This window comes from Paenibacillus sp. UNC451MF (assembly GCF_000686845.1).
In the GTDB taxonomy this organism is placed as follows: domain Bacteria; phylum Bacillota; class Bacilli; order Paenibacillales; family NBRC-103111; genus Paenibacillus_S.
Window position 1 is genome coordinate 1 of sequence record NZ_JMLS01000018.1, and the last position, 115,343, is coordinate 115,343.

A 115,343-nucleotide genomic window follows, 5' to 3' on the forward strand; every position below is an offset into this window, starting at 1 on the left:
CATATTTGGGAAGATAGCAAGGAGCAAGTGCGATTAAACCGGTTGAGTAGATCCGGTAAGCGGCTTTACCAAAAACGAAAAGAAACGATTGAGCGAAGCTTCGCGGACGCTAAACAGCTCCATGGGTTTCGCTATTGCCGTTTGCGGGGGCTTCGAAATGTCACGGAGCAAGCGCTTATGACAGCAGCCGTACAAAACATGAAAAAGATTGCATTCCATCTGGAGCGGAAGGCGAAAGAGGCCTAGCCTCCCATCCGGCCTTCTCAAAATAGCCTCTAAATACAGAAAGAAACCCAACGTTTTAAAAAAACATGGGTTTCTCTACAATCTGAGTAGCCTTCTAATTGAAGGCTACTCTTTTTTGTTAGCGGCTTCTTATACCAAGAAAAAGGCGATACCTAGAATGCAGTAAACAACCAGAAGCAGAACGCCTTCGAACCAGTTGGTCGTTCCATCCTGGGAGATGGATTTGGCAATGATGACCGCCACTCCGATAGCGACGAGCTCAAAGGTACTAAATACGATGTTCATCGTTTTGCCGAAGAACATCGAGACAAGTACAAGTACCGGTGCAACGAATAGAGAAATTTGGAGACTGCTTCCAACGGCAATTTCTACGGCAGCTCCGATTTTGTTTTTGCGTGCCATCATGACTGCCGCGCTATGTTCAGCAGCATTGCCAATGATGGCTATGAGGAATGCTCCGACGAACAATTCGGATAAACCAAACTTGTGCGTTATACTTTCAAGCGTACCGACCAGCCATTCACTTTCAAATGCAACCATGGCGGTAGCAAGGACGAGGAACATTATGGAGGTTCCTTTGGACCATGCCGGCTCTCCGTGTTCAACAACTTCATCGGACAGTTCATTTTTGTGAGTAACCATTGAGAAAAGCAGCCAGAGCAGGTAAGCCACAATCAAAATAACGGCGACAAGAATGCTCATGTTAGATGTTTCAAAGCTGGTCAAGCTTTTGGCAAATGCAGCTGGAACGAACAAAGCAATGACAGCGAGAATCATCAAGGAGCCATTGTGACTGGCTAGTTTGACATTAAAGTGCTGCTCCTTATATTTCAGGCCGCCTACGAACAAGCTTAATCCAAGTACGAGAAGCAGATTCCCGATAATTGAACCAGTGATACTAGCTTTCACGATATCGAATAACCCGTCTTTGACTAAAAAGATGGCAATGATCAATTCAGCCGCATTACCAAAGGTGGCGTTTAAAAACCCCCCCAGACGTTCTCCGGCATAGTGGGCTACGCTCTCGGTGGCTTTACCTAAAAAGCCCGCCACAAACAAGATGGCGATACAAGAGATGATGAATTGAACTGTTGGGGAAGCCCAGCCGGAGTAGTGGGCGACGGCGCTGATGACAAAGCTTCCGATCAACCCGATTTTAAACATATGACGTTTCAAAACGTTCACCTCGTATGGTAAAGTAACCTTATTGAATAAAACCTATTCTAATATACCCATAAATTAGGATAAAGTAAACATGATTCCAGAAGGAGCGATAGGTAAAAATGGATCTAAAACTAGAAGGAAAAACAGCTGTAGTAACCGCATCCAGCAAAGGTCTTGGACGGGCTGTTGCAGAGCAGCTGGCTGCTGAAGGCGCTAACTTGATCCTTTGCAGCAGGAATAAGGAGGCCATTGATCAAACCGCTCAAGAGATCGTGAATCAGTATGGTGTTAAGGTGGAAGCCTTAGCTGTTGACGTAAGTCAAATCGAAGATATTACGAAGTTGATCGATCACGCTTCGAATCATTTCACATCCATAGATGCACTTGTATGCAATGCTGGCGGCCCACCAAGCGGCAGCTTCCTTTCATTCGATGACGCGGCTTGGGAGAAGGCCTTTTTTGGAAATATGATGAGTGTCGTTCGACTGATTAGAGGATTTCACCCTTTACTCGCAAAGCAAGGGGGAAGAATTGTTACGATCGCTTCTACATCCGTGAAGATGCCTATACCTGGTCTTGTCTTATCGAACACTTTCCGGACTGGTGTTGTCGGGCTGATGAAAACATTGTCGATAGAATTTGCAAAAGACGACATCTTACTGAATACGGTATGTCCTGGCCGAATTATGACCGATCGCATTATGGAGCTGGATTCATTAAAGGCCGATCGCGACAATCAATCCGTCGAAACCGTCAGACAGGCTCTCAGTCAGGACATTCCGCTCGGTCGCTACGGCGAACCGCACGAGCTGGCAACGATTGCTGCTTACCTGCTTTCGCCTCTTAACAGCTATATGACAGGGTCTGTTTTTTATGTTGATGGCGGAGCTGTGAAATCGTTGTAAACGTTGGTTAAACGTTAGTTTGCACAAGTTGATTTCCCGGATAGAAGTCATTACAATGGTACTATAACCCATTAAGGAGTGATCCGTATGTCCGAAGAAATTCAATCAGGTCTCATTCGCATTTCAGATGATGTCGTTTCGACAATCGCAGGCTTAGCTGCGTTGGAGACTCCTGGGATCGCCGCAATGTCGGGAGGCATATCCGAAGGATTAGCCAAAAGGCTGAGCGGCAAAAATGTACAAAAAGGCGTTTCTGTCGAAGTAGGTCAGGTAGAAGCAGCTATTGATTTGCGAGTCATTGTCAATTACGGTAGTAAAATCCAAGAAGTTTGTCATGATTTGCAGCTTAACGTACGTGAGGCTGTTGAGAATATGACGGGGTTAACCGTGGTTGAAGTGAATGTTAAAGTGGAAGGCGTTGCGTTCCGCGAAGAAGAGGCCGTTGTCGTGGAAGATCTACATAGAGTGAAATAAAGATTCCGCACCTCTTGCCCTGCGCAAATAAGACATCTCTAGCGCTGCTTTTTTGTAAGAAAGCGGACGACAGGAGAATAAAAAAAGAGAGCCGGTCAGGCTCTCTTTTTCTTGGTTGCTTCTTTTTCGGGTTTATTATACTCTCTGGACAAGCTTAACAAAATGCCAACACTGACCAGTGTAACCAGCATAGAGGATCCACCGTAGCTGATCAATGGCAGCGTAACCCCTGTAAGAGGAATACTTCCTGTGACCCCGCCTAGGTTGATCAAGGCTTGAATCGCGATCATTCCGACAATGCCTACACCTGCCAGTGTACCGAAAGAGTCTTTGCAGCGAACCGCTACGGTCAAACCTCTCCATAAGAAGGCGAGATATACGAAAATAAAGAGTGCCGCACCTATAAAGCCGAGTTCTTCGCCAATAATGGAAAATATGAAGTCATTATGCGCTTCAGGCAAATAGTGCAGCTTTTGTATCCCTTGTCCGAAGCCAGCTCCGGAGAATCCCCCATGCCCGAAGGCGTATAAAGACTGGATTAAATGATAACCGGAGTCCAGAGGATCCGCCCAAGGGTTCATAAATGACGTGAACCTGTCAATCTTGTAGCTTTTACCGCCAGATTGAATTAAATGAATTGCGACTGCAACGGCCAATACGCCAGCGCCTGATACCCCTAAGACGAACAAATGCTTCATGTTGGCACCGCCAGCAATGATAACAATGGCAGAGCACATGACCAATATCATCGTTGACCCGAAATCCGGCTGCAGCATGATAAGAGCGGATATGAATCCGACAATGACCAGTGCAGGCAGTAGTCCTTTTTGGAAGTCATTAAACTTGTCCTCTTTTTTGGTAATCAAATTTGCCAAGTATAATATGACGGCTAGTTTGGCGAATTCAGCGGGTTGTATCCCAAACCCTCCGATATAAAACCAGCTCTTGGCTCCATTAACTTCTCTACCAATAACGGGGACTAGAAGCAGCATGATAACAACAAAAATGAAGGCGGGCCTGACCCAGTTTTTCAGCTTGTTGAAATCGATATTCATACAAAAAAACATGGCTATGGTACCCAAAGCAATGAAGATCGCCTGACGAATAACGAGGTAAGAGGGATCGTTGACCGCAATCTTCGCATCGTCAATTTGTACAGTACGCACATACGCCATGCTTGCGCTGAATACCATAGCCAAACCGAAGCAAACCAGTAAAAAAGTTAAAAACAGCAGCAAAAAATCCGGAGTTCCTCTGCGCGGGGAAGTCATGACGACCTCCGCTTATTCAGACAGTTCGGTTTTAAGCTGCGACAGCTTTTGTTGTGCAACTTTCATTACAGAATCAGGGATTGGAGATTGATAATCCAAGCCATGCGGGAATGTAGCTACTCCAATATAGATGTCTTCTATGTAAAGAATAGCGTAAGGCGATTCCAGCTTCCCGGATTCGACACGAGTATTTATGCGCAAAAAGTACTCTTTGCGAGTCGCATTGTCAATGATTTTCAAATCGTAAGTGGCACGGTAGTATTCCCATTGCCAACGAACAAAGCCCAATTTTGCACTGCTTTCATCTAAATGGGCAAGATCGCTTTTTAGCCCTTTTAAGCCGCTGTTTTCAATAATCACTTGTTAAAGCCCTCCTAGAAAGTCAAGTCCATTTATTCTCATTTCTTTTTTCATGATAGTATGTTTCCCAAAGTTGTGCAAGCCTATTGCTAAATGTACAAGCGAAGTCGCAAGAAAAATTTGAAATTCTTGTGACACATGGATGAAAGAATGCACGGCATTTGGTAAAATAAAAAGAAATCAAAAACCGGAGGTAATAGCCATGGAATCCTTATTGAAAAAAGTGGACCTGTTATATCCGGAAATGGTGGGCTGGCGCAGGTATTTGCATCAGCATCCGGAATTATCGTTTCAAGAGAAAGAGACAGCTGACTTCGTAGCCAGGCACTTGCTGGAATGGGGAATTGAAGTGGAAACCGGCGTCGGGGGCAACGGAGTTATCGGTCGTTTAAAAGGTAGTCTCGATGGTCCGACCGTAGCTCTTCGTGCCGATATGGACGCATTGCCGATACAAGACGAGAAAGATTGTGAATTTGCTTCTAAAGTAAAAGGCGTAATGCATGCTTGCGGTCATGACGCTCATACGTCGACACTCCTTGGAGTTGCCAAGCTTATGGCAGAGCATCGCGATCAGCTGCGGGGAAGCATCGTATTTTTGTTTCAGCATGCAGAGGAAATAACTCCAGGCGGAGCCTTCAGTATGATTGAGGATGGAGCGCTAGAGGGTGTCGATTACGTATACGGAATTCATTTATGGACCCCGCTTCCTGCTGGGACCGCTTATTGTAAACCAGGCCCGATGATGGCTGCGGCAGATGAGTTTGAAATTGTTGTAAAAGGGAAGGGCGGACATGGGGGACTTCCTCATGAAACGATTGATAGTATTGCCATAGCATCGCATTTGGTTGTTAATCTGCAAACTATTGTGAGCCGAACTGTAGATCCAACTCAGCCGTGCGTTGTGACTGTAGGTTCTTTTCACAGCGGCACCAGTTTTAATGTCATTGCAGAAAGAGCTCATCTTAATGGAACGGTAAGAACGTTCGATCCTGAGTTAAGGCTGGAAGTCAAGCAGAGGTTCGAAACGATCGTGGAGCAAACCTGTCGCATGTATGGTGCCGACTTTACGATTGATTACAAATTAGGATATCCTCCCGTTGTTAATGATGCTGGAGAAGCGGAGAGATTTTATCGCGCCGCGGCCAAAGTCGGAGCCTTCGAAACGTCACCTCTTATTATGGCTGGGGAAGATTTCGCGTATTATCTTCATCACCGTAAAGGTTGTTTTATGTTCGTTGGAGCGGGAAACCCGGAGTTAGGCATTGTACATCCGCATCACCATCCAAAATTCGACATCGACGAATCGTCTATGGCTGCGGCGGCCAAATTGTTTATCAGCATGATTGAAGATTGCCAGAACGAATGGAATGCCGATAAGTGCTAACCGACACAGCGCATGTCACTTGAGGTTTCGGGAAATTCTATGTTTGCGCAGGAAGACAGACACAGGCTTTGCGGTGATTGTTTTCCTAAACCAACTAACTTCTTTGGGAGGGATTTTCCTTGAGTAGAACCTTGAAGGAAATTATGACGAAAGACTGCGCGACGGTTACTTTATTGGATAATGTTTATGAAGTTGCTGTTAAGATGAAGAAAGAGGATACCGGGTTCATACCAGTAGTGGACGGCCAAAAGCTGATTGGCGTTATCACAGACCGTGACTTGGTTATCCGCGGCTTTGCCGAGAAGAAGGAAGGCTCTACTGCAGTGAAAGAAGTCATGAGCAGCAATCAAATCACTTGCGCTTCACCTGAAACGACCGTAGATGAAGCGGCTAAAATGATGGCAAAGCAGCAAATTCGTCGTTTGCCAGTATGTGAGAACGGCAATTTGGTAGGCATTGTCTCCATAGGTGACTTGGCTGTACGGGATAAATTTGAGGATGAAGCAGGAGAAGCATTGAGTCAAATTTCTTCCAACAATAAAGTCACTGTGTAAGGTCTTCATAATATAAAATGATCGTAAAGCAAATCGTTCTTCCAAGTTAGGAGAGCGATTTTTGCTTTTATTAAGGAAAAGAAGAGAAATAAATGCTATTTTTATATTGTAATGTTCACGTGTGCAATATATAATAATGAGTGTAAATAGATTGTTAATAATTCTTATGAAAATAAGAAATGGAAGGTGAGAGACACGAATGGATAAAGTACGTATCGGTTTGATCGGTGTGGGCAACATGGGTAAAGGCCATACGGAATATTTGGTTAACAACCAAGTCAAGGGTGCAGAACTGACAGCCATTGTGGATACGGATGCTTCTCGTCTGGAATGGGTAAGAACGAATCATGGCAGCAAAAACATTCAATTGTTTGATAATTTGGATGCATTTTTTGCATCGAAAGCGTTTGATGCGGTAATCGTCGCAACGCCTCACTATGATCACCCTACTTCAGCAATTAAAGCGTTTTCTCATGGATATCATGTACTGGTTGAAAAACCTGCCGGAGTATATACGAAGCAAGTTCGCGAAATGAACGAAGCAGCTGCGAAATCCGGTAAAGCCTTCGGTATTATGTATAACCAACGCACAAATCCTCTCTACCAAAAACTAAGAGATATTATTACATCTGGTGAACTTGGAGAAGTTCGTCGCACTAACTGGATTATTACGAACTGGTACCGTTCCCAAAGCTACTATGATTCCGGCGGCTGGCGCGCAACATGGGCTGGCGAAGGCGGCGGCGTTCTAATTAACCAAGACCCGCATCAGCTTGACCTGTGGCAGTGGACTATCGATATGATGCCTAAACGTGTAAGAGCGTTCTGCGGCTTTGGTAAATATCGCAATATCGAGGTTGAAGATGATGTAACGGCTTATGTAGAGTACGAAAATGGCGCTACAGGCTTGTTTGTTACAACAACCGGTGAAGCACCAGGGACTAACCGTTTTGAAGTGACGGGAGACCAAGGTAAAATCGTTATCGAAGACGAGAAGCTGACCTTCTGGCGTTTGCGTACACCTGAGCCCCAGTTTAACAAAGAATTTAAAGGCGGATTCGGATCCCCTGAATGCTGGAAGTGCGAAGTGCCTATTAAAGGTGTGCCAGGACCAGGCCATAAAGGCATCACACAAAACTTTGTTAACCATATCTTGAACGGCACGCCATTGTTGGCCCCGGGTGAAGAGGGAATCAAAGGCTTGACGCTTTCCAATGCAATGCATTTGTCTTCTTGGACGGATAACTGGGTTGATCTTCCAATCAATGAAGATTTGTACTACGAGAAGCTGCAAGAGCGTATTAATAGCTCCACGTATAAAAAGGAAACTAGAGAGCTTCAAATGGACGTTAAAGGAACTCACTAATTTTTAGTGCATAAAATATAGCATTAAGAGGGTGCTCTTTTCAAAAGGGCACTTTTTTTTTGTATGTAAAGGGATCTTATCCTTTTTTGATTTATGACTTGACAGAACTATAATTTTAGTATATAACGTGTTATAAGCATATTGAATAAATTCGATGACGAGAAAGAGTAAACTATGATTTTGATCCCCAGAGAGCCGGTGATTGCTGAAAGCCGGTGTTCATGTCTTAGTTGAAAATCATCTCGGAGAAGTGAAGCTGAAAGTGCAATCGAGTAAGCTTAACCGGGTGTCCGCCGTTACAAGGAACACGTATGTTGGTACGTTGATGAGTGCCGCGCATTAGCTTTTTTCGGATTTGCGTGGAACAAGGGTGGTAACGCGAGCGATGACTCGTCCCTTCTGGGGACGGGTCTTTTTTGTTTTCATAATTACGTTTACGAGGTGAAGATGATGAGGAATGTAGACCCTAAGGAGAAAGCAAGAAACCGGGAGCTTCGGGTTCTCGAACAATGGCAGAAGCAAGAAACATTCAAGAAATCGATCGAAAACAGGAAAGGCAAGACGAATTTCGTATTCTATGAAGGGCCGCCAACCGCAAACGGTGCGCCTCATATCGGTCATGTTCTTGGCCGGGTTATCAAGGATTTTATTTGCCGGTACAAAACAATGACTGGGCATCAGGTACTGCGTAAGGCAGGCTGGGATACTCATGGCTTGCCAGTAGAGCTGGGTGTAGAAAAGCAGCTGGGTATTTCGGGCAAGCAAGAAATCGAACGATATGGTGTTACTAATTTCGTGGAGAAATGTAAGGCAAGTGTCTTTGAATACGAAAGGCAATGGCGGGAGCTAACCGAGGCAATTGGATATTGGACCGATATGGAGCATCCGTATGTTACATTGGACAACAATTACATCGAGAGCGTATGGTATCTGCTTTCTGAAATTCACAAAAAAGGACTTTTATATAAAGGTCATCGTGTAAGTCCGTACTGCCCGTGCTGTCAAACGACGTTAAGCTCTCACGAAGTGGCTCAAGGCTATGAGGATGTGAAGGACTTGTCCGCAACGGTGAAGTTTAGGCTTGCGGGCCGTGAAGAATTCATCCTTGCATGGACGACAACACCTTGGACATTGCCTGCGAATGTAGCACTTGCCGTGAACAAGCAATTAACTTATGCCAAGGTTAGGCAGAATGGCGAATTGTTCATCGTTGCTGAAAATCTGGTTGACAAGGTCATGAAAAGCGACTACGAGATCGTAGATACATTAAAAGGTGAGGAGCTGATTGGGCTTCATTATTCTCCTCCTTTAGCCTATGTGAAGGCTCAGAACGGTTATTTTATCATCGATGGTGAGTTCGTAACCGATGCAAGCGGTACAGGGATCGTTCATATTGCTCCTGCTCATGGTGAAGATGACTACAAGGTTGCTATGAAAAACGGAATCAGCATGTTAAGTGTGGTAAATGCGGCAGGACGCTATGTGGATGATGTGACTGATCTTGCTGGCCGATTCGTCAAAGATTGCGATGTCGATATCGTGAAGCTGCTCTCCGAACGTGGACTGCTTTACTCCAAGGAAAAATACGAACACAGCTACCCGTTCTGCTGGCGCTGCAAATCACCTCTGCTGTACTACGCTACAGAAAGCTGGTTTATTCGCACGACGGCTGTCAAAGATCAGCTAATCGCCAATAACCGCGAAGTAAAATGGTATCCAGAACACTTGCGTGACGGTCGATTCGGGAACTTCTTGGAAGAACTGGTCGATTGGAACATTAGCCGGAACCGTTATTGGGGCACTCCTTTAAACGTCTGGGTTTGTTCGTGCTGTAAGGGAGAGTATGTACCGTCTAGTGCTGCTGATTTGAGGGAGAAATCTATTCATGAAGTACCTGCTGATCTGGAGCTGCATAAACCTTTTGTGGATGAAATCAAGTTGAAATGTCCTCATTGTGACGAAGGAACGATGGAACGTACACCTGAGGTCATCGACGTATGGTTCGATAGTGGATCGATGCCTTTTGCTCAGTATCATGTGCCATTTGAAAATAAGGAATTGTTTGAGCGTCAATATCCTGCGGATATGATTTGTGAAGGGATTGACCAGACGAGGGGATGGTTCTTTAGCTTATTGGCCGTTTCAACGCTGTTTAACGGAAAAGCACCTTATAAAGCGGTTCTTTCAACAGGACATATCCTTGATGAGAACGGCCAAAAGATGTCCAAAAGCAAAGGGAATGTTATCGATCCATGGGAAATCATTAACGATTATGGAACGGACGCTTTCCGTTGGGCGCTTCTGTCTGATAGTGCACCATGGAATAGCAAGCGGTTTTCCAAGCAGATCGTTGCAGAAGCCAAATCGAAGGTTATCGATACAATTGTTAATGCGCATGCTTTTTACACGTTGTACGCTTCCATTGACGGCTACAAGCCGCAGGAGCATGATAACGTGCAAAGCGACAATATTTTAGATCGCTGGGTGCTTTCCCGCTTAAATCAATTGGTTGTAAATGTAGGAAAAGGGCTGGAAGCAAACGACTTCTTGAACCCGGCCAAGGCGATTGAAACCTTTGTAGATGAAATGAGTAACTGGTACATTCGCCGTTCCAGAGATCGATTCTGGGGCAATGGTCTAACAGAAGATAAGCTTGGTGCTTACCAGACGCTTCGCTCGGTCCTCATAACGCTGGCGAAGCTCATGGCGCCTTACACTCCTTTCTTATCCGATGACCTGTATCTTAATTTAGGCGGAGAAATGGAAAGTGTGCACTTAGCTGACTATCCTCAGGCGGATGCAGGGCAAGTAGATATGCTGCTGGAGCAGGATATGGAAACGGTGCGAAATGTAGTGGAGCTTGCTCGTAACGTTCGTAACGAAAGCGGAGTGAAGACTCGACAGCCGTTATCCGAGCTTATAGCCGCTCTCGACCGATCTATGGATTTATCCGGCTATGAAGCTATTATCAAAGAAGAGATCAATGTTAAATCAATAAGAGTGGAAACCAGCGCGGATGGATTAGTCGATTTTGCTTTGAAGCTGAATTTAAAAACGGCAGGGCCTAAATACGGAAAGCAGGTGGCGGAGCTGCAGCAAGCATTGCGCGCAAAATCTGCCAAGGAGGCTGCAAACATTGTTCATTCAGGCAGCTATCAACATGTTCTAAGCAGCGGTGAAGTGATTGATGTATCGCTTGAGGAGCTCTTGGTAGAGAAGGTTGCCAAACCAGGATTTGCCTCCGCTTCTGGTTACGGTTTGACGGTAGCGCTCAACACAGAGCTGACGCCTGAGCTTGAACAGGAAGGACTTGTGCGGGAATTGGTACGTGCAGTACAAGATTACAGAAAACAGCTTGATCTTCCTGTCGATAAACGGATTGATCTGGTATTGGACCTGGATCCACAAATGAGAGAAGCGGTTGAACGATTCGAGCTTGTGCTTAAGGAGAATGTGCTGCTGAATGTCTTCGAATTTGACCGGCAGGACGGAATGGAGTACGTGACTGCGGGGGATCGTAAAGTAGGTTTATTAATCAAATAATAAGAAAAAAGCGGAAGCGCGCAGGCGTCTTCCGCTTTTTTTTACAATGGTTGTATCTTATTTCTTTTTATCAAAGGCGGCGTCATAGTTTTTCCAAAGGCCTTTTTGCTGCTTGCGTGCCGCTTCTTGATCTTTTTTGAACTGATCCACATATTTCACATTTGGAGGGAATGTCGCCATCCGTGCGTAGCCTTCTTGTACTAGGGTACGATTATATAGCTCATCGCCAATCCATACATACGCAAGATAACGGTCGTATTGATCACGTTTTTCCACGTCCCACTCCAACTCGACGGTTTTGTTTTCAAGACGCTTTTGAGTATAGTCCGATGCTTCCTTGCCATAGAACATGACAGGGGTATTTGCTTTTTTGGTCTCTGGTGTATCGACGCCAATGAGCCGCACTTTTTCTTTTTTGCCATCTTTTTTGATTTCGAACGTATCTCCGTCGACTACGCGCTCAATCGTAACCGATTCCCGCCCTGCTTTGGACGAAGCGGCTTTTTCCTTACAACCTGTCAGCAGAGCTGACAAGCATAATAGCAGCATGACGGCTGCAATGATCCCGAATTTTTTCATTTTGTCCCCTCAATCCGATGATAATCTTCGCTAATTTCTAATTGTAGTGCCTACTGAATCTTCTTGTAAAGTGAACAATGTTTAAATATTCCTGTTTCCCCTCATACTAGAATGAATAAAGTATTCGAGTAAATACGACAAAGTTCGGGGAGGTTACGAGACGAGATGCAGATCGATTCGAAAAGGCCGCTCATTGTGCAAAGTGATTTTACAATATTGCTGGAAGTGCGCCACCCTCAATTTGATGCCGTACGTGCCGGATTAGCCCGGTTTGCGGATTTAGTCAAAACACCGGAGCATATTCACACATACCGGATGTCGGCATTGTCACTATGGAATGCAGCCGCGGCTGGAATGACGACACAAGAAATTACCACGTTTCTAGAAGATAATGCCAAGTTCGGCGTTCCCCATACGATTAAACATGATATTAGACGGTTTGTAGAGCGGTACGGGCTCATTCGGATCGAAAGCTTGGGCGAAGATCTACTGCTTATTTCCGATGATGTGGAAGCGATAAAAGAAATGGTATCATTCAAATCGCTTCGCTCCTATGGTCTGTGCCAAGTAGATAACAAAACACTTCGTTTTTCCGCAACCTACCGTGGTGCTTTAAAACAGGAATTGATTAAGCTCGGTTATCCAGTCGAAGATTTGGCCGGCTACAGTCGCGGTGAGGAGCTGCCGATTCGTTTAAAGCCGGAGAGTATGGCAGGCAAGGAGTTTCAACTAAGGGATTACCAAAGCTCCGCGGTAGATTCGTTTTATCGTGAAGGCAGCTTGCAAGGTGGAAGTGGTGTTCTTGTATTACCTTGCGGAGCGGGCAAAACCATTATTGGAATCGCGGCTATGGGCAAATTAAACTGTGCTACATTGATACTGACAACTAATAGCACTTCCGTTCGGCAGTGGAAGCACGAAATATTGGATAAAACGGATGCGACCGAAGAAATGGTGGGAGAATATACAGGCAAAATGAAGGATGTACGTCCTATTACCATTGCGACCTATCAGATATTGACCTATCGCAAATCGAAGGACGATTTGTTCAAACATATGGATTTATTTAATAAAAGAGATTGGGGCTTGATCGTATACGATGAAGTGCATTTGCTGCCGGCTCCGGTCTTTCGGGTAACGGCGGATATTCAAGCAACAAGACGGTTAGGCCTTACCGCTACTCTCGTGCGGGAGGATGGAAGGGAAGAAGATGTATTTTCTTTGGTAGGTCCGAAACGGTATGATATGCCGTGGAAAGAACTGGAAGGAAAAGGGTGGATCGCTTCCGTTACTTGCACGGAGATTCGTGTGCCATTACCAGACGGAGCACGGGATCAATATATGACAGCCGAGTCTCGAGCCCAAATGAGGATTGCAAGTGAGAATCCTGCCAAATTCGCCATAGTTGACGAGCTCCTTGAGCGTCATAAAGGAGATCAAGTTATTATTATAGGACAGTATATTGATCAGCTGAAAGACATTTCCTCTTTTACCGGAGCACCGTTGATCTATGGTCAAATGCCACATGAGGAGCGGGAAAAGTGGTATTGTAAATTTCGTTCGGGAGAGCTTTCCGTAATCGTCGTCTCCAAGGTTGCCAATTTTGCCGTTGACCTTCCTGATGCATCCGTGGCTATACAGCTCTCGGGGAGCTTCGGATCGCGGCAGGAGGAGGCACAAAGATTGGGACGTATCTTGCGTCCCAAAGAGGGAGTGAATAAAGCGAGCTTTTATTCCATTGTAAGCTCGGATACGAAAGAACAGGATTTTGCTCTCAATCGTCAGTTGTTTTTGATCGAACAGGGGTACACATACCGTATTGAAGAACGTGTGCCAGAGGCCGATTCAGTCAATCAGTTGAAGGCTGTTTACTCAGCGGACGGACAGGAGGCTGCACTGTCATGAATCAAGTTGATTATATTGCCATAATGCCGCAGACCTTGCGCAAGCAGATAGAAGCTGAGGCTGCTTATGCTCCTTGGTTGAAGCAAGGGCATACGTTGGAGAGTATGTCATTGAATCAGGTCATCATGGAAACGGTATATAACCAAATGACATTGCAGGAACAGCAGGTGCTCCGGCTGATTGTAACGACAATCGGCTGTGAGCCTTTTGACAGTGGGAAGCTCGAAAAGCTTGCGGCTCCGGTTATGTCAGGCGCTGATACAAGAGTTGGTCTTCTGATGCTGCTGAAGAAAGGAATATGTTTTGCCTTTCGCAAATCCTGGGGAGAGCATGTTTATAGGATGGCACTAGATGGTCTTGCTTTATGGCATAGGATTCTATTTATGGATGCAGTAGAAGAGAGCTGTGAAGCATTAAAGCCTGCTTATGTCGAGCTGTCCGAAACAGGTGGAAAAGGACTGGCTGAAGACATATTCCAGAGCATGGTTTACATAGGACAACAACAGCTGAAGCTAACCAAGGGAGGCACACTCCCAAAAAGACAGCTTCAAAAACTTGGAGAACAGCTCTCGCTTCGCGATGAATGGTTCCAAGGAACCGGCATAAAATATGTCTATGCAGATATATATTCATTAAAAATTGCTGTCATTATGGAATGCTTGACTCGATTGCAGTTGATGGATCTAGATCATGAACAGCTTGGGTTGAATGAGGTTCATTCCAGCTATTGGCTATCGCTAAAAGAATCTGAGCAGACCAAAGCTTTATATCAGCTCTGGAAGTCTGTCTTGTTTCCTGGGGAGGCTTGGATGCAGCATGCCGTTTTCTGGCTGGAGTGGCAGCCAACCGGTGTGTGGATTTCTTCACAGAGTCTGAAGCATTGGCTGAGCGCTCACCAGTTGATGCCTATCGAATCGGATATTGAGAACCAAGGGAATGGCTTTGAAATGTTGGAGCAGCAGTGGCTTCTGCCGCTTATCGCCTTTGGATGGATGGAAAAGGGATGGGATACTGCTGGGGATGCGTGCTATCGATGGCGTAACCATCCGTTGAATCCGGAATTAACGGAGGATGAGGACGTTCGTTTTTATGTACAGCCGGATTTTGAAGTGCTGGTCCCTCCCGGCGTATCTTTCTCGGTAAGATGGGAGCTGGCTGTATTCTCGGAGCAGTACAAATCCGACGCGGTTTCTGTATATAAACTGAATAAGGAATGTATGCAAAGAGGTCTTGAAAATGGTCGTTCATTCGAGGGGATTATACATTTTCTAGAGCGGCACGCGTTGTATGACATACCGGATAATGTGAAACTGACTCTGGAGCAATGGGCGAAGCCGTTCGGTCAATTGCAGTTCTCCCAAGTAATTTTGCTGCGCTGTGAAAACACGGATGTCGCGGATAGGGTGAGGAAACTTACGGTATCGTCAGACTTTTTCCTTGAAGCGGTTGGTGAACTGGCATGGATTGTAAAGTCCGATCAATTGGGTTCTCTAAGGGCGATGCTAGATAAGGCGGGCTGGATACCGGGAAAAATGGCGTTGCTGGATGGTACGGTCTCGGAAGTGGACAGTACGGGCAGCAGTGGCGGTCATATCATGAAGGTCATGGAGAATACGGAAAACGGGGATATAGCATTTCTTGAGCGTGAACCGGAAATGGCTGCCAAGGGATTTATATATTCCCGACATAACATTGCCTATTTTGAGATGGAGCAGAGGCTTCCTAATATTGCCGAGCTGTACCCCGACCTGAACGGAATTCCAACGGGATGGATGAAGGATTATCGGACCTATCATGCTTCTACACGAAGGGAGATCGTTGAGAAGGCGATGGAATGGAAAGCGGCCGTACAGGTTCGGCATAACGGCAAGGATCGATTAATCGCTCCGAGGAAGCTTCAGGAAACTCGCGGAACGTGGAGTATGACCGGGTTAGAGCCTTCAGAATTGCAGGAAATATGTTGGCTAGCCGATGATTGGCAAGAAATGAAGATTATTTTGCCTGGGATAAATGATAAATATTGATGCAACAAATGAGCTCAATGTATGGTATGATAGACTTGTCCGACCCAATAAATATTTCGTGATGAGGCAGGTGCTACTATGGCAGTTATTGAAGCTCAAGCATTGGACATGTCTGCCATTTTGATGCAGGCTTACGACTTGGGAGATTTAATTAAAGATTCCGCAGAGACAGCGGATTATTTATATTGGAAGCAGAAAAAAGAAGAGGACCCTAAGGTGCAGGAGCTGTTGAAGCAGTTTCAGAAAAAGAAAGAACTGTTTGATGAATGCCAGCGTTTCGGTCATTTTCATCCGGATTATCATAGCGCACTGGAGCAGGCTCAGTCGATTCAGAGTCAGTTAGATAATTTGGAGGCGGTTAGCCGATTTAAGGAAGCGGAACAGCGTCTGGATGATTTGCTGTTCACGGTTTCTGAATTGATAGCCCGCAGTGTTTCTGAGACGATCAAGGTACCTAGCAACGACCCGCTTGCGGCAGGAGGCAGTTGTTCTTCAGGAAGCTGTTCCACTGGAGGATCCTGCTCTGGCAGCTGCGGATAGTATTTAAACGGCTGGTTGGAGGGCCGCAGTGTCCTCCACTTGCTCTTCTTTGATTCCCCTTTGCATTATCTGCTTTCTCTGAATGAACCTTCATGCAAGACTACATACGGAATTGCTGCCACAGCATCATCGGGCACCCGAATATGCCAGCGCTTCCAAGCACACATTATACAGAAATTATTAGATGCGGACCGGCAATTCCGGTTTGGCATTCTTTACTTTATCCTTATCTATAGAAAGAAGGTATGACCCTATGTTCACGGATCGAAGTGGTCTTATAGTATGGTTTAGCGATATCAAAGCCGCGGCAAAGCAGCTCGAACGATATGGAAGCGTTCATTTCATTTCCAAGAGAATGCATTACGCCGCAATGTACGTCCACAGCAGTAAATTAGATGAAACGACCAAACAGCTGCAAAAGCTGCCATTCGTTAAAAAGGTAGAGCGTTCGTACCGAAACGAAATCAAAACCGAATATACAAGTAATATGCCTGACAAAACCAGATTTTACACCCTATAAGAAAAGTCCATACAACTAGAGCAAAAGCTTCTTTCAAACGGAAGCTTTTTTTGTTTTCTTTTCTAAAGATTTTTTTATTTGGAATCACCTATTAAATCAAGTAAAATGAAATTATATAAAATTTGTACATAGGTAAAAGGGACTATTTTACTGGGTGAGGGGTTGTGATTTATGAGAGATAAAGCAGCACACCGTTCAAACAACTGCGAACCGTACTATGTTGCCCTTGGTGATAAAAAAATTACGGATATCGTAATCACAAATCATGCTCGGATCCGTTGGACTGATAGGGTAGAAAACCAGAAAACCGGGTACGACGACATCTGCGATTTTTTATGGAGCAAGCTGAAAGAAGGTAAGATTAAGTCTTATTATAAGAATGGTGAGGATGTCTACCTCGTTGATGATGACCTTGTCATGGTTGCTGAATTTACTCCCGATGATTCGGAGCCGTTCACTGGGCATCGGCTGCAGCGTATGATTATTGTTACATTCTTAGGCCGAATGTCCGAGACGATTGAATTGAGAGATTTGAAGTCCTATTATTCCTGGTTACGGCATTCGCGCCGAATGACACTGATAAAAAACAGCCGCAAAAGAAGGTAAGCGCCTTCATTATATGGATATGAGAGCTTTCCGACTGTTGGATGCGGAGGGCTCTTTTATATGGAAATAGAGCACGTCCGCTCTATTTGACAAGGTTTGGACAGCTTCTCTTTTGAGGGGCTCTTTTCTTTGCTATAATAGGGCTACCATGCAAGTTGGAGGTAGTTGGAGAGATGGCACTTAATTTTCACCAGCTTCATATTTTTTATACGGTTGCGGAAAAAGGGAGCTTTTCTCACGCTGCTCATGCGCTTCATATGACTCAGCCCGCAGTGACGATGCAGGTTCAGTCGCTTGAGGATTATTTCGGTACCAAGCTATTTAATCGTTCTACGAAAAAAATAGAATTGTCAGAAGCCGGAAGGACGCTTCTGCCTTTTGCCAGGCGTAGTATCGATTTGATGAAAGAAACGGATGTAAATATGTCCAAATTTACTCATATGCTCGAGGACAGGCTGTATTTGGGTGCCAGCATGACCGTAGGAGAGTACATATTGCCGCGGCTTCTCGGACCTTTTGGCAAAGAGTATCCGAATATTTCGGTAAGTATGAAAGTCATTAACACTAGGCAAATATTAGATGAGGTACTGAACCATCAATTGAATTTCGGGTTGGTTGAAGCGGAGGTTCATCATCCCGATGTCCATACGGAAGCGGTTATGAATGACGAGCTCATGCTTATTGTTCCTCGTGACCACCCTTTAGCTGGGAAAGGTACGGTCAGTCTGGAAGAGGTTTTACAGTACCCTTTTGTTTTGCGCGAGCAGGGATCGGGTACGAGAAGGGTTATGGAAGAAGAGCTGTCCAGAGCGGGCTTCGATCCCGGAGATATGAAGATCGTTATGGAGCTTGGAAGCACAGGTGCGGTCAAATCAGCGGTAGAAGCGGGGCTTGGGATCTCTATCTTATCGCAGTCCTCCGTTAAACACGAGCTGGCTCTAAATGTGCTTGAGGTCAAAAGGATAGAAGGTATTCAGTTTAAGCGAAGCTTTTATGCCATTTATTTAAATTCCACGATCTTACCGATTGCTGCCGTTACTTTCGTTTCGTTTTTACGTGAGCGTGATTTAAGCCAATGGATTTAGAATTGCTCAATCAATAATTTAGGTTAGTATTATAAAAATAGGGGGTTGAAACCAATGCTATATGCTGATTTACATAGCCATACGCTAGCATCCGACGGGACACAACCCGCATCAGACAATGTGAGAATCGCTTTTGAAACGGGATTAGGGGCAATTGCGATAACCGATCATGACACTGTAGCAGGGGTTGACGAGGCTCTGGAAGCCGGAAAACAATTAGGAATTACCGTAGTCCCTGGTGTGGAGGTTAGTACTTTATCGAAGGGGCAGGATATTCATGTGCTGGGGTACTATATCGATCATCACAATGCTTTGTTTTTGGAACGGTTAGGCGAAATGAGGAATGTGCGTGATCGACGCAATGAAATGATGCTCGAACGTTTGAATGAGCTGGGCTTGTCAATGACTATGGACGATGTGAAGGCATCGCTCATTCAATCCAAAAAAGCAGATGAGACCATAGGAAGGCCGCACATTGCCGATGCCTTGGTAAGAAAAGGATATGTCGCATCCATGACCGAAGCGTTTGACCGGTACTTGGGTAAAGATGGTGCCGCATATGTCAATCCGCCGCGCATAGGGCCTACTACTGCAATTCAATGGATCTTGGAGGCTGGGGGCGTTCCTGTACTGGCTCATCCCGGATTGTATGACCAAGACGAATTAATAGAGGAACTAGCCGCGAATGGCTTGGCAGGCTTGGAAGTATATCACTCCGATCATTCGCCAGAGCAGGAACAACATTATAAACAGATTGCTGAGCGCCATGCTTTGATTATTACAGCTGGCTCCGATTTTCACGGTGAGAGGAATGGAGTGGTATTTCACGCTCCTATCGGTTCTCGAAAAGTGTCCGTGGATGTTGTCGATCAGCTAAATCAAGCAAGGAGGAAAGCACATGAACGTTCGTAAAGCTATCATTCCCGCAGCCGGGCTTGGTACCCGGTTCTTGCCAGCAACCAAAGCTCAGCCTAAAGAAATGCTTCCGATTGTCGATAAGCCGGCAATCCAGTATATCGTTGAAGAAGCGATTGCATCAGGCATCGAGGACATAATGATTGTTACTGGAAGGAATAAACGGGCAATTGAGGATCACTTTGATAAATCCGTTGAGCTGGAAATGATGCTGGAGGAGAAAGACAATCAAGAGCTTCTGGATATCGTACGCAAAGTATCTAATTTGGCCGATGTTCACTATATTCGTCAAAAACAGCCTCTCGGTCTTGGTCATGCGGTTTTATGCGCGCGTAAGTTTATTGGGAACGAGCCTTTTGCGGTGCTGCTTGGCGACGATATTATCCAATCGGAGCCGCCTTGCTTGAAGCAAATGATCGATCTGTTTGATCAAACCTCGACCACTGTTATTGCGACGCAGGAAGTGCCATGGGAGGATGTTAACAAGTACGGGATCGTATCGCCTTCTCAGCGGTCTGGCCCCTTCGCGTATATCGATGATCTCGTAGAAAAACCGGATCGTGAGCACGCGCCATCCAATATGGCGGTCATCGGCAGATATATCATTACTCCTGAAATTTTCGGCATATTAGAGAGATGTGAGCCTGGACGGGGAGGGGAAATCCAACTGACGGATGCTCTGCGCATATTAAATCAGGAGCGGCAGATGGTGGTATACCCTATTCAAGGCAAACGATATGACGTCGGTGACAAGTTAGGCTATATTGAAGCAACAATTGAATTTGCATTACAAAGAAAAGAACTTCAAGGAGCGTTAAAGTCCTACTTGAGACAGTTAACGGAACCATGGAGAGACAATGGTTAACTAGTAATCAACAAAAAAGACCGGGGAACCGGTCTTTTTTTGTTGTGCTTTGAGAAGTTGAGATAATGCTATTTTACTTGGACAGGCATTCGTTTAATTGCATCGGAGTCAGGTGTGACGAACAATGTTTTTTGATGATCATAAATAACAAAGCCGGGCTTAGCTCCACTTGGCTTGCGTACGTGCTTGATGAAGGTGAAGTCAACGGGCACTTGGCTTGATTCCTTGGCTTGGCTGAAATAAGCGGCCAGCTGAGCGGCTTCGCGCAAAGTCTGTTCACCGAACTGCGGGCTTCTAATAACGACGTGAGAGCCGGGGATATCCTTCGTATGCAGCCAAGTATCGGCGGATTGAGCCAAACGATTCGTCAAATATTCATTTTGTGTATTGTTTTTGCCCACATAGATTGGGATTCCTTCACTGGACGTGAAGCAGGATAACGAAGGCTTTTGGTTGGCCTTCTTTTTGCGCGATTTCTTGTTTCGGTCGCGAATATATCCTTGCTCCACCAGCTCTTCGCGGATTTCCTCGATATCGCTAAGCGAGGCAGTACCAAGCTGCTGTAGCAATCCTTCCAGATATCGGATTTCTTCATGTGTCTGCTGCAATTGTTCGTTGACGGCAATGAGGCTGTTTTTGCTTTTTGTGTACTTCTTGAAATAGCGTTGTGCATTTTCGGAGGCTGTCAGCAAGGGATCCAATGCAATCTTTATAGGACGCTGTTCTTCATCGTAATAGTTGATCACTTCGACTTCTGTATCGCCTTTTTGGATTAGATGAATCGAAGCCGTCAGCAGCTCTCCTAAAATTCGGAATTTATCCGCATCTTGCCCTTCCTCCAACGTTTCCTGCAGCTTATCGATCTTCTTAACATTTTTGCTTCGTTCGTTTTGGAGAAACCTAAGTAAGTCTGATACCCGCTGCTTGACGGTATCCCGCTCCGCTTTATCCCCATAGAACGCTTCAAGACATTCGCTGATGGATTCATATTGAGTAACAATACCTTGAATATGAGACAACTCGGTAATAGAGAAGTAAGCTTTGCCATTAGCTTCCCGCTCGCATATGTTCGGCTGCTGTCGTTCTTCGCGCAGCTGCTCAATCAGTGTATGAAACGGCTCCCACAACAGGGCTGCATTAGCCTCTAGCGGGTTATCTGCCGTTAGCTGCGAGCTGCAGCGGTATACTACCTCCTTGGCCACAAGTGGACTAAAGCCGCTGAACCTGTTCACGATTCGCTGCTCCCAGGTTTCGTCAACAGGTGGAGCTGGAGGCTTTTCAAACTCATCGTGTTCTTGAACAGCCAGAGGGGTTGTAAGGCTTGTAATAAACCGCTCCTTATCTACATGAAAAGGGTGTTCCTTGTGCTGCTCAGGCGGGGACACATATTTGCTGCCCGGCATGATGATTCGATAGCTGCTTATAGCAGGAGTAACATGATGGATTCCATCGATAATGGTTCCGGTTGTCGGTTCAACCAAAATAATGTTGCTATGACGCCCCATTATTTCGATGATAAGCGTTTTGCTGCTTAGATCGCCTAATTCGTCGCGCTGCCGTATTTGCATATGAATGACCCGTTCAAGACCCGGCTGAGTAATGCTCTCGATAATACCGCTCTCGCAATGTTTGCGAAGCAGCATACAGAACATAGGTGCTTCCAACGGATTGAGGAAACTTTGCTCTGTGAAATGAACCCGTGGATAGGTAGGGTTTGCCGACAGCAGGAGCTTCAAGTTGCTCCCTTGAGCTCTCATTTGCATGACGATATCATGCTCGGATGGCATATGAACTTTATTAATTCTGCCGCCTACACAACGCTGAAGCTCTTGCACCAGGCTGTGAACGACCAGTCCGTCTAAAGACATGTTGGGGACAACTCCATTCAATGAATCAAGAATAAGAATAACTTTGGTTATGCACCATTCTCTATCATGCCATATTTTCACTAAAAACTTAAGTGTGTTTTCCTTTGTGCTATTTTGCAGCTTGTCTGAATACATTTACTAAAAGAAGCTGTCCATGTTGTGATGTTCCATGCAGTAGAGGCATCGCAGCATCGGGTACAACCTTTTGGGAGGGAATGAGCAGATGGGTCATAAGCAGTGGTATCAAATGACGGCAGAGGACATTTTGCAATTGCAGCAGATCGAACCGTCACAAGGGCTCTCTTCAGAAGAGGCCGAGAGGCGATTAAAGGAGAACGGCCACAACGAACTATCCGAAGGGAAAAAAATATCGCCGATATCCCTTTTTCTAAACCAGTTTAAAGACTTTATGGTGCTGGTACTGATGGGAGCGACGTTAATTTCCGGACTCCTGGGAGAATATCTGGACGCTATCACCATCATCGCCATTATTATCATGAACGGTATCTTGGGCTTCATTCAGGAGTTCCGTGCCGAGCGGTCACTTCGAGCCTTGAAGGAGCTGTCAGCGCCACATGCGAAGGTGCTGCGGGGAGGCATAATCGAGCTGGTTCCTGCTAAGGAGCTCGTTCCCGGAGATGTAGTTGTAATGGAAAGCGGGGACCGGATACCTGCCGATCTTCGGTTTCTTGATGCAAATGGCTTGTACGTGGAAGAATCGGCTTTAACTGGAGAGTCGGTGCCTGTAAGCAAACATACTTCAGCGCTTCAAGCAGAGGAAGTACCGTTAGGCGATCAGCGGAATCTTGGCTTTATGGGAACCATGATTACGCGGGGAACGGCCAAAGGGATTGTAGTGCGTACGGGTATGAGTACGGAGATGGGGAAAATCGCTGATTTGATTCAAAGCACAGAGTCCATGGATACTCCGCTTCAGCACCGCCTGGAGCAGTTAGGCAAAATTTTAATTATTGTAGCTTTGGCTTTGACTGTTCTAGTCGTTGTGGCAGGTATCGTTCATGGACAAGAACCTTACGGTATGTTCTTGGCTGGTGTCAGCTTGGCGGTTGCCGCCATTCCGGAAGGGCTACCGGCCATCGTTACGATTGCCCTGGCCCTTGGCGTTCAGCGGATGATTCAGCGAAAAGCGATTGTGCGCAAGCTGCCCTCTGTCGAAACGCTGGGATGTGCATCGGTCATTTGCTCTGACAAAACAGGGACACTGACGCAAAATAAAATGACAGTAACCCATCTTTGGTTGGGTGGAAATATTTTGGAGGTAACCGGCGACGGATACGCTCCCCATGGAGATATTCTTCATAAGGGAACCCATGTTGATCTGAAAAAAAATCAGATGCTGCGGAGGCTGCTGCAAGTATCGGTGCTGTGCAACAATGCCGTTCTCGTAGAGGAAAAGTCGGAAACCAAACGCAAAAAACAAGCGGATGAGGAAGCAACAGTCTCCTCATGGAATATCAAAGGGGATCCAACCGAAGGAGCGCTTGTTGTGCTCGGAGCCAAAGCTGGAATGACTCATCAATCCATCGAAGGATTGTACAGAAGAGTAGGAGAATATCCATTTGACTCGGAGCGCAAGCGGATGTCGGTTTTGGTTGAGCATCAAGGCGGGCGGATGGTATGTACGAAAGGGGCTCCAGACGTACTTCTGCATCAATGCAGCTATGTGCTCTGGGACGATAGAGTGATCCCTTTTACCCCTACACTTAAGCAAAAGGTGCTCGCAGCCAACGAGGGAATGGCAAACAATGCGCTGCGCGTCCTCGGGGTAGCTTATCGAGAAGTGAAGCCCGCGGAACGATGCGATGTGGAAGAAGAGGTTGAAAACGGTCTAGTCTTTATCGGTCTGACAGGAATGATTGATCCGCCTCGCAAAGAGGTGAGAGAAGCGATCTCCAAGTGCCGTAAAGCCGGCATCAAGACGGTCATGATTACAGGTGACCATCAATCTACTGCTGAGGCTATTGCTAAGCAGCTAGGCATTCTTCCTCCAAATGGTGGCTTAGCGCTTAACGGACAACAGATTTCACAGCTGTCGGATGACGACCTGGATGCGCGTGTCGATGATACGTACGTTTACGCACGGGTATCTCCCGAGCACAAGCTGCGGATTGTTAAATCCCTTCAGCGTAAAGGACACGTTGTTGCCATGACGGGTGACGGAGTTAATGACGCTCCTGCGATTAAAGCTGCAGATATCGGTATCGCCATGGGCATCAGCGGTACAGACGTTTCCAAGGAAGCATCAGCACTTGTTCTGAGTGATGACAACTTCGCAACGATTGTTGCTGCAATTGAAGAGGGACGCGGTATATATGAGAACATTCGCAAATTTATCCGTTATTTGCTAGCATCCAATGTGGGTGAGATCATGACGATGTTCCTGGCGATGATGGCTGGTCTTCCTTTGCCGTTAATTCCTATTCAGATTTTGTGGGTCAATCTGGTTACCGATGGCCTGCCAGCTATGGCTCTTGGTGTGGATCAGGCGGAGAAGGATCTCATGCAGCAAAAGCCGCGTTCTGCGCGGGAAAATATTTTTGCTAGACGTCTCGGTTGGAAAATTATTAGCCGCGGCATATTGATCGGTGTGTGCACCTTGGCTGCCTTTATGATCATGCTGCATCAGGGAGGCAAAGACGAAGCCGGGGTGCTCGTGAAGGCTCAGACCGTTGCTTTCGCAACATTGGTCATGGCGCAACTGATACATGTCTTTGATTGCCGCAGCTCACGTTCGATCTTTCACCGTAATCCATTGCAGAACCGTTATCTTGTTCTAGCAGTTATCTCATCGCTCCTGCTTATGCTTGCTGTATTATATGTGGAGCAGCTGCAGCCCATTTTCAAAACGGTACCGCTCGGTTGGAAAGATTGGATCATTGTACTTATTTTTGCCGGCATCCCGACCTTCTTTATGGGCATCGGCAGTGTGATGAGTAAGCCTTCCAAACGCAAAACGATCCGTTACGGCAGCGCAAAGCCGGCGGCAAGATAAACATAATTGGAAAGACCGGTGAAAGGGAAAAAAGCCCATGAGCCGGTTTTTTGCTTTTTAGCCCGAAATAGGTTAAAATTTTGCGGAAAAACTATGCATTACCTTGTTTTTGCGTTATGATAATGGCTAAACCAAGAGAATACGGGAGCAGGATGGAAAGCAGGGGAGAACCATAATGAAATTCACAAAAATGCATGGACTTGGGAATGATTTTATCGTTGTCGGAGGAGAGAAGGAGCTGCCTGCAAACGCAAGCGAGCTTGCCGTCCGACTGTGCAGCCGTTTTTTTGGAATCGGTGCAGATGGTTTAGTATATATACTTCCTTCGAAAATAGCGGATTACAAGATGAGAATTATCAATTCCGATGGTTCTGAATCCGAACAGTGCGGCAACGCCATTCGCTGTGTCGCCAAATATATTTATGAGCATGGCTTGGTCGATGCTGCAAAACGGGAGCTCACTGTGGAAACGCTCGGTGCTGGCGCTCAAAAAGTGCAGTTAACGGTAGAGGAAGGCAAAGTAACGGCTGTTCGAGTTGACATGGGTGCACCGATCTTAAAAGGAACGGAAGTCCCGACTTTGGTTGATCTTGATCGGGTAACGAATCATCCTATCGAGGTAGATGGACGTCAATTTCGTTTTACGGCCGTTTCCATGGGGAACCCTCACTGTGTTATTTACGTAGATGATGCAGTAAGCTTTGATTTGGCTGTTTGGGGGCCTAAGCTTGAGGTGCATCCGATGTTTCCTCGACGGGTTAACGTGGAGTTCGCCACGGTAAAATCTCCTGTCGCCATGGATATGCGCGTATGGGAGCGGGGTGCAGGCCCTACACTTGCATGTGGGACTGGAGCATGTGCGACTTTGGTTGCGTCCGTGTTGAACGGTAAAGCGGAGCGTGCGGCTACTGTATCACTAAAAGGCGGGGACTTATTTATTGAGTGGGATGAGTCAAACAACCACGTTTATATGACCGGACCTGCTGAGCAGGTGTTCGAAGGCAGCGTTACACTGTAAGTATTTACATGGGAAAGGCGAGGCGGAAGAAGATGAAGCTTGAGTTGAGAGAAGCGCTCCGTCAGCATATATTAGTCGGCGATGGAGCCATGGGGACATACTTGTATCAAATGGGGTTTCCCGTAGGAATCTCTTACGAGGAATTAAATTTATTAAAACCGGATGTCATTATGGACGTACACCGCCGATATTATGAAGCGGGCGCACGGATCATTGAAACGAATACATTTTCTGCAAATCGCGAAAAGCTTTCCAAATACGGCCTTGAGCAGGATGTGGAAGCTATTAACCGTGCAGGCGTGGAGCTGGCCCGTAAAGCGGTCGGTAATGACGCTTATGTCGTTGGAGCCATCGGATCTATTCGAGCAGGAAAAAGAAAAAATGTACGTACGACCAAAGTAAAAGAGGATTTGCGACAGCAAATTGAAGTGCTGCTGGATACACCGGTTGACGGTTTGCTACTGGAATCTTTTTATGACTTGGATGAGATGCTGCTTGCGTTGAAAATCATTCGTAAATTGAGTGATATTCCTGTCATCTGTCAGTTTGCTACTGAAGGAACAGGAACGACCCATGATGGAGCAACGCTGCAGGAAGCTTTCAATAAGTTGAAGCAGAATGGAGCGGACGTTGTAGGCTTTAACTGCCGAAGCGGCCCTAACGGACTACTCCGTTCACTTGAAAAGGTGGCGGGAATGAATGATCCGCTGCCGTTCTCGGTATTCCCTAATGCTGGTATCCCTGACTATGTGGATGGACGGTTCACTTATGCTGCAACACCGCAGTATTTTGCTGAGACTGCGCTGAAGTTTGCTGACTTAGGCGCTCGAATTATAGGCGGCTGCTGCGGAACTACTCCGGAGCACGTGGCTGCAATGGCCCAATCGCTTCATGATTACACTCCGGATTCCACGAGAGTCGTTCGGCTGCAGACCCCATTGACTGCGGGGGGGACGACAACGGCTGAGCGCGGGACAATTCAAGTAGATGAATTGAGGACGGAACAGACGACGGCTCAAGGTGCGGATTATCAAGAGCCTAATATTGTTGAGCTGGTGAAACAACGGCATACCGTTATTGTTGAGTTGGACCCTCCAAGGGACTTGGATATTACAAAGTTCATGCAAGGTGCTCAAGCCCTCAAAGAAGCGAATGTCGATGCGCTAACCATGGCGGATAATTCACTTGCTGTAACCCGGATGAGCAATTTAGCATTAGGCTATCTGGTTAAAGAACAGACAGGCTTGCGCCCCTTGATTCACATCGCTTGTCGTGACCGCAATATGATAGGGACACAGTCACATATGATGGGCTTGCATGCATTGGGGATCGATCATGTACTCGCGGTAACTGGAGATCCGGCGCGCTTTGGTGATTTGCCAGGCTCAAGCTCGGTGTACGACTTGACTTCATTTGAAATCATCCGTATGATCAAGCAGTTGAATGAAGGCGTTGCTTTCTCAGGCAAAGCACTCAAGAAGACAGCAAATTTTATTATTGGGGCAGCATTTAACCCTAACGTAAAATATTTGGACAAAGCTGTTCAAAGGCTGGAGCGCAAGATTGAAGCTGGCGCCGATTATATTATGACGCAGCCCGTTTATAATGCAGAATTAATAGAGAAAATATATGAAGCGACCAAACACTTATCCGTTCCTATTTTCATTGGAATCATGCCGCTTGCGAGTGGCGGAAATGCGACCTACCTCCATAACGAGGTTCCAGGGATTCAGCTTTCTGATGAGGTACGTCAGCGGATGGGTGAGCTCAAAGGCGAAGAAGGTAGAGCGATGGGTGTCCAGATCGCCAAAGAATTATTGGATACGGCAATGAAATATTTTAACGGTATTTATTTAATGACACCGTTCCTTTCCTATGAAATGACGGTACAGCTGACGAACTATGTGTGGGAGAAATCCGGCCGGGCAGTTTCCACTTGTACCCATTGACAAAATGAATTAATATAGAATAATGGATGTGAATGTCATGGTTCGCAGTATGACTGGATTCGGACAAGCAAATCGTTCCTTTGCGGGGTATACCGTACAAATGGACGTGAAGTCTGTCAATCACCGTTATTGCGAAGTGCAGGTACGGATACCGCGGGAATGGTTGAAATACGAAGATCTTCTAAAGCGCACCGTTCAGCAGGAGATAAAGCGCGGACGTCTCGATGTGTTTGTCACGGTCGAGCGCGCTGCGGATGCAAGCGGCACAATGGAGATCAATTGGGCAGCAGCAGAAGCATACCGTTCAGCAGCCGAGCAGCTGAAGGCTAAATTCGGAGTTGAAGGTACCGTAACCATTCAAGATTATCTTCGTATTCCCGATCTCATTAGTTACCGTGAAGCAGTGGAGGCGGCAGAAGAGGATTTGGAACGAGAATGGACACATTGTGTTCAAGAAGCGGTTCAACATCTGGTCCTGATGCGCACTTCGGAGGGCTCTCATTTAGGGGAAGACACGTTACAGCGCGTCCAAGCCTTGGAGTCGTTTCTTGAGCAAGCGCGTCAATTAGCTCCTCAAGCTGTGCAGGATTATGCAGGTAAGCTGCGTCTACGAATCCAAGAGCTAATGCAGCAGCCTGTTATCGATGAGGTACGGTTGGCAACGGAAGTAGCTATATTTGCAGACCGTGCGAATGTTGATGAGGAAATAACAAGACTGCTAAGTCATTTTCAGCAGTGCAGGCAGCTGTTAAGCTCGCCCGAACCGATTGGTAGGAAGCTGGATTTCCTGGTTCAGGAAATGAATAGAGAAGTGAACACCATCGGATCCAAGGCTAATCATTCCGGGCTTACCGCAATTGTAGTCGAAATGAAGGCTGAACTGGAGAAAATGAGGGAGCAGATTCAAAATATTGAGTAAAAGCCACGTTTTGCGAGAGCAAGCTTGGGTTATGCTTTACGATGTAGACTTTCGCTACGGAAAGCTCTGCTGACGCTTACGATGTAAGTTTTCCCATTCGGGAAGGCTCTGTAGATGCTTACGATGTAAAGCTTTCCCATCGGGGAAAGCTCTTAGGAGGAAACAAGATGGCAATCAAACTTATTAATATCGGATTCGGTAACATCGTATCCGCTAACCGAATCATTTCCATCGTGAGTCCGGAATCGGCGCCAATCAAAAGAATCATTCAAGAAGCGCGCGACCGTCACATGCTGATTGATGCAACCTACGGCCGCCGTACGCGTGCAGTGATTATTACGGACAGCGATCATGTCATCTTGTCTGCAGTGCAGCCTGAAACGGTAGCACACCGACTTTCTAATAAGGACGATGATCATGACGAGTAAGGAAAAAGGAATATTAATCGTACTATCTGGTCCGTCCGGAGTAGGTAAAGGAACGGTCTGCAAAGCGCTTAGACAATGCGCACCTGATCTTATCTATTCTGTATCCGCTACAACCCGTGAGCCAAGGCAGGGTGAAGTGGACGGTGTAAATTACTTTTTTAAATCAAGAGAACAATTTCAGCAGCTGATTGAAGAGGATCAAATGCTGGAGTGGGCTGAATACGTAGGTAATTATTACGGGACTCCTAGAAAATTCGTAGAAGAAACATTACTTGCCGGCAACGATATCATTCTTGAAATTGAAGTGCAGGGTGCTTTGAAAGTAAAGCAAAAGTTCCCGGAAGGCGTATTTATTTTCCTGCTGCCTCCTTCGATGGATGAGCTTGAAAATCGCATTGTAGGTCGAGGAACAGAATCAGAAGAATCTATCCGCAACCGGATGTCGGTCGCTATGGATGAAATCCGTCTGATGGAGCATTATGATTATGCTATCGTAAATGATCATGTCGAGAATGCCTGTTCGCGGATTCAATCTATCATAGTAGCGGAGCATTGCCGTAAAGAGAAAGTTGTAAACAAAATCAAACAATGGATGGCAGAGGTGAACTAAGCATGTTATATCCTTCAATCGATAAATTGTTGGACAAAGTAGACAGCAAATATTCTTTGGTCGTAGCGGCTGCAAAACGGGCAAGAATGCTGCGTGACGGTTCGAAAACCGAGGTGCGCAATAAAAGATCCCATAAGTTCGTAGGACTTGCACTAGAAGAAATTTACGAAGATCATATTTCTTACGAGAAGCTGCAAACTAAAGAATTAGTGAAGTAACCTTTACAACAACCCTCGTGGTTGTTATTTTTTTCTCGAATATCGGGGGTGGATCGGATGCTGAACGGTAAAACGATACTTTTAGGTGTTAGTGGCGGTATTGCCGCTTATAAAGCAGCCGCGTTATGCAGCAAGCTGAAGCAGGCTGGTGCAGAGGTTCGAGTCATTATGACGGAGTCGGCGACCCGCTTCATTGCGCCGTTAACATTTCAAACATTATCACGGCATGATGTGATCGTGGATACGTTCGATGAAAAAGATGCCTCGGTTGTCTCGCACATCGATTTGGCGGATCATGCCGATCTAGTTATCGTTGCGCCTGCTACTGCCAATGTCATTGCCAAAATGGCTCATGGATTGGCGGACGATATGCTTAGCACAACTCTGCTCGCTACCACAGCGCCTATTCTCGTCGCTCCGGCTATGAATGTACATATGTATGCGCATCCTGCTGTACAATCAAATATGCGAACCTTGGCCGAGCGCGGTGTGTTGTTTATTGAACCGGGTACAGGTCAGCTTGCCTGCGGCTATGTAGGTAAAGGAAGGCTGGAGGAACCGGAGCACATCGTTGCTGCTATCGAGCGTTTTTTCGCTGACAGTCAATTGTTAAAAGGGAAGAAACTGCTTGTTACGGCAGGAGGCACGGTCGAGAGGATCGATCCGGTGCGTTACTTGACCAATGATTCTTCAGGTAAAATGGGTTTTGCCATCGCGGAAGCGGCCAGGAATATGGGTGCGGATGTTACTTTAGTTGTGGGTAAAGCATCAGCTCCTATCCCTGAAGGGATTAGGACGATACGAATCGAGTCAGCTCAGGATATGCTGGACGCGGTGGTTGCAAGGATGCCGGAAATGGACATTGTCATCAAGGCGGCAGCAGTAGCTGATTATCGGCCTGCAGAGCAGGCACAGCAGAAGATTAAGAAAAAAGACGAGGAAATGACGCTGAAACTCGTCAAGAATGCAGATATTTTACAAACGATCGGCAATATTAAATCGCATCAATTTGTGGTTGGTTTTGCTGCTGAGACGGAACGTATTGACGAGCATGCGATAGATAAGCTAAAACGCAAAAACTGCGATTTGCTGGTTGCCAATGATGTGACTCAAGAAGGAGCCGGATTCGGTACCGACACGAATGTCGTCCGTATCTACGATCACAACGGGCTTGTCGAGGCGCTTCCTGTTATGAGTAAGCTGGATGTAGCTAGGAGCTTGCTGCTTTATGTGGCCGAACGGATGAAGAAGGGAGACAGTGCGAACTGATGTACGCAAAAGTCATAGTGGATGTCCCCGCGAAGCAGACAAACCGCGCCTTTGATTATTTTATTCCTGAAGCAATGAGGGAATGGGTGATGGTCGGCAGCCGGGTAGGTGTCCCGTTTGGCCCGCGCAAGCTGCAAGGGTTCGTTGTCGAACTGCATCAACGTTCGGATTTTGATCCAAGCAAAGTCAAACCTATTGCAGAGGTTATGGATCTGTATCCTCCTTTAACTCCTGATTTGGTCACATTAGCACATTGGATAAGCCAAACGTATCTATGTAACGAAATCACTGCTTTGCAAGCGATGATACCAGGCGCCCTAAAAGCGAAGTATGAACGCCACGTATGTGCTGCAGATACAGCAGCTCTGCCTTCTAATGGTCAATATTCTTTGCTGCTTCCTGAGCAGCAAGAAATCATCCGTTATGTTAGAGAGAAAGGTTCGGTCGAAATCGAAGCTCTCTTGCAAAAATTCAGTTCGGAAGGTACTTTGATTAAGCAATTGATAACAGAAGGACTTCTGGTTGAAATGCAGATGATCAAAGACCGGATGGCTGCCAAAAAGGTGTTAACCGTGTTCCCGCCTGATGATCCGGAGCTGCTGCGGGAATGGGAGCTGCAGCTGCCTGCAAGGGCCGGCAAGCAAAAGGAAGTACTGCTTTACTTGGCAGAGCAGCCGATTCCTATTAAGCTTACAGAATTGTTGCATGAGCTGGGGATCAGTGCCGGTACAGTGAAAAGCTTGGCCGATAAGGGTTGGCTGACAATTAAAGAAGTTGAAGTGTTTCGGGATCCATATGCTCAAAGAAAGTTTAACAAGACGCAGCCTCTGCCGTTAATGCCTGAACAACAGCAGGTGTTTGGACGTATCGCAGATGCGGTAAATCATCGTGAGCATAGAGTGTTTCTGCTTCATGGGGTTACGGGCAGCGGGAAAACTGAGGTATACTTGCAGTCGATTCAAACCTGCCTGGATCAAGGAAGGGAAGCGATTGTTCTCGTACCTGAGATTTCGTTGACTCCTCAAATGGTAGAACGCTTCAAAGGACGCTTTGGCGATCTAGTAGCTGTTCTTCACAGCCGCTTATCCCACGGGGAGCGTTATGATGAATGGCGTAAAATTATGCTAAAGCAGGTACGCGTCGTTATTGGCGCTCGCTCGGCGATTTTTGCCCCATTTACGCAATTAGGACTGATTATTATTGATGAAGAACACGAGTCATCCTATAAGCAAGAGGAAAGTCCCAAATATCATGCACGCGATGTGGCTGTTGCTCGTGCTTCTCAGCATGATGCAGTGGTTGTTCTCGGGTCGGCCACGCCGTCCCTTGAAAGCATGTACGGAACTTTATCTGCCTCGACTCCCTCTTCTAACATACAAAACGTAAGTAAAGAGATTTATAGCACTACATTGTTCGGGGAGGAAGAACTGGGATTAAACTCATCTGTGGTTCGCCACGTGAACGCTGAAAAAGTGCGCTTCGAGCTGCTGACCATGCATAACAGGGTGGAAGGCCGTCCGCTTCCTAGAGTGCAGATTATTGACATGCGTGAAGAGCTGAGAACCGGCAACAGGTCGATGTTTAGCCGTGGATTGTATAAAGCGATAGAAGAACGGTTACACAAGAAAGAACAGATCGTTTTATTGCTGAACCGCCGCGGCTACTCGACCTTTGTCATGTGCCGAACGTGCGGTTATGTAGCGCAATGTCCTCATTGTGATATTTCTTTGACGTTTCATCAAAGCTCGCACGTGATACGGTGTCATTATTGCGGCTATGCTGAAAGGGAATTGACGGTTTGCCCATCCTGTAATAGTGAGCATATCCGCCATTTCGGCACAGGAACGCAAAGGGTTGAGGAGGAATTAAGCAAGCTGTTTCCCGGGATTCGTGTCATCCGAATGGATGTCGATACGACGACGGAAAAGGGCTCCCATGAAAAATGGCTGACGATGTTTCGCAACCGGCAGGCTGATGTGCTGCTAGGGACTCAGATGGTAGCTAAAGGGCTTGATTTTCCTCATGTAACTTTGGTTGGAGCTTTGGCTGCGGACACCGTTTTGAATTTGCCCGATTTCAGGGCGGCGGAGCGTACCTTCCAGCTTTTGACGCAGGTAGCCGGCAGAGCCGGGAGGCATGAGCTTCCGGGAGAAGTTTTTGTTCAAACTTATGCTCCCGAGCATTACAGCATTATCAGCGCAAGCAAGCATGACTACTTAAGCTTTATGGATAAAGAAATGACACTGCGTAAGCTCCATGAGTATCCGCCATTTCATAGGCTGATACTTATTACACTTAGTCATGAACAGATCCCTCTTCTGATGAGAACGGCAGAATCACTAGCGTCCCGTTTGAAAGAGCTTGCCAAGGAGCTGCATCCGCTTCCTATAGAAATTTTGGGCCCGGTCGCCTCTCCAATAGCCCGAATCAAAGATAGATATCGATTTCAATGCATGATAAAATATCGGGGAGAAGCTACAATATCAGGCCTTGTACGGCGTGCAGTGGCTGCTTTTGAGGATATGGAAAAACAGCACAAGCTTACGATTAGTGTAGATGTAGATCCCCAAGTGTTGATGTAACATACGTCCTTATACTTTTTTGAAAAATAGATTGCAGTAACAGCAGAGGCTTTACATTCATCAGCCCTACTCAAGAAAGGTGTGTTTATTATGGCAATTAAAATTATCGTGAAAGACCCGGATCCGGTCCTGCGTGAAATGTGCAAACCAGTAACTAAAATCAATTCCAATATTCACAAACTGCTTAACGATATGGCCGATACGATGTATGATGCCGAAGGCGTAGGCTTGGCAGCACCTCAAATCGGAATATTGAAGCGCGTTATCGTGATGGATGTTGGGGATGATCACGGTCTGATCGAGCTTATTAATCCTGAAGTGATCGAAAAGGAGGGCGAACAGTTCGGACCGGAAGGCTGCTTAAGTATTCCTGGCAAGACCGGTGATGTACGCCGCGCACAGCGTGTAAAAGTCAAAGGCCTTGACCGCGATGGAAACGAAATCGTCATCGAAGGAACGGACCTTCTTGCCCGCTGCATCTTGCATGAAGTCGATCATTTGAACGGAGTGCTTTATACCGATCTCGCGGAAAAAATGTACCGTGGCGAACAGCATGGCGGTGAGTCATGAGAGTAGTATTTATGGGCACGCCGGAATTTGCCGTGCCTTCTCTACAAGCTTTGCTCGACAACGGAGTACAAGTAGTTGGCGTTGTGACCCAACCGGATCGTCCGGTTGGGCGCAAGCGTATTTTGACACCTACACCAGTGAAAGTAGAAGCTGAGAAGCATGGAATTCCCGTGCTGCAGCCAGAAAGACTGAGACGTCCGGAGTCTGTTGAGGAACTGAAGGAACTGCAGCCTGACTTGATTGTTACGGCGGCTTATGGACAAATCCTGCCTAAATCGGTGTTAGAGCTGCCAAAACACGGATGTATTAACATTCATGCTTCTCTGCTGCCAAAATATCGCGGTGGTGCGCCGATTCACCATGCTGTTATGAATGGGGACGCCGTAACAGGTGTAACCATCATGTACATGGCTGAAGGCTTGGATACCGGAGATATGATCAGCAAGGTGGAAGTGAGCATTGAGGATACGGACACTCAGGGTACTATGTTCGAGAAGCTAAGTATTGCGGGTGCACGTTTGCTGACTGAAACACTTCCCGATCTGATTGCAGGACGAATTCAAGCGGTACCGCAAAATGATGCAGAAGCGATATACTCGCCGAACATTACAAGGGAGCAGGAGCTGATTGATTGGAATAGATCGGCTCTCGCGATATGGAATCAGGTCAGAGGACTGAGCCCTCGTCCAGGCGCTTATACGCTGTGGAACGGTGAAGTGCTTAAAATTTGGAGCTGCTTGAAGCCTGATGCAGCCCTTAATCCATCAAGTGCTAACACAAGCCAACCGGGAACTGTATTAGGCATGGGGGAAAACGGGATCGTAGTTGCAACTGGCAGTGGAACGATCACGATTACTGAACTGCAGCCTGCCGGCAAAAAAGCAATGGACGCAGCGCAATGGACGCGAGGCGGGCAATTATCCATTGGAACGGTGCTAGGAAGCGCAGAGCAATAGATGCAGGAGGACTACTAATAGTGAACAAAGGCAACGTGACTACCGGTAAGGTGAACGGCAAGAGCGGCAGACACAATGAGAGCAGAACGGCTTCGAAGCCGGGAACAGCCAGAGAAACGGCGCTTGATGTACTTGTCCGTACGGAGCAGGACCGTTCGTACAGCAACCTGCTGCTTCACCAGACACTTCAAAAGTATGGTTTGGACAAAGCGGATGCTGGCTTGGCAACAGAGATTGTCTATGGGACCATTCAACGCATGAACACGATCGATTATTTTCTAGAACGCTTTGTTGCCAAAGGGATGGCCAAGCTGCAGCCTTGGGTGCGAAGCTTGCTTAGACTGAGCTTTTATCAAATGATGTATCTGGATAGAATACCTGATCACGCTGTAGTGAATGAAGCGGTCAACCTTGCCAAAAAGAGAGGCCATCAAGGTATTTCCGGCATGGTTAACGGTGTCCTTCGTAATGTCATTAGGCAAAAGGAAACGCTAAAGATTCCTGATAACTTACCGGTAATTGAACGAATAGCACTCACGCACTCCCATCCCGAATGGATGGTGAAGCGTTGGCTTCGTCAATTGGGGGAAGAACGGACAGAGCGAATTTGTGAAGCTAACAACGTACCTCCTCGAGTAAGCCTAAGGACCAATACAGTGAAAATCAGTCGTGATGAGTTGGTCGACTTGCTTAAGGAAGCAGGACTTCAAGCGGAGCCTTCTGATTTGGCGCCAGCGGGAGTATTGGTTAAAGGCGGAGGGAATATGGCTTTGACGCCTTGGTTCGCGGATGGACTATTCTCAATACAGGATGAAAGCTCCATGCTAGTTGCTGAAGCCGTCGATCCTAAGGCAGGAGAAAAAGTGCTAGATTGCTGTGCTGCGCCTGGCGGAAAGACGATGCATATGGCGGAAAAAATGGAGGATCGAGGAGAAGTATGGGCTTGCGATATTCATGAGCATAAAGAAAAGCTGATTCGCGAGCAAGCGGTTCGGCTTGGTCTTCATTCGGTCCGAACGGTGACATCCGATGCACGTAAGCTGTCGGAACGTTTTGCTCCAGGCAGCTTTGATCGTATTCTTCTTGATGCTCCATGCTCTGGTCTTGGAGTTATTCGACGGAAGCCAGATATGAAGTGGAGCAAGCAGGAGAGGGAGTTGGATGATATTTGCGTTATTCAACAGGAACTGCTATCACAGGTACATCAACTTCTTCGACCAGGTGGAGTGCTAGTGTACAGTACTTGTACTATTGAACACAATGAGAACGAGGGTATGATCAAACGATTTTTACAAGAACATCCCGAATTCGAATTAGAAAACGGCCAAGCACTGCAAATTTATCCATATGAGCACCAATCCGACGGTTTCTTCATTGCTAAGCTGCGGAAACGAGCGTAAAGATGAGATATATGGTAAAATCAAACGTATGCATTGATTAATAGACAAACAGGTTGTGATAAACTTTGGAATCGACAAATAAACAAGTACAACAATTGCCCAGCAAACCCTATGTTTACGATTTGTCATTGGAAGAATGGCAGGAATGGGTGAAAGCTAACGGTGAAGCGGCTTTTCGAGCCGGTCAAATATTTGATTGGCTTTATGTGAAAAGAATATCAAGCTTCGAAGAGATGACGAATTTGTCCAAATCACTTCGAGACAAGCTGTCCCAACAATTCGATTTTGTTACCTTAACCGAGGTTGCTAAATACGAATCGAAGGATGGTACCGTTAAATTTTTGTTTGAGCTTTCGGACAAAAACGCCATCGAGACAGTCATCATGAAGCATAGCTACGGCAACAGCGTATGTGTAACAACGCAAGTTGGCTGTCGGGTCGGCTGTACCTTCTGTGCCTCGACGTTGACGGGACTTAAGCGCAATCTGGCTCCGGGTGAAATTATTGCTCAAGTGGTTAAAGCACAGCAGCTGCTGGATGCGACGGAGGAACGAGTAAGCAGCATAGTTATCATGGGGATCGGAGAACCATTTGAGAACTATGACGCGATGATGAAGTTTTTGAATGTCATGATTCATCCGAAGGGATTAAATATCGGACAGCGGCATATTACGGTATCCACTAGCGGAATTGTTCCGAATATCTATCGTTTTGCTGACGAACAGACGCAAATCAATCTTGCGATCTCAATCCATGCACCTAACGATACATTGCGATCCAAATTGATGCCGGTGAACCGCAGATTTCCTTTTGCCGATCTTATAGAAGCTTGTCAATACTATGTTGCCAAGACTGGCCGACGTATCACGTTTGAATATGCGCTAATGGGCGGCGTTAACGACCGACCGGAGCATGCGGAGGAGCTTGGTCAAGTATTGAAGCAGTTTCCGATGGCTCATGTCAATCTGATTCCCGTCAATTTCGTATCGGAACGAGATTATGTGCGAACACCTAGGGACGATATCTTTACATTCCAGCGTATACTAGAACGTAACAAAATTAACGCTACCATACGCCGGGAGCAAGGGAGCGATATTGCTGCGGCATGCGGACAGCTGCGTGCGAAGCATATGGAGTCAGGTGCGAGGTGAGGAGAACCATGGTAAAAACGGCCAATCAAACGGATGTTGGGCGCGTCCGAATGGTCAATGAAGACCGCGCGATTGTTCAGGAGAATTTAAATGGTTTTGTATTAGCTATTGTTGCTGATGGAATGGGCGGTCACCAAGCAGGTGACGTCGCTAGTCAAATGGCCGTAGATATTATTCAGAATGAATTGCAAAGTATTGCAAGCGACGCATCCGTCGAACAACGGCGGATACAAGTGAAGCAAGCGGTTGAGCTGGCAAATGAGAAAATTTTTGAATTTGCCTCACAGCGCGAAAATTATTATGGCATGGGTACCACTGTAGTTACCGTGTTGGCTGACGAACAATCGGTCGTTATCGGACATATCGGTGATAGCCGTGCTTACAGATTCAGCGGCGGTGCTATTGAGCAAGTGACGGAAGATCATTCCTTGGTTAACGAGTTGGTTAAGAACGGACAGATTACTCGGGAAGAAGCCACTCATCATCCTCGCCGCAATGTTTTGACTAGAGCTCTTGGAACAGAAGCTACAATTGAAGTGGATATTCAGGATTTTACATGGAATAACGGAGACGTGCTGCTGATTTGCAGCGATGGACTAAGCTCCTTGGTTAGCAGGGAACAACTGCTGACTTTAGTGAATGGTGCAGAGCCGTTGGAAGAGACGGCACAAAAACTTGTTAACGAAGCGCTGGAAGCGGGTGGCGATGACAACATTACCGTGGTGTTGGTCAGTAATGCTGCTGATCCGATAGCGGGAGATGCAGAACATTTTGACGGTGAAACGGGGTGATGGTGAATGATAGGTAAGCAGCTGGGTGGCCGTTACGAAATTCTCGAACGTGTCGGCGGCGGCGGCATGGCTATAGTGTATAAAGGACTTGATATTTTATTACATCGACACGTCGCCGTAAAAGTGCTGCGTCAGCAGTATGTACATGACGAGGAATTCATTCAGCGCTTCCGTAGGGAAGCACAGGCAGCGGCATCACTATCTCACTCGAATGTGGTCAGTATCTACGATGTAGGTCAAGAGGAAGACATTCATTATATTGTGATGGAATACATCGAAGGTACGACCCTAAATGAGCTGATCAAGGAAAAAGCGCCATTACAGGTGGAAGAAGCGGTTCACATCGCCAGCCAAATATGCGACGCTCTCGATCACGCCCATCACAATCAAATCATTCATCGCGATATTAAGCCTCATAATATTTTGTTAGGGAAAAACGGCAGGGTCAAAGTGACTGATTTCGGTATTGCCCGCGCTGTGACCTCTTCCACGATCACTCAAACCGGTTCTGTTGTCGGTTCTGTCCATTACTTCTCGCCTGAGCATGCCAAAGGTACCTTTACGGGGGAGCAATCCGACTTATATTCGCTCGGTATCGTTATGTATCAGATGCTGACGGGTCGGCTCCCCTTCTTGGGGGAAAGCCCGATTAGCGTAGCACTAAAGCATTTGCAGGAGGAAGTGGAGGACCCGCGTAAGGCTAATCCGCTGATTCCGCAAAGTGTAGAAAATATAATATTAAAGGCTATGCGTAAAAATCCAGCAGAGCGTTATCGCTCCGCTAAGCAAATGCTGGATGATTTGGACAGCTGCCTTTTGCCTCATCGACGTAATGAAGCGAAGATTAATTTCTTAGATGAGGACGAGCTGGACGAAGAGAAAACGCGGATCATACCTGCAATTCGCCCGGGTCAGTATATGGCTGAGTCGGATGACGACGATGATGACAAAGTAGAAAAAGCGGTTGAGCCTGCTGTAAGTGGTGGAAAGAAGAAAAGAGGCTGGGTCAAGCCGCTGATATGGATTATCGTTCTTTTGCTGGTGCTGGGTGCGATGTGGTACTTGGTCGGAGTGGTTAAGGCTAAATTTACGGTGCAGGAAGTGGACGTGCCTTATGTTGTCAACCTGCCAGTTGCCGAAGCTAAAGCAAAGTTGAGCGCAGCACAATTGGATGCAGAGGTTGTACAGGAAAGCTCACGAGAGGTTGCCAAGGATACCGTTATCCGACAAAGCCCATCGAACCAAAAGCTGAAAGTACACAGCAAGGTAACGCTCACAGTAAGTAAAGGCATCGATAAGCTGAAAATGCCGAATGTCGTAGGGGCCAAGCTGGCGGATGCCAAGACGGCTATTATGGCGTTAGGGATTAAAGAAGATAAGATTACAACTGAGCAAAAGTTCATTGATGCAGAACCAGGAACAGTCTTGCAGCAAACGCCGGGACAGGATGAAGAGGTTGATCCTGTTACCGCAACGGTAAAGCTTGTTGTAAGTAAGGGCAGAGAGAGTATAGCTATGCCTGATTTGGTTGGTCTGACGGAAGCGGAAGCCAAGTCTAAGATTACTGTCAATAGCCTGAAGCTTGCTGCCGACGGCATCACGTACGAGACAAGCTATAAGCAGCCTAAAGGGAAGGTCATTACTCAGTTCCCGTACAAGTATAAAGAAGAAGTGCCGCCCGGCACCGAAATCAAGCTTATTATTAGTTCAGGCTATCCGGAGGAAGCAGGGCCGATGACGGTAACGGTACCGATCAAGCCGGCGAAGGAAGGCAAGGCTTCGACAGTCAAAATTATTCTTAGCGATGCGGCGTACGATAATTTTGATTACAAGACGCTCACTAACGTCACGAAAGCGACGACAGCGGATGTGAACCTGGTACTGTCACCGGATAAAAGTGCTACGATCACTATCAAGCAGGACAATGTAGTTTCTGATATGATCACAGTGACCTATCAAGATTTTCTGGCTTGGAAAAGCGGAAAACCATTTAATCCGATCCCTTCCGGTGGTCAAGGCAGCGGTACAGCGCCGAGCAATACGCCGACCCCAACGCCTACGCCGAGCCCAGGAGCAACCCCGACACCAACACCTCCTGTCAAAAACTCGGGAACGGGTGGAGCAGCTAATGGCAGCGGTAGTGCTGTGCCAGCATCAGGAACTAATACGAATGGGGCGTCTGGATCAGGTTCGGCTACTCCGCCAGGTTCTCAAACAAGTAATCCTAACAATACAGGAGGCAGAAATTAATGCCAGCCGGTCTAATCGTAAAGGCACTCAGCGGTTATTATTATGTGCTTTCAGAAGAAGATGAGCTTATGACCTCTATTCAATGCAGAGCGCGCGGGATTTTCAAAAAACGCGGCGTCTCTCCATTGGTTGGGGACAGGGTGCTTTATGAGTTAACGGAAAACGGTGAGGGTACAGTGGATGAAATATTGCCGCGATCCTCAGAGCTTGTAAGGCCTCCCGTAGCTAACGTAGAAATCGTTGTGCTTGTGTTTGCGGTTACGGAGCCTGCGCTTAATTTGCAGCTGTTGGACAAGTTTTTGGTTCATACGGAAAGTGCAGGACTGGAGACGATTATTTGCTTAACGAAGCAGGATTTGGTTGTGGAAGATAATGCAGCGGAAGCAGCAGCTCCTGCCAAAGGAGAAATGCTGCTCACCGGGGTGAATGATATTGTACAATTGTACGAATCCATTGGATATCGTACAGTTGTTACAAGTGCCAAATGCGGTATCGGAATTGATCCTGTATTACAGCAGTTGGCTGGACGCATAAGTGTCTTTGCAGGGCAGTCTGGTGTTGGTAAATCCTCTCTGCTGAATGCAATGGTACCAGGTCTTCAGCTGGAAACGAATCAAATTAGCATGAAGCTCGGAAGAGGGAAGCACACTACCCGTCATGTAGAGTTGATTCGTCTTGCCAACGGGGGGCTGGTAGCTGATACTCCAGGGTTCAGCCAGCTGGACTTTTTACAAATTGAAGAAGCGGAGCAGCTGAGCTCTTGTTTTAAGGAGTTTAAGTCCCATGCTTCCGGCTGTAAATTCCGCGGCTGTTTACATCTTCATGAACCAGACTGCAAGGTGATCGAGGCAAAGGAAAAAGGAGAAATCTCTTCATCCCGGTACGAACACTATTTGCAATTTTTAACCGATATCAAAGAGAGAAGAAGGAGGTACTGAGTAACATGCTGAACATTGCGCCATCTATTTTATCTGCTGATTTTTCCAAATTAGGTGAGGAAATTGCCGATGTGGAAAAAGGCGGAGCAGATTGGATTCATGTGGATGTAATGGATGGTCATTTCGTGCCCAACATTACAATTGGACCTCTGGTCGTTGAATCGATCCGCCCACATACGGCCCTGCCGTTGGACGTCCATCTAATGATCGAAAATCCGGACGCCTACATCCCGGCTTTTGCCAAGGCGGGTGCAGATCTGATTTCCGTCCATGTGGAGGCCTGCCGTCACCTTCATCGTACATTGCATTTTATTAAAGAAAATAATGTTAAAGCGGGAGTTGTGCTCAATCCGGCAACCCCGCTCTCTACGATAGAACATGTAATGGATGAGAATTTGGATCTAGTACTCATTATGACGGTAAATCCTGGCTTCGGGGGACAGAAGTTCATCCCTGCCATGCTGCCGAAAATCGCCAAGCTGCGTGAGATGCTGAACGACAGAGGATTAGGTCATGTTGATATAGAGGTTGACGGAGGGATTAATGCGGAAACTGCACAGCAGGTTATAGCCGCAGGAGCTAATGTCCTGGTAGCAGGGAGCGCCGTATTTAACCGCAATGATCGTGCGGAAGCTATTCGGCAGATTCGAAGCGGGGTGTAAAAATCGGGTGAGATTTTTGACGGTGTTAGGTTATAGTATACTTTGCGCACTATTACTCTGTTTATTTTCTCAAATAGACGATTTGCTGAAATACATCTTCTCACTTGGTGCGTTGATTACAGGCGTTCAATTTTTTAAGAGACATGATGGTCGCGGGATGAGAATCGCATTTGTTGCTTCGACTATCGTATTATATTTTATATTTGCTGTTATCTATGCTTTTTATGTAGCTGTAAAGACAGGACAGCTGCCTGCAGCTCCTTAATCAGCCCTTATACATAGTGGATGAACTCCTCCGCAGTCATATTCCGGCTTATCGCCGCATAACATGGTTACAAAAGTTTAGGCTTTTGTAGCCTTTTTTGTTTTTGTGGATCGGCATGGGATAGGCACGTTTTGCAAAGCTGCGGAATACAATGAAGTATAATGACTTGACTTTGTTCCGTTGACTGCCTTGTACCCAAACGGTGAAGGTGAGAACGCAGGTGAAATCATCGAGATGGACTTCGAGCAGAAGCTTTGCTAGTGAAAACCGGAGGAGGGGTAGAAATGAAGTTTTACACAATCAAGCTACCGAGAATTATAGGCGGATTTGTTAAAGCAGTACTTAATACTTTCAGTAAAAACTGATCGTATCATGAATGTATACTTATGGCGGCCAAAGAGGATGGATGGTGCTTGGGCCAGCGACAATCAAACTAAAAAAAGCACCTGCGGCCAGGTGCTTTTTGTCTATCTGATGGTAAGAACTAGACACGAGTAACTTTTCCGGATTTCAAAGCTTTCGTGCTTACATAAACGCGCTTCGGCTTACCGTCCACCAGAATGCGAACTTTCTGAACGTTAACACCCCAAGTGCGCTTTGATTTGTTGTTAGCGTGGGACACGTGGTTACCAGTACCTGGTCCTTTGCCAGTAATGAAACATTTGCGGGACATTGTATTACACCTCCTTAACAGCCTCGATGACCTAACTACTTGTCTTCAAAAGCATTCTCCGTAAGAAAAACCTGTTAAAAAACACACTCAAATATCATATCATAACGGTATGAAAGCCGTCAATGTTGCAAGGATGTTTTTAAGGGAGATTGACCAAATTTTATTTATTTCTTTCGTTTGATATAGTAAAATGAGTTGTAGTCCATTCTAATCTATATCAAAGGAGCTGTATAAATGGCTATCGAACTGGCTACGGAATATGGAAAAGTATGGATTACCGAAGACGTCATTGCTGTGTTGGCGGGATCGGCTGCTTTGGATTGTTATGGACTCGTAGGAATGGCATCGCGTAATCAGCTGAAGGATGGCATTGCGGAACTGCTTCGCCGCGATAACTTAAGTAGAGGTGTCGAGGTCCGGAAAGATACGCAGGGAGCACTTGCAATAGATCTCTATATTGTAGTAAGCTACGGTACAAAAATATCGGTTGTGGCCCACAATGTTCAGACTAAGGTAAAGTACGTATTAAACGAAGTTGTGGGCCTTCAAGTGGAGTCGGTGAACATATATGTTCAAGGCGTTCGTGTGGCTCAGTAACGCTAAGAGGACTGCGGTACTAGTGGAAGTAAGCCGCGGTTCGACTTCGCAGGGAGGGGAATGTTTTTTTGAGTAAGCGCTTAAATGTAATTGACGGGAATGACTTTATCCGAATGGTGGAGAGAGGCGCCCAGCAGCTTAGAGAAAATGAGGACAACGTCAACGCGCTCAACGTTTTTCCTGTTCCAGATGGAGACACAGGAACCAATATGAACTTGACTCTGACCTCTGGTGTAGAGGAGCTTCGTCGACGTCCTTCAAGCCATATCGGTAAAGCGGCGGATGCTTTAGCCAAGGGGCTATTGATGGGGGCTCGGGGAAACTCTGGCGTTATTTTGTCCCAGTTGTTCCGCGGTTTCTCGAAGTCGGTTTCAGATTTGGAATCCATTGATGCTCAACGGTTCGCAGCTGCGTTACAGAACGGGGTAGATATGGCCTACAAGGCTGTGGTAAAGCCAGTTGAAGGTACAATCCTCACTGTATCTAAGGAGGCAGCCAAGCAGGCTTTAAGCTCTGCTAAACGTACTGCCGATGTGACCGAGCTGATGAAAGAAGTATGGAAAAAAGGCAGTGAAGCACTCTCACGAACACCGGAGATGCTGCCCGTGTTAAAGCAGGTAGGCGTCGTTGACGCTGGCGGGCAAGGACTGCTGTTCATATACGAAGGTTTCTTACAAGCGCTCCAATTGCTGTCCTCCCAAACGGATGAGGACACAGCGGCACAACATCAAGTCGGGCCTTCCATTGTTAGATTAAACGAATCGCCCGTTTCAACGGTGCATGCGGCTTCAAGCCGACCTCAATCTCAATTGGCAACAGAAGATATAGAATTCGGGTACTGCACCGAATTTATTGTCAAGCTGAATAGTGATAAGCTATCGGGTAACGTGTTTGATGAGCTTAAGTTTCGCGAGCAGCTTTCAACCTTAGGGGATTCTCTGCTTGTTGTTGCAGACGACGATTTGGTTAAGGTCCATATTCATGCCGAATTTCCGGGCAGTGTAATGAATTACGCTATGAAGTACGGTGATTTAAGCCGCATAAAGATCGAAAACATGCGTGATCAGCATTCGCATATTATCCATTCGGATACAACCGCTGCTCAAGCCGTATCAACAGCGCAAAGTGCGGATACTTCCAAGCTCAAACGCTATGGTTTTGTCGCCGTATCCGCAGGTCAAGGAATATCCAATATCTTTTCCAGCCTCGGTGTGGATCAGGTGCTCTTAGGGGGCCAAACGATGAATCCGAGTACAGAGGATATTGTCAAAGCGGTACTTGAAGTAAAAGCCCAGACGGTATTTGTTCTTCCGAATAATTCAAATATTATTTTGGCGGCCCAGCAGGCGGTTGAACTTGTTGAAGACAAACAACTGGTTGTAATCCCAACGAAAACTATTCCTCAAGGCATCGCAGCGGTCATCGCTTATCAGGACAGCATGGCGCCCGATGAGAACTCGGATGTGATGCAGCAGGCAATTCAACACGTTCAATCCGGCCTAGTGACCTATGCGGTTCGTGATACACAAATCGATGATATGACCATTAAACAGGGTGATTTCATCGGCATTCATAACCATAAAATTGTAGTGTCCGATTCTGATTTGCTTGTTTCCAGCCAAAAGCTGATAGATAGCCTCCTCGCGGACGGTGCGGAGATTGTGACGCTTTATACAGGTGAAGAGGCAGTGAAAGAGCAGACCGCGAACTTGGTAGAGTATGTAGAGCAGCATTATAATGATGTGGAAGTCGAAGTTCATCATGGCGGTCAACCGCTGTATTATTATATTATTTCTGCTGAATAATTCGACTGATAAATTGAGAGTTTGAGGTGAATCGATTGAGTCAGATTCGAGTTGTCACGGACAGCACGGCTGATATTCCTGCGGATGTGCGCAAAGCATTAAACATAGAATTGGTTCCCTTAAAGGTTCATTTTGGGACTGAAACTTATAGAGATTCTGTCGATATGGGGCCGGAGGCTTTTTTTGAAAAATTAGCAGCTCACTCTTCGCTTCCTACCACTTCACAGCCTTCACCGGTAGAGTTTATGGAAACTTACAAGCGATTGGCTGACGAATCGAAGGGTCCGATTATTTCTATTCATTTATCCTCTCATATGAGTGGTACGTACCAGTCTGCGCTGCTTGCTCAATCCATGCTAGAGGAACAAGTCGATCTTACCATTATCGATTCTTTGACCGCTTCTTATGGAATTGGCATGTTGGCCGTTACGGCGGCGGAAGCTGCAAGAGAAGGAAAAAGCAAGGATGAAATCGTGAGCATGCTGAAGACCATTCGGAGTGAACAAAAAATTTACTTTTTGGTCGATACGCTAGAATATTTGCAAAAGGGCGGTCGAATCGGAAAGGCTGCAGCGCTTCTTGGATCGCTATTGAATATTAAGCCGATCTTGTCCATATCCGACGAAGGGGAGGTCTTCTCAGTCGATAAAGTGAGAGGACAGAAAAAAGCTATGGCGCGCATCATGGAGCTGTTGAAAGCAGACTATGGCGATAAGCCGCTTCATGTTACGGTCGCTCACGCCAATAACAATCCTTATGCGGAGGAGATGAGTGCGTTGTTAAGGGAGCACTTTACAATACAAAGCTTAGACTATGCGAAAATAGGTCCTGTTATCGGGACGCATGCCGGTCCCGGAGCCGTAGCTGCGTTTGTAAGACCGGCGTAGCATGTCGATAGATTTATACAAAGTTCCGGTCAAAGAGGTGTACGGAGTTAAGGGCAAGAAGCCGGAAGAGCTGCTTGTCCTTGGCATTTCTACTGTTGGTGAGCTGCTCGATTATTATCCTTTTCGGTATGAGGACTATACACTGCGCGATCTGACCGAAGCCAAGGACGGAGATAAAATTACCGTTCAAGGAACTATCGTGGGTCTGCCTCAGGTACAGATGTACGGACGAATTAAATCGCGTCTGACGTGCAAGATCATCGTGGACAAGCTGTTTATCACCGCAGTGTGGTTTAATCGACACTACTTAAAGGATCAGTTTCAAACAGGGACGGACATTATCTTGACTGGAAAATGGGATCAAAAAAGGCTGCATTTGACCGTATCGGAGTCTGAATTTCCGGGAAAAGGGACATCGCAGATAGGTACACTGCAGCCTGTTTATTCGGTGGCAGGTTCCATTACACAAAAGTGGATGCGTCAAACGATGAAGCAAGCGTTGACGCAGTATGGAGGTTTAATCCTTGAGGTGCTGCCTCAGGAGCTGCTCGATCAGTACGACTTAATGGCGCGCAAACAAGCGGTAGCCTTGCTGCACCTTCCAGAATCGATGGAGATAGGGCAGAGAGCTCGTAAACGGATGGTATTTGAGGAGTTATTCTTGTTTCAGCTAAAGATGCAAGCCTATCGTGCAATCAATCATGATAGGGCGGATGGAGTCGCTCATCCGGTTGATCTGCCGGGAGTCCGCGCCTTTGTGCGAGCGCTGCCGTTTACCTTAACCGAGTCGCAAAAAAATGTACTTGCTGAAATACTGCACGATTTACAGCAGCCCTTTTGCATGAATCGCCTGCTTCAAGGCGATGTGGGTGCGGGGAAAACTGTTGTGGCCGCGGCAGCTTTGTTTGCCGTAGTCAAAGCTGGTTATCAGGGCGCACTGATGGTTCCGACGGAAATATTAGCCGAACAGCATAAGCGTTCCCTTGAACGCTTGTTTGAACCTTACGGCATTCAGGTCGCGCTGCTAACAGGCAGCCTGACGGCAAGGCAGCGTAGGGAAGTGCTCGGATCGCTTCAGCTTGGATTAATCGATGTTATAGTAGGAACCCATGCGCTTATTCAGGATGATGTATTTTTTCGCAAGCTTGGTTTGGTTGTTACGGATGAGCAGCACCGATTTGGTGTCAATCAGAGAAGTGTTCTTCGACGAAAAGGAATGAACCCGGATGTATTGACTATGACGGCGACGCCGATTCCGAGGACACTAGCGATAACGGCATTTGGAGATATGGATGTTTCGACTTTGAGTGAGCTTCCCAAGGGGAGAAAACCAATTAAGACGTATGCGGTAACTCACGATATGTTGGAGCGAGTACTTGGTTTTATTCGGCGTGAAGTTCAAGCTGGCCGTCAAGCTTATGTGATTTGTCCGTTAATCGAAGAATCGGAGAAACTGGACGTACAAAATGCAATAGATGTGCACGCGCAAATCCAATTCGCCTTTCCGGAATTTCGTATTGGCTTGCTGCATGGTCGCATGGCTCCTGCCGAGAAGGATGAGGTCATGCGCGAATTCAGCGAAAACCGCGTACAAGTTCTGGTATCAACAACCGTTATCGAGGTTGGGGTAGACGTTCCGAATTCAACGCTAATGGTTGTTTATGATGCGCATCGTTTCGGTCTATCTCAGCTGCATCAGCTTCGCGGACGGGTAGGTAGAGGAGAGCATCAATCGTTTTGCGTACTCATTGCTGATCCGAAAAATGAAGTAGGTAAGCAGCGGATGAAGGCGATGACCGATACAAACGATGGCTTTGAAATCGCGCGGCGTGATTTGGAGCTTAGAGGTCCAGGGGACTTCTTCGGAACGAAGCAAAGCGGGCTGCCCGATTTTCGAATTGCCGATATGGTTACGGATTTTGAAACGATGGAGCAAGCGCGTGACGATGCAGCGGCGATGGTACGACGACCCGATTTTTGGACATCGGCTGCTTATTCCATGCTCCACGAATTTTTGCGTCGAGAACATATATTTGAGAGTGATTTATTAGATTAACACCTAATGTTGCTTGCGAAGCCATAATATAAGACACATGTCCGAGCCCTCCGTCATAGACTTACAGAGAGGTTGGCACATCAGACTACCATATTCTTGTTGTGGGAGGAGTTCGTGACATGAGCTATCAAAAATATGGTTTCGATCCCGTGTTTGTGGAGCGGGTAAAGTTGAAAATGAAAAATCCGGATACAAAAGAGCGGATTAAAATGATTTTGCAAGGTGTGACGAAGACGGACTTGCAGGATAGGACGAAGGTAAGAAGATTTGTCGATATGCTGGCAAAGGTTCTGGGTGAGAGAATAACCGATATGCAGAGAGAGCATATGATCAATTTCGTTATAGCCCAAAGAATTGATCCAAACAATACGTTCCACTTGATCAAGCTGTGGGGTATGTTCCGTTAATCTCACAGGATAGCTTCAATATAGTCAACGGGCAGACCTGCGGGTCTGTTTTTTTGTTAATTCTTAACTTAAGCTTCCAGAAAAGGACTAGGGTTGCCATGGGAAACTATGAAAGCTATAATTTTCATAGAGAACCAAATAGGGGGAGGAGCATTCATTGAAGTCAAACGAACCAAAAGATAAGCCGGTGACTCGCAGACAACTACTTGCTTCTATGGGAGCGGCAGGCGCTTTAATTGCTGCGGGGGCAGGGCTGCCTTTTGAAGCTCATGCAGCAAAAGTTACCGTTCCAGCCGCCGATAACAAATCATGGCTTAATGTCAAAGATTTCGGTGCCTTGGGCAACGGGTATGATGACGATGCCCCGTTTATACAATCGGCTATTGATGCTGCTGCTGCTGATAAAGGAGGAGCTGTCTTTTTTCCTTCTGGCAAGTACTATATTAATCGTGGTTTACTCATGCGAAACAAGGTTAGCCTGATTGGAGCCGGAGCAGAGAACACGTTCATTAAAGCCGGAAATGCTGATATGTTTATGCTGTATAGCGGTTCAGGCATCAATAACTATTCCGTTGAAGGAATTACTCTCGAAGGGGTGGGCCCTAGCGGAGCGACGGGAGATATTGTTGAACGAGGTATTTATGCAGTTGAAGGTGCTAATATTACACTCAGAAACTGTATGTTTACTGGCGTTGCTAACGGGATTCGTCTTGTAAGAGCACAGCATGTTATTATTTCGAATTGTACGTTTATAAAAGTATTCGGTTCACAAAGCCAAGCCGAAGGGTATGGTATCGTAGTGGAAGGTGGTGCAAACCATACGATACAAGGAAATCATTTCAAAAACGTTAGTAAACATTGCGTTCATTTAACTATGGGCAGTGTTTACTCCCATGTTACCGGCAATGTCATGGAATACTCGGAGGACGCGGCTATTATGGTATCCTCCAAAGTGACAGCTTGCTCTAATCACTTGATAGAAGGCAATATTGTTGCGCCTTATGCAGTTACTGATCAAGAGCACAGTTCTACATACGGGATACGCTTGAAGGATGCATGCAGCTATAACACGGTTGTAAATAATGTTATTTCACGTGCAGCTTCAGCAGGAATTCAATTGGAAGCCGGTGAGAATGCAGGAGATGATAGACCCTATGGCAATTCGATAGCTGGCAACTCCATATATGGATCGGTTCGCGGAATTGCGATCTTGAATGCGGATGCTAACTCGGTTAAAAACAACGATGTACGCCGTACGGAGTATGGGATCTTGTTAGACACCGTTGGTGAAGGATCAAGCTCATCGACAAAGCGTAATATTGTTACGAGTAATTCAATCTATCAAAGTTCAGCGGCAGCCGTTCGTGTAGGTTCTGCTAGCTGCGAAGCAAATATTGTTTTCGGTAATGCCGGGCACGATAATGCTGAAGGGCTAAAAGATAGCGGAACGAATACAGCTACAGCCGGATTCTAAGTTTCGTCCTCCGTGAGGAGGGCGAATTTTTTTATTGAATAGGCACTTCACAATTCCGTGCATTTCTATGTGACTCCAATCACAAGGCGTCCGCGTCCTCTCTTATATACTTAAAGCAGTAAGATAATGAATTGAAGAGAGGGCGATCCTATGCTGAGTGAACAAACGATACGAACAATTAAATCTACTATACCTGTTCTGGAAGTACACGGTACGGCCATTACGAGGCGTTTTTATGAGTTGTTGTTCACGCGCCACCCTGAGCTGCTGAATATTTTTAATCACGCTAATCAAAAGCAAGGACGTCAACAAACGGCATTAGCCAATACGGTATACGCCGCGGCGGTTCATATCGATAATCTTGCGTCCATCCTTCCGGTCGTTAAACAAATAGGGCATAAACATCGCAGTTTAGGTGTAAAACCTGAGCATTATCCAATCGTCGGTCAAAATTTACTAGAAGCAATCAAGGATGTTCTTGGAGATGCTGCAACTGATGAAATTATTGCTGCCTGGGCGGAAGCTTATGGTGTCATTGCCAACGCCTTTGTTCAAACAGAGAAAGAAATGTATGATCTAGCCGAAGGCCAAACAGGGGGGTGGCAAGGCTTTAGACGATTTATTGTAGAGCGTAAGGTGGAAGAGAGTGAGGTTATTACATCGTTTTATCTGGTTCCTGAGGATCACCAAGGGATTGCAGATTTTGAACCTGGACAATACGTTAGTGTCAAGTTAACGATCCCAGGGCAATCGTATACCCACATTCGTCAATATAGCTTATCTGATGCACCAGGAAGACCGCATTATCGGATCTCTGTGAAGAGAGAAGGAGCGCTTGATGGAAAGCCAGCCGGAATTGTATCAAATTATTTGCACCATAATGTGAAGGCAGGAGACGTGTTGGAGCTCTCTGCTCCAGCGGGAGAATTTACTTTGGAGAAAAACGAAAAGCCGGTCGTATTGATCAGCGGAGGTGTTGGTTTGACACCGATGATTAGTATGCTGAACACGTTGGCAGAACAAGAGTCTAATCGTTCAGTGACATTCGTTCACGCTGCGCAAAACGGTCAAGTTCATGCAATGAAAGCTCATGTCGCCGATCTGGCACGAAGGCACGATCATGTCCGTTCTTACGTTTGTTACTCTGCTCCTACAGAGTTAGATCGGAAGGATGGGGCTTATGATAAAGAAGGCTATATCGATTTGTTTTGGCTAAAATCATTCATTTCCGGGCCGGATGCCAGCTTTTATTATTGCGGACCTGTACCGTTCTTGAAGTCTGTACATCGCATTTTAAAGGAGTGGGGTGTAGAGGACGCCAATTTGCATTACGAGTTCTTTGGGCCGGCAGGAAATCTGGAAGAACAAGACCAACCGAGTGAAGCAACGACGTCTGTGTAATAAATGATGTGATACTAGCTTTGCTTGCTTCGAAATAAGCGATTAACGGTTTCACGTCGCAGTCCCAGTAACTGGGCAATCTCCTCTTGAGTCAAAATATCCTTGATGGATAAGGGGGAAATGTACTCTGCAAACCATTGCTCGAGATTTTCCAGCTTTTCCGCAGGGGTTACGAGGGTCAGATGATCTATTCTTTGCTGCATCATTCTCAGTTTACTTTGGAGTTGCAGGGCAATGTCACGGCATTTAGCTGGATTCATTTCTAACTCATCGTACCATTCACCTGGAACTATGGTGTCTACCTCACTGGTAATGAGAGCGATGGCTGTTCCGTGATAATCTTTTGGACTGATTAAAGAGTGATGAGGGATTGTTTCACCCGGTACGACAATGTTCACCAAGAAGGGACTTCCGTCTTCGTGTACACGCATAATTTTGAACAGGCCGCTTCGAACATGAAATAAAGGTCCTGTCTCGCCTTGCCTAAATAGAATCTCACCTTTATGCAATAGCATTGGAATCACCTCTAATGTATATTAGCATGGGCCAAAATTGACGTCTACCTAACGTGATATCAGATGTGGGACTCTTTCCTTTCGGAAAGAGTTCTTTTTGTTAAAGCGCTAAAATGGTTTGTAAAAATGTTACAATCAATGCTATCATAATAGAACGCGCGTTCCTTAAGGGAAATGGCTTGCGAAACCCTTTTTCTTTGAAGTGCGTATTACATAACAGTTTATTAGCATAAGGATCAATTGATTGAGAGGGGAATATCATTATGGCACGTTTGGAGTATCGTTTATATGAGGAAGGCGGGGACTTTCCGCTGCTATACTATTATGAGCAAATTGAAAGAGATGAAGTAGCATTACGTTTTGCTTGCGATTATTTAGTCAAGGAAGGCAATGTATACGAAAAAACATCCTGTGCTATTGAGGAATCATGCTATGTTATCTATGTTAAGCCTTCAGAGGATGAGAAAGTTATGTCTTGGGAGAAGCCTGCGTCTGGAAGCCGGCAGGGCTTTACAATGGAGCTTCGGGAGTTTCAGGAGTTTGCGACCGATTATCAATTGGTGCATACCTACCCAATCACGGACAGCCTGGATGTTATGCTGTATTTAGCGGCTAACTATTTATACATAGACGGTCAAGAATGGTACCGGACTTCGGCTGAAATTGATGAAGACCGTGAAACCTTCGTTTATTATGCAGTAAAATCGGATCCTAATGCATAAGGTTTTTAAATGAAGACTTTCGCAATAAATAAACTCCAGTCTGCTTCAGTGAACTCGAATTAACTGTGCAGACTAACGAACCCGTTATTTATGGGCAAAGCCGTTAGGTTTGCTGTTGCGAATAACGTTTAGGAGGAGTTCAATTGGAATATAAGAAGAATGGAAGAACACATAAGCTTGTCACTTTATTTGTTGCTGCTTCTCTCATCGCGGCGACCGGTTGTTCGAATACGTCGGCAAACTCTAATTGTGTGGATCAGAATAACGATGGTTATTGTGATAATGGAAGCGGCAGCGGTTCAACGAGCCGAGGCTATTATGGCGGATCATCAGGAAAATCGGTAACCTCCGACGGATCCAGTATTTCGCAAGGATCTTCTTCACATGGTGGAATCGGGAGCAGTGGAAGCTCCAGCTCAAGTTAAGGCAGGTGGCAAGTCGTGCACAGTAAACATCTAATAGCTTGCTTACCTTACGTTGAGCGTAGGGAGGCTCTCTATGGACCGCTCAAGTCAGAAGGAGTCTTTGTATGGGATTGCATGTATGACGAGGAGTATGCATTAGCGGGTCTTTATGAATTGGAGCACGAAGCTCTTCAGCGTATGAGAGAAGCTGCGGAAAGCTTGGGCCGTGTTTTTGCCAAAACGGTCAACATAGTCCAGCAGGCAGATGATGCATTGCTTCTGGAGCTTGGTGTACCGCATGCGGCATTCGATGCTATACGTCTTCAGGTCGACGATGCAATGCCTTCTCCTACCGTAATCGGCAGATTTGATTTTGCCGTTAATAACGGACAAATCAAAATGCTTGAATTCAACAGCGATACGCCGACTGGTATAGTCGAAGCCTTTCATGTCAATGGCGCTATCTGCAGTGCATATGGCGCAGAGAACCCAAACGCCGGCTGTGCTGCAATGCTGACAGAAGCGTTTCAAAAGGCGATAGATGCATATAACGAATCGCAATATCCTGTGGAGCATATCTTCTTTAGTGCGCTTGACTGGCATGAGGAGGATGCTGGAACAACCCGATATTTACTTACACAATCGGGACTCTCTGCTTCCTTTGTTCCCCTCTCGGATCTGCGCGTGACCGACGATCGGTTGTGGGTGATACACGATTCAGGGCAGATGACTCCTGTTGATGTCTTATATCGACTTCATGCATTGGAGAAGCTTGCAGAGGATAGGGATGAAGATGGCTACCCTACCGGGGAGCATGTGCTGCGCCTCATTGCGGAAAGAAAGGTAGCGGTGGTGAATCCTCCTTCCGGTTTTACAGCCCAGACGAAAGCGCTGCAAGCTCTCATTTGGAATTTACATGAATCTGGACAGTTTTACACTGCGGAGGAGCATGAAGTTATTGAAGCGTATATGCTGCCGACCTATTTGGAAAACCGGTTTGCAGATTCATCCATCCCTTACGTGATTAAGCCGATTTACGGACGGGAAGGAAGCGGAGTGACAATTGTAGGCTCCGATGGCCACGTTCTGGCAGAAAGCGGCGAAGAGGAATATCTCGATCAACCCATGGTGTATCAGCAATACATAGAACTTCCTTCAATTCAAATTGAAACATTGAAGGGGGCTTCAGAAGGTCGTCTTTTGTGGGGATGCTTTCTTATTGGAGGCAAAGCTTCAGCCGTCATTGCACGGGTAGGCGGACATATTACGAACAATATTTCTTATTACTTGCCTTCAGGATTATTAAATAAGGAGGAGTCAAAGTGACTCAGTGGGATTCAATACTTAATTTTTTGATTTATCTAGGAGTGACAGTTCCTTTACTAGGGATTGGAATATTATTATTCACCTTTACGACGCCTTATAGTGAATTCAAAATAATTCGTGAGGGCGGCGATCTATCCGATCCTTCCAAAGCGGCTGCGGCAAGGGCATCAGCATATGATCTTGGCGGTAAAATTATTGGTCAAACCCTGGTTCTGGCTTCCGCTGTTTATCATTCACTCGGATTAATCGATTTAATTGTATGGGGACTTATCGGTATTGCGTTTCAAGTGATTGTATTCTATTTATTCGAGCTTTTGACACCATTCAAAGTAGTTGCTGAAATTCCAAAGGGCAACATTTCTGTGGGCCTCTTTTCATTTTGTCTCAGCTTGGCGACAGGTTTACTTCTGGCTTCGTTAATTAGTTATTAAATTAGGGATCTAAGAATAGGAGGCAGGCCGTTTGACTGAACTGGAACTGGCTTATACAGAACATCGGCAGCTGCTCCTGTCGATCGCTTACCGCATGTTAGGATCTTATACGGATGCAGAGGATATCGTGCAAGATACATTTGTTGCTTTGCAGAGGGTGCACAGCGAGGATATACGCAGCATGAAGGCTTACTTAGTCAAGGCAGTAACTCATCGCTGCTTGAACCATTTGAAATCAGCCAGAAAGCAAAGAGAAATTTACACAGGTCCATGGTTGCCTGAACCTGAAATAGAGATGTATGATGCGAACCTAAGTCCGGAAGAACAAGTAGTGCGAGAGGAAAGCGTGTCTTATGCTTTTCTCGTTATGCTCCAGCAATTGTCGCCGATGGAACGGGCCATTTTTCTGCTGAGAGAGGTGCTGGACTACGATTATTCGCAAATAGCCGAAATTCTTGATAAATCGGAGACAAATTGCCGAAAGATCTTTAGCCGTGCAAAGCAAAAAATGAATCAGGATGAGCATTCAGCGGTAACGTTGGATCAACCCAGCAGTGGCCCTTTCGTTCAAGCGTTCATGAAAGGCGTTAGAACCGGAAACTTTGAGGGATTCATCCAGATGTTGACGGAGCAAGCAACGCTTATTAGCGATGGTGGAGGAAAAGTACGAGCAGCAGTTTTGCCGATCTTCGGTAAGGATCGCGTACAAGCTTTCCTGGTAGGGATTCAGGGCAAAGGATCTTTTTCAGGAGAGCTTCTGGAGGTTCGAATCAATGGAGACCGGGGGCTGCTGCTTATCCAAGAAGGATCGCCTAGATTTGCTATCTGTTTTGGCACTGCTTCTAGAGCCGGTTTCTTAGAAGAGATTTATCTCATAGCTAATCCCGATAAATTAGGGAATATCCGTTATAAATAAAAGGACCCGCTTCGGCGGGTCTTTCTTTATACAATACTAGGACTGGCTATTCCTTCTTCCTCAGGATCCCAGCTATCCGCCCGATCCCACCAGGCAGCGGGAAGCTCGCGCAGCTTAGGAGCATCCAATGTCCTCATCCATTGATAAAGTGCATGTTTATCAAAGAGGTCGGTGTCCAGCCAAGTATCTGTCTGTTCTACATCCAAAATAAGTGGAACGACTTCCTCCAAGCCTGTTGATTCGTTTCGTATCTTCCTAGTGAGAATGGAGCAAGTTCTCAGCTCTTCACCAAAGGAACCGCACCATACATCATAAACACCGGCCATGGCGAACGTTCGGCCATCCTGAACAATGTACCGATTTATTTTTTGCTGCTTTTGGTCTAGCGGGGTAATCTTGTCGAAGCTGCTGCCGGGAATAATGCACCGCTGCCGCTTGAGCAGATGGTCAAATGCCCGCTTTTCAAAAATGGTTTGATAATCGGCATGAATGGAATCTTGAGCCCAGAAGGGCATTAATCCCCATCGGAACTCATCAAGAGTACGTTCTTGATTTTTTACTGTAATTGCTGCAATAGGCTGCTTGGGAAGCATACTGCGTTGGTTTGCATAGTAGAACATCGTTCTAGTAATGTTATAACGGTCGTTTAACTCGGACAAATCCGCAGTTAGTGTATATTGGTCGCACATGATGAGGTTCTCCTTTTGCTTTTGTTACCAGTGTTTGCATTTTGGTCCGTAATCATGCGGAATAGGAATAAGCAAAGAGAGAATGATGTGCTAACTGGAAAAACTTTCAGGTCATTTTCAGCTTTTTTTAAGGTTAGGTTCATTTTGCATTAACATATTTCCCTTAGAATTAATAGTGTTGATCCCACATTCAACATATATCACGTTTATCCCTGTTGTCGGCTGCCATCGACGATACAGGGATTTTTTTTGGTTTTTCGAAGTTATAAAAATCTTTATGTGTTACGACAGGTTCTTCGGTACAGGGTCGAAATGGATGGTCAGTTCGATGATTTCAGCGCGGCTTCCGATGCGTATAGGAGGCCCCCAAGAACCGTAGCCCGACGATACAATCGCGTGCATGGAATCTTTTTGCAAATACCCCCAATCGAGCTCAAACAGTTTTCGGGTAATCCAGTGACTAGGTGCCATCTGACCTCTGTGGGTATGACCTGAGAGCATGACATCGATGCCTGCTTCCGCAGCTTTACCCAAGTAATACGGCTGATGGTCCATAAGCAGAAGCGGAAGCGATTTATCGACGTCCATGAGCAGCGTGTCCAAATCCATACGGGAGCCATTCCCGAAACGCTCGACGGCTTTATCTTTTCTTCCAATCACATAGAAGCTGTCGCGAACTTTAACCGCGCTATCCATTAAAACCTCGATGCCGCAAGCTTTCATTTCTTTTACAAACTCCTCGATATCCCCGCCGATATACTCATGATTTCCTAGTACGGCAAATACCCCATAAGGAGCATGAAGCTGCTTCATTATTTCACCCATTCGAAGTCGAATAAACGGCTCAATTTCATCGTCGATTATATCCCCAGGTAGCAAAATAAGATCAGGCTTCATCATTTCGAGCTGGTCTACTAGCTGTTGAAGATGCTTTTTTCCGACAAGGGTACCCAAATGCAGATCGGATGCTGCGGCAATGCGCAGCTGTTTTATATCGCCAGCCGATTTGGCTATGGAGACTTCATATTTTCGAACAATTGGACTTGTCGCATTCCAGCGTCCACGAAGCAGCAGGGTTAGTAAAATGATAATGACAACCATGCCGGTAACCAGCACAGAGTCTTCCTCCGGTACTGAGACAAGACGGAGCAGCCAAGCTGCAAGATCCGCGAAGGGGAGCAGAATAATTCCGTACAAAATAACAGCAAGCCAGTACGAACCGATGATCTTCAGTGGAGTCGTTAGCCATTTCGGCATAAACCGCGAGCCAAAACGCGAGATAATGAATGATAACGTGAATAGCAAAAAAATACTCCAATACAAAGCATTCGCAGGATGATTGAACAATGCGGCAAAGAACACGGCACCGTTCCAACCGATATAATAATTCAGGGAAAAGAAAACGAGCAGTATGATTCCGATGAAGGCAAATACGCGAGGCTTCATTAGTGATTCTCTCCTTGATGTCAAATGAGGTTGACATAGCCAACTAATCAATTATCTCATAAATCAGCTGCTCTAGAAAGATTTGGGTAAAGACTGTGATAGTGAACGTATGAAAAAAACGAATGCGGCTGGTTCCCGTAATAAAAAATAAACCCTGAGATACATGGGTTTAGATGAGCTGTTATAGGTGAGTGAATATTAGTAACTTTCATACTTCAAGGAGAAGAAATGGAGCAATAAATAAACTGAGCCCCGTCTCACGACGAGGCTCATTCATGGGAGAGGAGAAACCGGACGAAGAGCTTATGGGGAACGTAAGTCTTCTCCGCGGTTGTCTACGACATTTTCGGATGTCGATGATATAAGGATAGACACAATTCGAACAATCTATACGCAATACAGAAAATTTTGTGCAAAAGTTTCCGTTTGTGGTACGATAGCATTACTATCCAGTAGAAGGTGGAAACAAATGAGAGTCATATCAGGGAGTGCCAAGGGAAGGTCGCTTAAGGCTGTACCAGGCATGGGGACACGGCCTACCACCGATAAGGTGAAGGAGGCTATTTTCAGCATGATCGGTCCATATTTTGATGGCGGATTTGTGCTGGATCTTTTTGCAGGGACGGGTGGATTAAGTATCGAAGCCCTTAGCAGAGGGATGGATCGGGCTGTATTGACTGACATCGATAAGAAGAGCATCGACACAATACGGCAAAATTTGCAGACAACCGGTCTGATTGAGCAGGCGGAAATTTACCGCAACGATGCGCAGCGAGCATTAAAAGTGCTCATGAAGCGGGAAGCTAAATTCGATCTTGTATTCTTGGACCCTCCGTATCGTTTAAAATTAGTACAAGAATTGATCGAGCAGCTTGATCAAGCCAATATGCTGAATCCACATGCAACGATTGTTGTGGAACACGACGCCGAGGATACCTACCAGGATCCGATCGGCCGTTTGCAATGGGTTCGAAGAGCCGAATACGGCGATACAGCGGTGACTATTTATAAAAATATATCGCAAGAGTAAGTTAATTGTTGCATGCACTTGCTTGGAGGGGTTGACTGAATTATGAGTAATGAACGCTTTGAAATGAAAATTGCTGTTTATCCGGGAAGCTTTGACCCGGTTACTAACGGACATTTGGACATTATTCACCGTGCTGCAAAAGTGTTCGATAAGTTGATTGTAGCCGTTTTGAACAATTCCAGTAAAAATCCGCTGTTCACTTTAGAGGAGCGCACGGAGCTGCTTAAAAAGGTAACTAAGGATTTGCCTAATGTGGAAATCGACAATTTTCGAGATCTGCTTATTAACTATATGAAGCAAAAAAACGCGCATCTCATAGTGCGCGGTCTTCGTGCAGTATCTGATTTTGAGTATGAACTCCAGATGGCTTCAACGAATCGGAAGCTTGATGAAAGCTTTGAAACTTTTTTCATGACCTCAACGCCTCAGTATTCTTACTTAAGTTCCAGTATCGTAAAAGAAATTGCCCGTTTCCATGGGCCTGTCGGCGATTTGGTGCCGGAGGATGTTGAAAAGGCGCTGCATATCAAATATCCACGCAGCTAGCCTTTGGAATCGCGTCGGGAATGATGGAATGCGAAAGCTATGAATATGGATAGCAACAGCATGAGCAGTAAAAGCCCGCTAAACCACAGCATAGATTTACTTAACAAAGGCCACATATTTACATAATGCATTGTCCAATCCATACTGCCGCTTGCCTGAACAGAGGACGGAAGCCAAGTAGGTACTGTTGTGCTGAATAGCTCATTTAGCGGCTTCCATAGTGCGCTTGTGGCTACGAAGGAGATGGCGGCATGAAGCAAGCGTGACCGCAAAAAGGCGGAGTAGCGAATGTCTGTACCCAGTGTGAAGCTTTTTACCTGCGCATGGGTAGACAGTCCTCCCCAAGCGAATAGGGCGCTTAACAGTGCATATTGCCAAGAATCCGAGAGAATTTGATTTTGTCCTAGCGAATAGGCACCCAGGTGTGATTCAAACAAACCGGGAAGTAATGAATTTAACAGGACCCCAGCTTGTTCGGGGGTTGTAATTCCAGTTACAGATAAAGCATGACCGGCAACCGAGAGAACTTGACTTAATGAAACGCCATGGATGATAACGGAGAACATCATCATTAATCCGCCAATAGCCATTAGCTGCTGCACCGAGTGAATGACCGAATCTCCTAGAAGCTTACCGAAGGACCGGCCGTCATTAGCTTGTGCTGTCTGCCAAGCCGCCGCGCTGCGCATAAAGAGTCCTCCGGCATTTGTTGATTTAGGTAACGCTGCCCGTATGTTGTCAGTACTTAATGTTGTCTGCTGCTGAGTTAACGTAAAACGCTGCCACAATGCTAGCAGAAGTGCGGATCCATAATGAAGTATAGCTAGCACAAGACCGCTTTGAGCATTATGGAGAAAGCCGACGCCAACAACCGAAATCAGGAATACAGGGCTTGATACATGACTTAGAGTGAGCAATCTTTCGGCTTCTTCCCGACTGAGTAGCTTGTCTCTTCTCATGCTTCCTACAGCAACGGCACCGGATGGCGTACCGGCTGTGAAGCCAATGGCAATTGCCCATCCTGCAATGCCCGGCAAGCGGAACAGAAGACGAATAAGAGGCTCGAGTAAGGCGCCTAAAGCATGCAGAACACCCATACCACGAGCAATTTCAGTGACGATGAAAAAAGGGAGCAGCGCAGGAAATACAAGCTCCCACCAGATCTTTAAGCCTTGCAGCGAAGATTTGAACGCTTGATCGGGGAATAAAATAATACTGATAACCAAGAGCAGCGCCAAACAGCCTAATATTAGGGTCGTCAGACGCGGAGAGGATAATGGTTTTACACTAGCCATAGATACCAACTCCGGATTTGTAGGATGGTACATGTTTACGCTTTGTCCGTATGGTTTAGACCAAGCAGGCCAACCCTACAAAGAACGCCTGCTGTTAAGAGGCCTTCGCTCATATGGGCTTGAGGGGGAGAAGGATGGAAGATACCAGACATTTGAAACGCGCCTCACGAGTCGTCGTTTCCGTTTTTATTGCTATCGCATTAGTTTATGGCGTCTATTTCATGCCGCTTCCGCTATTTATTTATTCTGCAGGTACCGCTGAAGTCATTCAGCCAATGGTTCATGTGAAGCAAAGCAATTATGAGGAACGAGGCGCTTTTATGTTAACGACCGTGAGAGTAAGCGACGCTACCGTATTTAGCTACCTGCTCTCGTTCATTCGTCCTTATGAAGAGCTGCACCTGAAAAAGGAGCTGCTGCAAAAAGACGAATCGGAGGAAGAGTATTCACAGCGTCAGGAAGTTAATATGCTATCCTCCCAATCTAGTGCCATTCAGGCAGCCTATCATAATTTGGGTATTCCTTATAAAATTAGCACGGACGGTGTAGTTATCGTGCAGGTATTTAAAGATTTTCCGGCGCACGAGGTGCTACAACCCGGAGACTATATAGTCAATGTGGACGATACGCCAATTCACGCTAAAGAGGAACTGCAAAATATACTGAAGAGCAAAAAAGAAGGAGATTCAGTATCCATCACCTACAAGCGGAAAAAAATAACGAAGACCCAGTCGATTCAATTGGCTTTACTTCCGCCTGATGAGGGAGCCAGCCAAGACGTTCGTAGAGTAGGACTAGGTGTCGTTCCGGCCAATGTCCAAAGCGTTAAGTCAGACGATGAAACAAAGCAGGTCTCGATTAAGGCAGGCGACATCGGCGGGCCTTCAGCAGGGTTGATGTTCACGATGGAAATCATTAATAAACTGACTCCGGAAGATATTACAAAAGGCTATAGGGTCGCCGGTACGGGGACAATTGATGAAAAGGGCACCGTTGGTGTCATTGGCGGCATTCAACATAAAATAATAGCTGCTGATAAGGCGGGGGCAGAAATCTTTTTTGCACCGAAGGATTATGTCACCCCAGATGGGAAACAACGGATTAATAATTACACGGATGCAGTGAAAAGGGCGGAGGATATTCATACCTCGATGAAGATCGTGCCTGTAGGCACTTTGGAGGATGCGCTGAAGTATATGGACAATCTCCCGCCCAAGGAAACAAAGACCAGTTAGATTCTAATTGGAGGTTCAAAATAATCTCGGAACAGATCGCGTTCGGTAGCCGCAGGGTAGCCGAGTGCATATACCGAAGTGGCTTGGATATCCAGTTCCAACAACGGAGAAGGTTTAGGTAATGAAGTTACTTTAGTGACTACCGGAACCTTCGCCGTTTTTTTCATACAATGGAGCAGTTCGCGGCCTTGTTCGCTAAAGCCGAGCACCCTCAAATAGGGAACGCCTTGACCAATCAGGGCTGTTGACAGCTTAGGCTTTGAATGGTTAAGTAAAATTCTTAACAGCATACGCTGAAGCTTGGTTCTTGTGTAGCGTTTTGTCTTAAGCAATCCTAACAAGTCTTCTACAACATGATTAGAGCTTGTTGAAAGGGAAGGCAAGGATTGTTTAATACGGTGTTCGAGCCCTTCGGTAACCTCATGATATTCAGCGAGCTCAGCGGCACTATGATTCATCAACTGCAGCAGCAGAGGCTTAGCATAATGCTCCCATCCTAAAGGGGCGCGGCTCTTGCTCCACTCGCGTGTTAGCACTTCCATCGTGCTTGTAGGAACATAAGGTGCAATATCTTCAAGCTTTTGCTGTTCGAATAACATGTGCCGAAGAGCTGTAGCACTAGCGATTTGTTGATCGGTTATGTCAGTCTGATGATAGCTGGCTTTTTGGCGTGTAATGGTTAGAGGCTCAATACGACTATGCAAACGTTTAAGAGCTATGAGATAATGAAGGCCGAGCGTATTGTTAGGCTTTGCAAGCTCGGTAGCATCTGTGCCCGGTATATACCGGCTTATCGCTCTACCATAGGCAGCGGGATAAGGGATCCCGGCCTTTAACTCCTGCTGTAGAAGCTCGTGGAACACGGGAGATTCTTCGTGTTGGGCATTGGCGACCTGGTGAAGCCAGTCAATGTCCCCGCTTTCGCTCCCAAAGCACAGGAAGTCCACAACGCCGGTAGCGTCTAGAGCGGATATTGCGCCAAAAGCAAACCATTCAGCCGGCTGTGTTGAATAGGCTACAGGGAGCTCCAGCACGAGATCTACACCCATACGCAAAGCCATTTCAGCACGTGCCCATTTGTTCACCATAGCCGGTTCGCCACGCTGCAGGAAGTGCCCGCTCATGATGGCAACTACGGCATCGGCGCCAGATACGTTTTTCGATTGTTGGAAATGATAATAGTGACCGTTATGCAAGGGGTTGTATTCTACAACAAGTCCGACCGTTTTCATATTAGCTCCTTGTACACACTTTGGTAATGATTTCATTATGTTTCACTATAGCATGATCTGAAAATGTTGACAAAATAGAAGGATTATCGCTATAATAATCTTTGTTTGTTTGGGGTGATACTCATGTTCATTCGTTTAAAAGAGTTGGCGAAGAAAGCAGAAACGGTACATATTGATGAAACCATCGATTTGACCGATGTTTTGAAGAATCGCACTGATTTGCTCAGCTTCGGTCCATTGCAGATACATCTGCAAGCTCGTCATAACGGCGAAGCGGCTGAGGTAACCGGAGATCTGGGGATTGATGTGGAACAACCTTGTTCCCGCTGCTTGGAACCGGTAAAGCAAAGGCTAGAAATTCCTTTTCATGAAACGTTTGCTCTCGCTGCAGATGATTCAGAACCGGACGACGAGGATGAAGATATTATCTTCGTTACGGATGAGAAGATAGAGTTGATGCCCTACTTGATTGAAAATGTACTGGTAGCTTTGCCGTACGTACCGCTGTGCGAGGAAGGGTGCTTAGGATTATGCCCTGTTTGCGGTGAGAACCGGAACCAGCGGGCTTGCGGTTGCAAGCAGGACACGACGGATCCGAGGCTAGCCGGTCTGGCGGATTTTTTTAAGCAATAACGGTTTAATGTTTGTTGAATTCGTTGAAGGAGGTGGGAATATGGCAGTACCTCAAAGGAGAACATCCAAAACACGTCGCGACAAGCGCCGTACTCACTTTAAATTAGTAGTTCCAGGCATGGTAAAGTGTGACAACTGTGGTGAATTGAAATTGGCTCACCGCGTTTGCAAAGTGTGTGGATCTTACAAAAAAAGAGAGATCATCAAGCAATAATGGATGATATCAGCAAAATGGTAGCACTTCATCTTTTAGGGTGAAGTGCTATTTTTGTGCTTCCCTTTTGGCATACAATCCATTATACTATCTCTTATTACTTGGTCATAAGATATAGTGATATCCAGCTCAGAGTACCAAGGTCCGTTGATCGGTTGTAACATCCGCTTTTTCGGAATAGGGAACGTACAGGTTTTCGCGAGAAAGCCTGCAAGGACAGTACACGGCAAAGCGCGTGGAGTCAAGAGCAAGATACTTATACAGGGATTATTTGAGCGTTCCTGTTCAAGATATATAAATGATCATGAGATGTATACTAAGGTAAAGGTGGTGTCGGACATCGAACGCCTTCCTAAACGACAACGCCAGCAGCAGTTGGCCGGAGCCATTGAGGAAAACCCTTTTATTACGGATGAAGAATTGATGCGAACCTTCCAAGTCAGCATTCAGACGATTCGGTTGGATCGCTTGGAGCTCGGTATTCCAGAGCTGCGTGAGCGGATCAAGTTGATGGCCGAGCAATCGTACGATCAGGTTCGTTCTTTGCCGCTGCATGAGGTCATTGGGGATGTAATCGATCTGCAGTTGGACAAGAGCGGTATTTCCATGTTCGAAATTAAAGAAGAACACGTTTTTTCAAGAACGAAGATCGCACGCGGACACCATATTTTCTCCCAAGCGAACTCCTTGGCAGTTGCACTAATTAATGATCAAATTGCCTTAACTGCAGCAGCTGATATTCGTTTTGTCCGCTCTGTAAAGCTGGGCGAAAAGTGCATTGCTAAAGCTTACGTTCGTTCAATTTCTAAAGGCAAGGCCAAGGTGGAAGTGTTTACTTACATCGGGGAAGAAGTTGTTTTCCAGGGGAATTTTATTATATATCACTCAACAAGAGATCGTTCGGAGGGAGGAGAGCCTGATGCGGATTGCGATTGATGCAATGGGCGGAGACCATGCCCCCGATGTCGTTGTAGCTGGAGCTATTGAAGCAGCACGTGAATGGAGCGACACAACCGTAATATTGGTTGGAGATTCAGCCCGGATAGAAGCTATTCTGGGAAATGCAAAGCCTGCTAATCTAGAGGTTCGTCATGCAAGTGAAAAGATTGAATCCGATGATGAACCAGTGAAAGCAGTAAGACGTAAAAAAGATGCCTCTATGGTTGTAGCAGGTCGTATGGTCCGGGAAAAAGAAGCCGATGCGATGATTTCTGCAGGCAATACGGGAGCTTTGATGACAATGGGGGTTCTCGTTGTCGGTCGTATGAAGGGCATTAGCAGACCGGCGCTGGCGCCAATGATTCCTACCTTGGACGGAAAAGGCATGCTTGCTCTCGATTTGGGTGCCAACATGGACTCAAGCGCTGAAGAATTGATGCAATATGCCATTATGGGCAGTATATACCGTAAAAAGGTGGAAGGGATCGCTAAGCCACGGGTCGGACTGCTTAATGTTGGCACGGAAGCAATGAAAGGAAATGAATTGACCAAGGCAGCGTATGCTTTGCTCGAACAAGCTCCTATTCATTTTGTAGGGAATGTGGAATCCAGAGAAGTGCTAAATGGTCCATGCGATGTTATGGTTTGCGATGGATTTGCAGGCAACATCATGCTGAAGTCCATAGAAGGAGCTGCCTCCACTATTTTTTCAGCTTTAAAAACGGAATTGAAAAGAAGCTTCTTGACTAAGCTCGCTGCAGTCATTCTTAAGCCAGGCTTGATGAAATTCCGCAGTTCATTTGATTATGCCGAGCATGGCGCCGCGCCTTTATTGGGAATAGACGGACTTGTGTTAAAGAGCCATGGTTCTTCCAATGCTATGGCTATCAAAAATGCCGTTAGACAAGCGCGTATTGCTATTCAGAATGATCTGGTACCAAGTATTTCAAAGGAAATTAGTAATGGAAGCGAGATGTGACCTATGAGCTCAATACCGGTGGGCATTATCGGTACAGGAAAATATGTACCTGAACGGGTACTGACGAATCACGAATTGGAACAAATGGTTGAGACCAACGATGAATGGATTGTTACACGTACAGGGATTCGTGAACGCAGGTTGGTTAATGCCGAGCAAGCTTCATCAGACTTGGCGTATGAGGCTTCCCTGAAAGCATTGAATGCGGCCGGTATAAGTGCTGAACAGATCGACTTGATTATTGTAGCCACCATTACTCCTGATATGGCTTTTCCTTCTACGGCATGTATTTTACAAGAAAAGCTGGGAGCCAAAAAGGCTGCTGCATTCGATTTATCGGCTGCTTGTTCTGGATTTATTTATGGCTTGGCTAATGCATCCAATTTTATTGCTTTAGGGACTTATAAATATGCTTTAGTTGTCGGTGCTGAATGTTTATCCAAAATTACGGACTATACCGATCGCAATACTTGTATCCTATTCGGTGATGGAGCGGGAGCAGTTGTATTGGGAGCTGTACCAGAAGGTCGCGGGTTCAAATCCTTCGAATTAGGTGCAGATGGTTCGGGTGGCGAGTTGCTTCGAATTAGCGGTGGTGGATCACGTTGTCCTGTATCGCCTCAATCTATTGAAAATAAGCAGCATTTTATATATATGGCGGGCAGTGAGGTCTTCAAGTTTGCAGTACGGATAATGGGCAACGCAGCTGAAGAAGCCTTGCGTAAAGCAGGTATGGAGAAAAAAGACATTGATTTATTAGTGCCTCACCAAGCGAATATCCGAATTATTCAATCGGCTTTAAACCGCTTGGATTTGAGCGAAGACAAGTGTATGATTAACTTGGACAAATATGGCAATGTGTCTGCGGCGTCCATTCCGATTGCTCTGGCAGAAGCAGTGGAGCTTGGAAGAGTCAACGAAGGCGACTGCATTGTGTTGGTAGGCTTTGGCGGCGGTCTGACTTGGGGAGCGTCCGTTATTGTTTGGTAGTTAGATAGCGTTTTGCCTGGGCGATGAGTGTGTGAGATCAACCGGGCGAAGCGCAACGAAAGGAGTTTGTTATATGGGAAAAGTGGCTTTTGTATTTCCAGGACAGGGCGCTCAAAGCGTAGGCATGGGCCGAGATATTTTTGAATCTGATACAGCAGCGAAAGATGTTTTCGATAGAGCTGATAAGGCACTTGGTTATTCTTTGTCTACCCTTATCTTTGAAGGTCCAGATGCGGAATTGAAAATTACATATCATACTCAGCCTGCACTACTTACGACAAGCATTGCCTACCTAGAGCTGTTCAAAGCAAAAGGCTTGAAGCCGGACTTTTTGGCCGGGCACAGCTTGGGCGAGTATAGTGCTTTAGTTGCTGCCGGTGTGCTTAGCTTTGAGGACGCTGTCCGTACGGTTCGTGCTCGTGGAGAATTTATGGAGCAAGCTGTACCTAGTGGACAAGGCGCTATGGCTGCCGTGCTTGGAGGCGAAAGAGAGTCTCTTCTACAGCTTTGTGCTGCTTTGACAAGCGAGGTTGGAGTGGTTGAACTGGCCAATCTGAATTGCCCAGGACAAATTGTAGTATCCGGGAGCAAGGAAGGGGTACAAGGTTTGGTGGAGCGCGGCAAAGAGATTGGCGCTAAACGCGTAATTCCTTTGGAAGTCAGCGGTCCGTTTCACTCTTCATTAATGAAACCCGCCTCCGAGCGGTTATCGGATGTGCTGTCTAATGTCCCAATGCAGACAGCGTTGGTGCCTGTGGTTGCTAATGTGACTGCACGTCCCGTTCAAGATCCTGAATCCATCCGCGAGCTGCTCGTAGAGCAGGTGCATTCCTCCGTATTATGGGAAGATAGCGTTGCCTGGCTGATTGAACAAGGTGTGGATACTTTTGTCGAGATCGGATCTGGAACTGTACTGAACGGTTTGATTAAAAAAATCGATAAATCCGTCAAATTGTATTCGATTAACAGCAAAGAAGCGCTGGATCAGTTCCAGTTGGAAACTACCAACTAAGCTGTACTTTGGCTATGGGTAGCGAACAAGAAAGCTGAAAAGGAGAGGTACGATGTTAACAGGAAAAGTAGCGTTAGTAACTGGAGCATCACGAGGCATTGGCCGAGCTATCGCTCTTACGCTGGCTGAAGCGGGTGCCGATGTGGCTGTGAACTATGCTGGAAGCGAGGCTGCAGCTGCTGAAGTTGTTAGTTTGATTGAAGGCATGGGCCGTAAAGCCGTAAAGATTAAGGCGAATGTTGCTTCTTCTCAAGAAGTTGATGACATGTTCAAGCAGGTGCTGGAAACATTCGGCAAGCTGGATATTTTAGTGAATAATGCTGGCATCACGAGAGATAATTTGATTATGCGTATGAAGGAAGAGGAATTTGACGAGGTCATAGCTACGAATCTGAAGGGTGTGTTCAACTGCGTTAAAGCGGCAACGCGTCCGATGATGAAGCAGCGTTATGGCCGCATTATCAACATTTCCTCCGTTGTCGGTGCACTGGGTAATCCAGGTCAAGTTAACTACGTTGCTGCCAAAGCGGGCGTTATCGGTATGACAAAGGCTGCTGCGAAGGAATTATCCTCTAGAGGCATTACTGTCAACGCTGTTGCGCCAGGCTTCATAGAGACGGATATGACAGATAAATTGTCTGAAGATACCCGTTCACAGCTGCTTCAGCAAATCCCATTGGCTCGTCTTGGACAACCAGGGGATATCGCTAAAGCGGTACGCTTCCTTGCATCCGATGATGCTTCTTACATGACCGGCCAAACGATTCATGTGGATGGCGGCATGTATATGTAAGGGTAAAAATTGTTTTAGAGTCATTGTAAGAATATTCGCAAAAATTGTTTTTTTCTGCGGAACTTGCGCTTGCTCTGGCAATTTGTCCATAAGTTAAGTATAATACCAAAGGAGGAGGTGAACCGGATGTCCGATGTTTTAGATCGCGTGAAACGTATCGTCATCGATCGTCTTGGTGTTGATGAGGCAGAAGTGTCCCTCGAAGCATCTTTTAAAGATGATTTAGGCGCTGATTCTCTAGATGTTGTAGAGCTTGTCATGGAACTGGAAGATGAGTTTGATATGGAAATCTCTGATGAAGATGCAGAGAGAATAACTACAGTAGGTCAAGTAGTTGAGTACATAAAATCTCATACTTAATTGGTATAAGTCCCGTTAGGTTATTTCAACGGGACTTATCTCCATTCAGTCTCCGCAAGATGGATACAATTCTAGCAACAATAACGAATAATTACATAACATTGTTATTTTAGATAGAGGTGGATTAAAGGATGCAAAGAGTTGTCATAACAGGTATGGGCGTCATGACCTCCATGGGACATGATCTTGAAACATTCTGGGCAAACCTAATGGAAGGTAAATCCGGGGTAGGTATGATTGAGTTGTTCGATGTGAGTGAATATCCAACGCGCATTGCTGCTGAGATCAAAGACTTTAATCCTGAGCAGTATTTCGATAAGAAGGAAGCTCGTCGTATGGACCGATTCGTACAATTTGCGGTAGCGGCAAGTTTGTCCGCGCTGCAAGATGCCGGTCTTAACGTCAAGGAAGATACAGACCCCGAGCGTGTCGGTGTATATGTAGGTTCCGGTATCGGCGGTTTGTCGACATGGGAAGAGCAGCACAAAATATTGTTGGAAAAAGGACCGAAGCGAGTAAGTCCATTTTTCATCCCGATGATGATTGCAAATATGGCATCCGGCCAAATCTCAATGATGACGGGTGCAAAGGGTCCTAATAGCACGGCAGTAACTGCATGTGCGACAGGTACTCATTCCATTGGAGACTCATACAAAATGATTCAGCGCGGCGATGCGGATGTTATGATCTGCGGTGGTGCCGAAGCGACAATCAGTCCTACGGGCGTAGCAGGCTTCTGTGCACTGCGTGCTATGTCGACCCGCAATGAAGAGCCTGCAAAAGCGAGTCGTCCATTCGATACGGATCGAGACGGTTTCGTGATGGGCGAAGGATCCGGCATTTTGATCCTCGAGTCCTTGGAACACGCGCAAAAACGCGGGGCCAAAATTTATGGTGAGGTTATCGGGTATGGAATGAGCGGAGATGCTTATCATATGACCGATCCAGATCCTGATGGAGCTGCCCGCTGTATGGCAAAAGCCATCAAGGATGCTGGTATTGCACCGGAAGAGATTGATTACATTAATGCTCATGGAACATCTACGCCTGTTGGTGACCGTTCTGAAACGACGGCTATTAAGAAGGCGCTTGGTGATCATGCGTATAAAGTGGCCGTCAGCTCTACCAAGTCGATGACAGGACACTTGCTTGGTGCCGCAGGCGGTGTCGAAGCACTGATCTGCGGATTGACCTTGAAGAACGGGTTTATTCCTCCGACAATTAATTTGGACAACCAAGATCCTGAGTGTGATCTGGACTATGTACCAAATACAGCGCGTCAAGCGAATGTGAAGGTTGCAATGTCGAACTCGTTCGGTTTTGGCGGCCATAATGCCACCATTATTTTGAAAAAGTTTGAGCAATAAAATCACTCCGCCACGAGACGCGTGATAACTAATGAACGGGAATGTCCGATTAGGTGGTGAAGGCATGCATCGAAACCTGAAGCAGCTTCAGGCGGCGTTAAATATTACGTTTCGCAAACCCGAGCTATTAAGGCAGGCGTTTACCCACTCATCCTATGTAAATGAACATCGAGTCGGAAATTACAAGGATAATGAGCGGTTGGAATTTTTGGGCGATGCAGTCCTAGAGCTTACCGTATCCGAATATTTATTCGATGCGTACCCGGAACGTTCCGAAGGAGAACTGACTAAATTAAGAGCTTCAATTGTTTGTGAGCCTTCTTTAGTTGGATTTGCCGAAGAACTCGAGTTCGGTTCTTATGTACTGTTAGGCAAAGGCGAAGAGCTGACCGGTGGTAGAACGAGGCCAGCGTTGCTTGCCGATGTGTTCGAGTCGTTTATCGGTGCTTTGTATTTGGATCAAGGACTTCAAGTGGTGACGACCTTCCTTAGGAAGCATGTGTTTCCGAATTTGCCGCATCAAGGCAAACTGCTTACGGTTGATTTCAAAACCCATTTGCAGGAATACACGCAGCAGCACAACATGGGCTTACTGGAATACCGAATCGTTGATGAGCGCGGACCAGCCCATGAGCGTGAATTTGTAGCGCAGGTTCTTGTGAATGAAACGCTTTTGGGGCAAGGCTCCGGCCGTTCCAAGAAAGAGGCCGAACAGCATGCCGCAGCGCAGGCGTTGGAAGCGTTGAAAGTCAATATCCAATAGCATAACAAAGCAAGAAGGATGCAGCGGTGGCAGCTTAAGGGTTGCCGGCGGTGCATTTTTCTTTTTTTTGGTAAATACTTTAAGCCTCGGTTCATTTAATGGGCGGAATTAGATTGACAATGGGAGTTTATTCTACGGATAGGGAATCTGTGGTACAATAGCGTTGAGGTGAGACGATGTTTTTAAAGCGTATTGAGCTGTCCGGTTTTAAATCGTTTGCCGATCGAACCGAGCTTGAATTCGTTCAAGGAATTACAGCCGTGGTAGGTCCAAACGGCAGTGGCAAAAGCAACATCTCCGACGGCATCCGCTGGGTGTTGGGAGAGCAAAGCGCCCGCAGCTTGCGTGGCGGTAAGATGGAGGATATTATATTTGCCGGAAGTGATGCGCGTAAAGCGGTCAATTATGGTGAAGTATCGCTCACCCTGGATAATACGGATCAAGCGCTATCGCTGGATTTTAATGAAGTGACTGTGACCCGACGTGTACATCGTAGTGGGGACAGCGAGTATCTTATTAATAAACAGGCGTGCCGGTTGAAGGACATTACAGAGCTGTTTATGGATACCGGGATCGGAAAAGAAGCCTATTCCATTATCGGACAGGGACGAATCGAAGAAATTTTAAGTACGAAATCGGAGGATCGCCGTGGCATATTTGAAGAAGCCTCAGGGATCGTAAAATATAAATCGCGAAAACGCGAAACCGAAAAGAAGCTTCAGGAAACAGAACAAAATCTGCTTCGTATTCATGATTTAGTTGTTGAGCTCGAGGATCAGATTGAGCCACTGCGAATCCAATCGGAAAAAGCGGTGCGCTTCAAAGAGCTCAGAGAGCTGCTGAAGAAGAACGAAATCGCGATGTATGTTTATCAGATTGAACAAATATACAGCTCTTGGACAGAAACGAATACAAAGCTGGACAAGCTTAAGCGTGAACAGCTGGAGCTGGCGGCTATTGTCGGCCAGCATGATGCCCACTTGGAGAAGCATCGTTGGGAAACTCGCAGACTGGAGGAGGACATAGAACGGCTGCAAGCCCAGCTTCTTCAACTGAGCGAAGACTTTGAGAAGTGCGAAGGACAAGGAGAGGTTCTCAAGGAGCGTAAAAAGAATTACGCTTCCAATCAAGCCCAGCTCACTCAAAATGTTACGCTTCAAGAGGCTCGTTCAGCTGAGAAGGAAGTTGAGCTTTCCGAAGTAAGGGAGAAGCTTGCAGCTATCTCGGCAGAGGTGCTTCAATTTCAAGCAAAGCTCAAGGCTGAGGAGGATCGTTTGCTTGGCGTAGCAGGGGGAATCAGCAGCGCTGAGGAAGATCGCTTGAAGGGTGAATTGCTCGAAACGTTGAATCAGATGGCCAATGCCCGCAACGAGGTCCGATACGCGGAGCAGCAGCTTGAGGGATTGTCTAAAAGGCTGGACAGGCTTGGTGATGAGCATCGTAAATGGAAAGATCAGCAGGATAGCATATCTGAGCGCAAACGGGGCTTAGAAGAGCGGCTGACTAACGTCATTGAGAAAATAGCGGAAGCCCGAAATCGATATATCGAATTGAGTCAAGGTTTAAAATCGAAGCAGCTTCTTTCCGAGGAATCGCAGTCAACGGTTCGCAAATGGGAACAAAAACTGGATTCAATGATTTCCCGTCGGGATACGATGCGCGAAATGGCGAATGATTATGACGGTTTTATGCATGGCGTTAAGGAAGTGCTTAAGGCAAAGGACCGCAATGATTTACGAGGAATACGCGGTGCTGTGGCGGAATTGGTCAAAGTTCCTGCTCATGTTGAAATCGCTGTAGAAACGGCATTGGGAGGAGCTCTGCAGCATGTAGTTGTCGACAGTGAAGCGAACGGTCGTGAGGCAATCGCATTTTTGAAGCGTCGTCAGCTTGGTAGAGCTACATTCCTCCCTCTGGATGTTATCCGCGGGCGTTCAATTCCGGATTCCGAAAGAAGAGCGATTGAAGGGATGGAAGGATTTGTCGGCATTGGTGTCGATCTAGTTCAATTTGAAGACACCTACCGTCAAATTGTCGGTAGTTTACTCGGCAATGTGATTATTGCGAGTCAATTGGAAATCGCCAACCGGATTGCAGCGAAAGTGCAATACCGTTATCGTGTTGTTACGCTGGAAGGTGACGTTGTGAACCCTGGTGGTTCAATGTCGGGAGGAAGCCAGCAGAAGAAGACGACTAGCCTGCTGAGCCGTCAGCGCCAAATTGAAGAAATGGATAAAGAAATTAATGTTTCTGAAGAACAGCTCAAGCAGCTTCGAATGAAGGCTGAACAGGTGCGTAAAGAGATTGCAGCAGAGTCTGTACTTCTGGAAGAGCTGCGTCAAGAGGGGGAAACCCTGAGGATTGAAGAGCAGCAAATCCGTGCAGGACTTCAGCCTATGGAGCAAGAGGCTAAGCAGGTTGCTGAGCAGCTGACGCTTTACAGCGAAGACGGTGATGCTCTGGATACAGAGCGTAAAGAGCTATCGGAGCGACAAGCGAATGCTTTGAAAACCTTGGAGAGACTAACGAAAGAAGAAGCCGTCATTCAGCAAGCCATTCGTGAAGCGGAGCTTGCACGCAAAGCAGGTGAGCTTGCCAAGGAAGAGCTTCAAACTCAACTGACTGATTTGAAGATTAAAGTTGCCTCTCAATCTCAGGAGAAGCAATCGTTGTTAGATCAGGAACGTCGCAGTTTGTCGGAGTTGACACAATTACATAATGAGCTGGATTTAAATCGAAGACTGGTTGTGCAATTGGAACAGGATATGGCTAATCATGATCAAGAATCGGTTACTCAGATCGAGCTGTTAAACAGCCTCAAGCTGAAGAAGCAGCAGTGCACCGTGCAGCTGGAACTAAAGCGTGCTGAACGGGCACAATGGCAGGCCAAGCTGGAGCAAGAAGAGAACAAGACAAGGGAAGAGCGCAATCAGCTGCGTCAGACTGAAGAACACTTGCACCAAACAGAGGTGCGTGTGAATCGCCTGGATGTCGAGCTTGAAAACTTGCTGAAGAAACTTGCCGATGATTACGAGCTTAGCTATGAACTGGCCAAAGAGCGTTTTCCGGTTCCTGAGGATGTACTGGGCGCCCAAAACCAGGTGCGGGAGCTTAAACGCGATATCGCAGTGCTGGGCGAAGTCAATCTGGGGGCGGTTGAGGAATTTGCGAGAGTCAATGAGCGATTCCAGTTTTTAAGTGAGCAGAAGAATGATTTGGTGGAAGCCAAAACGACATTGTATCAAGTCATCCGGGAAATGGATGAAGAGATGTCCAAACGATTCCGGATCACCTTCGATGCCATCCGCTCTCATTTTGTTGTCGTGTTTGCCAAGTTGTTTGGCGGAGGTCGAGCTGATCTGATTTTATCCGAGCCGGACAATCTTCTAGACACCGGTATAGAAATTGTTGCCCAGCCGCCAGGGAAGAAACTGCAAAATCTGCAGCTGCTGTCCGGAGGCGAAAGGGCCCTCACTGCCATAGCTCTTTTATTCTCGATCATTCGCGTGAAGCCAGTGCCATTCTGTGTGCTCGATGAGGTTGAGGCGGCCTTGGATGAGGCTAACGTTTCGCGGTTCGCAGAATATTTACGCGAATTTTCCGAGCAAACCCAATTTATCGTTGTTACTCACCGTAAAGGTACTATGGAAGAAGCGGATGTACTGTATGGTGTGACGATGGAAGAGGGCGGCGTGTCCAAGCTAGTCTCCGTCCGACTTGAAGAGGATGAAGCGATTATAGCAAGCTGATCTGTTCTTGATTACACATGTTCTGAAGCTGTTAAAGAGAAAAGTATAGAGAAAGGGGCTATTGCCCGATGAGTTTTTTTAAACGATTAAAAGAAAGTATTTCTTCCAAAGCCGAAGCCGTAACGAATAAGTTTAAAGAAGGCTTATCAAAAACCCGTGATGTGCTGGTAGAACGTGTAGAAGATTTGTTCAGCAGACGCAAAAAAATCGACGAAGATTTCTACGAGGAGCTCGAAGAAATTCTGATTGGTGCAGATGTAGGGGTCAATACGGTGATGAAGTTGGTAGAAGATCTGCGCGCGGAAGTTCGCAAACGAAAAATCGAGGAGCCAAGCGAGCTTCAGCCTATTTTGACTGAAATGATTATTCAACTGCTGAAGGGCGAAGAGAACGCATCTCTAAAAATGGCGGATTCAGGCCTTACTGTCATTTTGTTCGTAGGTGTGAACGGTGTGGGCAAGACGACAACCATCGGCAAGCTGGCTCACCATATGAAGTCGCAGGGTAAGAAAGTGCTTCTTGCTGCTGGGGACACCTTCCGCGCAGGAGCTATCGAGCAGTTGGAAGTATGGGGACAGCGCGTTGGCGTTGACGTTATCAAGCAGCAGGCGGGATCGGATCCGGCAGCAGTCATGTTCGACGCACTGCATGCGGCTAAAAACCGCGGAGTTGATGTTCTGTTGTGCGATACAGCAGGACGTTTGCAGAACAAGGTTAACCTGATGGACGAACTTAACAAAATTTACCGCGTTATCCGTCGTGAGGTTCCTGAAGCTCCGCATGAGGTGCTCCTCGTGCTCGATGCAACCACTGGTCAAAATGCATTGAGTCAAGCCAAGCTCTTTGATGAGAAGACAGGCCTTACCGGGTTGGTGTTGACTAAGCTCGATAGTACGGCAAAAGGCGGTATCGTCGTTGCGATCCGTCAGGAGCTGAATCTTCCTGTGAAGTTCGTTGGACTTGGTGAAAAAATGGATGATTTACAGCCGTTTGACTCCGATCAATTTGTACATGCGTTATTCAGCCGCTGGATTCCTGAAAGTGAAAAGCAAGAGGACGAGACAGCAAAATCCTAGTGTTTTCCTCTTATTATCTAGTGACAAGGAAAAGAGCTTGACATCATTCTCCGTTTTGGGTATTATAGGTTCTGTTGGTCCTGTAAAGTGTTTTACCTTAACGGAGGCGGGGCACTGTGACGGAAGAAAATGCACTGATGAAGACAAACCGCATTAATTTGCTGTTTGACTTCTACGAGAAGCTGTTGACTGAGAAACAGCAGTTGTTCTGCAAACTATATTTTCACGATGATTATTCGCTTGGTGAAATTGCTGCTGAATTCAAAATTAGCCGTCAAGCGGTATATGAGCATATAAAACGTTCAGAGTCCGTATTGGAGGATTACGAGCTTAAGCTGAAGCTTCTTGCTAAGCATGAGGAAAGACAGCAGCTAACTCAGAAATTCGAACCTCTTTTGACCGGATTATCCGGTGAAGAGCGGGAGCAGGCACAGACGCTGCTGCATCGACTGAGTAATCTCGATTGATCGGTAATCGGGCGACTGAATCAATTAAAACACTGAATAAGTTTCTAAGATAGATAAGTAACGCTCAAGAGGTGAATTCGCATGGCATTCGAAGGATTAGCGACCCGACTGCAGAATGTGTTCAGCAAGCTGAGAGGCAAAGGAAAGCTAACGGAAGACGATGTTAACGAGGCGCTTCGTGAAGTTCGTCTCGCGCTCCTTGAGGCGGATGTGAACTTTAAGGTAGTGAAGGAATTCATCGCTAAGGTGAAGGAGCGCGCTATCGGACAGGAAGTACTCGAGAGCTTTACACCGGCAATGGTTGTTGTAGATATCGTAAATAAAGAGCTCACGGAGCTTATGGGCGGTTCTCAAAGCAAGCTGGCTCGATCGAATCGACCTCCGACAGTGGTGTTGATGGTCGGATTGCAGGGCGCGGGTAAAACAACGGCAACGGGTAAGCTGGCTAAGATGCTTCTTCAGCAAAACCATCGTCCACTGCTAGCCGCAGGCGATATTTACCGTCCGGCAGCCATTAAGCAGCTGCAGGTTCTAGGCGAGCAATTGAAGGTTCCCGTATTCACTATGGGGGATCAAGTAAGCCCCGTAGAAATTGCGAAAAATGCTTTGCAGCATGCCAAGGATAACGGTAACGATTATTTAATCGTCGATACTGCAGGACGACTTCATATCGACGAAGCTTTAATGGATGAATTGAAGCAAATCGTCGCGGCTATTAGTCCTGATGAGATTCTCCTCGTCGTAGATGCCATGACAGGGCAGGATGCGGTTAATGTTGCGGAGAGCTTCCACAAGCAGCTAGAACTAACGGGTGTAGTACTTACTAAGCTGGATGGAGATACACGCGGTGGTGCGGCTATCTCAGTTAAAGCAGTAACTGGATGCCCGATTAAATTCGCGGGGATTGGCGAGAAGCTAGATGCTCTTGAGCCTTTCCATCCTGATCGGATGGCTTCTCGAATTCTTGGTATGGGCGACATGCTCACACTGATCGAGAAAGCTCAGGCGGGAATTGATGCTGAGAAGGCCAAGGAAATGGAGCGCAAAATGCGCACCGCGGAGTTTACCTTTGATGATTTCCTAGACCAGATGGAGCAGGTTAAAAAGCTCGGTCCTTTGGATCAAATCTTGGATATGCTGCCCGGAGCTAATAAGATGAAGGGCATGAAGGATCTTAAGGTAGATGATAAGCAAATGGCTCGGATCGCTGCCATCGTGAAATCCATGACGAAGGAAGAGCGGCAAAATCCGGACATGCTGAGCCCAAGCAGACGCAAACGACTTGCTGCGGGAAGCGGAAACTCTGTGCAGGATGTGAACCGATTCATTAAGCAGTTTGACGATATGCGCAAAATGATGAAGCAGTTTTCAAGCATGATGGGACCTAAAGGACCAAAAGCTTTGAAAAACCTGAAGGGCAAGCTTGGTAAAGGAATGAAGTTCCCGTTCGGTTGATCCGGACGTGGAATGAGATATAATCAATGTTTATTCTATGTTGGAGGTGATTTTCTAATGGCAACTCGTATTCGTCTTAAACGTATGGGTGCTCACAAAGCTCCTTTTTACCGTGTGGTAGTTTCGGATTCCCGTTCCCCACGTGACGGTCGTTTCATCGAAGAGATTGGTACTTACAACCCGGTTGCACAACCAGCCGTTGTTAATATCGACGAGGAAAAAGCGCTGAGATGGCTTCAAACTGGTGCGCAAGCTTCTGATACTGTTCGCAACCTGTTCAGTCAAGCTGGCATCATGAAGAAGTTCCATGAGTCCAAACTGCAGAAGTAATCTGCCGATTCGGAGGGTGTTATGAAAGATCTAATAACCGTTATCGCTAAGGCGTTGGTTGATCATCCCGAAGAAGTAAAAGTGAATACGGTCGAAGATGACCGCAGCATTACGTTCGAGCTTTCCGTACATCCCGACGATGTCGGTAAAGTGATCGGGAAGCAAGGACGCATTGCCAAAGCACTTCGTACCGTAGTCACTTCGGCTGCAGTAAAAGAAAGCAAGCGTGTTTCGGTTGAAATCGTGTCATAATGGACACCATGAGAGTTAGGAGAAATCCTAGCTCTTTCTTTTCTTCTGAAAACATACTGCGACTTCCATAAATCCTATAACCCTCTTTAAAACCTTGAATCTCATTTTAATTGGGAAGTCGGAGTTAGAGAGTTTACTTATACATATTGATTAGATGTACGATGTTGGAGGGCGAAATGAGCGAGAAATTGTATACGGTCGGCAAAATAGTCAACACGCACGGGATACGAGGGGAACTGAAAATCGTTCCTGAGACAGATTTTCCTGATGAGCGTTTCGCAAAGGGCAGCGCTCTAATATTTTTTGACCCGCAAAAGCAAACCACGCTGTCAGTGACAGTTGAATCGGCACGTGAACATAAAAAAATGTTCATGGTCAAGTTTAAAGGTTTCGATAATATTAATGATGTGGAGAAGTATAAGGGCTGGCTTTTAAAAGTGGAAGAGAAGTATTTGAGCGAGCTTTCTGACGATGAATTCTACTATCATGAAATTATCGGATGTACCGTGTTTACAGATGAAGGAGAAAAGCTTGGGACGATTAACGAAATTTTGTCTCCTGGGGCTAACGATGTATGGGTGGTCGAGCGTGAATCCGGCAAACCGGTATTGATTCCATATATCGATGATGTTGTGCTTGAAGTGGATGTAAACGAAAAACGGGTGAAAGTATCCCTGATGGAAGGCCTGCTGGATTGATGAGAATCGATGTACTCACTTTATTTCCTGCTATGTTCGACGGCGTGTTTTCCTCCAGCATTTTAGGGAAAGCCCGTGAAAAAGGAATCGTCGAGCTCAACACGGTTAATTTTCGTGATTATTCCAATAATAAGCATAATACCGTTGATGATTATCCGTACGGCGGTGGGGGCGGCATGGTGTTGAAGCCGGAGCCTATATTTATGGCCGTAGAGGCGCTGACAGAGCCATTGTCGAGTCGTCCTAGGATCGTTCTTATGTGTCCGCAAGGAGAGCCCTTTACGCAGCGTAAAGCGGAGGAGTTGGCCAAGGAAGAGCATTTGATCTTTGTTTGCGGTCATTACGAGGGCTACGACGAACGTATTCGCGAACATTTAGTGACAGACGAGCTATCCATCGGCGATTATGTGCTGACGGGTGGGGAGCTTCCAGCCATGGTTGTCATTGATAGCGTCGCAAGATTGCTTCCGGGAGTGCTTGGTAACGAAACGTCGGCTGTAACGGACTCGTTCAGTACGGGATTATTGGAGTATCCTCACTATACCCGGCCTGTTCAGTTTCGAGAGTGGGAGGTTCCGGAAATTTTATTGTCCGGCCATCACGCAAATATTGAGAAATGGCGGAAGCGCCAGGCGATTTTACGTACGTGGCAAAAAAGGCCTGATCTATTGGAATCGTATCCACTCACAAAGGAAGAACAGCAGTGGCTTAAGGAGATTCAGCAAGAATTTGAGCGCAAATCAGAGTAAATAGACTTATATCTATCGCCCTATGGATATTGAGAATTTCAAGTTGTGTTTGCCTCATAGTTATGGTATTATATACAACGTTGTGGCATTTTGCCCGATTACGGTGGTCCTCTACGCATAACAACATGAGATTCGACATCAGAGGCGGAATGAACACCTGTGTGGAAGGAGGGAGTCATACATGAGTCTAATCCAGGAGATTACTAAGGAACAACTACGCCAAGATTTGCCAAGCTTTCGCCCAGGCGATACAGTGAAAGTTCACGTTAAAGTTATCGAGGGTTCCCGCGAACGTATTCAGCTGTTCGAAGGTGTTGTAATCAAACGCCGCGGCGGCGGAATTAGCGAAACTTTTACCGTTAGAAAAATTTCTTACGGTGTTGGCGTTGAAAGAACGTTCCCGGTACATTCACCGAAGATTGATAAGCTTGAGGTGGCTCGCCGTGGTAAAGTTCGTCGCGCGAAGCTATACTACTTGCGTGGTCTTCGCGGTAAAGCGGCAAGAATTCAAGAAATTCGTTAAGACGAAAACAAACGGGGGCTTGTTTACCAAGCTCCTTTTCGTTTTTTATCGAGGACTGAAATTTATGGAAGAAAGGGCAGGTCTTTATGGAGCAAGAACAAACCGTAGACAAACCGAATCCAGTTAAGAACGAAGTTTGGGAATGGGTTAAAGCGCTGCTCATCGCCGCAGCTCTCGTCTTTTTTATCCGCTGGTTGATTTTTGCCCCGTTTATTGTGGAAGGGCCGTCCATGGAGCCTAACTTTTATACCGGTGAACGCTTGATTGTAAACAAGATCATTTACGATATACGCAAGCCCGAGAGAGGCGAGGTGGTCGTATTTCATGCCACCAAAGAGAAGGATTACATAAAAAGAGTCATTGCACTGCCTGGAGAAACCGTAAAGGTGGAAGGCGATAAGGTGTACGTCAACAATAAAGTATTGGACGAACCTTATTTGCAGAAGGCACTGGATGACGCTGCAAAAAAAGGGATACCCTATAATTCAAGAAATTTCCCTGAAAAATCGATTCCGGAAGGAACTGTTTTTGTAATGGGAGACAATCGCTCGAACAGCTCGGACAGTCGCGATATCGGACCCGTCAAGTATGAGCAAATCGTAGGGCGTGCCGACTTAATTTTTTGGCCGTTTGATAAAATAAGCTTGGTACATTTTTAAGAAAATAGCTGTGGAAAAGAAATTGAGGTGACCGTATGACGATTCAATGGTTTCCAGGTCACATGACAAGAGCCCGTCGTCAAATTCAGGACAAGCTGAAACTGATTGACGTTGTGATTGAGCTGTTGGATGCACGAATTCCATTATCCAGCAGAAACCCGATGATTGATGAGATTTTACAAAACAAGCCAAGATTGGTGCTGTTGAACAAAAACGATTTGGCTGACCCGGCAGCGACAGAGAAATGGGTTGCTTATTTCGCAGAGAAGGGACTTCAAGCCCTTCCAGTGGATGCAGCTAACGGGAATCAGATGAAAGAGATCATGGCTCGCTGCAAGCAGCTTATGTCTGAGAAAATCGAAGCGCAGCTTCGTAAGGGCATTAAGCCTAGAGCTATCCGTGCTTTGATCGTAGGTATTCCCAATGTCGGTAAATCGACGCTGATTAATCGTTTGGCTGGTCGCAAGATTGCAGCCACGGGAGATAAGCCGGGTGTAACCAAAGGACAGCAATGGATCAAGGTCGGTTCCGAGATGGAGCTCCTCGATACACCAGGTATTTTGTGGCCGAAATTCGAGGATCAGCAGGTTGGTATGCGGCTTGCTGCAACCGGAGCGATCAAGGAAGAATTACTGAACACGGTGGATATAGCATTCTATACGATGAAGTACCTTACCGTTCAGTACGGAACGTCGCTCAAGGAACGTTTTGGTATTGAGAAGCTTCCTGAAGATCCCGATGATACGGATGCTATTGTAGAGGTTATGGAAGCAATAGGACGCAAAAGAGGCGCTCTAATGAGCGGTGGTCGTGTCGACCTGGAAAAGGCTTCTTTAACGATATTGAGGGAACTTCGCGCAGGGAAGATGGGTAGAATCAGCTTAGAAACGCCGGATGACTATAATGAACAGCAGCCACTCTAATTGAAGGGTGGCTTTTTCTTTTTGAGCAGGAGCTATTGTTTATTTTATTCGATTCGTTTCCGCAACGGGTTGTTTCTAGTATAATGAAAGCATAGTAGTACTAGACTAGAAAGGAATTCATACATATGCTGTTAGAAAATGAACGAGCGCTCTGGGAAGAGGGCGTCCAATATATAGCTGGAGTTGACGAGGTAGGTAGAGGCTGCCTGTTCGGTGACGTTGTGGCGGCTGCGGTCATTCTGCCACCGGGTCTCGTGTTGGAGGAAGTGAATGATTCAAAGAAATTAAGCCACAAGAAACGCGAGGAATTATTCGATGTTATCCAGAAGGAAGCAATCTCTATTGGAGTAGGAATTGTAGACGTCCAAACGATAGAATCGATCAATATAAAGCAAGCAGCAAGGCTTGCGATGAAACAAGCGGTTGAACAATTGAATCCTGGTGCAGAATATTTGCTTGTTGATGCGGAAAAAGTCGATCTCCCGCTATCTCAGATGGCCCTCATACATGGGGATGCACTAAGTCAGTCCATAGCTGCAGCTTCTATTATCGCCAAGGTCACAAGAGACCGTATGTGTCTTCATTGGGATGTGGAGTATCCGGAGTACGGCATTGCACTTCATAAAGGCTATGCAACTAAGTTTCATCGGGAACGGATCATTGAGTATGGACCGACTCCGTTACATCGAAAAACGTTTTTGAAAAATATTTTGGTGCAGCAGCAGGAGCTATTTTAAATAAAGGCTCTTGCATCAGGTGAGATTTCATACTATAAAGGTTCCGCTAAATTGCCGATATAAATAATAACATGCTAGGTGAAATTAACTCATTCAGCCCGGAGAGGTGGAAACCGGTGAACATAAGCGGACTAATTAAAAATTTTCTCGGAGACGCACAACCGTCCGAGCCTAAAACACTGGAGCTCAAATCGGGAGAAGTTGTGAAAGGCATGGTCATTCAGGTGCTTTCGGAGCAGGATGCCATTCTGAATATTGGTGGGGTTCAGGTTAGAGCGAAACTGGAGACTCCGTTAAAGCAAGGTGAAGTGACGCTTCTGCAAGTGCAGCCGGAATCAGCTTCAGGACAAGTCGTTCTCAAACCTTTGGATGCTTCTGTGGTGCAAATTGCCGACGGATCCCTTGCTGAGATATTAAAAAATGTAGGCTTGGCAGACACAGCAAGCAATCGACAACTGATTCAAACACTTCATCAGGCTGGTATTTCCTTGAATAAGGAAACGGTGCAGGCCTTTGCTCAACTACAAAGCCAGCTACCCGCATCTATGGCTCAAGAGGAATGGCTACCTTCGGCTATTATTGCTCAACAAAAAGGTATACCGCTAACTCCGGAAAGCGTAAATGCCGTCCGAGCCGCTGTTTCGGGACCTGGTTTTCATGAAACGCTGCAACAGCTGGAATCTCAAATGACCAAGCTACTGAATGATAATCCAAGTCTATCCGCTTCAACTAAGGCGGCTCTCGATACGTTTAAACAAGTGATGACTTCGGTGAAAGAGATGTCAGCGCAGCTCCTTCCCCAGTCAACGACTACTGAAGATGCGTCCATGAATGGGTTGAAAGGGCAAGTTCTTCAAGAAGGCAAACAGATTACAGCGCAAGTAGTTAGCAACAGCAATAACCAAACTGGAACGTTAACGTCAGCAGCATCTGCTGCAGGTCAACAAGCCAGCTCTGCGGGAAATGTTAATGCACAATCGGCAGGGGATATAAGTAACTTGGAATCAATGCCACAAACGGCTGTAAAAACTGCAAACACTATAGCGCTTGGGACATCAAAAACGGCAAGTCCTATGTTGGAACAGCAATTGCAGCCTACTACAGATCCGAAGGCAACAGTGGCTAATGCTGCGTTGCTTGATAGTTCAGAACCTATGTCTCAGAAAACGACTGGAAGACCATTCACTACACTTAACAGTGGACAGACTGCTTCTGTTCAAAATGAAGGAGAACAAATGTTCTCTGACGGCAAAAATGACAATAGGATCTCTTCTACAAATGAACAGGTCAAGAACGAGACAGTTAGAGCTAACACATCTGCTGAGCTTGCTGGGGGTAATACTGTATCTGCTTCGGAATCTAAAGATCAAGCTGCAAAATCCGTATTACGAGCAACAGCTGCCGCAGATGAGGCAGTCCTTACTACTCATAAAGGAGACCCAGCCTCCGAGCATTGGATACCGAAGTTAATGAAGGCTCTTGGTGTAGATCATGAGAATCAGCTTTTCAAGCTGCCGGAAATGAAGGCGAATGAGGGTGCAGTTCGTATGGATGGAGGAGTGCTTCAGCCTGGTGCTGCATCTCCTGCAATAACCCACGAACAACTGAAAATGGCAGATTCACTTAAAAGTGTTCTCATGCAGTTAAGTCAGTCTCAGGACATCCCGCCTGCTATGAAAGAAACGGTTCAACAGGCCGTACAACAAATTACAGGACAGCAGCTTATGTTAAATTCGGACCGAAGCTCCATGTTCACTCACATTACGATGTTTGTTCCATTGCTGAATGCAAATGGGGAGCAGACAGCTGCCATCCATATCCAGTCTCGCAAAGGTAAACGTGGAGAAATCGATGCCCAGAATTGCCGACTCGTATTCGATCTGCGGATGAAAGCTTTGGGTGATACCATGGTAGATGTGAAGGTTGTCGACCGGATTGTAAGTCTGCAGGTTATGAATGACCAGCCCTTCTTACACGATTTACTGGATTCCTACCGGGAGGAAATATCTTCAAGTCTCTCAGGAATCGGTTACCAATTTATTTCGTTAAAATGCAGCTCTTATCCGGAGAAAGGGCTTGCCTCGGAAGATACAACAACAAGTTCTAGGCTGCAGGATACTTCATTGCCTGCGAGGCTTCTTGATTTATACGGTAATAAACAATACAAGGGAATGGACGTCAAGGTATGAATCATGAGGGGAATAGGCAGGCGGAAAAAAGTCCTTTTCAATCTTCCATTAAAAAAGCAGTAGCACTCAAATATGCCCCGGACCAGTCAAAGGCTCCCGTACTTATTGCAAAAGGAAAAGGGCATATTGCAGAAGCAATTTTGAAAAAAGCTATAGACAACGGTGTACCTGTTCAGGAGGATTCTTCGTTAGTTGAGGTTCTGTCCAAACTTGATCTGGATCAGGAAATTCCACCTGAACTGTACAAGCTTGTAGCCGAAATATTGAGTTTTATATACCGATCGGATCAACGTGCGAAACAAATTAAGGAGAGTTCGTATGAATGAGCAAGTAATTAGCCGTAAACAACTGGGAGCATTAGGTGAACAGTATGCACTTGAACATTTACAACGGCAGGGGTTTCGTATTGCTGGGCAAAACTGGCGCTGCCGTACCGGTGAGCTTGATCTGATCGCATGGGACAATGAAGTGTTAGTCATCGTAGAAGTACGCACGCGCAGCAGCACGCTTCGCTTCGGGACACCCGTAGAGTCCGTTGATTACAAGAAGTGTGCTCAAGTAATCGAAACAGCGCAATTTTATGTTCATACTCACCGGCTGCAAAACTATCAAATTCGTTTTGATGTCATTTCCATTGTAACGGATAAAGCAGGGAACCTGGTATCGCTAGATCAAATACCAAACGCATTTTGATGGGACATCCCTGTCGGTGCGTTTTTTTGTTCGTATTAAAAAGCCTCCAGATCTTTTGCTGATCAATAGAGGCTGGGTAGGTAAGGTTTTAACCTGAAATCAACGTCTTTTTATCCAAGCTTCGGTATTGGAGTGCCTCTGCTAGATGCGGTGTTTCTATTCGTAAGCTCCCTTCCAGATCGGCAATCGTTCGCGAGATTTTCAGAATCCGATCATAGGCTCTAACGCTAAGCCCCAATACTTCAAACGATTTTCTCAGCATGTACTCGGCGTCGGACTGTAGCTTGCAGTGAGACCGGAGAAGCTTGCCGTGAAGCTCACTGTTAAACATAATGCCAGATTCATCATAGCGTGACAGCTGAATTTGCCTTGCTCGATCTACCTGCTCTTTCATCTCCTCGGAAGATAGCTGAGGCATTGAGTCCATGATCTGACCGTAATCGATACGTGGGACTTCCACCTGCAGATCAATTCGATCAAGGAGTGGGCCCGAAATTTTGGAGCGGTAATGTTCAATTTTTAGGGGACTGCAGGTGCAAGGTTGAGAAGAGGAGTCCGCACCATAATAACCACAAGGACAAGGGTTCATTGATGCGGCAAGAATGAAATGGGATGGAAAACGATAGACCGCTCTAGCGCGGCCAATGGTCACAAAGCGATCCTCCAAAGGCTGTCTAAGAACCTCCAATACGGCACGGGAGAATTCCGGCAGCTCGTCCAGGAATAAAACGCCTCGGTGAGCTAAGCTGATTTCCCCTGGTTTCGGAATGGTGCCACCGCCCACAAGACCTGCTGCCGAAATAGAATGATGCGGCATACGAAACGGTCTCTCACTAATAAGACTGTTGCGATCTGCGAATTTTCCCGAAGCACTGTAAACCTTGGTAACGTCCAGAGCCTCTTTTTCCGACATGTTGGGGAGGATGGTGGGAAGCCGCTTTGCGAGCATGGTTTTACCGGTACCTGGAGGACCAAGCAGAAGTATATTGTGCATTCCTGCCGCACAAATCATCAGAGCTCGTTTGGCATGCAGCTGCCCGTGAACATCACTGAAGTTTTCGGTGAGGCTTGGGGACAACATAGAATTGCCTCCGAGGCTTCTAGGTCGATCGGAGGGCTTCAGGTTAGGATGGAGTAAGGTTTCGGATGCAGCTTGAAGATGGCTGATATGAGCTAACGAACCGATCTCCATTTCTCCGATCAAGTCTGCTTCACTTTCGTTATGAATCGGTACGATCGCACGAGCAATCCCGTTTTCTTTGGCGGTTGCAAGCATAGAAAGTACTCCGGGAACAGGACGAATCGAACCGTCCAAGGCCAATTCTCCAAGAATTAGCGTGGCTTCAGGCTGTTGTAGCTTCAACTGTCCGCTCGTTACAAGAATGCCCATAGCTATGGCCAAATCGAAAGCGGCACCTTCCTTACGAATATCTGCTGGAGCCAGATTGATAGTGATCCGCTGCAGCGGAAACGTGAATCCGCAATTTTTGATGGCAGCCCGTACCCTCTCCATGGACTCCTTTATAGCGCTGTCGGGGAGACCCACGATATTCATCTGAGGTAAGCCATTGCTTAAGTCAACCTCCACTTCGACAAGCTTTCCTTCAACTCCATGTAAACAAGCACTCATTACTTTTCCATACATAACAAAATACACCTTCCCCCTTAGGATCATTAGTCCATTGGGCAAAGGTGCTTCCTTATTGACCCTTATTTAATATATTGTACAAGTAATGTAGAGTAATGGCAATCAAGGATTGGAAATGGATAAACACAGCGTTAAATGGATATACAAGGTAAGGGGGTGAAAGCGATGCAGGAAAAACCTTACTTTTGTCCAAACTGCCGTTCCAACCGAATCAAATTCAGCATGATCTCAAGCTTTTCCCAACGATTTCTGAAGGATGCTATCTCCGGTACGGTTCAAGAAGTGAATGATCCACAGCAAATTCAAGATTCTGAGCCGATGATTCAATGTCTAGTCTGTAACTTTACAGGAAATGAATTAAGATTCATCAAACAGGCGGAGCGGGAGCCGCGTACGATGACCCCGACCAATCCAACCTATATGTAAAGCGTGGAACATTATAACAAAAATGACGTATCTTTTCTTGGAATTTTAGGAAAAGGTGCGTCTTTTTGTTTGCTTTCCATTCCCATGGGAATGATATAATACGGGAAATTTTTCAGAGGCATAAAAAAGTTTGATTGAAAAAAGGAGGCATTAACAGAAAAAATAAGGAAAGTGTCGAAAAAAAGTGGTACAATAGTGAGTGTTTGTTGCGATTAGCCCAGCAAGCAGGAAATATAATGCATCATATCGAACTCTTTTTTCGTTTGATGCGGGGGTAGATGGATGAAACCGTCGGACTCTGGCTCATATAGAAAGCTATCACTGATAGGAGGATTTTGCTAAATGAATATTCATGAGTACCAAGGCAAAGAAGTGCTGAAACAGTATGGTGTTGCCGTACCTGAAGGAAAAGTCGCTTTTACGGTTGACGAAGCAGTTGAAGCTGCAAAGCAGCTTGGAACTTCTGTCGTTGTAGTTAAAGCGCAAATTCATGCCGGCGGTCGCGGTAAAGCAGGCGGCGTAAAAGTTGCTAAAAACTTGGACGAAGTTCGCACGTACGCTGAGCAAATTTTGGGTAAGGTATTGGTTACTCACCAAACCGGTCCTGAAGGTAAAGAAGTAAAGCGTCTTCTCATTGAGCAAGGCTGCGATATTAAAAAAGAATACTATGTGGGTGTAGTCGTTGACCGTGCTACTGGCCGTGTAGTTATGATGGCGTCCGAAGAAGGCGGAACTGAAATTGAAGAAGTGGCAGCTCACACGCCTGAAAAAATCTTCAAAGAAGTTGTCGATCCTGCTGTAGGTCTGCAAGCATTCCAAGCACGCAAATTGGCTTACGCTATCAACATTCCTACTGAATTGGTTAATAAAGCAGTTAAATTCATGATTGCTCTTTATACTGCGTTCGTAGACAAAGATTGCTCCATCGCGGAAATCAATCCTTTGGTTGTTACAGGCGGCGGAGACGTAATGGCATTGGATGCGAAATTGAACTTCGATTCCAACGCTTTGTACCGTCATAAAGACATTCAAGCTCTTCGCGACCTTGAAGAAGAAGATGAAAAAGAGATCCAAGCGTCCAAATTCGATTTGAGCTACATAGCGCTTGATGGCAACATCGGCTGCATGGTTAACGGCGCAGGTCTTGCTATGGCGACCATGGATATTATTAAATACTACGGCGGGGACCCTGCAAACTTCCTAGATGTAGGGGGCGGTGCTACTAAAGAGAAAGTTACTGAAGCTTTCAAAATCATCCTTTCCGATGAAGCGGTAAAAGGTATTTTTGTAAACATCTTTGGCGGAATCATGAAATGTGATGTTATCGCTGATGGCGTTGTGGCAGCAGCAAAAGAATTGGGTCTGACTCGTCCATTGGTTGTACGTTTGGAAGGTACGAACGTAGAGCTTGGTAAGAAAATCTTGAACGAATCCGGCTTGAACATTGTGGCTGCAGACTCCATGGCTGACGGAGCACAAAAAATCGTTGCTCTTGTTAAGTAATGTCCGTTCGGAGCCAACCGTGCGAATTCATCTTCAAATAATTCAAGGGATGTGAACTATACAAATGAGTATTTTAGTGAATAAAGATACGAAAGTAATCACACAAGGTATTACAGGTTCCGTAGGTATGTTCCACACAAAAGGCGGTCTTGACTACGGTACACAAATGGTAGGTGGCGTAACTCCTGGTAAAGGCGGAACGAACATCGACATTACGTTGGAAAACGGCTCTACTAAATCTCTTCCTGTGTTTAACACAGTTGCAGAAGCTAAAGCAGCTACTGGAGCTACGGTTTCCGTAATCTACGTTCCACCTGCATTCGCAGCAGATGCGATCATGGAAGCAGTAGATGCAGAATTAGATTTGACCATTTGTATCACTGAAGGTATCCCTGTATTGGACATGGTTAAAGTTGCCCGTTACATGGAAGGCAAAAAAACTCGCTTGATCGGACCAAACTGCCCAGGTGTTATTACTCCGGGCGAATGCAAAATCGGTATCATGCCTGGATATATCCATACTCCTGGTCACGTAGGCGTAGTTTCTCGTAGTGGAACCTTGACATATGAAGCGGTTCATCAATTGACTACTCGTAACATTGGACAATCTTCCGCTGTAGGTATCGGTGGAGACCCTGTTAAAGGTTCCGAGTTTATCGATATTTTGAAATTGTTCAATGAAGATCCTGAGACTTACGCGGTTATCATGATCGGTGAAATTGGCGGAACAGCAGAAGAAGAAGCTGCTGAATGGATCGCAGCTAATATGACCAAACCGGTTGTAGGCTTCATCGGCGGACAAACAGCGCCTCCAGGAAAACGTATGGGCCATGCGGGCGCCATCATTTCCGGCGGTAAAGGAACGGCTGCTGAGAAAGTTGCTACAATGGAACGTTGCGGTATTAAAGTAGCTCCTACACCTTCCGAAATGGGCTCCACATTGGTTAGCGTTTTGGAAGAAAAAGGATTGCTTGATAAATGCATCACTAAGAAGTAAGAAACGGACAGGCAAGCAGCCTTCCATTCCCTTAAGGGAGTGGAAGGCTTTTTCTTTTTTTCGGACTTATTTTGCAAAAGTTGTTCTTGACGAAGGAGTGATATATACTAGATGGACAATAGAACCATATTAATTGCGCTTCATCAATTAGAAGGGATAGGGTGGAAAACCATTTCGCGCATAATGAGGTGCTTTCCACAGTTACATGAAGCCGCTCAATTGGACAGTAACGATTGGCAAGAACATGGCATTGCAGGCTCCCGTGCGGATGTACTTGCAAGAGCATTTACAGCTCTTGATTCTGAACGAATTGGGATGATGCTGGATACATACAGTTCTAAGGGTATCGGTATCATAACGATTTTTGATGAGGAATATCCTTCGATATTAAAGCAAACTGCCCAGCCTCCTTGGGTTTTATATTACAAGGGGACAACTGATATATTGAACAGACTGTGCATTGGAGTAGTAGGTACACGAACTCCTACGACTTACGGGCGAAGAGCGGCAGAACAACTTTCTGAAGCTTTATCATCCACTCAGGTATGCATAGTCAGTGGACTGGCAAGAGGTATCGACAGTGCAGCTCATGAAGGAGCCCTAAGAGGAATGGGGAGTACGGTAGCCGTGCTAGGCTGCAGTATTGATCAAGTATACCCACCGGAAAATAAGGGGTTATATCAAAGAATCGCCGATCAAGGCTTGATTGTAAGTGAGTATCCGCTTCATATGAAGTCTCACCCCGGATTGTTTCCTCAGAGGAATCGGATTATTGCCGGATTAAGCGCCGGTGTTCTTGTTATAGAAGCGGCGTTGAAAAGCGGTTCTCTTATTACAGCAGATCAGGCTTTGGAGGAATCCAGAGATGTGTTCGCTCTTCCAGGACCTATTACGTCTCCGAAAAGTCAAGGAGCATTAGCTTTGATTAAGCAAGGAGCTAAGCTGGTCACTTGTGCCGAAGATATATTAGAGGAATACCCTCATTGGATATCTTTGGACACATTGAGACACATTAATGCTAATCCTCCCACTCAGCCGGCTCTTTCCAAGGATGAACAAACGATCATTGAGCTATTGCATAAACAATCCATGACCATTGATGAGCTGCTCACACATAGTCAATTTAACTTTGGACATTTGCACTCAGTTCTGTTAAATTTACTAATGACTAAACGAGTGGAACAATTACCAGGTTCTGTATACGCTATATGCTAACGATAATGGAGTCTATTTTATAAATGAAGGGGGCAGGCGCCTATGGCAGATTCCTTAGTCATTGTGGAGTCACCCGCAAAAGCAAAAACCATCGGCAAATATTTAGGCAGCAAGTTTATTGTCAAGGCATCCATGGGCCACATTCGCGATCTTCCAAAGAGCCAAATTGGTGTTGAAATACAGAAAAACTTTGAGCCCAAATATATTACGATCCGCGGCAAAGGTTCCGTATTGAAGGAATTGAAGGATGCCCGCAAAAAAGTGAAAAAAGTATATCTGGCGGCTGACCCGGATCGTGAGGGGGAAGCTATTGCTTGGCACTTGGCTCATTATCTGGAGCTTGAAGAGACGGAAGCATGCCGGGTTGTATTTAATGAAATAACGAAACAAGCGGTTAAGGACGCTTTCAAAACACCTAGAAAGATCAATATTGACTTGGTGAATGCCCAGCAAGCTCGAAGAATTCTAGATCGGTTGGTAGGGTATAAGATTAGTCCTTTGCTCTGGAAAAAGGTTAAGAAAGGATTATCCGCAGGACGCGTACAATCGGTTGCTGTGAAGCTGATATACGATCGGGAAAATGAAATCAAATCATTTGTTCCTGAAGAATATTGGTCCATTACTGCCAAGCTCCTAGCTGGAACATCTGAATTCGAAGCCAAATTCCATAGTGTCAACGGCGAGAAAAAAGAGCTGAAAAATGAACAGGAAGTTAACGAAATATTGGCTTCCGTCAATAAAGCGGATTTTACTATTAATGAAGTAAAAGAAAAGGAACGCTTGCGTAATCCTTCTCCGCCATTCATTACGAGTTCTTTGCAGCAGGAAGCTGCACGGAAATTGAACTTCCGAGCATCCAAAACAATGTCTGTTGCACAGCAGCTTTATGAAGGTATTGATTTGGGCAGCGAAGGGACTGTGGGTTTAATCACGTACATGCGTACGGATTCTACCAGGATATCTCCAGTTGCTCAAGAAGAGGCGAAGGAATTTATTGTCGGAAAATTCGGAGAGAGCTACTATCCGGAGACGCCTCGTGTTTATATTAAAAAAGCAGCCAACGCTCAAGATGCGCATGAAGCTATTCGTCCAAGCTCCGTGCTGCGCGAGCCAGATCAAATTAAAGACCATTTGAGCCGTGACCAGTTCCGTTTGTACAAACTTGTATGGGAACGGTTTGTAGCAAGCCAGATGTCATCTGCAGTTCTGGATACAATGACAGTCGATATTGCCGCTGGGGATAACGTATTTAGAGCTGTAGGCTCTAAAATGAAGTTTCCTGGGTTTATGAAGGTGTATGTTGAAGGTAACGACGATGGCACAACGGAAGAGGATAAGCTGCTGCCTCCTCTGAAGCAAGGCGATAAAGTCAAGAAGAAACAGATCGATCCGAAGCAGCACTTTACGCAACCGCCGCCGCGCTATACGGAAGCAAGGTTGGTTCGTGCTCTCGAGGAGATGGGGATCGGACGTCCGAGTACGTACGCACCAACACTGGAGACAATCCAACGACGCGGCTATGTAGCGATTGAGGAGAAGAAGTTCGTACCTACTGAGCTAGGCGAGCTGGTTATCCAACAGATGATTGAATTTTTCCCTGAAATTTTGGATGTTGAGTTCACAGCCCATATGGAAGAGGAACTTGACCATGTGGAAGAGGGGAAAGAAGATTGGGTAAAAGTGTTAAGCTCTTTCTATCAATCATTTGAAAAACGTCTTGAAGTGGCTGAAGAAGAGATGGAAAAGATCGAAATTCAAGACGAAGTTTCGGATGAAATTTGTGAGAAATGCGGTCGCCATCTGGTATATAAAATGGGCCGTTTTGGTAAATTCCTTGCCTGTTCGGGATTTCCTGACTGCCGCAACACCAAGCCGATCGTGAAAGATATTGGAGTGACTTGTCCGAGCTGTAAAGAAGGGCATATCATTGAACGGCGGAGTAAAAAAGGACGTGTGTTCTATGGCTGTGATCGTTATCCTGAATGTGAATTTGTCTCCTGGGATAAGCCAGTCGATAAGCCTTGTCCTAAGTGCGGTTCATTAGTGATCGAGAAGCGCAATAAAAACGGTGTGTTCCACCAATGCATTCAGTGTGATTTTAAGGAAGAAGTGCAAGAAAAAGAATAACTAAGTTTACGATTTTCAGGAGGTCAGCATCTTGTCAGATACACAAAAAGTAACTGTAATCGGAGCCGGTCTGGCTGGCAGTGAAGCCGCTTGGCAAATTGCCAGCCAGGGAGTGCCCGTTATCTTATATGAAATGCGTCCGGTGAAAAAGACTCCGGCGCACATCTCGGATCAATTCGCTGAGCTGGTCTGCAGCAATTCGCTTCGCGCCAATGGCTTAACAAATGCTGTTGGCGTGTTGAAAGAAGAAATGCGTATTCTGAACTCCCTCATTTTGCGCTGTGCAGACAAGCATGCAGTGCCTGCCGGTGGAGCTCTTGCTGTAGATAGGGAAGGCTTCTCGGCTGAGGTTACTTCGATGCTGCGCAATCATCCACTCATCGAAGTGCGTAATGAAGAACTGCAGGAGCTGCCGGAAGGAATTACTGTCGTGGCTACAGGCCCATTGACTTCACCTTCGCTATCTGCTCATCTGCAATCTTTGATGGGTGAAGAGTATTTATATTTCTATGACGCAGCTGCTCCGATTGTAGAGAAAGATTCCATCGATATGAGCAAAGTGTATCTTGCTTCACGCTATGATAAAGGTGAGGCGGCCTATCTTAACTGTCCGATGACGGAAGAAGAGTTCAATGCATTCTATGATGCTCTTATTTCAGCTGAGGTTGCACCTATTAAAGAATTTGAGAAAGAAATATATTTTGAGGGCTGTATGCCTATTGAAGTTATGGCCAAACGTGGTAAGCAAACTGCATTGTACGGCCCGATGAAGCCAGTAGGCTTGATCAATCCGCATACCAACGAGCTTCCATATGCCGTTGTTCAGCTCCGTCAAGATAACGCAGCAGGCACATTATACAATCTTGTTGGCTTCCAAACTCACCTTAAGTGGGGGGAACAGAAGCGGGTGTTCTCGTTAATACCAGGACTTGAAAATGCAGAGTTTGTGCGCTATGGAGTTATGCATAGAAATACATTTATTAATTCTCCGAAGCTTCTCAAGCCTACCTATCAATTTACGAAACGCGACAACTTATTCTTTGCTGGACAAATGACTGGTGTGGAAGGTTATGTTGAATCGGCCGCCTCGGGATTGATAGCAGGAATGAACGCTGCTCGTTATGCTAAATGCCTGGATTGTCTTGTACTTCCTGCCGATACGACACTTGGAAGTATGGCTCATTATATTACAACAGCTGACTTCAAACATTTTCAGCCGATGAACGCAAACTTTGGACTGCTTCCTCCGCTAGATGAGAAGGTCAAAGTGAAAAAAATTCGTTATGAAAAAATTGCTTTACGTGCAATTGAGAAAATTCAGAATTTTTCCCAAAACGAATACAATTCCACTTGTAAGTAAAAGCTTTACTATGATAATATAAAATTGCTTTTGAATGTCAATTTTATTGAACTCTTTGAATTGGATATTTGAATTATCGAACCTCTGCATCGCGGCTGCTCTGTTAGTGCGTCCTCGAACGAGGTTTTTCTATTGAATACCTGAATATAAAAGTATTGAGGTCGCTCATCTTTGAAAATTCGTCTATAGACGGTTTTCTAATGGAGGTATATTTTGTATGGAACAAACCTTTCACGCTACTACAATATTTGCCATACGTCATGACGGGAAATGTGCTATTGCCGGAGATGGACAGGTAACGTTCGGCAATAGTATGGTAATGAAAAATTCAGCCAAGAAGGTACGTAGACTTTACCGTGGCAAAGTTATTTCCGGCTTTGCTGGCTCGGTCGCCGACGCCATTACTTTGTTTGAAAAGTTTGAAGCTAAGCTGGAGGAGCATCACGGTAATTTGCAGCGTTCTGCAGTAGAACTCGCCAAAGAATGGCGTTCAGATCGTGTGCTGAGAAGACTTGAAGCGATGATGATCGTTATGGATGCAAGCAGTGTGCTTCTTATATCAGGGAATGGTGAAATCATCGAACCTGACGATGGGATTTTAGCAATAGGATCTGGGGGCAGCTTTGCCTTGGCAGCAGGAAGAGCGCTTCAGCGGTACGCGCCGCAAATGAGCGCTAAAGAAATTGCTCACGCTGCATTAACGATGGCTGCGGAAATATGTGTTTTTACCAATCACAATATTATTGTAGAAGAAATTGAGTAGACGATAATAAGGAGGGAATCCCTTGAAGCATACCGCATTGACACCAAAAGAGATTGTCGCCCAACTGGACAAATATATTATCGGGCAGAAGAAAGCTAAGAAATCAGTGGCTGTTGCGCTTCGTAACCGTTATCGTCGCAGCCTCCTGGATGAAACGATTCGCAATGAAATTGTCCCTAAGAATATACTCATGATCGGACCGACAGGCGTAGGGAAAACGGAAATTGCACGTAGACTCGCTAAGCTGGTCAATGCCCCCTTTATTAAAGTAGAAGCTACGAAATTTACGGAAGTGGGGTATGTAGGGCGAGATGTGGAAGCTATGGTCAGGGATTTAGTTGAAACCTCCATTCGAATGGTAAAGGCTGATCGTACAGATAAACTGAAAGACAAAGCGGAGCAAATGGCTAATGAGAGAATCGTGTCAATCCTAGTGCCCGGATCATCTAAATCAAAGACACAGCGAAATCCTCTTGAAATGCTATTCGGCAATCAATCTTCCAATGAGACGCATGAACCAGAAGTGGACCATAATGTGCATGCACGCAGACAGGAGACCAAAGAACGTTTGGCAAAGGGAGAATTGGAACAGCAAATGATTGAGATTGAAATCGAAGATAATTCTCCGTCTATGTTAGATATGCTGTCTGGCCAAGGCAATGAGCAAGCTGGTATGAACATGCAGGAACTATTCGGCAATTTCATGCCCAAAAAAACGAAAAAACGCAAGCTTCCAATTAAAGAAGCTCGTAAACTGTTGATCCAAGAGGAAGCACAAAAACTCTTGGATATGGACGAAGTCATTCAAGATGCCGTTACGCGTGCTGAACAGCATGGTATTATTTTTATCGATGAAATTGATAAAATATGCAGTAATGGTCGCAGCGGCGGACCTGACGTATCAAGAGAGGGAGTACAACGAGATATACTTCCTATAGTTGAAGGATCTACTATAATGACTAAGTACGGTCCAATACAAACCGATTATATATTGTTCATCGCAGCAGGGGCGTTCCATGTATCTAAGCCTTCAGACCTAATTCCGGAGCTTCAAGGACGTTTTCCTATCCGTGTAGAACTAAGTAGCTTAACGCAACAGGACTTTGTGCTCATTTTGAAAGAGCCAAAACATGCATTAACCAAACAATATACAGCATTATTGGAAACAGAAGGAATTCAGGTGCAGTTCTCCGATCAAGCTATAGAAGAAATAGCCAAAATAGCAGCAGAGGTTAATCAGAATACGGATAATATCGGAGCAAGAAGATTGCACACAATATTGGAAAAGCTTTTGGAGGATTTATCATTCGAAGCACCGGAAATCACACTAGAGCAGATTGTGATTACACCGGAGTATGTTCGTGAGAAGCTCACTGACATTGTGCAGAACCGCGACTTAAGCCAATATATTTTATAATGAATAATGAGGAGTGTGCGGCACTTTAAAGCTAGTCGCTCTGGGAGGCAGTATCATGACATTGTTGACGAAGACGAGAAGATTAAACAAGTTGCTCCAAAAGGAAGCTGGGAATCCGGTCAGCTTTATGAATATGGCAGAAGTGCTTGGGGATATACTGCAGGCGGATATTTTTGTAGTGAGCCGTAAAGGGAAAGTATTAGGAAAAGCATTAACGGTTTCGGAATCCGCTGACAATTTGAATGAAACGGTATTGTTAGAGAATCGATTCCCGCACGAATATAACCAGCTATTATTGAAGGTCGAGGAAACCTCTTCCAATATGAGTGCGTTAAGCGATTATAATGTTTTCGGAGATAGGGTACCTGAGGATGGCATTTACATAACCATTGTACCCGTGATAGGCGGCGGAGACCGATTAGGGACTCTGATCTTAACAAGGCAAGCAGGCGGGTTTATTGATGACGACCTGATCGTAGCGGAATATGGATCGACGGTTGTAGCCATGGAAATATTGCGAGAAAAAGCAGAGCAGGTTGAGGTTGAAGCAAGAAGTAAAGCTGTCGTTCAAGTGGCGGTAGGCTCCTTATCGTTTAGTGAGCTGGAGGCTGTTGAACATATTTTTGAACAGCTGGAAGGTTCTGAAGGATTATTGGTTGCAAGTAAAATAGCGGATCGTGTCGGAATTACGAGGTCGGTTATTGTCAATGCATTAAGAAAATTGGAAAGTGCCGGAGTTATCGAAACCCGCTCATTGGGAATGAAAGGGACGTATATTCGGGTATTAAATGATCAGTTAATTCAGGGTATTCAAAGTTTGAAAATATAGTAAACAAGCAGGTTCTAAGCCCTATAGCTCAAATATAGGGCTTTTTTCATATTGTAATAGATTGCTAATATCTTCATTATAGAAATAGTTCTGGGCGACTACATTTTATTCCAATTATCCACATTATTTTTCGATTAATATGTCGAAGAAAGGAGGATAATGGAGTTAATTTGTTGAATAGTACAAACTAAACATCACCGTGAAGGTAGGATCGTGCATGAATATTCTAAATAAGCCGTCATTTAATCAGCTAGAACGTTCCCTGGATGCTGCTTCAGTGCGTCAACGTGTTATTGCGGACAATGTAGCCAATGTGGATACACCGCTCTTCAAAAGGTCAGATGTGCGTTTTGAGGAATTGCTGCAAAATGAAATGAATGGTACTAATTCACTTCAGGGCTATAGAACGGATCCACGACATTTCAATATTGGACGTCCTGCAATGCCAGAGGCTCAGATTGTTCGAGATAATTCGTCGGCGATTAACAACAACTTAAACAATGTCGATGTAGACTTCGAAATGTCTCTGTTAGCAAAAAATCAATTAAGATATAACGTTATGATTCAAGAGGTTAGCAGTGAAATTAAAAAAGCGAGAACGGCAATTGGAGGGCGAGTTTAATAGATGAAACTAACGAATGGTTTTGACATCAGTTCTTCTGCACTAACGGCACAACGCTTTCGGATGGATGTGATATCTTCCAACATTGCCAATGCCGATTCCACTAGGGCGAAGATGGTTAACGGCAAATGGATGCCTTATCAAAGAAAGCTGGTTACTATAGAACCTAAGCAGCCATCATTTGAACAAGCACTTCAAAACGCGCAATCGGATTCAGTTGGAGAAGGCGTTAAAGTAACAAAAATCATTGAAGATACTTCTCCCTTTAAGCAGGTTTACAATCCGACTCACCCAGATGCAGACGAGAATGGATTTGTGATGATGCCGAATGTTGACGTGCTTAAAGAAATGGTAGATATGATATCTGCAACTCGATCCTATGAAGCGAACGTTACTGCATTAAACGCATCGAAATCATTTATTACTAAAGCTTTAGAAATTGGTAAATAAAGAATTATTAATTTATAAAAGGAGATTCCATCATGATTGAAAAATTGGGTCTACAGCCGTTGCAAGCTTCTACTCCAACAGCTCCTAAAAGTACAAGCGCTGCAGAAGTATCGGAACAGTTCGGGCAGTTCCTAAACGATGCGATGAACAAACTTAAGGCACAGCAGGTGGAAGTCGACAAGTTGAATAATCAGTTTGCCAAAGGTGAAACTTCAGATGTACATCAAGTTATGATCGCGTCGGAAAAAGCGTCCTTGGGCTTAGAGCTAACAGTTCAAGTGCGAAATAAAGTGATCGAAGCTTATCAAGAGATCATGAGAACGCAAGTATAGAATGTACTATGAGGATCACTAGCGACGGTCATTCAGATGGGGTGAAATAGTGAACGAGAATATTACCCAGTATTGGAATCGAGTAAAGCAATACTGGAATCAATTCAGTAAAGCACAAAAGATAACTTTTTCAGCGACAGTGATCCTTGTCATATTAACACTCGGGATCATCAGCTATAATTTTTCGAAGACTGAATACGCATTGGCTTACACAAATCTTCAACCAAGCGATGCGGCAGCGATCAAAGGATATCTCGATAGTGCCAAAATTCCGTATCAACTGAGTGAAGACGGAAAAAATATCGGAGTTCCTCGCAGTGAAGTTGCTAATGTCAAGCTGGGTGTTGAATCGCAGGGGCTAAATAAAAACGGTAGCATTGGATATGGCGAGTTCGGGAAAAGCAGTACCTTCGGAACGACGGATAAAGAATTCAACGTTAAATATATTAACGCAGTCCAAGGTGAGCTCCAGCAGTTGATTAATTCTAACAATGCAGTAAGCAGCTCCAAAGTATTGATCAATATTCCGGAAGAAAGTGTATTCTTGCCAAAAGGCGCGGATAAAGAAAAAGCATCTGCATCTGTCGTCGTTAATGTAAAGCCGGGTTACCAATTGGATCAGGCTAAAGTTGATACTATGTACAATTTGGTTTCTCACAGTGTGAAAGGCTTGCCAGTTGAGAATATTACAATCTCGGATCAAAATGGTGAACCGTTGGAATATTCCAAAGGCAACGGAAAAATCACAAATGCTAATGCAGCATTACAAAACTTTGAAATTAACAACCAATTCAAAAACGACATTCAGAAAAACGTGCAGCAAATGCTGGCTGCCATTCTTGGCAAGGACAAAGTCATTGTTCAAGTATTCTCGACTATGAACTTTGATCAGACGAACAGTCATCAGCAGTTGGTTACTGCACCAAACACAGTCGATCAAAAGGGATTGGAAATTTCCGTTCAAGAGATTCAGAAAAATTATAGCAGTGATGGATCGGCTTCTACGGGTGGGGTACCAGGAACAGGGCAAACTGATGTACCGGGATATCCTGGAAGCAATAATAACGGGAAGTCCAAATCCGAAGAACTTCAGAAGACGGTAAATTCAGAAGTAAACCGAATTACGAATGATATTATTTCCACACCATACGTTGTTAAAGATTTAACCATAAATGTAGGAATTGAACCACCTAATCCGAATGATCCGAACTCTTTGACACAAGAAACGAGAGATGCGGTTCAGCGTATTTTGGTCAACGTGGTTAGAGCGGCATTAGCTGATAACAAGCAAACCTTGACGGAAGCTGATCTATTACAAAAAGTATCGGTGTTCCCGCATTCGTTTGCACGGACTACACAAAATCAATTAAGCACGAATAATTCTTTGTTGTTATATGGTGGATTAGGCGGACTTGCATTAGCACTTCTAGCGGCAGGGGCATTCATCTGGATGAAACGCCGTAAAGCTAAGGAAGAAGCACTTGAGGAACTCGAAGCTGAACCAGCGAAGCTGGAATTCCCGACCATTGATATTGATAATGTGACTAATGATAATCAAGTTCGCAAGCAGTTGGAAACCTTGGCGAAAAGAAAACCGGAGGAATTTGTCAACCTGCTTCGTACATGGTTAGTAGATGAATAGAGGTGTGATTGTTGGCTAAAGTGCAGCAGCAAGTATTATCGGGTCGTCAAAAAGCTGCCATTCTGTTGATCAGTCTTGGCCCAGAAGTTTCAGCTCAAATCTTTAAACATCTACGTGATGAAGAAATCGAGCAGCTGACTTTAGAGATCGCGAATGTTAGAAAGGTCGACAGTGTTGAGAAAGAATCGATTTTAGCCGAGTTTCACCAAATATGCTTGGCGCAGGAATTCATCTCTCAGGGCGGTATTGCTTATGCCAAAGATATTTTAGAGAAAGCCCTTGGTTCTCAAAAAGCTTTGGATATTATTAACCGGTTAACTGCGACGCTGCAAGTCAGACCGTTTGATTTCGCGAGAAAAGCAGATCCGGCACAAATATTGAATTTTATCCAAAATGAAAATTCTCAAACGATTGCTTTAGTTCTAGCTTACTTACAGCCCGAGCAATCATCCATTATTTTGTCTTCATTGCCACAGGACAAGCAAGCGGATGTTGCAAAACGTATTGCTTTAATGGACAGCACTTCTCCGGAAGTTATTAGTCAAGTTGAACGTGTGTTGGAGCAGAAGCTTTCCGCGACGGTGACTCAAGACTATACCAATGCGGGCGGTATTGCTGCTATCGTACAAATATTGAATGGTGTCGACCGAGGTACGGAAAGAACAATTCTGGATTCCTTGGAAATTCAAGATCCGGAGCTGGCTGAAGAGATCAAGAAAAGAATGTTCGTGTTCGAAGATATCGTCAATATCGACAACCGCTCTATTCAAAGAATTATCCGGGATATTGAGAATGCTGATTTGCAATTGGCGCTTAAAGTGGCCAGCGAAGAAGTTCGCGATGCCATATTCAAAAATATGTCCAAACGAATGGCCGAAACGTTCAAAGAAGAAATGGAATTTATGGGACCTGTTCGTTTGCGTGACGTGGAAGAAGCTCAAACACGTATCGTTGCAACTATTCGCCGTCTAGAAGAAGCTGGTGAAATCATCATAGCCCGCGGTGGAGGAGATGATATTATTGTCTAATGTCATCAAGCATGCACAATACATATCGTTAGACGATAAGAAGGTCGTCGAAGTTGCGCAAAAATATAAATTCACGGAAGATCCAGATTCTACCGGAGGATTAACCGAGGAACAGCAGCTTGAATTGAACGAGCTTCAAGAAATGAAGGAGCAAATCTTGCTTGACGCACAGGTGTTTGCTGAAGAGCAAGTACGTCTGGCAATGGAAGAAGCCGCCTTAGCTCGTGAACAAGCACAATCGGAAATCGAACAATGGTGGAATGAACAGCGCGTGAACGATGAGCAATTACAAGTTCAATTAAAGGATGAAGGCTTCCGACAAGGCTATGAAAATGGTTTGAAAGAATCGGAAGAACATCTTCGAGCGCAGTACAACGATATGCTCCAGGAAGCGTCACAAATTTTGGATCAAGCTTATCTTTTGAAACAACAGATCATTCAAGAAGCGGAACCTTTTCTAATTCAACTGAGCTGCGGAATCGCAGAAAAAATCATCGCTAGACAGCTGACGGTTGAACCTGAATGGATCATTGAGTTGATTCAAAACATATTATCTCGCAGAAGAGAAAAAGGGATCATTACGCTTTGTGTTGCGCCGGCTCACTTCTCCTATATTCAGGATGCACGTGAAGAATTGCTGCTGCACATCGATTCTCAAGCGGAACTGCAAATTATTCCGGATCCTTCGGTACATGATCATGGCTGTGTAGTTCGTTCTAATTTTGGCAGCATCGATGCGAAAATCGATACGCAGTTAAAAGAAATTAAAAATGCACTTCAGCATCTTGCCGTCAGAAATGAGGGAGCATAGATGAATCAGGTGCCAGACGTATTCAAGTATATCGAACATCTGAGGCAAATAGATCCCGTTCGAGTTAACGGAAAAGTTACTCAGGTCATTGGACTTACGGTTGAATCGGAAGGTCCCGATGCTAGTATCGGCGATGTATGTTACATTTACCCACTAAAATCTAATGAGCCCTTGAAGGCTGAAGTCGTTGGATTTAAAAATAACAAGGTATTGCTTATGCCTCTTGGTGAGCTGCATTCCATCGGACCTGGTTGCGATGTTGTAGGAACCGGGAAGCCTTTAACTGTGCAAGTTGGGCACGAATTATTGGGTAAAGTGCTGGATGGACTAGGCCAACCGTTAGATGGTACGTTCTTGTCGTCACGTATGACACAATATTCGACTCACAATGCACCAAGCAATCCATTGAAGCGCCCTCGTGTGCTTGATCCAATCAGTGTAGGCGTACGCTGTATCGATGGACTTCTTACTATTGGTAAAGGACAGCGAGTCGGTATATTCGCAGGATCCGGTGTTGGGAAAAGTACACTCATGGGTATGATCGCTAGAAATACCTCCGCCGATGTTAACGTAATTGCGCTCATAGGAGAGCGGGGACGTGAAGTATTGGACTTCATTGAACGCGATCTTGGACCTGAAGGGCTTGCCCGTTCGGTGGTCATAGTGGCTACTTCGGATCAACCTGCTTTAATCCGGATCAAGGGTGCATTGATTGCAACAAGCATTGCTGAGTATTTCAGAGACCGTGGTTTAAATGTCATGCTGATGATGGATTCGGTTACTCGCTATGCTATGGCGCAGCGTGAAGTCGGTCTAGCCGTAGGGGAACCACCTGCAACTCGTGGATACACACCATCGGTTTTTGCAACATTGCCTAAGCTGCTTGAGCGATCAGGTACTGGTCCTAAAGGTTCTATCACAGCCTTTTATACAGTGCTCGTAGACGGAGACGATATGAATGAGCCGATTGCCGATGCGGTTCGCGGTATATTGGATGGTCACATTGTCCTTGATCGTAACATTGCCAACCGGGGACATTATCCAGCAATCGATGTCTTGTCAAGTGTCAGCCGTGTAATGAAGGAAATCGTTCCTAAAGAGCATCAGCTGGCAGCAGAAAATTTGAAACGTCTCTTATCTATTTATAAAGATTCGGAGGATTTGATCAATATAGGGGCGTACCAAAAAGGTTCGAATCCGGAAATTGATACTTCCTTACAATACATACAATCGATATGGGACTATACCAAGCAAAGAGTCGATGAGAAGCTGACATTTAGTGAAGCACAAGAAAGATTAATATTAGAATTTAACAAAGGGTGAACATAATCTATGCGTTTCCGTTATGCATTTCAAAAAATTGTGGATCTGAAAACAAATGAAAAGACGCAAGCGGAGTGGTTATTGTCACAAGCCATTGGCAAGATGCGCGAGGAAGAGTCGAGCTTATCCGAGTTGCATGAGGCCAAGGACGGAATTTACGAAGAGCTTTATCAGGTCTCTACAAAGAAGGCAACTATATCTCAGATGATGCTGCTTCAGCAATATGTAGAGCACATTGATCAACAAATCGTATTGAAAAATCATGATCTTATGCAGGCCAAGGAAGCTGTTCACGCAAAGCAGGATATATTGGCGGGGAGAGTACTGGAAGAAAAAGTTTGGAGCAAAGCGAAGGAAAAGGCTTATCAACGTTTTACTGTAAATGTGCTTAAAAAAGAGCAGGATCAACTGGACGAAATGGCAACGAACCGATTCCGGAGATTGTCATAACCCAAGGACATGGAGGTGAGGATAATGTCAGATATGGATGTGGAAAATACCTCTTCGTATGGGGCAATGGAACGGTTTCTCATCTGGTTTTTAATCCCGTTTGTTTTTACAGCTGTACTGCTTGGCGTATTATTGACCATTTTTGATTACGATGTCATGAATAATGTACTGCGAACAGCAAACAAAATTCCGGTAATCAGCAGTATTGTTCCAGAACCAAAGACCAAGGCCACCGATAAACCGGCTTCAGGTTCTGCGGGTCAGGAGTCGGCAGCCAGTCAATCTCAAGAAGAAACGATCCAGGCTTTAAACGCAAAGCTTAATGAAAAGGATGAAGAAATCAGTAAGACAAACAGTCTGATCACTCAACGAGATCAAACGATAAAAGAACTGCAGCTTAAAAACAGTACATTAGAGGAACAAGTAAAAAGCAAGACACTTACCGATGAGGAGTATGCAACTCAAATTCAGCAGCTAGCATCCATGTATGCCAAAATGACTCCGTCTAAGTCGGCACCGATAATGGAGGAGTTGTCTACCTCCGAGCTCGTGCTGGTGCTGAGCATGATGAAAACGGATGATCGGGTAAAAGTATTGGAGAAAATGGATCCGAAAAAAGCGGCAGATGCATCCATATTGTTAAAGGATCAGACTACCGTAAAGGATCGTGAAATTGCAGCATTACAAGAAAGACTGAAGCAAGTAGCTGTTCCAGATCCGAAAGCGTCTCAGAAAATTAGCAAAGACGATCTTGGTGCTACATTCTCTAATATGACTCCTAAGAGTGCGGCAACGGTGTTGTTAGAAATGCAAACTTCTAATCCGGACAAAGTTATCTCTATCTTAAGCTCGATGGATAGTGCTGGACGTTCGAAGGTACTGACGGCAATATCCGAACAGTCAAAAGAGACAGCAGCGCTCATCTCGGCGCGACTCGTACAATAAATAAGGGGAAGGAGGTGAAAAAATAATGGAGATTCAAGCTCAAATGCCAGCAAATGTTACGTCATCTAGTTCTTCTAGTGCAGGTGCCAATACGGCGGGTGCAGGACTATCGAATTCAACATCAGGCCAAGCTTCAGGAGGTTTCTCGGCTGCACTAGTTGGAATGCTTACAGGAACTCCTTCTGGTGAAGGCACTACAGCTCAAGCATTATTGCCAGGATTGAATGCATTAATTCAACAGCTTGGGAACACGACCACTGATGGTGCACAACAACAAACGGCAGTTCCGGAAGATGCGCTCAAGCAATTGGATGCATTAATGGAGCTTTTGGATTCAAACTCGGAGGATGCAGCAGCCTTATTGCAAAATCCTGATGTGCAAGCGTGGCTTGCTCAAATCCAAGCGATGCTGCTGTCGCAGCAAACACAACCTCAGGCTGTTGCAAATCAAGTGTCGGATGGTAGTGATGATTCTGCTGCATCCCTTCTTCTTGAGCCTTCGACAGAGAGTACTGATGCAAGTAAAAATGCAGCTGCCGCACAAACTTTGTTTGTACCGCTTGACACAGAAGTAGTCCTAGAGCAGCAGCCTGTAGTTGCGATAGAGCAAGTGCTTAAGCCTGTTTCCAAGCAAGAAGCCAAAGATATATTAAAAGATCTTAAGCAGCTGCTTGAATCTGGGAAGGATCATGCTTCGCTTCAAACCAAGTCAAGCGCTCAATCGCTGGAGCATATCATTACAGGATTAAAAAACATCGTAAATAGCCAAAACGTGCTTGTACAGCCTACCCAGGACAACCAACTGCAACAAACAACGGCTGCACCGGCGGTTAACGCAAACTTGGAATATTTAGCAGCAAAGGCTGGTCCACTAAAGGTTGAAGTACCTCTAGTGAGCAATGATGGCCCGCTGTTTGAACCATTAGTAGACCTTACAGAAGCAGCTTCGGATAGCCCAGCTGTTCCGATGCATGAATTCCTTAAGCAAGTATCTAATGGTACTCACGTTGCCAAAACTCCTGTTCTGCTGATGCAGGCGCCTACATTTACAGAAGATATGAGTCAATTTGTAATGAAGTCATTTACTGTAAATGCGATTGCCGAAGGAATTACGGAAGCGAAGCTATCACTTTATCCACAGCATCTTGGGCATGTTGATGTTAAGCTTACAATGCATAACGGACAATTGATTGCTCAATTTGTTGCAGAGAATATGATCGGAAAAGAAATGCTGGAAAGCCAAATGTCACAGCTGAGAGCGACGTTACAGAATCAAGGCATTCAAGTAGACAAGCTGGAGGTTACACAAAGCCCTTCTTTGCAGTCTGGATTATTCCAGGAACAAAGACAGCAGCAGCAGCAGTTTGCTAAACAGCAAAAAAACAATAACACGAATAAAGCTGTTTCTCTTGAAGAAGAGTTAGAGCAAGAAACGAAGGCAGCCCAAATCCTTTCAGGAATGGGACGAACTTCAATCGATGTAACGGCTTAAAGAAAGCAATGTGAATGCCCGGGAGGTGAAACCGTGTCGGATTCATCCGTAAGCACCAATAATATTTGGCCCTATTATGCCAAAACCAATATAAGCAACGTAGCAAAAGAAACGAAAAGCAATGATCTGGGTAAAGATGAGTTCTTGAAAATATTGATCGCTCAATTAAAAAACCAGGATCCATCGCAACCTTTGCAGGATAAGGAATTTATTGCTCAGATGGCGCAGTTTACTTCCGTTGAACAACTGACCAATATGAGTAACGAAATGAAATTGCTCCGCCAATCGTTAGGATTTGCTTCAGGGTTGATCGGTAAATCAATTACTTGGAACACAACTAATGAGAAAGGTGAGACTGTTTCGAAAACCGGTACCGTTGAATCTATAGTTGTTAAAGACGGATCACAGTTTGCAGTTGTAGATAAAGAGAAAATTGCTCTGGATCAAGTGACGCAAATTGCCAATCCGGAGGAGAAACAATGACCGATCGAATATCTGTCGGACAACTATATCCCGGTAGCCTAAGAACAACAAGGCTTCAAAGATCAGAGGTGCAGTCGCCTCAGACTGCCAACTCGTTCCAATCCGTGCTGCAGAACCAGTTAGTTCGATTCAGTCATCATGCGGAGGAGAGATTGCAGCAGAGAGGGATAGAGTTCAAACCTGAACAGTTGGCAAAAATCCAGACTGCAATTGACAAGGCAGCTGCTAAAGGTGCCAAAGATTCGCTTATGCTGATCAATGATACTGCTCTGATTGTCAATATTAAAAACAGAACGGTAGTCACTGCCATCGATGGTGCATCGATGAAGGATAATTTATTTACTCAAATCGATAGTGCAGTCATTATTTCATAAGTAACGGGCTGGACCGAGAGGGGGCCCTCGGTTGTGGAACGATCGAAGCAACCGTACAAATTAACCAACAACAATTTGGGAGGCAATGGTGCATGTTAAGATCTCTGTACTCAGGCGTTTCCGGTATGAGAGGCTTTCAAACGAAGCTGGACGTAATTGGTAACAATATTGCAAATGTTAACACGATCGGTTTTAAAGCAGGACGAGTGATGTTTAAAGACATTCTTAGCCAATCTGTTGCAGGCGTTACAGCTCCGGAAGATGGAGCTAAGGGTGGAGTTAACGCGAAGCAAATCGGGTTAGGTGTTGCCATCAGCGCAATCGATACTGTACATACACCAGGCAGCGCAATGACTACTAATGTGCCTACGGACCTGCGTATTGACGGAGATGGATTTTTCGCAGTATCTCCAGACGGAACAACGGATAATATGTTCTTAACACGTGCAGGTAATTTTACCGTTGACGCAAACCGTCAATTGGTTACATCAGATGGAATGTTCGTTTTGAATACTCAAGGCGGAATCATTGCTCTGGAAGACGATGACACAGCATTCTCCATTTCTCAAAACGGTGAAGTGATCACAACTAAAGCTGACGGTACTACGGGAGCAGCGAACGTGATTGCGGTTGCCAAAGTGACAAATCCAGGCGGTTTGGAGAAAGTTGGCGGTAACTTATATCGCACAACTGCCAACTCCAACATCGACGATATCGATCTGGGTACATCGATTCCTAATGATCCGGCTACCGGAACTGGCGCCATCGTCGCGGGACAATTGGAAATGTCCAACGTTGACTTAACTTCGGAGTTTACTGAGATGATCGTAGCTCAACGCGGATTCCAATCGAACTCTAGAATCATTACAACATCCGATGAGATACTGCAAGAGGTTGTTAATCTCAAACGATAAACTAATTAATGGGGGAGAGCTTTAAGTCCCTCCCCCTAACTCTTCTATCGGAGGCTGTTTTATGATTCAACTTACGCGTCTTAATGGCAAGCACATTATTGTTAATGCCATCTTGATTGAAAGTATAGAAGACACGCCGGACACGATGATTACCTTAACAACCGGCAAAAAAATAACCGTATTGGAGCCAGTTACCGATGTCGTCCAACTTGTGACGCAGTATATGCAGTCCATAGGGACGATCGTTGGAACCATCAAGAGTTTGGATTCGGAGGGGTTGTAGTTGTTAAAAAGTCGAATTTTCCTGTTGGTCGTTGCCATACTCATAGCTATAACCTTAATTTTAACGGCTGCTTTCATTTTGTGGAATTATATGGATAAATCAAATCAAAACACTCAAGATCAAGCAATAAGTTCTGCTAATCAAGTAAAACAAAGTAAAAAGGTATCTCCAGATGAAACAAAAGAAAACACAGTGATCATGAAAGATATTCTGACAAACCTCGCAGCGAATAATCGATTCATTAAAGCGAGCTTTGCCTTTGAGATGGAAAATAAGAAGGCCAAAGAAGAATTTGAGAAGCTGGATTTCAAAATGAAAGCCATCATCGTACAAACGCTAGCCGACATGACACCTGAGCAGGTTCAGGGCAGCAAAGGCTTCGATAATCTGACTGCGGTCCTTATGAATAAAATGAATCCACTACTATCCTCCGGAAAAATCAAGCAAATTTGGATCACGGATAATGTGCTTCAATAATTAGGAGGCAATAGACACTCGTACAGGAGGTGACGCTTATGGTTGATGTGCTTTCACAAAATGAAATTGACGCCTTATTGGCTGCGTTATCCTCGGGTGAGATGGATGCGGAAGAACTTAAGAAGGAAGAGACTCAGAAGAAAGTTCGAGCTTATGATTTTAAGAGAGCCGTACGATTTTCTAAGGATCACATTCGCAGCTTAACAAGAATTCATGAGAACTTTGCCCGGTATTTAACGACTTACTTTTCAGCACAGCTAAGGACTTTTGTACAAATCAATGTAGTACAGGTGGAACAGCTGCCATACGATGAGTTTATTCGTTCCATCCCTAAAATGACCATCCTCAATATTTTTGAGGCCGAGCCATTGGAAGGTAGAATGGTTCTAGAAGTACATCCGAATGTAGCCTATGCAATGTTGGATCGTCTCTTGGGGGGAACAGGAACGACACCAACAAAGATTAACGCCCTTACGGAAATAGAAACGATAGTGATGGAGCGTATATTTAGCAGAGCGTTCGAGAGCTTGCAGGAAGCCTGGAAAACGGTAATTGACCTTTCGCCTAGAATGGAAGCATTGGAAACGAATCCGCAGTTTATGCAAATTGTTTCACCGAACGAAACAATCGCATTAATTTCACTAAGTACCAAAATAGGCGATACAACAGGGATGATTAACCTTTGTATTCCGCATGTGGTTATCGAGCCTATCATGCCAAGACTTTCGGTTCATCACTGGTTCGTGTCCCAGAAGAAGACAAGCGCACCTGAAGAAGTAATTGCGCTGCAATCCAGACTTCATAAAGCTAAGCTTCCAATTATTGCAGAGCTTGGCGAGTCACAAATTTCCGTTGGAGAATTCCTGAATTTAAATGTCGGTGATGTGATTTCATTACAAAAACCGGTGGATGAATTACTGAAGATTCGTATAGGCGAAAAACTGAAGTTTTACGGAACGCCGGGAACGACTCGTGGGAAATTAGCATTGCAAATTACCGATATTGTTGATGAAGGAGCGGAAGAAAATGACGAATAGCAAAGATTATTTGTCTCAAGAGGAGATTGATGCATTATTAAGACAATCATCCGGTGACAGCGGTTCGGCAAGTCCGAGCACCGAGGTGTTTGTAGAAGATTACTTATCTTCTTTAGAGCAGGATGCTCTTGGCGAGATTGGGAACATTACTTTCGGTAGTGCTGCGACAGCTTTGTCGACGCTGTTAGGGAAAAAAGTCGACATTACAACACCGCAAGTGTCGATTGTTGCGAAAGAAGCATTGATTGATGAGTTTCCAAAACCACATGTAGCTGTCCATGTTAACTATGTTGATGGATTTCATGGAATCAATTTGTTGGTTATTAAAACCCGTGACGCGCAAGTCATCGCTGACCTGATGATGGGTGGAGAAGGCACTGCGCCTGAGGGGGATTTGACCGAAATCCATATCAGTGCGGTTCAAGAAGCGATGAATCAAATGATGGGATCATCTGCGACATCAATGTCAACAATATTTAACCGTTTCGTGAACATTTCACCTCCAGGTATTGATATACTAAATTTAGCGGAAGAAGGAGGAACTTCGTCGCTTCCTCCCGAAGATGTATTTATCAAAATCTCCTTCCGTTTGACAATCGGCGACTTAATTGACTCTACAATTATGCAATTACTCCCGGTGAACTTCGCGAGGGACATGGTTTCTATTTTGATGGGAGGGGGAGACAGCCAAGAAGAATCAGCAGCCGCATCTGCTGCAGCTCCAACGCCTATTCCTGCAGCACCGGAACCTGCGCCTGCTCCTCAGCAGCAAGCGGCTCCGCCAGTTCAGGATCCATATGCGCAACCAATGTACCAGCAACCGGCAATGCAGCCACAGCAGCCAATGTATCAACAGCCCATGGTACCGCCACAGCAGCCGATGTACCAACAACCGCCTGCTGCATACGGAACGGCACCAACTCGCAATGTGAATGTACAACCGGCTCAATTCTCCAACTTTACACCAATGAGTCTATCGCCTGCTGAGGATGCAAACCTGAATTTGCTGTTGGATATACCGCTCAAGGTTACAGTAGAGCTAGGAAGAACCAACAAAGTGATTAAAGACATTCTCGAGCTTTCTCAAGGATCCATTATTGAGTTGGATAAGCTGGCCGGTGAACCTGTAGATATTTTAGTAAACAACAAACTAATTGCTAAAGGTGAAGTTGTCGTCATAGATGAAAACTTCGGGGTTCGAGTTACAGACATTGTGAATCAATGGGATCGCATTCAAAAATTACAATAACAAACATACTCTAGGAGGACTGTTCACCCATGGCAAACCGAATTTTGATTGTAGACGATGCAGCTTTTATGAGAATGATGATTCGAGACATTTTATCCAAGAACGGATATGAGGTTGTAGGAGAAGCTAACGATGGAGCTCAAGCCATTGAAAAATTCAAGGAACTGCGTCCAGACCTCATTACAATGGACATCACTATGCCAGAAATGGACGGAATTGCAGCCTTGAAAGAAATTAAAAAAATTGACGCTAATGCTAAAGTCATTATGTGTTCCGCTATGGGCCAACAGGCCATGGTTATCGACGCCATTCAAGCCGGAGCAAAAGATTTTATCGTAAAACCTTTCCAAGCGGACCGCGTTATCGAAGCTATCAAAAAGACGCTGGGATAATGTTACATAGGGGAGAGTCTTACATAAGCCGAAAGGAATGTGAAACTTGAACAGACTCGTAACCAGATTAAATTTGTTCATCATTATGGGGATAATTCAACTAGCCGGTTTCTCGATCGTTTGTTACGGGGAACCCGGCACCCCTTCAGAGCAACCGTTGAAAGACACGCCTGATTTTGCTTATCCGGGAGCAGATACAGCTAGCACGCTGTGGATGGTCGTTAAAGTTGTTTTCTTCCTTATTGTTATTATCGGAATCTTTTTTGTAATTGTTAAGTTTCTTTCTCAAAAAAATAAATCTCTGTTCGGGCGGTCCCTTCGTTCACTTGGAGGAGTACCGCTAGGACCAAATAAATCTATACAGGTTGTTGAAATAGGTCGTTCACTCTATATCGTGGGTGTCGGCGATAACGTTCAGCTAATTGAAAAGATTAATGATGAGGAAGAAGTTGCGTACATAACGAGCATGCTGACGAATAACTCCATCGGAACTCCTAATTTCGAATCGTTAAGCGGTTGGTGGAATAAGCTGAGGAACAAGCAGGAGCAGCCTGAAGACGAAGATATTACGGCTTCTTTCCAGCAAGTGTTCCATGACAAAATGCAGCATTTGTCCGATCGGAAAAAGAGGGTCGATGAACTGCTGATGGATGATAATAACAAAGATCGGTTGAATGATAAACCATGAAATTAAAGGCATTGGCATTTACTATCATGTCCTTGTTCGCAATTAGCGTTTTATGGACCACCCAAGCTTATGCGGCTGATCCGATTCCAGGAATCAACATTGATATTGGCGGCTCCAACAGCACCTCGGGAGCTTCCAATACCATTAATATTATTTTATTGCTAACGGTCTTGAGTATAGCCCCGGCTATTCTTATTCTTATGACGAGCTTCACAAGGATCATTATTGTACTTGGTTTCGTTCGTACGTCATTAGGAACGCAGCAAATGCCTCCTAACCAAGTTTTAATAGGTTTAGCATTATTCCTAACCTTTTTTATCATGGCCCCTACTTTAGGGGATGTGAATCAGAATGCTTTACAGCCTTACATAAAGGGAGAAATTTCACAAACAGCTGCATTGGACAAAGCTTCTGTCTCGATGAAGAAATTTATGTTTCAGTATACGAGACAAAAGGATCTGAAATTATTCTTAGATTATTCCAAGGCGGCTCCGCCAAGCGGCGTGGAAGATACTCCGTTGACTGCATTGGTTCCTGCTTATGCCATTAGCGAGCTGAAGACGGCATTCCAGATGGGTTTTATGCTCTTCATTCCATTTTTAGTTATCGACATGGTCGTTTCCAGTACATTGATGGCTATGGGGATGATGATGCTGCCACCGGTCATGATCTCGCTGCCATTTAAAATTTTACTCTTCATATTGGTAGATGGCTGGTATCTTGTTGTGAGATCCTTGCTGCTTAGCTACAATACATGATCACTACATTTGGCCGTGCAGGAGGAGAGAAATCGTGAGTTCCGAGTTTGTCATTCGATTGGCCGGTGAGGCTGTATATACGGTCTTGAAAGCCAGCGCCCCCATGCTGTTAATCGGTTTAGTCGTAGGTTTGATCATCAGTATTTTTCAAGCAACTACTCAAATTCAAGAACAGACGCTGGCTTTCGTACCGAAAATTGTTGCCGTGTTGTTATCATTCTTGATTTTTGGACCTTGGATTCTTACAACACTGGTTGATTATACTTATAACCTGTTGAATAACTTATATAAATTTATCGGCTAGGCTGTGAGTAAATGGAATGGGTGACACAATATTTACCTGGTTTTATGCTATTTTTTTGTCGTATTGCCTCGTTTTTTGTCGTGGTACCTATATTTTCGGCCAGAAACGTACCACAGCATTTTAAGATCGGTATAGCTTTTTTTGTATCGCTGATGGCATTTACCTTGTTTGGGATGAATAATCCAGCGACCTTCGATTCGCTTT

The 115,343-nt window shown here is 45.6% G+C and carries 116 protein-coding genes and 1 other annotated feature (1 of these 117 running past the window's edge); of the genes, 104 read left to right on the forward strand and 12 right to left on the reverse strand.

The genetic code is table 11. From position 1 onward, the window contains the following. The coding region (locus tag BP97_RS0117945) for a transposase (protein WP_028550327.1) at nucleotides 1-246 on the forward strand (246 nt) is incomplete at its 5' end. A 129-nt stretch (nucleotides 247-375) separates the two neighbouring features. On the opposite strand, the gene cax is transcribed toward BP97_RS0117945, so the two are convergent. Next, complete coding sequence (cax, locus tag BP97_RS0117950) at nucleotides 376-1,410, reverse strand: calcium/proton exchanger (RefSeq protein ID WP_442952376.1); 1,035 nt, start codon at nucleotides 1,408-1,410, stop codon at nucleotides 376-378. 119 nt (nucleotides 1,411-1,529) lie between these two features. On the opposite strand from cax, the gene BP97_RS0117955 reads away from it, so the two are divergent. Further along, on the forward strand, nucleotides 1,530-2,315 hold the full coding sequence (locus BP97_RS0117955; RefSeq protein WP_028550329.1) for an SDR family oxidoreductase: 786 nt from the start codon (nucleotides 1,530-1,532) through the stop codon (nucleotides 2,313-2,315). A gap of 87 nt (nucleotides 2,316-2,402) precedes the next feature. Next, the gene (locus BP97_RS0117960) at nucleotides 2,403-2,789 is read left to right on the forward strand and encodes an Asp23/Gls24 family envelope stress response protein (protein ID WP_028550330.1); all 387 of its coding nucleotides are present in this window, start codon (nucleotides 2,403-2,405) and stop codon (nucleotides 2,787-2,789) included. A 95-nt stretch (nucleotides 2,790-2,884) separates the two neighbouring features. On the opposite strand, the gene ftsW is transcribed toward BP97_RS0117960, so the two are convergent. Then, nucleotides 2,885-4,060, reverse strand: a complete 1,176-nt coding sequence (gene ftsW, locus BP97_RS0117965; RefSeq protein WP_028550331.1) for a putative lipid II flippase FtsW — start codon at nucleotides 4,058-4,060, stop codon at nucleotides 2,885-2,887. A gap of 12 nt (nucleotides 4,061-4,072) precedes the next feature. Continuing rightward, a complete protein-coding gene (locus tag BP97_RS0117970; RefSeq protein WP_028550332.1) occupies nucleotides 4,073-4,420 on the reverse strand; it encodes a YugN family protein in 348 nt (115 codons plus the stop codon). Between the two features lie 202 nt (nucleotides 4,421-4,622). Between BP97_RS0117970 and BP97_RS0117975 the strand changes: the two genes are divergently transcribed. From BP97_RS0117975 to ileS, 4 genes are all read left to right on the forward strand, one after another. Further along, complete coding sequence (locus tag BP97_RS0117975; protein ID WP_028550333.1) at nucleotides 4,623-5,804, forward strand: M20 family metallopeptidase; 1,182 nt, start codon at nucleotides 4,623-4,625, stop codon at nucleotides 5,802-5,804. Nucleotides 5,805-5,923: 119 nt separating this feature from the next. After that, on the forward strand, nucleotides 5,924-6,358 hold the full coding sequence (locus tag BP97_RS0117980) for a CBS domain-containing protein (RefSeq protein ID WP_028550334.1): 435 nt from the start codon (nucleotides 5,924-5,926) through the stop codon (nucleotides 6,356-6,358). 199 nt (nucleotides 6,359-6,557) lie between these two features. Then, entirely contained in the window at nucleotides 6,558-7,724 is a 1,167-nt protein-coding gene (locus BP97_RS0117985) for a Gfo/Idh/MocA family protein (protein WP_028550335.1), read from the forward strand. A gap of 145 nt (nucleotides 7,725-7,869) precedes the next feature. Then, nucleotides 7,870-8,125 (forward strand) — a binding site (T-box leader). 49 nt (nucleotides 8,126-8,174) lie between these two features. Continuing rightward, a complete protein-coding gene (gene ileS / locus BP97_RS0117990) occupies nucleotides 8,175-11,267 on the forward strand; it encodes an isoleucine--tRNA ligase (protein WP_028550336.1) in 3,093 nt (1,030 codons plus the stop codon). A 57-nt stretch (nucleotides 11,268-11,324) separates the two neighbouring features. On the opposite strand, the gene BP97_RS0117995 is transcribed toward ileS, so the two are convergent. Continuing rightward, nucleotides 11,325-11,846 carry a thermonuclease family protein gene (locus BP97_RS0117995; protein ID WP_028550337.1) on the reverse strand — a complete coding sequence of 174 codons (522 nt, stop codon included), beginning with the start codon at nucleotides 11,844-11,846 and terminating at the stop codon, nucleotides 11,325-11,327. Nucleotides 11,847-12,011: 165 nt separating this feature from the next. On the opposite strand from BP97_RS0117995, the gene BP97_RS36790 reads away from it, so the two are divergent. The 8 genes from BP97_RS36790 to galU all read left to right on the forward strand — a co-directional run bounded on the left by BP97_RS36790 (nucleotide 12,012) and on the right by galU (nucleotide 20,306). Next, entirely contained in the window at nucleotides 12,012-13,751 is a 1,740-nt protein-coding gene (locus BP97_RS36790) for a DNA repair helicase XPB (RefSeq protein WP_051620715.1), read from the forward strand. Further along, nucleotides 13,748-15,775: a helicase-associated domain-containing protein gene (locus BP97_RS0118005; RefSeq protein WP_028550338.1), complete on the forward strand. Its 2,028-nt coding sequence runs from the start codon at nucleotides 13,748-13,750 to the stop codon at nucleotides 15,773-15,775. The genes BP97_RS36790 and BP97_RS0118005 overlap by 4 nt, the downstream gene beginning before the upstream one ends. Before the next feature lie 78 nt (nucleotides 15,776-15,853). Further along, a complete protein-coding gene (locus BP97_RS0118010; protein WP_028550339.1) occupies nucleotides 15,854-16,315 on the forward strand; it encodes a YlbF/YmcA family competence regulator in 462 nt (153 codons plus the stop codon). A 253-nt stretch (nucleotides 16,316-16,568) separates the two neighbouring features. Then, the gene (locus BP97_RS0118015) at nucleotides 16,569-16,835 is read left to right on the forward strand and encodes a YlbG family protein (protein WP_028550340.1); all 267 of its coding nucleotides are present in this window, start codon (nucleotides 16,569-16,571) and stop codon (nucleotides 16,833-16,835) included. A 171-nt stretch (nucleotides 16,836-17,006) separates the two neighbouring features. Next, a complete protein-coding gene (locus BP97_RS0118020) occupies nucleotides 17,007-17,441 on the forward strand; it encodes a hypothetical protein (protein ID WP_028550341.1) in 435 nt (144 codons plus the stop codon). A 173-nt stretch (nucleotides 17,442-17,614) separates the two neighbouring features. Next, nucleotides 17,615-18,526 (forward strand): selenium metabolism-associated LysR family transcriptional regulator, encoded by a 912-nt coding sequence (locus BP97_RS0118025; protein ID WP_028550342.1) that lies wholly within the window; start codon nucleotides 17,615-17,617, stop codon nucleotides 18,524-18,526. 54 nt (nucleotides 18,527-18,580) lie between these two features. After that, nucleotides 18,581-19,438, forward strand: coding sequence for a PHP domain-containing protein (locus BP97_RS0118030; protein ID WP_028550343.1), 858 nt, complete (start codon nucleotides 18,581-18,583; stop codon nucleotides 19,436-19,438). Next, on the forward strand, nucleotides 19,425-20,306 hold the full coding sequence (gene galU, locus BP97_RS0118035) for a UTP--glucose-1-phosphate uridylyltransferase GalU (protein ID WP_028550344.1): 882 nt from the start codon (nucleotides 19,425-19,427) through the stop codon (nucleotides 20,304-20,306). The genes BP97_RS0118030 and galU overlap by 14 nt, the downstream gene beginning before the upstream one ends. Before the next feature lie 68 nt (nucleotides 20,307-20,374). Here galU and BP97_RS0118040 read toward each other — a convergent pair whose 3' ends face one another. Next, nucleotides 20,375-22,174, reverse strand: coding sequence for an Rqc2 family fibronectin-binding protein (locus BP97_RS0118040; RefSeq protein ID WP_028550345.1), 1,800 nt, complete (start codon nucleotides 22,172-22,174; stop codon nucleotides 20,375-20,377). Nucleotides 22,175-22,397: 223 nt separating this feature from the next. On the opposite strand from BP97_RS0118040, the gene BP97_RS0118045 reads away from it, so the two are divergent. The 18 genes from BP97_RS0118045 (at nucleotide 22,398) to spoVM (ending at nucleotide 43,528) form a co-directional block, all read left to right on the forward strand. Next, entirely contained in the window at nucleotides 22,398-25,187 is a 2,790-nt protein-coding gene (locus BP97_RS0118045; RefSeq protein ID WP_028550346.1) for a calcium-translocating P-type ATPase, SERCA-type, read from the forward strand. A 175-nt stretch (nucleotides 25,188-25,362) separates the two neighbouring features. Further along, nucleotides 25,363-26,205 carry a diaminopimelate epimerase gene (gene dapF, locus BP97_RS0118050; protein WP_028550347.1) on the forward strand — a complete coding sequence of 281 codons (843 nt, stop codon included), beginning with the start codon at nucleotides 25,363-25,365 and terminating at the stop codon, nucleotides 26,203-26,205. 32 nt (nucleotides 26,206-26,237) lie between these two features. Next, nucleotides 26,238-28,154 carry a bifunctional homocysteine S-methyltransferase/methylenetetrahydrofolate reductase gene (locus BP97_RS0118055; RefSeq protein WP_028550348.1) on the forward strand — a complete coding sequence of 639 codons (1,917 nt, stop codon included), beginning with the start codon at nucleotides 26,238-26,240 and terminating at the stop codon, nucleotides 28,152-28,154. A 37-nt stretch (nucleotides 28,155-28,191) separates the two neighbouring features. After that, the gene (locus BP97_RS0118060) at nucleotides 28,192-29,073 is read left to right on the forward strand and encodes a YicC/YloC family endoribonuclease (protein ID WP_028550349.1); all 882 of its coding nucleotides are present in this window, start codon (nucleotides 28,192-28,194) and stop codon (nucleotides 29,071-29,073) included. A 167-nt stretch (nucleotides 29,074-29,240) separates the two neighbouring features. Beyond that, nucleotides 29,241-29,501, forward strand: coding sequence for an extracellular matrix/biofilm regulator RemA (gene remA, locus BP97_RS0118065; protein WP_009672664.1), 261 nt, complete (start codon nucleotides 29,241-29,243; stop codon nucleotides 29,499-29,501). Further along, nucleotides 29,485-30,111: a guanylate kinase gene (gene gmk, locus BP97_RS0118070; RefSeq protein WP_156043249.1), complete on the forward strand. Its 627-nt coding sequence runs from the start codon at nucleotides 29,485-29,487 to the stop codon at nucleotides 30,109-30,111. Before remA ends, gmk begins: the two co-directional genes overlap by 17 nt. A 2-nt stretch (nucleotides 30,112-30,113) precedes the next feature. Continuing rightward, nucleotides 30,114-30,329 (forward strand): DNA-directed RNA polymerase subunit omega, encoded by a 216-nt coding sequence (gene rpoZ / locus BP97_RS0118075; RefSeq protein WP_028550351.1) that lies wholly within the window; start codon nucleotides 30,114-30,116, stop codon nucleotides 30,327-30,329. Nucleotides 30,330-30,386: 57 nt separating this feature from the next. Beyond that, entirely contained in the window at nucleotides 30,387-31,598 is a 1,212-nt protein-coding gene (gene coaBC / locus BP97_RS0118080) for a bifunctional phosphopantothenoylcysteine decarboxylase/phosphopantothenate--cysteine ligase CoaBC (protein ID WP_028550352.1), read from the forward strand. Further along, on the forward strand, nucleotides 31,598-34,180 hold the full coding sequence (priA, locus tag BP97_RS0118085) for a primosomal protein N' (protein WP_028550353.1): 2,583 nt from the start codon (nucleotides 31,598-31,600) through the stop codon (nucleotides 34,178-34,180). The genes coaBC and priA overlap by 1 nt, the downstream gene beginning before the upstream one ends. A 90-nt stretch (nucleotides 34,181-34,270) precedes the next feature. Next, the gene (gene def / locus BP97_RS0118090) at nucleotides 34,271-34,750 is read left to right on the forward strand and encodes a peptide deformylase (RefSeq protein ID WP_028550354.1); all 480 of its coding nucleotides are present in this window, start codon (nucleotides 34,271-34,273) and stop codon (nucleotides 34,748-34,750) included. Then, nucleotides 34,747-35,706: a methionyl-tRNA formyltransferase gene (gene fmt, locus BP97_RS0118095; protein ID WP_028550513.1), complete on the forward strand. Its 960-nt coding sequence runs from the start codon at nucleotides 34,747-34,749 to the stop codon at nucleotides 35,704-35,706. Before def ends, fmt begins: the two co-directional genes overlap by 4 nt. Beyond that, the gene (gene rsmB / locus BP97_RS0118100) at nucleotides 35,649-37,106 is read left to right on the forward strand and encodes a 16S rRNA (cytosine(967)-C(5))-methyltransferase RsmB (RefSeq protein ID WP_081824256.1); all 1,458 of its coding nucleotides are present in this window, start codon (nucleotides 35,649-35,651) and stop codon (nucleotides 37,104-37,106) included. The genes fmt and rsmB overlap by 58 nt, the downstream gene beginning before the upstream one ends. Before the next feature lie 65 nt (nucleotides 37,107-37,171). Then, entirely contained in the window at nucleotides 37,172-38,257 is a 1,086-nt protein-coding gene (gene rlmN / locus BP97_RS0118105) for a dual-specificity RNA methyltransferase RlmN (RefSeq protein WP_051620717.1), read from the forward strand. An 8-nt stretch (nucleotides 38,258-38,265) separates the two neighbouring features. Then, entirely contained in the window at nucleotides 38,266-39,048 is a 783-nt protein-coding gene (locus tag BP97_RS0118110; protein WP_028550357.1) for a Stp1/IreP family PP2C-type Ser/Thr phosphatase, read from the forward strand. A gap of 6 nt (nucleotides 39,049-39,054) precedes the next feature. After that, a complete protein-coding gene (gene pknB, locus BP97_RS0118115) occupies nucleotides 39,055-41,298 on the forward strand; it encodes a Stk1 family PASTA domain-containing Ser/Thr kinase (RefSeq protein WP_028550358.1) in 2,244 nt (747 codons plus the stop codon). Then, entirely contained in the window at nucleotides 41,298-42,236 is a 939-nt protein-coding gene (gene rsgA, locus BP97_RS0118120) for a ribosome small subunit-dependent GTPase A (protein ID WP_028550359.1), read from the forward strand. Before pknB ends, rsgA begins: the two co-directional genes overlap by 1 nt. A gap of 5 nt (nucleotides 42,237-42,241) precedes the next feature. Next, entirely contained in the window at nucleotides 42,242-42,898 is a 657-nt protein-coding gene (gene rpe / locus BP97_RS0118125; RefSeq protein WP_028550360.1) for a ribulose-phosphate 3-epimerase, read from the forward strand. Nucleotides 42,899-43,447: 549 nt separating this feature from the next. Next, the gene (spoVM, locus tag BP97_RS36795) at nucleotides 43,448-43,528 is read left to right on the forward strand and encodes a stage V sporulation protein SpoVM (protein WP_036746143.1); all 81 of its coding nucleotides are present in this window, start codon (nucleotides 43,448-43,450) and stop codon (nucleotides 43,526-43,528) included. 119 nt (nucleotides 43,529-43,647) lie between these two features. Here the strand turns inward: spoVM and rpmB are convergent, their stop codons facing one another. Then, nucleotides 43,648-43,836, reverse strand: a complete 189-nt coding sequence (gene rpmB, locus BP97_RS0118140) for a 50S ribosomal protein L28 (RefSeq protein WP_028550362.1) — start codon at nucleotides 43,834-43,836, stop codon at nucleotides 43,648-43,650. Nucleotides 43,837-44,070: 234 nt separating this feature from the next. On the opposite strand from rpmB, the gene BP97_RS0118145 reads away from it, so the two are divergent. From BP97_RS0118145 to hmpA, 7 genes are all read left to right on the forward strand, one after another. Further along, nucleotides 44,071-44,433: an Asp23/Gls24 family envelope stress response protein gene (locus BP97_RS0118145; RefSeq protein WP_028550363.1), complete on the forward strand. Its 363-nt coding sequence runs from the start codon at nucleotides 44,071-44,073 to the stop codon at nucleotides 44,431-44,433. Nucleotides 44,434-44,501: 68 nt separating this feature from the next. Then, on the forward strand, nucleotides 44,502-46,238 hold the full coding sequence (locus BP97_RS0118150; protein WP_028550364.1) for a DAK2 domain-containing protein: 1,737 nt from the start codon (nucleotides 44,502-44,504) through the stop codon (nucleotides 46,236-46,238). Between the two features lie 35 nt (nucleotides 46,239-46,273). Continuing rightward, the gene (locus tag BP97_RS0118155; RefSeq protein WP_028550365.1) at nucleotides 46,274-47,125 is read left to right on the forward strand and encodes a DegV family protein; all 852 of its coding nucleotides are present in this window, start codon (nucleotides 46,274-46,276) and stop codon (nucleotides 47,123-47,125) included. Between the two features lies 1 nt (nucleotide 47,126). After that, on the forward strand, nucleotides 47,127-49,181 hold the full coding sequence (gene recG / locus BP97_RS0118160; protein ID WP_036746144.1) for an ATP-dependent DNA helicase RecG: 2,055 nt from the start codon (nucleotides 47,127-47,129) through the stop codon (nucleotides 49,179-49,181). Nucleotides 49,182-49,300: 119 nt separating this feature from the next. Continuing rightward, nucleotides 49,301-49,588 carry a stage VI sporulation protein F gene (locus BP97_RS0118165; protein WP_028550367.1) on the forward strand — a complete coding sequence of 96 codons (288 nt, stop codon included), beginning with the start codon at nucleotides 49,301-49,303 and terminating at the stop codon, nucleotides 49,586-49,588. Nucleotides 49,589-49,745: 157 nt separating this feature from the next. Further along, complete coding sequence (locus BP97_RS0118170) at nucleotides 49,746-51,062, forward strand: right-handed parallel beta-helix repeat-containing protein (RefSeq protein WP_028550368.1); 1,317 nt, start codon at nucleotides 49,746-49,748, stop codon at nucleotides 51,060-51,062. A gap of 150 nt (nucleotides 51,063-51,212) precedes the next feature. Beyond that, nucleotides 51,213-52,463: an NO-inducible flavohemoprotein gene (gene hmpA / locus BP97_RS0118175; protein WP_028550369.1), complete on the forward strand. Its 1,251-nt coding sequence runs from the start codon at nucleotides 51,213-51,215 to the stop codon at nucleotides 52,461-52,463. Nucleotides 52,464-52,477: 14 nt separating this feature from the next. Here hmpA and BP97_RS0118180 read toward each other — a convergent pair whose 3' ends face one another. Beyond that, nucleotides 52,478-52,978 carry a Crp/Fnr family transcriptional regulator gene (locus tag BP97_RS0118180; protein ID WP_028550370.1) on the reverse strand — a complete coding sequence of 167 codons (501 nt, stop codon included), beginning with the start codon at nucleotides 52,976-52,978 and terminating at the stop codon, nucleotides 52,478-52,480. Between the two features lie 263 nt (nucleotides 52,979-53,241). Here BP97_RS0118180 and BP97_RS0118185 point away from each other — a divergent pair, with 263 nt between their 5' ends. The 5 genes from BP97_RS0118185 to BP97_RS0118205 all read left to right on the forward strand — a co-directional run bounded on the left by BP97_RS0118185 (nucleotide 53,242) and on the right by BP97_RS0118205 (nucleotide 56,777). Continuing rightward, nucleotides 53,242-53,700 (forward strand): hypothetical protein, encoded by a 459-nt coding sequence (locus tag BP97_RS0118185; RefSeq protein WP_028550371.1) that lies wholly within the window; start codon nucleotides 53,242-53,244, stop codon nucleotides 53,698-53,700. A gap of 143 nt (nucleotides 53,701-53,843) precedes the next feature. Then, on the forward strand, nucleotides 53,844-54,125 hold the full coding sequence (locus BP97_RS0118190; RefSeq protein WP_028550372.1) for a hypothetical protein: 282 nt from the start codon (nucleotides 53,844-53,846) through the stop codon (nucleotides 54,123-54,125). A 15-nt stretch (nucleotides 54,126-54,140) separates the two neighbouring features. After that, nucleotides 54,141-55,430 carry a glutathionylspermidine synthase family protein gene (locus BP97_RS0118195; protein ID WP_231506332.1) on the forward strand — a complete coding sequence of 430 codons (1,290 nt, stop codon included), beginning with the start codon at nucleotides 54,141-54,143 and terminating at the stop codon, nucleotides 55,428-55,430. Then, nucleotides 55,427-55,861, forward strand: a complete 435-nt coding sequence (locus tag BP97_RS0118200) for a DUF350 domain-containing protein (RefSeq protein WP_028550374.1) — start codon at nucleotides 55,427-55,429, stop codon at nucleotides 55,859-55,861. The genes BP97_RS0118195 and BP97_RS0118200 overlap by 4 nt, the downstream gene beginning before the upstream one ends. 31 nt (nucleotides 55,862-55,892) lie before the next feature. Beyond that, the gene (locus BP97_RS0118205) at nucleotides 55,893-56,777 is read left to right on the forward strand and encodes an RNA polymerase sigma-70 factor (protein ID WP_231506333.1); all 885 of its coding nucleotides are present in this window, start codon (nucleotides 55,893-55,895) and stop codon (nucleotides 56,775-56,777) included. A gap of 26 nt (nucleotides 56,778-56,803) precedes the next feature. Here the strand turns inward: BP97_RS0118205 and BP97_RS0118210 are convergent, their stop codons facing one another. Then, a complete protein-coding gene (locus BP97_RS0118210) occupies nucleotides 56,804-57,466 on the reverse strand; it encodes an SOS response-associated peptidase (protein WP_028550376.1) in 663 nt (220 codons plus the stop codon). 282 nt (nucleotides 57,467-57,748) lie between these two features. After that, nucleotides 57,749-58,912 (reverse strand): metallophosphoesterase, encoded by a 1,164-nt coding sequence (locus BP97_RS0118215; RefSeq protein WP_028550377.1) that lies wholly within the window; start codon nucleotides 58,910-58,912, stop codon nucleotides 57,749-57,751. A gap of 469 nt (nucleotides 58,913-59,381) precedes the next feature. Here BP97_RS0118215 and rsmD point away from each other — a divergent pair, with 469 nt between their 5' ends. Together rsmD and coaD are read left to right on the forward strand one after the other, a co-directional pair. After that, nucleotides 59,382-59,942 carry a 16S rRNA (guanine(966)-N(2))-methyltransferase RsmD gene (gene rsmD / locus BP97_RS0118220; protein WP_028550378.1) on the forward strand — a complete coding sequence of 187 codons (561 nt, stop codon included), beginning with the start codon at nucleotides 59,382-59,384 and terminating at the stop codon, nucleotides 59,940-59,942. A gap of 42 nt (nucleotides 59,943-59,984) precedes the next feature. Next, nucleotides 59,985-60,488, forward strand: a complete 504-nt coding sequence (coaD, locus tag BP97_RS0118225) for a pantetheine-phosphate adenylyltransferase (protein WP_028550379.1) — start codon at nucleotides 59,985-59,987, stop codon at nucleotides 60,486-60,488. On the opposite strand, the gene BP97_RS0118230 is transcribed toward coaD, so the two are convergent. Further along, nucleotides 60,485-61,783, reverse strand: a complete 1,299-nt coding sequence (locus BP97_RS0118230) for a nucleoside recognition domain-containing protein (RefSeq protein ID WP_028550380.1) — start codon at nucleotides 61,781-61,783, stop codon at nucleotides 60,485-60,487. The genes coaD and BP97_RS0118230 overlap by 4 nt on opposite strands. Nucleotides 61,784-61,917: 134 nt before the next feature. Here BP97_RS0118230 and BP97_RS0118235 point away from each other — a divergent pair, with 134 nt between their 5' ends. Next, complete coding sequence (locus tag BP97_RS0118235) at nucleotides 61,918-63,018, forward strand: SepM family pheromone-processing serine protease (RefSeq protein ID WP_028550381.1); 1,101 nt, start codon at nucleotides 61,918-61,920, stop codon at nucleotides 63,016-63,018. Here BP97_RS0118235 and BP97_RS0118240 read toward each other — a convergent pair. Continuing rightward, a complete protein-coding gene (locus tag BP97_RS0118240; RefSeq protein ID WP_028550382.1) occupies nucleotides 63,015-64,250 on the reverse strand; it encodes a nucleotidyltransferase in 1,236 nt (411 codons plus the stop codon). The two genes, BP97_RS0118235 and BP97_RS0118240, sit on opposite strands and share 4 nt — an antisense overlap. Nucleotides 64,251-64,373: 123 nt before the next feature. Here BP97_RS0118240 and BP97_RS0118245 point away from each other — a divergent pair, with 123 nt between their 5' ends. The 25 genes from BP97_RS0118245 (at nucleotide 64,374) to BP97_RS0118365 (ending at nucleotide 86,800) form a co-directional block, all read left to right on the forward strand. Next, on the forward strand, nucleotides 64,374-64,883 hold the full coding sequence (locus tag BP97_RS0118245; RefSeq protein WP_028550383.1) for a YceD family protein: 510 nt from the start codon (nucleotides 64,374-64,376) through the stop codon (nucleotides 64,881-64,883). Nucleotides 64,884-64,923: 40 nt separating this feature from the next. Next, nucleotides 64,924-65,097, forward strand: coding sequence for a 50S ribosomal protein L32 (gene rpmF / locus BP97_RS0118250; protein WP_028550384.1), 174 nt, complete (start codon nucleotides 64,924-64,926; stop codon nucleotides 65,095-65,097). A gap of 309 nt (nucleotides 65,098-65,406) precedes the next feature. After that, on the forward strand, nucleotides 65,407-66,033 hold the full coding sequence (gene fapR, locus BP97_RS0118255) for a transcription factor FapR (RefSeq protein ID WP_051620742.1): 627 nt from the start codon (nucleotides 65,407-65,409) through the stop codon (nucleotides 66,031-66,033). After that, the gene (gene plsX / locus BP97_RS0118260) at nucleotides 66,017-67,015 is read left to right on the forward strand and encodes a phosphate acyltransferase PlsX (RefSeq protein ID WP_028550386.1); all 999 of its coding nucleotides are present in this window, start codon (nucleotides 66,017-66,019) and stop codon (nucleotides 67,013-67,015) included. Before fapR ends, plsX begins: the two co-directional genes overlap by 17 nt. A 3-nt stretch (nucleotides 67,016-67,018) precedes the next feature. Beyond that, the gene (locus BP97_RS0118265; RefSeq protein ID WP_028550387.1) at nucleotides 67,019-68,005 is read left to right on the forward strand and encodes a beta-ketoacyl-ACP synthase III; all 987 of its coding nucleotides are present in this window, start codon (nucleotides 67,019-67,021) and stop codon (nucleotides 68,003-68,005) included. Nucleotides 68,006-68,078: 73 nt separating this feature from the next. Further along, on the forward strand, nucleotides 68,079-69,017 hold the full coding sequence (gene fabD / locus BP97_RS0118270; RefSeq protein ID WP_028550388.1) for an ACP S-malonyltransferase: 939 nt from the start codon (nucleotides 68,079-68,081) through the stop codon (nucleotides 69,015-69,017). A 52-nt stretch (nucleotides 69,018-69,069) separates the two neighbouring features. Beyond that, a complete protein-coding gene (gene fabG, locus BP97_RS0118275) occupies nucleotides 69,070-69,810 on the forward strand; it encodes a 3-oxoacyl-[acyl-carrier-protein] reductase (RefSeq protein ID WP_028550389.1) in 741 nt (246 codons plus the stop codon). 126 nt (nucleotides 69,811-69,936) lie between these two features. Further along, nucleotides 69,937-70,170 (forward strand): acyl carrier protein, encoded by a 234-nt coding sequence (gene acpP / locus BP97_RS0118280; protein WP_028550390.1) that lies wholly within the window; start codon nucleotides 69,937-69,939, stop codon nucleotides 70,168-70,170. A 131-nt stretch (nucleotides 70,171-70,301) separates the two neighbouring features. Then, entirely contained in the window at nucleotides 70,302-71,537 is a 1,236-nt protein-coding gene (gene fabF, locus BP97_RS0118285) for a beta-ketoacyl-ACP synthase II (RefSeq protein WP_028550391.1), read from the forward strand. A gap of 64 nt (nucleotides 71,538-71,601) precedes the next feature. Then, nucleotides 71,602-72,300 (forward strand): ribonuclease III, encoded by a 699-nt coding sequence (gene rnc, locus BP97_RS0118290; protein ID WP_028550392.1) that lies wholly within the window; start codon nucleotides 71,602-71,604, stop codon nucleotides 72,298-72,300. 176 nt (nucleotides 72,301-72,476) lie between these two features. Further along, on the forward strand, nucleotides 72,477-76,049 hold the full coding sequence (gene smc, locus BP97_RS0118295; RefSeq protein WP_028550393.1) for a chromosome segregation protein SMC: 3,573 nt from the start codon (nucleotides 72,477-72,479) through the stop codon (nucleotides 76,047-76,049). Nucleotides 76,050-76,117: 68 nt separating this feature from the next. After that, nucleotides 76,118-77,125, forward strand: coding sequence for a signal recognition particle-docking protein FtsY (ftsY, locus tag BP97_RS0118300; protein ID WP_028550394.1), 1,008 nt, complete (start codon nucleotides 76,118-76,120; stop codon nucleotides 77,123-77,125). Nucleotides 77,126-77,241: 116 nt separating this feature from the next. Next, complete coding sequence (locus BP97_RS0118305; protein WP_028550395.1) at nucleotides 77,242-77,592, forward strand: putative DNA-binding protein; 351 nt, start codon at nucleotides 77,242-77,244, stop codon at nucleotides 77,590-77,592. Nucleotides 77,593-77,673: 81 nt separating this feature from the next. After that, nucleotides 77,674-79,047 carry a signal recognition particle protein gene (ffh, locus tag BP97_RS0118310; RefSeq protein ID WP_028550396.1) on the forward strand — a complete coding sequence of 458 codons (1,374 nt, stop codon included), beginning with the start codon at nucleotides 77,674-77,676 and terminating at the stop codon, nucleotides 79,045-79,047. A 57-nt stretch (nucleotides 79,048-79,104) separates the two neighbouring features. Next, nucleotides 79,105-79,377 (forward strand): 30S ribosomal protein S16, encoded by a 273-nt coding sequence (gene rpsP, locus BP97_RS0118315; RefSeq protein ID WP_028550397.1) that lies wholly within the window; start codon nucleotides 79,105-79,107, stop codon nucleotides 79,375-79,377. A gap of 21 nt (nucleotides 79,378-79,398) precedes the next feature. Further along, entirely contained in the window at nucleotides 79,399-79,629 is a 231-nt protein-coding gene (locus tag BP97_RS0118320; RefSeq protein WP_028550398.1) for a KH domain-containing protein, read from the forward strand. Between the two features lie 176 nt (nucleotides 79,630-79,805). Continuing rightward, the gene (gene rimM / locus BP97_RS0118325) at nucleotides 79,806-80,327 is read left to right on the forward strand and encodes a ribosome maturation factor RimM (RefSeq protein ID WP_028550399.1); all 522 of its coding nucleotides are present in this window, start codon (nucleotides 79,806-79,808) and stop codon (nucleotides 80,325-80,327) included. Further along, nucleotides 80,327-81,076, forward strand: a complete 750-nt coding sequence (trmD, locus tag BP97_RS0118330; RefSeq protein WP_028550400.1) for a tRNA (guanosine(37)-N1)-methyltransferase TrmD — start codon at nucleotides 80,327-80,329, stop codon at nucleotides 81,074-81,076. Before rimM ends, trmD begins: the two co-directional genes overlap by 1 nt. 181 nt (nucleotides 81,077-81,257) lie before the next feature. Beyond that, nucleotides 81,258-81,599: a 50S ribosomal protein L19 gene (gene rplS / locus BP97_RS0118335; protein ID WP_028550401.1), complete on the forward strand. Its 342-nt coding sequence runs from the start codon at nucleotides 81,258-81,260 to the stop codon at nucleotides 81,597-81,599. A gap of 86 nt (nucleotides 81,600-81,685) precedes the next feature. Further along, on the forward strand, nucleotides 81,686-82,258 hold the full coding sequence (lepB, locus tag BP97_RS0118340) for a signal peptidase I (RefSeq protein WP_028550402.1): 573 nt from the start codon (nucleotides 81,686-81,688) through the stop codon (nucleotides 82,256-82,258). A gap of 35 nt (nucleotides 82,259-82,293) precedes the next feature. Then, nucleotides 82,294-83,181 carry a ribosome biogenesis GTPase YlqF gene (gene ylqF / locus BP97_RS0118345; RefSeq protein ID WP_028550403.1) on the forward strand — a complete coding sequence of 296 codons (888 nt, stop codon included), beginning with the start codon at nucleotides 82,294-82,296 and terminating at the stop codon, nucleotides 83,179-83,181. Between the two features lie 125 nt (nucleotides 83,182-83,306). Next, entirely contained in the window at nucleotides 83,307-83,918 is a 612-nt protein-coding gene (locus BP97_RS36800; protein ID WP_036746151.1) for a ribonuclease HII, read from the forward strand. 116 nt (nucleotides 83,919-84,034) lie between these two features. Further along, a complete protein-coding gene (locus tag BP97_RS0118355; protein WP_028550404.1) occupies nucleotides 84,035-86,107 on the forward strand; it encodes a hypothetical protein in 2,073 nt (690 codons plus the stop codon). Continuing rightward, on the forward strand, nucleotides 86,104-86,433 hold the full coding sequence (locus BP97_RS0118360) for an EscU/YscU/HrcU family type III secretion system export apparatus switch protein (protein WP_028550405.1): 330 nt from the start codon (nucleotides 86,104-86,106) through the stop codon (nucleotides 86,431-86,433). Before BP97_RS0118355 ends, BP97_RS0118360 begins: the two co-directional genes overlap by 4 nt. Beyond that, entirely contained in the window at nucleotides 86,426-86,800 is a 375-nt protein-coding gene (locus tag BP97_RS0118365; RefSeq protein WP_028550406.1) for a YraN family protein, read from the forward strand. The genes BP97_RS0118360 and BP97_RS0118365 overlap by 8 nt, the downstream gene beginning before the upstream one ends. A gap of 88 nt (nucleotides 86,801-86,888) precedes the next feature. On the opposite strand, the gene BP97_RS0118370 is transcribed toward BP97_RS0118365, so the two are convergent. After that, nucleotides 86,889-88,445 (reverse strand): YifB family Mg chelatase-like AAA ATPase, encoded by a 1,557-nt coding sequence (locus BP97_RS0118370; protein WP_028550407.1) that lies wholly within the window; start codon nucleotides 88,443-88,445, stop codon nucleotides 86,889-86,891. A gap of 168 nt (nucleotides 88,446-88,613) precedes the next feature. Here BP97_RS0118370 and BP97_RS0118375 point away from each other — a divergent pair, with 168 nt between their 5' ends. The 31 genes from BP97_RS0118375 to fliR all read left to right on the forward strand — a co-directional run. Next, nucleotides 88,614-88,874, forward strand: a complete 261-nt coding sequence (locus BP97_RS0118375) for a hypothetical protein (protein WP_028550408.1) — start codon at nucleotides 88,614-88,616, stop codon at nucleotides 88,872-88,874. Nucleotides 88,875-89,216: 342 nt separating this feature from the next. After that, a complete protein-coding gene (gene sucC / locus BP97_RS0118380; RefSeq protein ID WP_028550409.1) occupies nucleotides 89,217-90,377 on the forward strand; it encodes an ADP-forming succinate--CoA ligase subunit beta in 1,161 nt (386 codons plus the stop codon). Nucleotides 90,378-90,441: 64 nt separating this feature from the next. Beyond that, nucleotides 90,442-91,374: a succinate--CoA ligase subunit alpha gene (gene sucD / locus BP97_RS0118385; protein ID WP_028550410.1), complete on the forward strand. Its 933-nt coding sequence runs from the start codon at nucleotides 90,442-90,444 to the stop codon at nucleotides 91,372-91,374. A gap of 111 nt (nucleotides 91,375-91,485) precedes the next feature. Then, nucleotides 91,486-92,589 carry a DNA-processing protein DprA gene (dprA, locus tag BP97_RS0118390; RefSeq protein ID WP_028550411.1) on the forward strand — a complete coding sequence of 368 codons (1,104 nt, stop codon included), beginning with the start codon at nucleotides 91,486-91,488 and terminating at the stop codon, nucleotides 92,587-92,589. Nucleotides 92,590-92,631: 42 nt separating this feature from the next. Further along, nucleotides 92,632-94,716 carry a type I DNA topoisomerase gene (gene topA, locus BP97_RS0118395; RefSeq protein ID WP_028550412.1) on the forward strand — a complete coding sequence of 695 codons (2,085 nt, stop codon included), beginning with the start codon at nucleotides 92,632-92,634 and terminating at the stop codon, nucleotides 94,714-94,716. A gap of 31 nt (nucleotides 94,717-94,747) precedes the next feature. After that, the gene (gene trmFO, locus BP97_RS0118400; RefSeq protein WP_028550413.1) at nucleotides 94,748-96,076 is read left to right on the forward strand and encodes an FADH(2)-oxidizing methylenetetrahydrofolate--tRNA-(uracil(54)-C(5))-methyltransferase TrmFO; all 1,329 of its coding nucleotides are present in this window, start codon (nucleotides 94,748-94,750) and stop codon (nucleotides 96,074-96,076) included. Between the two features lie 217 nt (nucleotides 96,077-96,293). After that, nucleotides 96,294-96,839, forward strand: a complete 546-nt coding sequence (gene hslV / locus BP97_RS0118405; RefSeq protein WP_028550414.1) for an ATP-dependent protease subunit HslV — start codon at nucleotides 96,294-96,296, stop codon at nucleotides 96,837-96,839. A 22-nt stretch (nucleotides 96,840-96,861) separates the two neighbouring features. Continuing rightward, nucleotides 96,862-98,256 carry an ATP-dependent protease ATPase subunit HslU gene (gene hslU, locus BP97_RS0118410; protein WP_028550415.1) on the forward strand — a complete coding sequence of 465 codons (1,395 nt, stop codon included), beginning with the start codon at nucleotides 96,862-96,864 and terminating at the stop codon, nucleotides 98,254-98,256. A 55-nt stretch (nucleotides 98,257-98,311) separates the two neighbouring features. Continuing rightward, complete coding sequence (codY, locus tag BP97_RS0118415; protein ID WP_028550416.1) at nucleotides 98,312-99,085, forward strand: GTP-sensing pleiotropic transcriptional regulator CodY; 774 nt, start codon at nucleotides 98,312-98,314, stop codon at nucleotides 99,083-99,085. Between the two features lie 217 nt (nucleotides 99,086-99,302). Next, nucleotides 99,303-99,707, forward strand: coding sequence for a flagellar basal body rod protein FlgB (gene flgB, locus BP97_RS0118420; protein WP_028550417.1), 405 nt, complete (start codon nucleotides 99,303-99,305; stop codon nucleotides 99,705-99,707). A gap of 3 nt (nucleotides 99,708-99,710) precedes the next feature. Beyond that, nucleotides 99,711-100,157, forward strand: coding sequence for a flagellar basal body rod protein FlgC (gene flgC, locus BP97_RS0118425; RefSeq protein ID WP_028550418.1), 447 nt, complete (start codon nucleotides 99,711-99,713; stop codon nucleotides 100,155-100,157). A 32-nt stretch (nucleotides 100,158-100,189) separates the two neighbouring features. After that, on the forward strand, nucleotides 100,190-100,489 hold the full coding sequence (fliE, locus tag BP97_RS0118430) for a flagellar hook-basal body complex protein FliE (protein ID WP_028550419.1): 300 nt from the start codon (nucleotides 100,190-100,192) through the stop codon (nucleotides 100,487-100,489). Nucleotides 100,490-100,538: 49 nt separating this feature from the next. After that, complete coding sequence (gene fliF, locus BP97_RS0118435; protein ID WP_028550420.1) at nucleotides 100,539-102,131, forward strand: flagellar basal-body MS-ring/collar protein FliF; 1,593 nt, start codon at nucleotides 100,539-100,541, stop codon at nucleotides 102,129-102,131. An 11-nt stretch (nucleotides 102,132-102,142) separates the two neighbouring features. Next, nucleotides 102,143-103,159: a flagellar motor switch protein FliG gene (gene fliG, locus BP97_RS0118440; RefSeq protein ID WP_028550421.1), complete on the forward strand. Its 1,017-nt coding sequence runs from the start codon at nucleotides 102,143-102,145 to the stop codon at nucleotides 103,157-103,159. After that, nucleotides 103,152-103,970: a FliH/SctL family protein gene (locus BP97_RS0118445; protein ID WP_028550422.1), complete on the forward strand. Its 819-nt coding sequence runs from the start codon at nucleotides 103,152-103,154 to the stop codon at nucleotides 103,968-103,970. The genes fliG and BP97_RS0118445 overlap by 8 nt, the downstream gene beginning before the upstream one ends. Next, the gene (gene fliI / locus BP97_RS0118450) at nucleotides 103,971-105,293 is read left to right on the forward strand and encodes a flagellar protein export ATPase FliI (RefSeq protein WP_028550423.1); all 1,323 of its coding nucleotides are present in this window, start codon (nucleotides 103,971-103,973) and stop codon (nucleotides 105,291-105,293) included. A gap of 9 nt (nucleotides 105,294-105,302) precedes the next feature. Then, entirely contained in the window at nucleotides 105,303-105,743 is a 441-nt protein-coding gene (fliJ, locus tag BP97_RS0118455; protein WP_028550424.1) for a flagellar export protein FliJ, read from the forward strand. A 24-nt stretch (nucleotides 105,744-105,767) separates the two neighbouring features. After that, the gene (locus BP97_RS0118460; protein ID WP_028550425.1) at nucleotides 105,768-106,688 is read left to right on the forward strand and encodes a MotE family protein; all 921 of its coding nucleotides are present in this window, start codon (nucleotides 105,768-105,770) and stop codon (nucleotides 106,686-106,688) included. Nucleotides 106,689-106,713: 25 nt separating this feature from the next. Then, on the forward strand, nucleotides 106,714-108,180 hold the full coding sequence (locus BP97_RS0118465) for a flagellar hook-length control protein FliK (protein ID WP_028550426.1): 1,467 nt from the start codon (nucleotides 106,714-106,716) through the stop codon (nucleotides 108,178-108,180). A 33-nt stretch (nucleotides 108,181-108,213) separates the two neighbouring features. After that, nucleotides 108,214-108,663 carry a flagellar hook assembly protein FlgD gene (gene flgD / locus BP97_RS0118470; protein ID WP_028550427.1) on the forward strand — a complete coding sequence of 150 codons (450 nt, stop codon included), beginning with the start codon at nucleotides 108,214-108,216 and terminating at the stop codon, nucleotides 108,661-108,663. Further along, nucleotides 108,660-109,037, forward strand: a complete 378-nt coding sequence (locus tag BP97_RS0118475; RefSeq protein ID WP_028550428.1) for a TIGR02530 family flagellar biosynthesis protein — start codon at nucleotides 108,660-108,662, stop codon at nucleotides 109,035-109,037. The genes flgD and BP97_RS0118475 overlap by 4 nt, the downstream gene beginning before the upstream one ends. Before the next feature lie 92 nt (nucleotides 109,038-109,129). Then, a complete protein-coding gene (gene flgG / locus BP97_RS0118480) occupies nucleotides 109,130-109,951 on the forward strand; it encodes a flagellar basal body rod protein FlgG (RefSeq protein ID WP_028550429.1) in 822 nt (273 codons plus the stop codon). A 61-nt stretch (nucleotides 109,952-110,012) separates the two neighbouring features. Continuing rightward, nucleotides 110,013-110,234 carry a flagellar FlbD family protein gene (locus tag BP97_RS0118485; protein WP_028550430.1) on the forward strand — a complete coding sequence of 74 codons (222 nt, stop codon included), beginning with the start codon at nucleotides 110,013-110,015 and terminating at the stop codon, nucleotides 110,232-110,234. Further along, nucleotides 110,235-110,711, forward strand: a complete 477-nt coding sequence (locus BP97_RS0118490; RefSeq protein WP_028550431.1) for a flagellar basal body-associated FliL family protein — start codon at nucleotides 110,235-110,237, stop codon at nucleotides 110,709-110,711. A 38-nt stretch (nucleotides 110,712-110,749) separates the two neighbouring features. Beyond that, nucleotides 110,750-111,748 carry a flagellar motor switch protein FliM gene (gene fliM / locus BP97_RS0118495; protein ID WP_028550432.1) on the forward strand — a complete coding sequence of 333 codons (999 nt, stop codon included), beginning with the start codon at nucleotides 110,750-110,752 and terminating at the stop codon, nucleotides 111,746-111,748. Beyond that, the gene (fliY, locus tag BP97_RS0118500; protein ID WP_028550433.1) at nucleotides 111,738-112,997 is read left to right on the forward strand and encodes a flagellar motor switch phosphatase FliY; all 1,260 of its coding nucleotides are present in this window, start codon (nucleotides 111,738-111,740) and stop codon (nucleotides 112,995-112,997) included. The genes fliM and fliY overlap by 11 nt, the downstream gene beginning before the upstream one ends. 29 nt (nucleotides 112,998-113,026) lie before the next feature. Next, nucleotides 113,027-113,389, forward strand: coding sequence for a response regulator (locus BP97_RS0118505; RefSeq protein ID WP_028550434.1), 363 nt, complete (start codon nucleotides 113,027-113,029; stop codon nucleotides 113,387-113,389). A gap of 46 nt (nucleotides 113,390-113,435) precedes the next feature. Continuing rightward, nucleotides 113,436-114,077 carry a flagellar biosynthetic protein FliO gene (locus BP97_RS0118510; protein ID WP_231506334.1) on the forward strand — a complete coding sequence of 214 codons (642 nt, stop codon included), beginning with the start codon at nucleotides 113,436-113,438 and terminating at the stop codon, nucleotides 114,075-114,077. Further along, nucleotides 114,074-114,835: a flagellar type III secretion system pore protein FliP gene (fliP, locus tag BP97_RS0118515; RefSeq protein WP_028550436.1), complete on the forward strand. Its 762-nt coding sequence runs from the start codon at nucleotides 114,074-114,076 to the stop codon at nucleotides 114,833-114,835. The genes BP97_RS0118510 and fliP overlap by 4 nt, the downstream gene beginning before the upstream one ends. Before the next feature lie 34 nt (nucleotides 114,836-114,869). Beyond that, nucleotides 114,870-115,139 carry a flagellar biosynthesis protein FliQ gene (gene fliQ / locus BP97_RS0118520; protein ID WP_028550437.1) on the forward strand — a complete coding sequence of 90 codons (270 nt, stop codon included), beginning with the start codon at nucleotides 114,870-114,872 and terminating at the stop codon, nucleotides 115,137-115,139. Nucleotides 115,140-115,150: 11 nt separating this feature from the next. Continuing rightward, on the forward strand, nucleotides 115,151-115,343 hold the 5' portion of the coding sequence (gene fliR, locus BP97_RS0118525; protein ID WP_028550438.1) for a flagellar biosynthetic protein FliR. Its footprint extends 587 nt past the window's final position; only the first 193 of its 780 coding nucleotides appear in the window; the start codon lies at nucleotides 115,151-115,153; its stop codon lies off the right edge, out of view.

Bases quoted from the DNA above. Each gene is read 5' to 3' on its own strand.
- BP97_RS0117975 (WP_028550333.1), top strand. From the start codon at position 4,623: ATGGAATCCTTATTGAAAAAAGTGGACCTGTTATATCCGGAAATGGTG.
- BP97_RS0118505 (WP_028550434.1), top strand. From the start codon at position 113,027: ATGGCAAACCGAATTTTGATTGTAGACGATGCAGCTTTTATGAGAATG.
- fliY (WP_028550433.1), top strand. From the start codon at position 111,738: ATGACGAATAGCAAAGATTATTTGTCTCAAGAGGAGATTGATGCATTA.
- BP97_RS0118265 (WP_028550387.1), top strand. From the start codon at position 67,019: ATGAGCTCAATACCGGTGGGCATTATCGGTACAGGAAAATATGTACCT.
- rpmB (WP_028550362.1), bottom strand. From the start codon at position 43,836: ATGTCCCGCAAATGTTTCATTACTGGCAAAGGACCAGGTACTGGTAAC.
- fliP (WP_028550436.1), top strand. From the start codon at position 114,074: ATGAAATTAAAGGCATTGGCATTTACTATCATGTCCTTGTTCGCAATT.
- hmpA (WP_028550369.1), top strand. From the start codon at position 51,213: ATGCTGAGTGAACAAACGATACGAACAATTAAATCTACTATACCTGTT.
- flgB (WP_028550417.1), top strand. From the start codon at position 99,303: ATGAATATTCTAAATAAGCCGTCATTTAATCAGCTAGAACGTTCCCTG.
- rpmF (WP_028550384.1), top strand. From the start codon at position 64,924: ATGGCAGTACCTCAAAGGAGAACATCCAAAACACGTCGCGACAAGCGC.
- BP97_RS0118055 (WP_028550348.1), top strand. From the start codon at position 26,238: ATGAAGCTTGAGTTGAGAGAAGCGCTCCGTCAGCATATATTAGTCGGC.
- BP97_RS0118320 (WP_028550398.1), top strand. From the start codon at position 79,399: ATGAAAGATCTAATAACCGTTATCGCTAAGGCGTTGGTTGATCATCCC.
- BP97_RS0117960 (WP_028550330.1), top strand. From the start codon at position 2,403: ATGTCCGAAGAAATTCAATCAGGTCTCATTCGCATTTCAGATGATGTC.
- lepB (WP_028550402.1), top strand. From the start codon at position 81,686: ATGGAGCAAGAACAAACCGTAGACAAACCGAATCCAGTTAAGAACGAA.
- BP97_RS0118375 (WP_028550408.1), top strand. From the start codon at position 88,614: ATGCAGGAAAAACCTTACTTTTGTCCAAACTGCCGTTCCAACCGAATC.
- gmk (WP_156043249.1), top strand. From the start codon at position 29,485: ATGATCATGACGAGTAAGGAAAAAGGAATATTAATCGTACTATCTGGT.
- BP97_RS0118475 (WP_028550428.1), top strand. From the start codon at position 108,660: ATGACCGATCGAATATCTGTCGGACAACTATATCCCGGTAGCCTAAGA.
- ffh (WP_028550396.1), top strand. From the start codon at position 77,674: ATGGCATTCGAAGGATTAGCGACCCGACTGCAGAATGTGTTCAGCAAG.
- rnc (WP_028550392.1), top strand. From the start codon at position 71,602: ATGCATCGAAACCTGAAGCAGCTTCAGGCGGCGTTAAATATTACGTTT.
- sucD (WP_028550410.1), top strand. From the start codon at position 90,442: ATGAGTATTTTAGTGAATAAAGATACGAAAGTAATCACACAAGGTATT.
- BP97_RS0118045 (WP_028550346.1), top strand. From the start codon at position 22,398: ATGGGTCATAAGCAGTGGTATCAAATGACGGCAGAGGACATTTTGCAA.
- sucC (WP_028550409.1), top strand. From the start codon at position 89,217: ATGAATATTCATGAGTACCAAGGCAAAGAAGTGCTGAAACAGTATGGT.
- fapR (WP_051620742.1), top strand. From the start codon at position 65,407: ATGTATACTAAGGTAAAGGTGGTGTCGGACATCGAACGCCTTCCTAAA.
- BP97_RS0118485 (WP_028550430.1), top strand. From the start codon at position 110,013: ATGATTCAACTTACGCGTCTTAATGGCAAGCACATTATTGTTAATGCC.
- fliJ (WP_028550424.1), top strand. From the start codon at position 105,303: ATGCGTTTCCGTTATGCATTTCAAAAAATTGTGGATCTGAAAACAAAT.
- BP97_RS0118010 (WP_028550339.1), top strand. From the start codon at position 15,854: ATGGCAGTTATTGAAGCTCAAGCATTGGACATGTCTGCCATTTTGATG.
- BP97_RS36800 (WP_036746151.1), top strand. From the start codon at position 83,307: ATGCTGTTAGAAAATGAACGAGCGCTCTGGGAAGAGGGCGTCCAATAT.
- fliM (WP_028550432.1), top strand. From the start codon at position 110,750: ATGGTTGATGTGCTTTCACAAAATGAAATTGACGCCTTATTGGCTGCG.
- cax (WP_442952376.1), bottom strand. From the start codon at position 1,410: ATGTTTAAAATCGGGTTGATCGGAAGCTTTGTCATCAGCGCCGTCGCC.
- hslV (WP_028550414.1), top strand. From the start codon at position 96,294: ATGGAACAAACCTTTCACGCTACTACAATATTTGCCATACGTCATGAC.
- trmD (WP_028550400.1), top strand. From the start codon at position 80,327: ATGAGAATCGATGTACTCACTTTATTTCCTGCTATGTTCGACGGCGTG.
- ftsY (WP_028550394.1), top strand. From the start codon at position 76,118: ATGAGTTTTTTTAAACGATTAAAAGAAAGTATTTCTTCCAAAGCCGAA.
- rsgA (WP_028550359.1), top strand. From the start codon at position 41,298: ATGCCAGCCGGTCTAATCGTAAAGGCACTCAGCGGTTATTATTATGTG.
- BP97_RS0118030 (WP_028550343.1), top strand. From the start codon at position 18,581: ATGCTATATGCTGATTTACATAGCCATACGCTAGCATCCGACGGGACA.
- plsX (WP_028550386.1), top strand. From the start codon at position 66,017: ATGCGGATTGCGATTGATGCAATGGGCGGAGACCATGCCCCCGATGTC.
- BP97_RS36790 (WP_051620715.1), top strand. From the start codon at position 12,012: ATGCAGATCGATTCGAAAAGGCCGCTCATTGTGCAAAGTGATTTTACA.
- def (WP_028550354.1), top strand. From the start codon at position 34,271: ATGGCAATTAAAATTATCGTGAAAGACCCGGATCCGGTCCTGCGTGAA.
- BP97_RS0118185 (WP_028550371.1), top strand. From the start codon at position 53,242: ATGGCACGTTTGGAGTATCGTTTATATGAGGAAGGCGGGGACTTTCCG.
- fabF (WP_028550391.1), top strand. From the start codon at position 70,302: ATGCAAAGAGTTGTCATAACAGGTATGGGCGTCATGACCTCCATGGGA.
- BP97_RS0118230 (WP_028550380.1), bottom strand. From the start codon at position 61,783: ATGGCTAGTGTAAAACCATTATCCTCTCCGCGTCTGACGACCCTAATA.
- fabG (WP_028550389.1), top strand. From the start codon at position 69,070: ATGTTAACAGGAAAAGTAGCGTTAGTAACTGGAGCATCACGAGGCATT.
- codY (WP_028550416.1), top strand. From the start codon at position 98,312: ATGACATTGTTGACGAAGACGAGAAGATTAAACAAGTTGCTCCAAAAG.
- galU (WP_028550344.1), top strand. From the start codon at position 19,425: ATGAACGTTCGTAAAGCTATCATTCCCGCAGCCGGGCTTGGTACCCGG.
- rplS (WP_028550401.1), top strand. From the start codon at position 81,258: ATGAGTCTAATCCAGGAGATTACTAAGGAACAACTACGCCAAGATTTG.
- BP97_RS0118005 (WP_028550338.1), top strand. From the start codon at position 13,748: ATGAATCAAGTTGATTATATTGCCATAATGCCGCAGACCTTGCGCAAG.
- fliI (WP_028550423.1), top strand. From the start codon at position 103,971: ATGAATCAGGTGCCAGACGTATTCAAGTATATCGAACATCTGAGGCAA.
- dapF (WP_028550347.1), top strand. From the start codon at position 25,363: ATGAAATTCACAAAAATGCATGGACTTGGGAATGATTTTATCGTTGTC.
- topA (WP_028550412.1), top strand. From the start codon at position 92,632: ATGGCAGATTCCTTAGTCATTGTGGAGTCACCCGCAAAAGCAAAAACC.
- ylqF (WP_028550403.1), top strand. From the start codon at position 82,294: ATGACGATTCAATGGTTTCCAGGTCACATGACAAGAGCCCGTCGTCAA.
- recG (WP_036746144.1), top strand. From the start codon at position 47,127: ATGTCGATAGATTTATACAAAGTTCCGGTCAAAGAGGTGTACGGAGTT.
- ileS (WP_028550336.1), top strand. From the start codon at position 8,175: ATGAGGAATGTAGACCCTAAGGAGAAAGCAAGAAACCGGGAGCTTCGG.
- smc (WP_028550393.1), top strand. From the start codon at position 72,477: ATGTTTTTAAAGCGTATTGAGCTGTCCGGTTTTAAATCGTTTGCCGAT.
- BP97_RS0117995 (WP_028550337.1), bottom strand. From the start codon at position 11,846: ATGAAAAAATTCGGGATCATTGCAGCCGTCATGCTGCTATTATGCTTG.
- rpoZ (WP_028550351.1), top strand. From the start codon at position 30,114: ATGTTATATCCTTCAATCGATAAATTGTTGGACAAAGTAGACAGCAAA.
- BP97_RS0117955 (WP_028550329.1), top strand. From the start codon at position 1,530: ATGGATCTAAAACTAGAAGGAAAAACAGCTGTAGTAACCGCATCCAGC.
- rpe (WP_028550360.1), top strand. From the start codon at position 42,242: ATGCTGAACATTGCGCCATCTATTTTATCTGCTGATTTTTCCAAATTA.
- BP97_RS0118015 (WP_028550340.1), top strand. From the start codon at position 16,569: ATGTTCACGGATCGAAGTGGTCTTATAGTATGGTTTAGCGATATCAAA.
- BP97_RS0118145 (WP_028550363.1), top strand. From the start codon at position 44,071: ATGGCTATCGAACTGGCTACGGAATATGGAAAAGTATGGATTACCGAA.
- remA (WP_009672664.1), top strand. From the start codon at position 29,241: ATGGCAATCAAACTTATTAATATCGGATTCGGTAACATCGTATCCGCT.
- BP97_RS0118245 (WP_028550383.1), top strand. From the start codon at position 64,374: ATGTTCATTCGTTTAAAAGAGTTGGCGAAGAAAGCAGAAACGGTACAT.
- BP97_RS0118180 (WP_028550370.1), bottom strand. From the start codon at position 52,978: ATGCTATTGCATAAAGGTGAGATTCTATTTAGGCAAGGCGAGACAGGA.
- fliE (WP_028550419.1), top strand. From the start codon at position 100,190: ATGATTGAAAAATTGGGTCTACAGCCGTTGCAAGCTTCTACTCCAACA.
- BP97_RS0117985 (WP_028550335.1), top strand. From the start codon at position 6,558: ATGGATAAAGTACGTATCGGTTTGATCGGTGTGGGCAACATGGGTAAA.
- BP97_RS0118360 (WP_028550405.1), top strand. From the start codon at position 86,104: ATGAATCATGAGGGGAATAGGCAGGCGGAAAAAAGTCCTTTTCAATCT.
- rsmB (WP_081824256.1), top strand. From the start codon at position 35,649: ATGGACGCGAGGCGGGCAATTATCCATTGGAACGGTGCTAGGAAGCGC.
- ftsW (WP_028550331.1), bottom strand. From the start codon at position 4,060: ATGACTTCCCCGCGCAGAGGAACTCCGGATTTTTTGCTGCTGTTTTTA.
- BP97_RS0118110 (WP_028550357.1), top strand. From the start codon at position 38,266: ATGGTAAAAACGGCCAATCAAACGGATGTTGGGCGCGTCCGAATGGTC.
- BP97_RS0118460 (WP_028550425.1), top strand. From the start codon at position 105,768: ATGTCAGATATGGATGTGGAAAATACCTCTTCGTATGGGGCAATGGAA.
- priA (WP_028550353.1), top strand. From the start codon at position 31,598: ATGTACGCAAAAGTCATAGTGGATGTCCCCGCGAAGCAGACAAACCGC.
- BP97_RS0118370 (WP_028550407.1), bottom strand. From the start codon at position 88,445: ATGTATGGAAAAGTAATGAGTGCTTGTTTACATGGAGTTGAAGGAAAG.
- coaBC (WP_028550352.1), top strand. From the start codon at position 30,387: ATGCTGAACGGTAAAACGATACTTTTAGGTGTTAGTGGCGGTATTGCC.
- BP97_RS0118235 (WP_028550381.1), top strand. From the start codon at position 61,918: ATGGAAGATACCAGACATTTGAAACGCGCCTCACGAGTCGTCGTTTCC.
- BP97_RS0118365 (WP_028550406.1), top strand. From the start codon at position 86,426: ATGAATGAGCAAGTAATTAGCCGTAAACAACTGGGAGCATTAGGTGAA.
- rsmD (WP_028550378.1), top strand. From the start codon at position 59,382: ATGAGAGTCATATCAGGGAGTGCCAAGGGAAGGTCGCTTAAGGCTGTA.
- rimM (WP_028550399.1), top strand. From the start codon at position 79,806: ATGAGCGAGAAATTGTATACGGTCGGCAAAATAGTCAACACGCACGGG.
- BP97_RS0118210 (WP_028550376.1), bottom strand. From the start codon at position 57,466: ATGTGCGACCAATATACACTAACTGCGGATTTGTCCGAGTTAAACGAC.
- rpsP (WP_028550397.1), top strand. From the start codon at position 79,105: ATGGCAACTCGTATTCGTCTTAAACGTATGGGTGCTCACAAAGCTCCT.
- flgC (WP_028550418.1), top strand. From the start codon at position 99,711: ATGAAACTAACGAATGGTTTTGACATCAGTTCTTCTGCACTAACGGCA.
- flgG (WP_028550429.1), top strand. From the start codon at position 109,130: ATGTTAAGATCTCTGTACTCAGGCGTTTCCGGTATGAGAGGCTTTCAA.
- BP97_RS0118025 (WP_028550342.1), top strand. From the start codon at position 17,615: ATGGCACTTAATTTTCACCAGCTTCATATTTTTTATACGGTTGCGGAA.
- BP97_RS0118465 (WP_028550426.1), top strand. From the start codon at position 106,714: ATGGAGATTCAAGCTCAAATGCCAGCAAATGTTACGTCATCTAGTTCT.
- acpP (WP_028550390.1), top strand. From the start codon at position 69,937: ATGTCCGATGTTTTAGATCGCGTGAAACGTATCGTCATCGATCGTCTT.
- spoVM (WP_036746143.1), top strand. From the start codon at position 43,448: ATGAAGTTTTACACAATCAAGCTACCGAGAATTATAGGCGGATTTGTT.
- dprA (WP_028550411.1), top strand. From the start codon at position 91,486: ATGGACAATAGAACCATATTAATTGCGCTTCATCAATTAGAAGGGATA.
- coaD (WP_028550379.1), top strand. From the start codon at position 59,985: ATGAGTAATGAACGCTTTGAAATGAAAATTGCTGTTTATCCGGGAAGC.
- fabD (WP_028550388.1), top strand. From the start codon at position 68,079: ATGGGAAAAGTGGCTTTTGTATTTCCAGGACAGGGCGCTCAAAGCGTA.
- fmt (WP_028550513.1), top strand. From the start codon at position 34,747: ATGAGAGTAGTATTTATGGGCACGCCGGAATTTGCCGTGCCTTCTCTA.
- BP97_RS0118060 (WP_028550349.1), top strand. From the start codon at position 28,192: ATGGTTCGCAGTATGACTGGATTCGGACAAGCAAATCGTTCCTTTGCG.
- BP97_RS0118040 (WP_028550345.1), bottom strand. From the start codon at position 22,174: ATGTCTTTAGACGGACTGGTCGTTCACAGCCTGGTGCAAGAGCTTCAG.
- BP97_RS0118240 (WP_028550382.1), bottom strand. From the start codon at position 64,250: ATGAAAACGGTCGGACTTGTTGTAGAATACAACCCCTTGCATAACGGT.
- BP97_RS0118215 (WP_028550377.1), bottom strand. From the start codon at position 58,912: ATGAAGCCTCGCGTATTTGCCTTCATCGGAATCATACTGCTCGTTTTC.
- BP97_RS0118165 (WP_028550367.1), top strand. From the start codon at position 49,301: ATGAGCTATCAAAAATATGGTTTCGATCCCGTGTTTGTGGAGCGGGTA.
- pknB (WP_028550358.1), top strand. From the start codon at position 39,055: ATGATAGGTAAGCAGCTGGGTGGCCGTTACGAAATTCTCGAACGTGTC.
- BP97_RS0118020 (WP_028550341.1), top strand. From the start codon at position 17,007: ATGAGAGATAAAGCAGCACACCGTTCAAACAACTGCGAACCGTACTAT.